The organism is Nocardiopsis sp. B62 (assembly GCF_018070675.1).
In the GTDB taxonomy this organism is placed as follows: Bacteria; Actinomycetota; Actinomycetes; order Streptosporangiales; family Streptosporangiaceae; genus Nocardiopsis; species Nocardiopsis prasina.
Window position 1 is genome coordinate 113,210 of record NZ_JAGPXK010000005.1, and the last position, 112,878, is coordinate 226,087.

General features: G+C 70.6%; 110 protein-coding genes, 2 tRNA genes and 1 riboswitch (2 of these 113 only partly in view). Of the genes, 58 read left to right on the plus strand and 54 right to left on the minus strand.

The window, feature by feature from the left end; genetic code table 11:
• On the plus strand, positions 1-405 hold the end of the coding sequence (locus tag KBX21_RS07900; protein WP_210841497.1) for a hypothetical protein. 666 nt of this gene lie to the left of the window's left edge; only the last 405 of its 1,071 coding nucleotides appear in the window; its start codon lies beyond the left edge, outside the window; the stop codon is at positions 403-405.
• A 122-nt stretch (positions 406-527) separates the two neighbouring features.
• On the plus strand, positions 528-977 hold the full coding sequence (locus tag KBX21_RS07905) for a VOC family protein (RefSeq protein ID WP_049576828.1): 450 nt from the start codon (positions 528-530) through the stop codon (positions 975-977).
• Positions 978-1,031: 54 nt separating this feature from the next.
• Here the strand turns inward: KBX21_RS07905 and KBX21_RS07910 are convergent, their stop codons facing one another.
• Complete coding sequence (locus tag KBX21_RS07910) at positions 1,032-2,039, minus strand: glycerophosphodiester phosphodiesterase family protein (RefSeq protein WP_049576997.1); 1,008 nt, start codon at positions 2,037-2,039, stop codon at positions 1,032-1,034.
• Between the two features lie 124 nt (positions 2,040-2,163).
• Complete coding sequence (serC, locus tag KBX21_RS07915; RefSeq protein ID WP_210841498.1) at positions 2,164-3,309, minus strand: phosphoserine transaminase; 1,146 nt, start codon at positions 3,307-3,309, stop codon at positions 2,164-2,166.
• A 203-nt stretch (positions 3,310-3,512) separates the two neighbouring features.
• Here serC and KBX21_RS26900 point away from each other — a divergent pair, with 203 nt between their 5' ends.
• The 8 genes from KBX21_RS26900 to KBX21_RS07955 all read left to right on the plus strand — a co-directional run bounded on the left by KBX21_RS26900 (position 3,513) and on the right by KBX21_RS07955 (position 15,166).
• A complete protein-coding gene (locus KBX21_RS26900; protein ID WP_210841499.1) occupies positions 3,513-7,118 on the plus strand; it encodes an ABC transporter substrate-binding protein in 3,606 nt (1,201 codons plus the stop codon).
• Between the two features lie 13 nt (positions 7,119-7,131).
• Entirely contained in the window at positions 7,132-7,782 is a 651-nt protein-coding gene (gene pdxH, locus KBX21_RS07925; protein ID WP_049577008.1) for a pyridoxamine 5'-phosphate oxidase, read from the plus strand.
• 448 nt (positions 7,783-8,230) lie between these two features.
• The gene (locus KBX21_RS07930) at positions 8,231-8,929 is read left to right on the plus strand and encodes a metal-dependent transcriptional regulator (protein WP_049576987.1); all 699 of its coding nucleotides are present in this window, start codon (positions 8,231-8,233) and stop codon (positions 8,927-8,929) included.
• Positions 8,930-9,081: 152 nt separating this feature from the next.
• The gene (locus KBX21_RS07935; protein ID WP_049576984.1) at positions 9,082-11,364 is read left to right on the plus strand and encodes a SpoIIE family protein phosphatase; all 2,283 of its coding nucleotides are present in this window, start codon (positions 9,082-9,084) and stop codon (positions 11,362-11,364) included.
• 251 nt (positions 11,365-11,615) lie between these two features.
• Positions 11,616-12,515, plus strand: a complete 900-nt coding sequence (locus KBX21_RS07940) for an ABC transporter substrate-binding protein (RefSeq protein ID WP_210841500.1) — start codon at positions 11,616-11,618, stop codon at positions 12,513-12,515.
• Positions 12,512-13,372: an amino acid ABC transporter permease gene (locus tag KBX21_RS07945; protein WP_049576975.1), complete on the plus strand. Its 861-nt coding sequence runs from the start codon at positions 12,512-12,514 to the stop codon at positions 13,370-13,372. The genes KBX21_RS07940 and KBX21_RS07945 overlap by 4 nt, the downstream gene beginning before the upstream one ends.
• On the plus strand, positions 13,369-14,151 hold the full coding sequence (locus tag KBX21_RS07950) for an amino acid ABC transporter ATP-binding protein (protein WP_210841501.1): 783 nt from the start codon (positions 13,369-13,371) through the stop codon (positions 14,149-14,151). The genes KBX21_RS07945 and KBX21_RS07950 overlap by 4 nt, the downstream gene beginning before the upstream one ends.
• 289 nt (positions 14,152-14,440) lie before the next feature.
• A complete protein-coding gene (locus KBX21_RS07955) occupies positions 14,441-15,166 on the plus strand; it encodes an NPP1 family protein (RefSeq protein WP_049576972.1) in 726 nt (241 codons plus the stop codon).
• A 202-nt stretch (positions 15,167-15,368) separates the two neighbouring features.
• Here KBX21_RS07955 and KBX21_RS07960 read toward each other — a convergent pair whose 3' ends face one another.
• Together KBX21_RS07960 and KBX21_RS07965 are read right to left on the minus strand one after the other, a co-directional pair.
• Entirely contained in the window at positions 15,369-15,536 is a 168-nt protein-coding gene (locus KBX21_RS07960) for a hypothetical protein (RefSeq protein ID WP_017544010.1), read from the minus strand.
• A 28-nt stretch (positions 15,537-15,564) separates the two neighbouring features.
• Positions 15,565-16,707: an acyl-CoA dehydrogenase family protein gene (locus tag KBX21_RS07965; protein WP_210841502.1), complete on the minus strand. Its 1,143-nt coding sequence runs from the start codon at positions 16,705-16,707 to the stop codon at positions 15,565-15,567.
• Positions 16,708-16,908: 201 nt separating this feature from the next.
• Between KBX21_RS07965 and KBX21_RS07970 the strand changes: the two genes are divergently transcribed.
• The 4 genes from KBX21_RS07970 (at position 16,909) to KBX21_RS07985 (ending at position 20,977) form a co-directional block, all read left to right on the plus strand.
• Positions 16,909-18,921: an MDR family MFS transporter gene (locus KBX21_RS07970; protein ID WP_049576967.1), complete on the plus strand. Its 2,013-nt coding sequence runs from the start codon at positions 16,909-16,911 to the stop codon at positions 18,919-18,921.
• A gap of 116 nt (positions 18,922-19,037) precedes the next feature.
• Positions 19,038-20,180 (plus strand): acetyl-CoA C-acetyltransferase, encoded by a 1,143-nt coding sequence (locus KBX21_RS07975; protein WP_210841503.1) that lies wholly within the window; start codon positions 19,038-19,040, stop codon positions 20,178-20,180.
• Between the two features lie 115 nt (positions 20,181-20,295).
• Positions 20,296-20,535 (plus strand): AbrB/MazE/SpoVT family DNA-binding domain-containing protein, encoded by a 240-nt coding sequence (locus KBX21_RS07980; RefSeq protein WP_210841504.1) that lies wholly within the window; start codon positions 20,296-20,298, stop codon positions 20,533-20,535.
• A complete protein-coding gene (locus KBX21_RS07985; protein ID WP_082206619.1) occupies positions 20,522-20,977 on the plus strand; it encodes a type II toxin-antitoxin system VapC family toxin in 456 nt (151 codons plus the stop codon). Before KBX21_RS07980 ends, KBX21_RS07985 begins: the two co-directional genes overlap by 14 nt.
• Positions 20,978-21,068: 91 nt before the next feature.
• Here the strand turns inward: KBX21_RS07985 and KBX21_RS07990 are convergent, their stop codons facing one another.
• Together KBX21_RS07990 and KBX21_RS07995 are read right to left on the minus strand one after the other, a co-directional pair.
• Positions 21,069-22,301, minus strand: coding sequence for a winged helix-turn-helix domain-containing protein (locus KBX21_RS07990; RefSeq protein ID WP_049576942.1), 1,233 nt, complete (start codon positions 22,299-22,301; stop codon positions 21,069-21,071).
• A gap of 41 nt (positions 22,302-22,342) precedes the next feature.
• A complete protein-coding gene (locus tag KBX21_RS07995) occupies positions 22,343-24,250 on the minus strand; it encodes an acyl-CoA dehydrogenase family protein (protein WP_049576939.1) in 1,908 nt (635 codons plus the stop codon).
• Positions 24,251-24,583: 333 nt separating this feature from the next.
• Between KBX21_RS07995 and KBX21_RS08000 the strand changes: the two genes are divergently transcribed.
• Positions 24,584-25,408, plus strand: coding sequence for an exodeoxyribonuclease III (locus KBX21_RS08000; protein WP_210841505.1), 825 nt, complete (start codon positions 24,584-24,586; stop codon positions 25,406-25,408).
• Between the two features lie 8 nt (positions 25,409-25,416).
• Positions 25,417-26,340: a PfkB family carbohydrate kinase gene (locus KBX21_RS08005; RefSeq protein ID WP_210841506.1), complete on the plus strand. Its 924-nt coding sequence runs from the start codon at positions 25,417-25,419 to the stop codon at positions 26,338-26,340.
• A 45-nt stretch (positions 26,341-26,385) separates the two neighbouring features.
• Here the strand turns inward: KBX21_RS08005 and KBX21_RS08010 are convergent, their stop codons facing one another.
• Entirely contained in the window at positions 26,386-26,991 is a 606-nt protein-coding gene (locus KBX21_RS08010; protein ID WP_049576930.1) for a YceI family protein, read from the minus strand.
• A 242-nt stretch (positions 26,992-27,233) separates the two neighbouring features.
• Positions 27,234-28,979 carry an arginine--tRNA ligase gene (gene argS / locus KBX21_RS08015; protein ID WP_210841507.1) on the minus strand — a complete coding sequence of 582 codons (1,746 nt, stop codon included), beginning with the start codon at positions 28,977-28,979 and terminating at the stop codon, positions 27,234-27,236.
• Positions 28,980-29,077: 98 nt separating this feature from the next.
• Between argS and KBX21_RS08020 the strand changes: the two genes are divergently transcribed.
• The gene (locus tag KBX21_RS08020; RefSeq protein WP_210841508.1) at positions 29,078-29,518 is read left to right on the plus strand and encodes a protein-tyrosine phosphatase family protein; all 441 of its coding nucleotides are present in this window, start codon (positions 29,078-29,080) and stop codon (positions 29,516-29,518) included.
• A 28-nt stretch (positions 29,519-29,546) separates the two neighbouring features.
• Here the strand turns inward: KBX21_RS08020 and plsX are convergent, their stop codons facing one another.
• Entirely contained in the window at positions 29,547-30,626 is a 1,080-nt protein-coding gene (gene plsX / locus KBX21_RS08025) for a phosphate acyltransferase PlsX (protein WP_049576918.1), read from the minus strand.
• A 431-nt stretch (positions 30,627-31,057) separates the two neighbouring features.
• On the opposite strand from plsX, the gene KBX21_RS08030 reads away from it, so the two are divergent.
• Positions 31,058-32,401 carry a KamA family radical SAM protein gene (locus KBX21_RS08030; protein WP_210841592.1) on the plus strand — a complete coding sequence of 448 codons (1,344 nt, stop codon included), beginning with the start codon at positions 31,058-31,060 and terminating at the stop codon, positions 32,399-32,401.
• A gap of 242 nt (positions 32,402-32,643) precedes the next feature.
• Here KBX21_RS08030 and KBX21_RS08035 read toward each other — a convergent pair whose 3' ends face one another.
• Positions 32,644-32,877, minus strand: a complete 234-nt coding sequence (locus KBX21_RS08035) for a DUF397 domain-containing protein (protein WP_210841509.1) — start codon at positions 32,875-32,877, stop codon at positions 32,644-32,646.
• Positions 32,878-33,375: 498 nt separating this feature from the next.
• A complete protein-coding gene (locus KBX21_RS08040) occupies positions 33,376-34,221 on the minus strand; it encodes a helix-turn-helix transcriptional regulator (RefSeq protein WP_049579382.1) in 846 nt (281 codons plus the stop codon).
• Between the two features lie 373 nt (positions 34,222-34,594).
• Here KBX21_RS08040 and KBX21_RS08045 point away from each other — a divergent pair, with 373 nt between their 5' ends.
• Together KBX21_RS08045 and KBX21_RS08050 are read left to right on the plus strand one after the other, a co-directional pair.
• The gene (locus KBX21_RS08045) at positions 34,595-35,146 is read left to right on the plus strand and encodes an ATP-binding protein (protein ID WP_049579380.1); all 552 of its coding nucleotides are present in this window, start codon (positions 34,595-34,597) and stop codon (positions 35,144-35,146) included.
• Positions 35,147-35,292: 146 nt separating this feature from the next.
• Positions 35,293-35,652 (plus strand): STAS domain-containing protein, encoded by a 360-nt coding sequence (locus tag KBX21_RS08050; RefSeq protein ID WP_049579378.1) that lies wholly within the window; start codon positions 35,293-35,295, stop codon positions 35,650-35,652.
• Between the two features lie 106 nt (positions 35,653-35,758).
• Here KBX21_RS08050 and glmS read toward each other — a convergent pair whose 3' ends face one another.
• Positions 35,759-37,612: a glutamine--fructose-6-phosphate transaminase (isomerizing) gene (glmS, locus tag KBX21_RS08055; RefSeq protein WP_082206747.1), complete on the minus strand. Its 1,854-nt coding sequence runs from the start codon at positions 37,610-37,612 to the stop codon at positions 35,759-35,761.
• Positions 37,613-37,945: 333 nt separating this feature from the next.
• On the opposite strand from glmS, the gene coaA reads away from it, so the two are divergent.
• The 4 genes from coaA (at position 37,946) to KBX21_RS08075 (ending at position 42,068) form a co-directional block, all read left to right on the plus strand.
• Positions 37,946-38,851 (plus strand): type I pantothenate kinase, encoded by a 906-nt coding sequence (gene coaA / locus KBX21_RS08060; protein WP_307869179.1) that lies wholly within the window; start codon positions 37,946-37,948, stop codon positions 38,849-38,851.
• Positions 38,852-38,935: 84 nt separating this feature from the next.
• A complete protein-coding gene (locus KBX21_RS08065) occupies positions 38,936-39,241 on the plus strand; it encodes a hypothetical protein (RefSeq protein WP_049579373.1) in 306 nt (101 codons plus the stop codon).
• 182 nt (positions 39,242-39,423) lie between these two features.
• A complete protein-coding gene (locus tag KBX21_RS08070) occupies positions 39,424-41,553 on the plus strand; it encodes an AAA family ATPase (protein ID WP_210841511.1) in 2,130 nt (709 codons plus the stop codon).
• A 104-nt stretch (positions 41,554-41,657) separates the two neighbouring features.
• On the plus strand, positions 41,658-42,068 hold the full coding sequence (locus KBX21_RS08075) for a hypothetical protein (protein ID WP_210841512.1): 411 nt from the start codon (positions 41,658-41,660) through the stop codon (positions 42,066-42,068).
• A gap of 148 nt (positions 42,069-42,216) precedes the next feature.
• Here KBX21_RS08075 and KBX21_RS08080 read toward each other — a convergent pair whose 3' ends face one another.
• Positions 42,217-42,933: a hypothetical protein gene (locus tag KBX21_RS08080; RefSeq protein WP_049579366.1), complete on the minus strand. Its 717-nt coding sequence runs from the start codon at positions 42,931-42,933 to the stop codon at positions 42,217-42,219.
• Between the two features lie 236 nt (positions 42,934-43,169).
• Here KBX21_RS08080 and KBX21_RS08085 point away from each other — a divergent pair, with 236 nt between their 5' ends.
• From KBX21_RS08085 to KBX21_RS08095, 3 genes are all read left to right on the plus strand, one after another.
• Positions 43,170-44,072 (plus strand): universal stress protein, encoded by a 903-nt coding sequence (locus tag KBX21_RS08085; protein WP_210841513.1) that lies wholly within the window; start codon positions 43,170-43,172, stop codon positions 44,070-44,072.
• Between the two features lie 324 nt (positions 44,073-44,396).
• Positions 44,397-46,205 carry a phosphoenolpyruvate carboxykinase (GTP) gene (locus KBX21_RS08090; RefSeq protein WP_049579362.1) on the plus strand — a complete coding sequence of 603 codons (1,809 nt, stop codon included), beginning with the start codon at positions 44,397-44,399 and terminating at the stop codon, positions 46,203-46,205.
• 237 nt (positions 46,206-46,442) lie between these two features.
• Positions 46,443-47,216 (plus strand): DUF4239 domain-containing protein, encoded by a 774-nt coding sequence (locus KBX21_RS08095; protein WP_210841514.1) that lies wholly within the window; start codon positions 46,443-46,445, stop codon positions 47,214-47,216.
• 45 nt (positions 47,217-47,261) lie between these two features.
• Here the strand turns inward: KBX21_RS08095 and KBX21_RS08100 are convergent, their stop codons facing one another.
• Positions 47,262-47,549: a hypothetical protein gene (locus KBX21_RS08100; protein ID WP_210841515.1), complete on the minus strand. Its 288-nt coding sequence runs from the start codon at positions 47,547-47,549 to the stop codon at positions 47,262-47,264.
• A gap of 138 nt (positions 47,550-47,687) precedes the next feature.
• Between KBX21_RS08100 and KBX21_RS08105 the strand changes: the two genes are divergently transcribed.
• On the plus strand, positions 47,688-47,831 hold the full coding sequence (locus KBX21_RS08105) for a hypothetical protein (protein WP_156208181.1): 144 nt from the start codon (positions 47,688-47,690) through the stop codon (positions 47,829-47,831).
• Between the two features lie 591 nt (positions 47,832-48,422).
• A complete protein-coding gene (locus KBX21_RS27090) occupies positions 48,423-48,755 on the plus strand; it encodes a type II toxin-antitoxin system HicB family antitoxin (protein WP_210841516.1) in 333 nt (110 codons plus the stop codon).
• Positions 48,756-48,810: 55 nt separating this feature from the next.
• Here KBX21_RS27090 and KBX21_RS08115 read toward each other — a convergent pair whose 3' ends face one another.
• The 6 genes from KBX21_RS08115 to KBX21_RS08140 all read right to left on the minus strand — a co-directional run bounded on the left by KBX21_RS08115 (position 48,811) and on the right by KBX21_RS08140 (position 51,689).
• Positions 48,811-49,353 carry a hypothetical protein gene (locus KBX21_RS08115; RefSeq protein ID WP_210841517.1) on the minus strand — a complete coding sequence of 181 codons (543 nt, stop codon included), beginning with the start codon at positions 49,351-49,353 and terminating at the stop codon, positions 48,811-48,813.
• Between the two features lie 165 nt (positions 49,354-49,518).
• On the minus strand, positions 49,519-49,806 hold the full coding sequence (locus tag KBX21_RS08120; RefSeq protein ID WP_210841518.1) for a hypothetical protein: 288 nt from the start codon (positions 49,804-49,806) through the stop codon (positions 49,519-49,521).
• A 191-nt stretch (positions 49,807-49,997) separates the two neighbouring features.
• Positions 49,998-50,570, minus strand: a complete 573-nt coding sequence (locus tag KBX21_RS08125) for an ATP-binding protein (protein ID WP_210841519.1) — start codon at positions 50,568-50,570, stop codon at positions 49,998-50,000.
• 101 nt (positions 50,571-50,671) lie between these two features.
• Entirely contained in the window at positions 50,672-51,193 is a 522-nt protein-coding gene (locus KBX21_RS08130) for a hypothetical protein (protein ID WP_210841520.1), read from the minus strand.
• A complete protein-coding gene (locus tag KBX21_RS08135; RefSeq protein ID WP_210841521.1) occupies positions 51,193-51,453 on the minus strand; it encodes a hypothetical protein in 261 nt (86 codons plus the stop codon). Before KBX21_RS08135 ends, KBX21_RS08130 begins: the two co-directional genes overlap by 1 nt.
• The gene (locus tag KBX21_RS08140) at positions 51,450-51,689 is read right to left on the minus strand and encodes a hypothetical protein (RefSeq protein ID WP_307869174.1); all 240 of its coding nucleotides are present in this window, start codon (positions 51,687-51,689) and stop codon (positions 51,450-51,452) included. The genes KBX21_RS08135 and KBX21_RS08140 overlap by 4 nt, the downstream gene beginning before the upstream one ends.
• Before the next feature lie 195 nt (positions 51,690-51,884).
• Here KBX21_RS08140 and KBX21_RS27095 point away from each other — a divergent pair, with 195 nt between their 5' ends.
• The 5 genes from KBX21_RS27095 (at position 51,885) to cyaB (ending at position 54,314) form a co-directional block, all read left to right on the plus strand.
• Complete coding sequence (locus tag KBX21_RS27095; protein ID WP_307869175.1) at positions 51,885-52,124, plus strand: helix-turn-helix transcriptional regulator; 240 nt, start codon at positions 51,885-51,887, stop codon at positions 52,122-52,124.
• 39 nt (positions 52,125-52,163) lie between these two features.
• Entirely contained in the window at positions 52,164-52,718 is a 555-nt protein-coding gene (locus KBX21_RS08145; RefSeq protein WP_307869180.1) for a DUF5753 domain-containing protein, read from the plus strand.
• A gap of 12 nt (positions 52,719-52,730) precedes the next feature.
• Complete coding sequence (locus tag KBX21_RS08150) at positions 52,731-52,922, plus strand: DUF397 domain-containing protein (protein WP_210841523.1); 192 nt, start codon at positions 52,731-52,733, stop codon at positions 52,920-52,922.
• Positions 52,923-53,139: 217 nt separating this feature from the next.
• Positions 53,140-53,385, plus strand: a complete 246-nt coding sequence (locus KBX21_RS08155; RefSeq protein WP_210841524.1) for a DUF397 domain-containing protein — start codon at positions 53,140-53,142, stop codon at positions 53,383-53,385.
• A 329-nt stretch (positions 53,386-53,714) separates the two neighbouring features.
• A complete protein-coding gene (cyaB, locus tag KBX21_RS08160; RefSeq protein ID WP_210841525.1) occupies positions 53,715-54,314 on the plus strand; it encodes a class IV adenylate cyclase in 600 nt (199 codons plus the stop codon).
• Positions 54,315-54,421: 107 nt separating this feature from the next.
• On the opposite strand, the gene KBX21_RS08165 is transcribed toward cyaB, so the two are convergent.
• The 12 genes from KBX21_RS08165 to KBX21_RS08220 form a co-directional block, all read right to left on the minus strand.
• The gene (locus KBX21_RS08165; protein WP_049571945.1) at positions 54,422-56,077 is read right to left on the minus strand and encodes a cation acetate symporter; all 1,656 of its coding nucleotides are present in this window, start codon (positions 56,075-56,077) and stop codon (positions 54,422-54,424) included.
• Complete coding sequence (locus KBX21_RS08170) at positions 56,074-56,478, minus strand: hypothetical protein (RefSeq protein ID WP_049571948.1); 405 nt, start codon at positions 56,476-56,478, stop codon at positions 56,074-56,076. Before KBX21_RS08170 ends, KBX21_RS08165 begins: the two co-directional genes overlap by 4 nt.
• Before the next feature lie 19 nt (positions 56,479-56,497).
• Positions 56,498-57,286, minus strand: coding sequence for a LytTR family DNA-binding domain-containing protein (locus KBX21_RS08175; protein WP_049571951.1), 789 nt, complete (start codon positions 57,284-57,286; stop codon positions 56,498-56,500).
• On the minus strand, positions 57,283-58,299 hold the full coding sequence (locus KBX21_RS08180; protein ID WP_049571953.1) for a sensor histidine kinase: 1,017 nt from the start codon (positions 58,297-58,299) through the stop codon (positions 57,283-57,285). Before KBX21_RS08180 ends, KBX21_RS08175 begins: the two co-directional genes overlap by 4 nt.
• 419 nt (positions 58,300-58,718) lie before the next feature.
• Positions 58,719-60,401 carry a cation acetate symporter gene (locus KBX21_RS08185; protein WP_210841593.1) on the minus strand — a complete coding sequence of 561 codons (1,683 nt, stop codon included), beginning with the start codon at positions 60,399-60,401 and terminating at the stop codon, positions 58,719-58,721.
• 14 nt (positions 60,402-60,415) lie between these two features.
• Positions 60,416-60,823 (minus strand): DUF485 domain-containing protein, encoded by a 408-nt coding sequence (locus tag KBX21_RS08190; RefSeq protein WP_210841526.1) that lies wholly within the window; start codon positions 60,821-60,823, stop codon positions 60,416-60,418.
• A gap of 367 nt (positions 60,824-61,190) precedes the next feature.
• Positions 61,191-61,763, minus strand: coding sequence for a hypothetical protein (locus KBX21_RS08195; RefSeq protein WP_210841527.1), 573 nt, complete (start codon positions 61,761-61,763; stop codon positions 61,191-61,193).
• Positions 61,763-63,388, minus strand: coding sequence for an Nramp family divalent metal transporter (locus KBX21_RS08200; RefSeq protein WP_210841528.1), 1,626 nt, complete (start codon positions 63,386-63,388; stop codon positions 61,763-61,765). Before KBX21_RS08200 ends, KBX21_RS08195 begins: the two co-directional genes overlap by 1 nt.
• Before the next feature lie 276 nt (positions 63,389-63,664).
• The gene (locus tag KBX21_RS08205) at positions 63,665-65,818 is read right to left on the minus strand and encodes an acetate--CoA ligase family protein (protein WP_210841529.1); all 2,154 of its coding nucleotides are present in this window, start codon (positions 65,816-65,818) and stop codon (positions 63,665-63,667) included.
• A 4-nt stretch (positions 65,819-65,822) separates the two neighbouring features.
• Positions 65,823-67,052, minus strand: coding sequence for a formyl-CoA transferase (gene frc / locus KBX21_RS08210; protein WP_049571974.1), 1,230 nt, complete (start codon positions 67,050-67,052; stop codon positions 65,823-65,825).
• 15 nt (positions 67,053-67,067) lie between these two features.
• Positions 67,068-68,774: a thiamine pyrophosphate-binding protein gene (locus tag KBX21_RS08215; RefSeq protein ID WP_049571976.1), complete on the minus strand. Its 1,707-nt coding sequence runs from the start codon at positions 68,772-68,774 to the stop codon at positions 67,068-67,070.
• A gap of 454 nt (positions 68,775-69,228) precedes the next feature.
• Complete coding sequence (locus KBX21_RS08220; protein ID WP_210841530.1) at positions 69,229-69,456, minus strand: hypothetical protein; 228 nt, start codon at positions 69,454-69,456, stop codon at positions 69,229-69,231.
• A gap of 213 nt (positions 69,457-69,669) precedes the next feature.
• On the opposite strand from KBX21_RS08220, the gene sucC reads away from it, so the two are divergent.
• Complete coding sequence (sucC, locus tag KBX21_RS08225; RefSeq protein WP_210841531.1) at positions 69,670-70,851, plus strand: ADP-forming succinate--CoA ligase subunit beta; 1,182 nt, start codon at positions 69,670-69,672, stop codon at positions 70,849-70,851.
• Positions 70,852-70,882: 31 nt separating this feature from the next.
• Entirely contained in the window at positions 70,883-71,764 is an 882-nt protein-coding gene (gene sucD, locus KBX21_RS08230) for a succinate--CoA ligase subunit alpha (protein ID WP_049571981.1), read from the plus strand.
• A gap of 124 nt (positions 71,765-71,888) precedes the next feature.
• Here sucD and fdhD read toward each other — a convergent pair whose 3' ends face one another.
• From fdhD to KBX21_RS08255, 5 genes are all read right to left on the minus strand, one after another.
• Entirely contained in the window at positions 71,889-72,770 is an 882-nt protein-coding gene (fdhD, locus tag KBX21_RS08235) for a formate dehydrogenase accessory sulfurtransferase FdhD (RefSeq protein WP_210841532.1), read from the minus strand.
• Positions 72,771-72,907: 137 nt separating this feature from the next.
• Positions 72,908-73,849 carry a 2Fe-2S iron-sulfur cluster-binding protein gene (locus tag KBX21_RS08240; protein WP_210841533.1) on the minus strand — a complete coding sequence of 314 codons (942 nt, stop codon included), beginning with the start codon at positions 73,847-73,849 and terminating at the stop codon, positions 72,908-72,910.
• On the minus strand, positions 73,846-76,035 hold the full coding sequence (locus KBX21_RS08245) for an NAD(P)H-dependent oxidoreductase subunit E (protein WP_210841534.1): 2,190 nt from the start codon (positions 76,033-76,035) through the stop codon (positions 73,846-73,848). The genes KBX21_RS08240 and KBX21_RS08245 overlap by 4 nt, the downstream gene beginning before the upstream one ends.
• 213 nt (positions 76,036-76,248) lie before the next feature.
• A complete protein-coding gene (locus tag KBX21_RS08250) occupies positions 76,249-78,213 on the minus strand; it encodes a molybdopterin oxidoreductase family protein (protein WP_210841535.1) in 1,965 nt (654 codons plus the stop codon).
• A gap of 87 nt (positions 78,214-78,300) precedes the next feature.
• The gene (locus tag KBX21_RS08255; protein WP_210841536.1) at positions 78,301-79,284 is read right to left on the minus strand and encodes a 2-dehydropantoate 2-reductase; all 984 of its coding nucleotides are present in this window, start codon (positions 79,282-79,284) and stop codon (positions 78,301-78,303) included.
• Positions 79,285-79,362: 78 nt separating this feature from the next.
• Between KBX21_RS08255 and KBX21_RS08260 the strand changes: the two genes are divergently transcribed.
• The 4 genes from KBX21_RS08260 to KBX21_RS08275 all read left to right on the plus strand — a co-directional run bounded on the left by KBX21_RS08260 (position 79,363) and on the right by KBX21_RS08275 (position 82,301).
• Positions 79,363-80,661 (plus strand): molybdopterin molybdotransferase MoeA, encoded by a 1,299-nt coding sequence (locus tag KBX21_RS08260; RefSeq protein ID WP_210841537.1) that lies wholly within the window; start codon positions 79,363-79,365, stop codon positions 80,659-80,661.
• Between the two features lie 62 nt (positions 80,662-80,723).
• Positions 80,724-81,407 (plus strand): GntR family transcriptional regulator, encoded by a 684-nt coding sequence (locus KBX21_RS08265; RefSeq protein WP_199776676.1) that lies wholly within the window; start codon positions 80,724-80,726, stop codon positions 81,405-81,407.
• Between the two features lie 55 nt (positions 81,408-81,462).
• A riboswitch (guanidine-III (ykkC-III) riboswitch) is annotated at positions 81,463-81,527 on the plus strand.
• A gap of 32 nt (positions 81,528-81,559) precedes the next feature.
• Positions 81,560-81,874, plus strand: a complete 315-nt coding sequence (locus KBX21_RS08270; RefSeq protein WP_049579064.1) for a multidrug efflux SMR transporter — start codon at positions 81,560-81,562, stop codon at positions 81,872-81,874.
• Between the two features lie 61 nt (positions 81,875-81,935).
• Positions 81,936-82,301, plus strand: coding sequence for a VOC family protein (locus KBX21_RS08275; RefSeq protein ID WP_210841538.1), 366 nt, complete (start codon positions 81,936-81,938; stop codon positions 82,299-82,301).
• A gap of 13 nt (positions 82,302-82,314) precedes the next feature.
• Here the strand turns inward: KBX21_RS08275 and KBX21_RS08280 are convergent, their stop codons facing one another.
• Entirely contained in the window at positions 82,315-82,806 is a 492-nt protein-coding gene (locus tag KBX21_RS08280) for a DUF2087 domain-containing protein (protein ID WP_049579069.1), read from the minus strand.
• 77 nt (positions 82,807-82,883) lie between these two features.
• A complete protein-coding gene (locus tag KBX21_RS08285) occupies positions 82,884-83,696 on the minus strand; it encodes an HAD family hydrolase (protein WP_210841539.1) in 813 nt (270 codons plus the stop codon).
• Between the two features lie 218 nt (positions 83,697-83,914).
• On the opposite strand from KBX21_RS08285, the gene KBX21_RS08290 reads away from it, so the two are divergent.
• The 4 genes from KBX21_RS08290 (at position 83,915) to KBX21_RS08305 (ending at position 86,650) form a co-directional block, all read left to right on the plus strand.
• Positions 83,915-84,928, plus strand: a complete 1,014-nt coding sequence (locus KBX21_RS08290) for an alpha/beta hydrolase (RefSeq protein ID WP_210841540.1) — start codon at positions 83,915-83,917, stop codon at positions 84,926-84,928.
• A 121-nt stretch (positions 84,929-85,049) separates the two neighbouring features.
• Positions 85,050-85,649: a sulfite oxidase-like oxidoreductase gene (locus KBX21_RS08295; RefSeq protein WP_049579077.1), complete on the plus strand. Its 600-nt coding sequence runs from the start codon at positions 85,050-85,052 to the stop codon at positions 85,647-85,649.
• Positions 85,650-85,652: 3 nt separating this feature from the next.
• Positions 85,653-86,378, plus strand: a complete 726-nt coding sequence (locus tag KBX21_RS08300) for an FAD-binding oxidoreductase (RefSeq protein WP_049579079.1) — start codon at positions 85,653-85,655, stop codon at positions 86,376-86,378.
• The gene (locus KBX21_RS08305; RefSeq protein ID WP_049579081.1) at positions 86,375-86,650 is read left to right on the plus strand and encodes a DUF6510 family protein; all 276 of its coding nucleotides are present in this window, start codon (positions 86,375-86,377) and stop codon (positions 86,648-86,650) included. The genes KBX21_RS08300 and KBX21_RS08305 overlap by 4 nt, the downstream gene beginning before the upstream one ends.
• On the opposite strand, the gene KBX21_RS08310 is transcribed toward KBX21_RS08305, so the two are convergent.
• From KBX21_RS08310 to KBX21_RS08335, 6 genes are all read right to left on the minus strand, one after another.
• Positions 86,622-87,632 carry an STM4011 family radical SAM protein gene (locus tag KBX21_RS08310; RefSeq protein ID WP_210841541.1) on the minus strand — a complete coding sequence of 337 codons (1,011 nt, stop codon included), beginning with the start codon at positions 87,630-87,632 and terminating at the stop codon, positions 86,622-86,624. The two genes, KBX21_RS08305 and KBX21_RS08310, sit on opposite strands and share 29 nt — an antisense overlap.
• A complete protein-coding gene (locus KBX21_RS08315; RefSeq protein ID WP_049579095.1) occupies positions 87,629-88,963 on the minus strand; it encodes an STM4012 family radical SAM protein in 1,335 nt (444 codons plus the stop codon). The genes KBX21_RS08310 and KBX21_RS08315 overlap by 4 nt, the downstream gene beginning before the upstream one ends.
• A gap of 11 nt (positions 88,964-88,974) precedes the next feature.
• On the minus strand, positions 88,975-89,802 hold the full coding sequence (locus KBX21_RS08320) for an STM4013/SEN3800 family hydrolase (RefSeq protein WP_049579098.1): 828 nt from the start codon (positions 89,800-89,802) through the stop codon (positions 88,975-88,977).
• A 35-nt stretch (positions 89,803-89,837) separates the two neighbouring features.
• Complete coding sequence (locus KBX21_RS08325; protein ID WP_210841542.1) at positions 89,838-91,004, minus strand: STM4014 family protein; 1,167 nt, start codon at positions 91,002-91,004, stop codon at positions 89,838-89,840.
• A complete protein-coding gene (locus tag KBX21_RS08330; protein WP_210841543.1) occupies positions 91,001-92,056 on the minus strand; it encodes an STM4015 family protein in 1,056 nt (351 codons plus the stop codon). The genes KBX21_RS08325 and KBX21_RS08330 overlap by 4 nt, the downstream gene beginning before the upstream one ends.
• A gap of 105 nt (positions 92,057-92,161) precedes the next feature.
• Positions 92,162-93,232: an STM4015 family protein gene (locus tag KBX21_RS08335; protein ID WP_210841544.1), complete on the minus strand. Its 1,071-nt coding sequence runs from the start codon at positions 93,230-93,232 to the stop codon at positions 92,162-92,164.
• A gap of 291 nt (positions 93,233-93,523) precedes the next feature.
• Between KBX21_RS08335 and KBX21_RS08340 the strand changes: the two genes are divergently transcribed.
• Both KBX21_RS08340 and KBX21_RS08345 read left to right on the plus strand, forming a co-directional pair.
• Complete coding sequence (locus KBX21_RS08340) at positions 93,524-94,315, plus strand: bifunctional 2-polyprenyl-6-hydroxyphenol methylase/3-demethylubiquinol 3-O-methyltransferase UbiG (RefSeq protein ID WP_049569629.1); 792 nt, start codon at positions 93,524-93,526, stop codon at positions 94,313-94,315.
• Positions 94,316-94,656: 341 nt separating this feature from the next.
• Positions 94,657-95,895: a phosphatidylserine/phosphatidylglycerophosphate/cardiolipin synthase family protein gene (locus KBX21_RS08345; RefSeq protein WP_049569632.1), complete on the plus strand. Its 1,239-nt coding sequence runs from the start codon at positions 94,657-94,659 to the stop codon at positions 95,893-95,895.
• A gap of 40 nt (positions 95,896-95,935) precedes the next feature.
• Here the strand turns inward: KBX21_RS08345 and KBX21_RS08350 are convergent, their stop codons facing one another.
• On the minus strand, positions 95,936-96,145 hold the full coding sequence (locus KBX21_RS08350) for a hypothetical protein (protein WP_210841545.1): 210 nt from the start codon (positions 96,143-96,145) through the stop codon (positions 95,936-95,938).
• Between the two features lie 237 nt (positions 96,146-96,382).
• Positions 96,383-96,455: transfer RNA gene (locus tag KBX21_RS08355), tRNA-Arg, on the minus strand.
• 423 nt (positions 96,456-96,878) lie between these two features.
• Between KBX21_RS08355 and KBX21_RS08360 the strand changes: the two genes are divergently transcribed.
• Positions 96,879-97,982, plus strand: a complete 1,104-nt coding sequence (locus tag KBX21_RS08360) for a M15 family metallopeptidase (RefSeq protein ID WP_049569637.1) — start codon at positions 96,879-96,881, stop codon at positions 97,980-97,982.
• 123 nt (positions 97,983-98,105) lie between these two features.
• Here KBX21_RS08360 and KBX21_RS08365 read toward each other — a convergent pair whose 3' ends face one another.
• The 4 genes from KBX21_RS08365 to KBX21_RS08380 form a co-directional block, all read right to left on the minus strand.
• Positions 98,106-98,513, minus strand: a complete 408-nt coding sequence (locus KBX21_RS08365; RefSeq protein ID WP_049569641.1) for an MscL family protein — start codon at positions 98,511-98,513, stop codon at positions 98,106-98,108.
• 81 nt (positions 98,514-98,594) lie between these two features.
• Positions 98,595-99,251, minus strand: coding sequence for an SAF domain-containing protein (locus KBX21_RS08370; protein WP_049569646.1), 657 nt, complete (start codon positions 99,249-99,251; stop codon positions 98,595-98,597).
• A 149-nt stretch (positions 99,252-99,400) separates the two neighbouring features.
• Positions 99,401-99,784 carry an FmdB family zinc ribbon protein gene (locus KBX21_RS08375; RefSeq protein ID WP_049569650.1) on the minus strand — a complete coding sequence of 128 codons (384 nt, stop codon included), beginning with the start codon at positions 99,782-99,784 and terminating at the stop codon, positions 99,401-99,403.
• 254 nt (positions 99,785-100,038) lie between these two features.
• The gene (locus KBX21_RS08380) at positions 100,039-100,683 is read right to left on the minus strand and encodes a 5-formyltetrahydrofolate cyclo-ligase (RefSeq protein ID WP_210841546.1); all 645 of its coding nucleotides are present in this window, start codon (positions 100,681-100,683) and stop codon (positions 100,039-100,041) included.
• 150 nt (positions 100,684-100,833) lie between these two features.
• Between KBX21_RS08380 and galU the strand changes: the two genes are divergently transcribed.
• From galU to KBX21_RS08430, 10 genes are all read left to right on the plus strand, one after another.
• On the plus strand, positions 100,834-101,772 hold the full coding sequence (gene galU / locus KBX21_RS08385) for a UTP--glucose-1-phosphate uridylyltransferase GalU (RefSeq protein WP_049569658.1): 939 nt from the start codon (positions 100,834-100,836) through the stop codon (positions 101,770-101,772).
• Between the two features lie 113 nt (positions 101,773-101,885).
• The gene (glp, locus tag KBX21_RS08390; protein ID WP_210841547.1) at positions 101,886-103,112 is read left to right on the plus strand and encodes a gephyrin-like molybdotransferase Glp; all 1,227 of its coding nucleotides are present in this window, start codon (positions 101,886-101,888) and stop codon (positions 103,110-103,112) included.
• A gap of 123 nt (positions 103,113-103,235) precedes the next feature.
• Entirely contained in the window at positions 103,236-103,739 is a 504-nt protein-coding gene (gene moaC / locus KBX21_RS08395; RefSeq protein ID WP_049569665.1) for a cyclic pyranopterin monophosphate synthase MoaC, read from the plus strand.
• Positions 103,732-104,241, plus strand: a complete 510-nt coding sequence (locus tag KBX21_RS08400; protein ID WP_199776505.1) for a molybdenum cofactor biosynthesis protein B — start codon at positions 103,732-103,734, stop codon at positions 104,239-104,241. The genes moaC and KBX21_RS08400 overlap by 8 nt, the downstream gene beginning before the upstream one ends.
• Before the next feature lie 252 nt (positions 104,242-104,493).
• Positions 104,494-105,213: a GNAT family N-acetyltransferase gene (locus KBX21_RS08405; RefSeq protein WP_049569668.1), complete on the plus strand. Its 720-nt coding sequence runs from the start codon at positions 104,494-104,496 to the stop codon at positions 105,211-105,213.
• 404 nt (positions 105,214-105,617) lie between these two features.
• On the plus strand, positions 105,618-106,286 hold the full coding sequence (locus KBX21_RS08410) for a hypothetical protein (RefSeq protein WP_210841548.1): 669 nt from the start codon (positions 105,618-105,620) through the stop codon (positions 106,284-106,286).
• A gap of 58 nt (positions 106,287-106,344) precedes the next feature.
• A tRNA-Ala gene (locus KBX21_RS08415) sits at positions 106,345-106,418 on the plus strand.
• 445 nt (positions 106,419-106,863) lie between these two features.
• Complete coding sequence (locus tag KBX21_RS08420; protein ID WP_210841549.1) at positions 106,864-107,481, plus strand: TetR/AcrR family transcriptional regulator; 618 nt, start codon at positions 106,864-106,866, stop codon at positions 107,479-107,481.
• Positions 107,482-107,484: 3 nt separating this feature from the next.
• Positions 107,485-107,898: a hypothetical protein gene (locus tag KBX21_RS08425; RefSeq protein ID WP_210841550.1), complete on the plus strand. Its 414-nt coding sequence runs from the start codon at positions 107,485-107,487 to the stop codon at positions 107,896-107,898.
• Between the two features lie 891 nt (positions 107,899-108,789).
• Positions 108,790-109,326, plus strand: coding sequence for a hypothetical protein (locus KBX21_RS08430; RefSeq protein WP_049569681.1), 537 nt, complete (start codon positions 108,790-108,792; stop codon positions 109,324-109,326).
• Between the two features lie 19 nt (positions 109,327-109,345).
• On the opposite strand, the gene KBX21_RS08435 is transcribed toward KBX21_RS08430, so the two are convergent.
• From KBX21_RS08435 to KBX21_RS08445, 3 genes are all read right to left on the minus strand, one after another.
• On the minus strand, positions 109,346-109,657 hold the full coding sequence (locus KBX21_RS08435; protein ID WP_017543918.1) for a sec-independent translocase: 312 nt from the start codon (positions 109,655-109,657) through the stop codon (positions 109,346-109,348).
• A gap of 202 nt (positions 109,658-109,859) precedes the next feature.
• The gene (locus tag KBX21_RS08440) at positions 109,860-110,063 is read right to left on the minus strand and encodes a cold-shock protein (RefSeq protein WP_017543917.1); all 204 of its coding nucleotides are present in this window, start codon (positions 110,061-110,063) and stop codon (positions 109,860-109,862) included.
• A 318-nt stretch (positions 110,064-110,381) separates the two neighbouring features.
• Complete coding sequence (locus KBX21_RS08445; RefSeq protein ID WP_049569685.1) at positions 110,382-112,019, minus strand: dolichyl-phosphate-mannose--protein mannosyltransferase; 1,638 nt, start codon at positions 112,017-112,019, stop codon at positions 110,382-110,384.
• A gap of 111 nt (positions 112,020-112,130) precedes the next feature.
• On the opposite strand from KBX21_RS08445, the gene rsmI reads away from it, so the two are divergent.
• Positions 112,131-112,878 carry the 5' portion of a 16S rRNA (cytidine(1402)-2'-O)-methyltransferase gene (gene rsmI / locus KBX21_RS08450; RefSeq protein ID WP_049569688.1) on the plus strand. The gene runs 128 nt beyond the window's last position, so only the first 748 of its 876 coding nucleotides appear in the window; it begins with the start codon at positions 112,131-112,133; its stop codon lies off the right edge, out of view.

Genomic DNA, 112,878 nt, shown 5'->3' on the forward strand with positions numbered 1-112,878 from the left:
GCCGCCTTCAGTCCGGACGGGAGCCGCTACGCCGTCCGTACCTACTGGGGGGTGAGCGTGTACGACGGGACCAACGGAGTACCGGGCCGGTCGGTGGGCTCCTTCGACCTTCCGGAGATGGAACAGGGCGAGTCTGTGGCCTTCACCCCGGACGGCACCGCGCTGATGGCGGGGACGGAGGGAGCCAACTCCCCGGTCTGGCGCGTCCCGTTGTCAGGGGAACAGCTGCCCGACATGGCGGCCGAGGCCGAGGCTGAGGCCGAGGCCTCCCCGGCCTCCGACGAGGACGAGGGCGAGGAGCCCCAGGAGTCGGGTGCCAGCGGCGCCCTCCCGCTCATCCTCGGCGGCGCCGTCGTGGCCGTGGTCCTGATCGGCGCCATCGTCCTCCTGGTCCGCCGCACCTGAGCCCCTTGCGGGACCTCCCGGGCCCGAGGCGCCAACACTCCGGCCCGGCCCGTTCCGGCGGGATGTCGCAGCCAGGCAGTAGAACTGGCATCACGGAACCGGGCCCGTTCAGGAGGACACCGATGGCACTCGACTACCAGATCACCATGGACTGCGCCGAGCCCCTGGAACTCTCCAGGTTCTGGGCGTCCGCGCTCGGCTACCTGGCCGAGGACAACAGCGCCCTCATCGAACAGGTGGCCGCCCAGGGGCTGGCGACGGAGGACGACTACACCGTCGTGGACGGGCGCAGGGCCTGGATCACGCTCGCGGCCATCCGCCACCCCGACGACCCGGTGCACGCCTTCACCGGCGCGGGTCTGGGCCGCCGGATGCTCTTCCAACAGGTGCCCGAGCCCAAGACGGTCAAGAACCGCGTCCACCTGGACCTGCGCTCCGGGCCCGAGGGCCGCGACGCCGAGGTGGCCCGGCTGGAGGCTCTGGGCGCGACGGTCGTCACGGTCATCGAGGAACCCGGCGCCTCACACGTGTGCATGCTCGACCCGGAGGGCAACGAGTTCGACGTCCAGTGACCCGGCGCCACGTCTCCGGAGACCGGGACGGGCTCCGGAGCCATCGAACAACCCCTACTTCTCGGGCTGGGGGTCGAGGTAGTGCTCGCGGCACAGGAACGCGTGGCGTGAGAAGTCCGTGAAGACGCCGTCCACTCCCGCGTCGAAGAAGGCCTCGTACTCGGCGGCGAAGCCGCCGTAGTCCTTGGGGTCGCCGTCCGAGCGCAGGTCGGTGGGCAGGAAGTGGTTCTCACTGCGGAACGTGAAGGGGTGCACGACCAGGCCGGCCTCGTGGGCATCCTTCACCAGGTCGGTGGGCTCCCCCAGGGAACCGTCCTCGTTGGTGGGGATCACGAGGCTCTTGTGCGGGCCGATGGCGTGCGCGAAGGTCGCCACCTCGGCCAGGCCGTCCGGTGTGGTGTGGTGCAGCCAGTGTTCCTCGGTGCCCATCAGGTAGACGAGGGGCAGCCCGGTCTCGGCGAGCTTGCGCAGGCTCTCGGCCTCGAAGGACTGGAGGAACACCGGGACCGCGGGCTCCTCGCCGACCAGCTCGGCCTCGCGCAGTGCGGCGATCAGCGGCGGTTCGAGGTCCAACCCCTGCTCCACGTGGTGGGCGGGGTGCTTGGTCTCCGGGTAGATCCCGATCGGGCGGCCCAGCTGCTTGGTCAGGGACAGGGCCAGCTCGATGACCTCCTGGAGGGTCGGGATCCCGTAGGTCCCGTCCATCACCGCGTTGTCCGGGCGGACCTCGGCCATGCGCTCGCGGGCCCGGAGCGTCCTGATCTCGGCGAGGGTGAAGTCCTGCGCGTAGAACCCCTCGGCGGTGCGGCCGTCGATGGTCCGCTTGGTGCGCCGGTCCGCGAACTCCGGGCGGTCGGCCACGTCGGTGGTCTCACCGATCTCCTGCTCGTGGCGGCAGATCAGGTGACCGTCCTTGGTGGCGACCAGGTCCATCTCGATGAAGTCGCCGCCGTGCCGGGCGCCCAGCTCGTAGGAGGCCAGCGTGTGCTCGGGTCGGTGACCGGAGGCCCCCCGGTGGGAGATGATCTTGATGGGGAGTTCAGTCTTCTTGTTCCTGCGCACAGTGGGACCGTCCTGGGAAACGATGAGCGGAAGTAGGAGAAGGAGGCCGACCCACGCGCGGCGGGTCGGCCTCCATTCTCCAGTGTCCGTGGACCGATTCAGGACGGTCTCCGGGTGATCCCCGTCAGGACAGCTGGCTCACGATGTGGTCGACGCACTCGGTGAGGGCGTTGACGTCGCTGGGCTCCACGGCCGGGAACATCGCCACGCGCAGCTGGTTGCGGCCCAGCTTGCGGTAGGGCTCGGTGTCCACCACGCCGTTGGCGCGCAGCACCTGGGCGATCCGGGCCGCGTCGACCTCCTCGGCGAAGTCGATGGTGCCGACCACCTGGGACCGCTGCGCCGGGTCGACGACGAACGGCGACGCGACGGGGGAGCGGTCCGCCCAGTTGTAGAGGATCGAGCTGGACTCGTGGGTGCGGGCCACGGCCCACTTGAGGCCGCCCTGGCCGTTGATCCACTCCAGCTGCTCGGCGAGCAGCAGCAGCGTGGCCACGGCCGGGGTGTTGTACGTCTGGTCCTTGGCGGAGTTGGCGACCGCCGTGGGCAGCGAGAAGAACTCGGGCACGTAGCGGCCGCTCGCGGCGATCTCCTCCACCCGGGCCAGGGCCCTGGGAGACATGACCGCGATCCACAGGCCGCCGTCGGCTGCGAAGCTCTTCTGCGGCGCGAAGTAGTAGACGTCGGTCTCGGAGATGTCGATGTGCAGACCGCCCGCGCCGCTGGTGGCGTCGACCAGGACGAGTGCGTCCTCCTCGGCCCCGGCGACCCGGCGGATCGGGGCGGCCACACCGGTGGAGGTCTCGTTCTGGGTGAGGGCGTACACGTCCACACCGGCCTCGGCGACGGCCTCGCCGTGGGTGCCGGGGTCCGTGGTGATGACCGTCGGGTCGTCCAGCCAGGGGGCGCCCTTGGCGACCTTCGCGAACTTGCTGGAGAACTCGCCGAACGCCAGGTGCTGCGACTTGGAGCGCAGCAGCCCGTGGGCGGCGATGTCCCAGAAGGCGGTGGTCCCGCCGTTGCCCAGAACCACCTCGTAGCCGTCGGGCAGGGACAGGAGTTCACTCACACCGGAGCGGACCCGGCCGACCAGGGACTTGACCGGCTTCTGCCGGTGGGAGGTCCCCAGGTAGCGGGAGCCGGAGGCGGCGAGGGCGTCGAGCTGGGCGGCGCGGACTTTGGAGGGGCCGCTCCCGAAACGGCCGTCGGCGGGCAGCAGGTTCGCGGGAATCTGAATCTCGGTCACGCGGACCAGCGTAGTGGTGGACATCGTGGCGGCGCCGGTCAGGTTGGCAATTGGTGCAAGTGAAACCACGTGACCCGTGCAACGAATCATCACAGGTCGGTGGTTCTGGCCGGTATGGGCCAGTCCCAATTCGGGGAAAAGGGATGTCGGCCCGCTGCCTTTTGCTGTCTAATGGGGCAGCTGCCGGGGGCCGAACCTCACAACAAGACCGTGGAGGGATGCTTCGAGTGTCCGATCAGACACCCGACACCCAGGACGACCAGCCGAGCAGACCCGCCTTCGTCCGGGTCTTCGAGAACCTGCGCCGACGCCCCTCGCGCTCCGAACACTTCACCGTCCGTAACCTGGAGCACACGGTGGCGCGGCGTCGGCCCGCTCGGAGGGGCAAGCGGCAGCGCGGTGACATCGCCGAGCCCCCTCCCGTCCTGGACCTGGTGACCGAGCGCCGCGAGGACCGCCCCGCCGTCCTGCGGGCCCTGGTGCGGGCGAGCGCGGTCGGCCCCGTGTGGCTGCTCCCTGAAGGCTTCCCCGAGAAGGACCACCGGGAGGTCGGGGAGGTCCCGGCCCGGGAGACCGAGGACACCCCCCGCCCGCCGGCGCGGCGCACCAACGGTTGGAGCCGCCGCTGGCCGTGGCCCGGGGACACCGACGCCCCGCCCCCGGGGGCCGAACCCGTTCGGGAGCCGCGCGAGGGCACGTCCTCCGGGGACGCCGACGGCGACGTCACCACCCAGGAGCTGTACGAACTCCTGGAACGCCTGGTGGACGGCGGGTTCGCGTGGAAGGCCGATCCGCCCGCGGCGCCCCGCGGCCGAAAGCCGCCACCCCCGCCGCGCTTCTCCCAGGTCCGCTCCCTGCTGTGGCTTCGGCGCTGCAACTTCCAGGTCATCAGGGGCAAGTTCTCCGAGGGCACGGGCGTCTCCGAGCACGGCACCCTGCTCAACACCAGCAGCACTCAGGTCGAGGTGATCAGGGCACTGCGGGAGGCGCGACTCGACAGCGCGCTCAAGCGCAGGGACGAGCTCCTGGAACGCGCGGAGCGGGCCGCCGAGGAACCGGGCACGGTGACGGCCCCCAGCCGTTGGGAACTGCTGCGCAGCCGGTGCACGGTCTACTGGCGCGGACTCGCCCGTGGCGCGGCCGGGTTCTCCCGATTCGTCGACGCGGCCTCCAGGGTGATCACCTTCGGTGCCGCGGACGAGAAGATCCTCACCCCGCTGTCCTTCGTGTTCTCGCTGGTACTCGCGGCGACCCCCTTCGGTGTCGCCTACCTCGGCCTGCTCGCGCAGCAGGCCGACGAACTCGTGTCCCTGCTGGTCGGCACGCTCCTGGTCACCGTCTACGTGCTCACGGTGTTCTTCTTCCTGCTCCCGTGGCGCCCCTACCTGTGGCTGTACCGGCACCGCTACGTCATGGACCTGGACGGGCGCGGCCCCGAACAGGGCGCGTCCCCGGGCGGCCGGGGCCGACACCGCGCGCACGGCGTGCACCTGCTCAACCAGCTCAACAACCTCGCCATGGACCGGGCCCGGATCAACGGGTCGATCCGCCCGCCCGGGACCCACCAGATCGCGGTCAACGCGCTCCTGGACGACCTCCACCGGGAGTTCGGCGCGGGCAGCTACCGCCTCCGGCGCGGCGGCGGCGCCCGCCCGGTGCTCGTCTACGACCAGCGACGCCTGGACCGGGTCGGCCGGTACTTCGTGTGGCTGATCGAGCAGGAGCGCCTGCGCCGTGCCTTCCCGGACCCCCTGCTGCTCGTCCAGGTGCGTGACGCCGGGCTCGGCCCCCTGGTGGAGGGCGCCCTCGACTCCACCCGCAACGAGGCGATGCCCGAGTTCATCGAGGGCGGGGAGGAGAACGAGGAGGAGGAAGAGAAGCAGGCGCTCGAACCGGTGCGGACGTGGACCCGGCGCCGCTACCTGGCCGGGGTGCTCGGTGTCGAACGCGTCATCACCAGGCACATCGCGCCGCTGCCCGAGGGCGGTGGCGAGCTCACACGGCGCGGCACCCCTGAGTGGGTCCTCAGCGGACCCGTGCTCGCCGGCCTGTGGACCGGCGGGGTCGCGGGTGCCACCGCCGTCCTGGTCCTGTTCGGACTGGTCTTCCTGCCCTCGCTGGCGCAGGCCAGCAACCCGTGCGTCCAGGACGGGGTCTGGCAGGCGAAGGGCATCACGAGGAAGGGCGACCAGTGCGTCGGCGTCACCGACGGCGCGTTCGTCTTCAACGAGCGGCTGACCGAGGTCACCGAGCTCGTCCACGAGCAGAACAAGGAGGTGGAGGCCAGCGGCCAGCCCTACGTCACCATCGCCCACCTCGCCGAGTTCGACGTGGCCGACCCCGACGACCCCTCGCTCTCCGGCAGCCAGGGCGAACTCCTCGGCCTGGCCTACCAGCAGGGCCAGCACAACCGGATCAAGGACTCCAGGTACCCCAGGATCAGGCTGCTCATCGCCAACGCGGGCCGGAACTGGGAGCACTCACTGGTGGCCGCGAAGGAGATCGTGGACCGGGCCGACGACGAGCGGCTCGGTATGGACAGACCGATCGCCGCGGTCGGCTTCGGCCACAGCGTCGTGCCCAACAGCAACGCCATCAAGGAGGTCGGGGACGCCTCGATCACCATGGTGGGCACCACCGCCACCTTCGACGACGTCGCCCAGTCCGGCGCGCGCGAGCACAGCGAGTTCTACTTCCCGGTCTCCCCGGCCAACACCAGGATCGCCGAGCAGTCCGCGCACTGGGCCCGGTACGGGGCGTCCTGGCGCGACGCCGACGGCGCGGAGCGCGGGCTGCGGCCGCACGAGACCGCCGTGGCGATCGCCAGCGGGGAGACGGACGCCGAGGGCGGGCCGCACGAACAGTACGGACCGCACCTGGCGAGAGAGTTCATCTCCGCCTTCAAGGACCGTGGCGGCCGGGTGTGGCAGGGCGCCGAGGGGCTGGACCGGGGCGAGTACGACGGGCAGGGCGTGCTGCTCTACCAGAACGGTGATGCGCAGACCGACACCACCTACGAGCAGCAGTTGGAGCGCCTGTGCACCGACGACGACCCGCCGGACCTGCTCTACTACGCGGGCCGCTCCGACGACTTCACCGAGTTCTACCGCCGGTTCACCCGGACCGGTGGTGAGGACTGCGTGGACGGCCGTATGACGATCCTGGGCGGGGACGACGTCTCCAAGTTCGTCTCGGACGAGGAGGAGCTCATCGGCAACAACGCTGCCTATCATTCGGTGTTCTACACGCCCCTGGCGCCCAGCGGTCCCTGGGGCGGTCCGGGCGGTCGCCCCGGCGGCGGCGACCAGGGCTTCTACCGCGACATGGCGACGCTCCAGGAGGAGCTGTTCAGGGAGGACGGCGAGGAGGAGCGGTCGGCGTCCAGGAAGGAGTACCCCTCCATCGCGCACGCGGCCGTGGCCAGCGACGCCCTGCTGGTGGTCTCCGAGGCTCTGCCCACCACCGGTCTGACCCAGGAGCAGCTCGAGGCGAAGAGTCCCCTGAGGTGGGTCGGCATGGACCGGCACCCCTTCCTCCGTACCCAGGAACAGTACGAGGAGCAGCGGGACGACCTGCACAGCGGGATCAAGGGCACCCGGAACCTGACCGGGGTCTCCGGGTACATCGAGTTCGACGCCGGGAACGACGGGAACTGGTACGACGGCCGCATGGTGCAGCTGGTGCTGGTGGGCCCGGAGGTGGTCAATCCGGAGACCGGACACGAGCAGCGCCAGCACGTGGTCCAGAGGTGCGGAATGCGCAACGCCAACACCATCGAACCAGGTGAGGAGTGCCTGCCTCTGGGCTCCGGAATCGGGGGACGACCGACATGAGAGTATGCGTCGTGTGGACCACCAGAACCCCGCGGAACTGCGGAAACCGTACCTGGGTGAACCCCTGCGCCGCCGCGACCTGGCCGAGCGGCCGATGGCCCAGTTCCACGTGTGGTTCGGCGAGGCCCACGAGTCCGGCCTCGCCGAACCCAACGCGATGGTGCTCTCGTCCGTGGAGCCCTCCGGGATGCCCAGGTCGCGGACGGTCCTGATGAAGGGCTACGACGGCACGGGGCTGCGCTTCTTCACCAACTACACCTCGCGCAAGGGGAGGGCCCTGGAGGCCGACCCCCGCGCGAGCGTGGTGTTCCCCTGGCACGCGATCCGGCGCCAGGTCCTGGTGGCCGGACGCGTGGAGCGGCTCGGTGACGAGGAGAACGACCTCTACTTCGCCTCCCGCCCCCGGGGTTCGCAGCTGGGCGCCTGGGCGAGCGAGCGCCAGTCGCAGCCGGTGGCCGACCGTCCCGAACTGGACCGGCTGTTCCACGGGTTCGACGTGGTCTGGGGCGCGGACGAGGCCATCCCGCGGCCCTCCTACTGGGGTGGCTACCGGCTGATCCCCGGCGAGGTCGAGTTCTGGCAGGGCGGCGAGGACCGCATGCACGACCGGTTCCGCTACCTGTGGACCGGGCGGGCCTGGGAGATCGAACGGCTCGCTCCGTAGTGTCCCGGGGCTTGGGCGCCGGGAGGCGGCGCCCCCGCTCGGCCCGCCGATCGAGGGCCCGGACCGGAGGTTCCGTGGATCTCGGCCCCGAGGTGACGTTGGTCGCGTCGGACTCGGTTTCGGGTGGGAGTGGGGTTCGTGAGAGGGTTTGGCAAGGGTCTTCCGGATACTTCTTGTATCGACCGGATCACCTGCACGCCTGTGACCTTGGACCCTTGCGCGGTCGGGGCCGCGGGGACCCATGGTGTCCGGATCGTGAGACAGTGTCGAAATCCACGCCCGTCGCGCCGCGATATGCTGGACGCATCGGTGGTCGCTCCCGCGGTCCTGCGGACGCCCCGGTCCCCACTCGGCCCCAGGGAATCACGTGGTCCCGGCCTGTGTTGTGAGAGACCTGCCGTGCCCGCACGCGACCGCGCGTCGGGCGCAGAGCCTTGGGAGGGGAGTCTTGACCGCACACGGGCTGATCGACACCACGGAGATGTACCTCCGTACGGTCTTCGAGCTCGAAGAGGAGGGCATCGTCCCGCTTCGGGCCCGGATCGCCGAGCGCCTGCACCAGAGCGGCCCCACGGTGAGCCAGACCGTCGCTCGCATGGAGCGCGACGGCCTGCTGAAGGTCGAGAACGACCGTCACCTGGTGATGACCGCCGAGGGCCGCAGGCTGGCCACCCACGTCATGCGCAAGCACCGGCTCGCCGAGCGTCTGCTCGTCGACGTCATCGGGCTGCCGTGGGAGGACGTCCACATCGAGGCCTGCCGCTGGGAGCACGTCATCTCCGAGGCCGTCGAGGAGCGTCTGGTGACGCTGCTCAACGCCCCCTCGGTGTGCCCGCACGGCAACCCGATCCCGGGACTGGAGGAGCTGGGCCTGGAGGGATACTCCCCCGAGCCCTTCACCGACGACTCCATCGTGCCGATGATCGACGCCGCCTCCAAGACGGAGACCACCGTGACGGTGCGGCGCATCAGCGAACAACTCCAGCCGGACGCGGACATCATGCTCACCTTGCGCGAATCCGGGGTACAACCGGGACAGGAAGTCGTGCTTCAGGCTTCCGACGACGGTGTGCGGGTCATCGGCGAGGTCGAGAACACCGAACTCCCGGCGGACGTCGCCGGGCACATCTTCGTCGCCAAGCCGTGAAGCGTTCGTCCACGTTGATTGGTTGCTCATCGGGATTGTCTCATTGCGCTGCGGGAACGTTGACGGTGTTGCTACGCTCGCCCCAAGGTGCGGTCGTTCGGGGTACCCGGAGCGGGCATGTATGCAGCTCATGACGGCGAGGTGGCGGCTAGATGACACGGTGGGGTGAGCCCTTCCGGGAGAGCGACGCGCTCGCCACGGCCGAGGTCGTCGACCAGGCCCAGATCGCCATCGTCGTCATCGACCGGTTCAGCCTCCTTCGTTACTGGAACCCGTACGCCCGCGAGCTGTTCGGGTTCGTCGGCGGGCGCGACTACGTCGGCCTGTCGCTGCTCGACATCGGCATCCACGAGTCCGACCGCGAACACGCCTCGCAGCTGGCGCGGCGTGTGCTGCGCGGCGAGCCGTGGGAGGGCACGTTCGCCGTGCTCAAGGGCGACTCCACGTGGATCCACGTGCGCGCCCAGGCGGTGCCCATGCGCGACGAGTCCGGCGAGATCGACGGGATCACGCTCATCGCCCGCGAGGCGCTGCGCAGCGGCCGGGTCGAGGAACAGTACGGACTGCTCGAACGCATCGGCAGCCGTCTGGCCAGCTCCCTGGAGTTCGACTCCACTGTCAGGGGCGTGGCCGGGATCCTGGTGCCGCAGTTCGCCGACCACTGCTTCATCGACCTCTACGACCGCGACCGCCTGGTCAGACAGGTCTCCGTGCACGCCGAGGGCTGGATGCCCCCGGCCAACACGTGGTTCGACGTCGGGGACGAGGTCCGCTACCCCGAACGCCACTTCGTCACCCAGGCGATGCGTCGCCTGGAGACGGTGGTCACCAGCGACTACCTCTTCGAGAACTCACCCAGTGACCGTTCCGACAGGGTCTCCCGCCAGGTCGGCGTCACCTCCGCCATCGCCGCCCCGCTCCGGGCCCGCGGCGAGGTCCTCGGCGTGCTCACCCTGGCCCTGTCCGGGCTCTCACCGCGGCAGAAGAGCAGTTACGGCGGCTTCGACCGCGACCTGGTCGGCGCCATCGCCTCCCGGGTCGCGCTGGCCATCGACAACGCCCGGCTCTTCGAGGAGCAGCGCAGCACCGCGGTGGCCTTCCAACGGAGCCTGCTGCCCACCGACTTCCCCGCCCTGGACGGCCTGACCGTCGCGCACCGCTACCTTCCGGCAGGCCCCCTCCAGGGCCACGGGCACGGCATACAGACCCAGGTCGGCGGCGACTTCTACGACGCGATCCCGCTCTCCGCCGGACGCGTCGGGCTCGTGATCGGCGACGTCGAGGGCCGGGGCCCGCACGCGGCCGCCGTCATGGGCCAACTGCGCGCCGCACTGCGTGCCTTCGCCCAGGCCGACCGGGAGCCCGCCGACATCCTGCGCGAGCTCGACGAGTGGGTCCGACAGCTCGGCATCCCCGACAGCGGGGGCGGCGTGTGGATTCCCAGCGTCAGCTGCCTGTACATGGTCTACGACGCCTGGTCCCGCGAGCTGTCCTACGCCAACGCCGGGCACGCTCCGCCGCTGCTCATCACCTCGGAGTCGGTCGAGACCCTCGACCTGGAGGTCACCGACCGCATGCTGGGCGTGCGCGCCAAGGGCGGCTCGGGCGAGGACATCGTCTACCACCAGGCCAACCTGCGCCTGCCCCTGGGCGCCACCCTGGTCATGTACACCGACGGACTGGTGGACCGCCGGCCCGTGGGCGGCAAGGCCGACCCGGAGCGCGCGCTGGCCCGGATGACCGAACGCGTCGCCGAGGTCGCCGACAAGGACGTGGACCAGATCGCCGAGGCCGCCGTGCACAGCGTGCCCGGCGTGCTGGACGACGACACCGCGCTCCTGGTGGTGCGCACCCACTCCGAGGAGCTGGCGCTGCGCGAGGGTTGGTTCCCCTCGGAGGCCTCCACCGTGGGCGCCGCCCGGCACCTGGCGGCCGACACCTTCAAGGAGTGGGGGGTCGACCGCGACCAGGCCGAGCTCGCCTGCCTGCTGGTCTCGGAGATCGTCACCAACGTGGTCATCCACGCGACCCCGCACCCGGTGCACCGCGAGTTCACCGGCAGCGGTGTCCTGGACTCGGAGACCCCGATCGACGCCGCCGGTGGTGCGGCCGACGAGTTCGACGAGGACTGGAGCGACCTGCTGGAAGCGGTCGCGGAGGAGGACGAGTCCGCCGAGGACCCCGCAGACAAGGAGTTCCTGCTCCGGTTGCGCCGTGGGGCCAACGCGGTGTGGGTGGAGGTCTTCGACCACGACCTGCGCCTGCCGCGCATCCGCAGCGCCGCCGCGGACGACGAGGGTGGACGCGGCCTCTACCTGGTGGAACAGCTGGCCAGCCGCTGGGGATCGCGCCCCACTCCGGACGGCAAGGCGGTCTGGTTCGAGATGCCCATGCAGGCCGAGGTCCGAGAGGCCGAGAAGGACGACGAGGAGTAGCCGGGGCGCTCCGGGAGCGCCCCGGCCCGCCGCGTGGCTGTCGGCCGGTGCCCGTCCACGGGGGCCCGGTGAAGGACGCCTCGTGGCCGGGGCGGATCGAGGACGGATCGTGCGACGAGGTGACCGCGGCCCGACGGTCCGCCAGGCCGTCCCCCTCCCGGTGAGAGTGACGGAAAAGACCTGGTTGTCCACTGCTTTGGTCGCTAATGTGGGGAAATCATCGTCCCCCGCCTGAGCCTCCGGAGCACCCCATGCCCCTGCGACCCCGAACCCGTGGTCCCCTCACCGCCTCACCCTTCGTCCGGCTCGGGGCGGTCGCGGCCTCGGCCGTGCTGCTGGCCACCGCCTGCTCCCCGCAGGACTCGGGCCCGGTCGCCGAGGGCGACGCCGCCGCCTGCGAGCCCGGGGCCCTGCCCACGCTGACCGACGGCACCCTCACCGTCGGCACGGACAGTCCCGCCTACCCGCCGTGGTTCGTCGGGGACGACCCCGCCAACGGTGAGGGATTCGAGTCCGCGGTGGCGTACGCGGTGGCCGAGGAGCTGGGATACCCCGCCGAGCAGGTCGAGTGGACCGTGGTGACCTTCAACAACGCCATCGCCCCCGGTCCCAAGGACTACGACTTCGACGTCAACCAGTTCTCCATCACCGAAGAGCGGCGGGCGGCCGTCGACTTCTCCTCGCCCTACTACGACGTCCGACAGGCCGTGGTGGCGCTCTCGGACGGCGACGCGGCCGGGGCCGAGAGCCTGGACGACCTCCGGGAGCTGGTGATCGGCGCCCAGGTGGGCACCACCAGCTACGACGCGCTGGTCGCGAGTATCGACCCGGAGCAGGAGCCCCTGGTCTTCAACAACAACGACGACGCGAAGCAGGCGCTGGAGAACGGTCAGGTGGACGCGGTCGTCCTCGACCTGCCCACCGCCTTCTACGTCACCTCCGCCGAACTGGAGGACGCCGAGATCGTCGGGCAGCTACCGCAGGCGGACTCGGCGTCCGAGGACGAGTCGTTCGGGCTGGTCCTGGACCTCGACTCACCCCTGACGGACTGCGTCACCCGGGCCGTGGACGCCCTGCGGGAGGACGGCACGCTCGCCGAACTCGAACAGGAGTGGCTCGCCGACGCCGCCGACGCCCCCGAACTGTCGTGACCGGACCCAGGGAGCCGCACGTTCCCAGCCTGCTGGAGACGGAGCGCGGCACGTTCCGCCGCCGCCAGGGAGTGCGCTCGGTCCTGGTCGGCGCGCTCTCCACGGCGCTGCTGGGCGCCGTGCTGGTCACCGTGGTGGTCGGCTCGCCCGGGTGGGAGCGGGTCCGGGAGACCTTCTTCGACCTCGACGTGGCCCGTGACGCCCTCCCCGCCGTCCTGACCGGGCTCTGGCTGAACCTGCGCGTGCTGGTGTTCTGCGCGCTCGGCGCGCTGGCCCTGGGCCTGCTAGTGGCGATCATGCGGACCCTGCGCGGGCCCGTGTTCTTCCCCCTGCGCGCCCTGGCCGCCTCGTACACGTACGGGTTCCGGGGCGCCCCGCTGATCATCGTGCTGTACCTGATGACCTTCGGTGTGCCCGGGCTCCGCCTGGAGGGCACGCCGAGCGTGCTCGTGCTCGGCGGGATCGCGTTGGTGATCACCTACGGCGCCTACATCGCCGAGGTGTTCCGGGCGGGGATCGAGTCGGTCCACCCCAGCCAGATCGCCGCCGCCCGCTCGCTGGGGCTCACCTACACGCAGGCCATGCGCTGGGTGGTGCTGCCACAGGCGGTCCGCCGAGTATCGCCGCCGCTGCTCAACGACATGGTGGCCCTGCAGAAGGACGTGGGGCTGATCTCCCTGGCCGGGCCGATCGACGCCATCCGCGCGGCGCAGATCGCCACCGCGCAGACCTACAACTTCACCCCCTACGTGGTGGCCGGGGTGCTGTTCGTGCTCATGGCGATCCCGCTGGTGGCGGTGACCGACTGGGTGACCGTACGGGCCGCCCGCAGACAGTCCTCGGAGGGCGCAAGGTGAGCGAGCTCGAACGGCTCTCCCAACTGGAGGGCGACGTCCCGGTGCTGCGGGCGCGCGGCGTCCGCAAGGAGTTCCGGGGCGACGTGGTGCTGAACGGGCTCGACCTCGACGTGCCCGAACACGGTGTGGTGGTGCTCATCGGCGCCTCCGGCTCCGGCAAGTCCACGCTCCTGCGCTGCGCCAACCTGCTGGAGCCGATCAGCGACGGCTCCATCCACCTGGACGGCGAGCACGTCACCGACCCGAGGGTGGACCCGGACCGCGTGCGCCGCCGGATCGGGATGGTCTTCCAGTCGTTCAACCTGTTCCCGCACATGTCCGTGCTGGACAACGTCACGCTGGCCCCGCGCCGTGTGCACCGCAGGCGGCGGGCGGAGGCCGAGGAACGGGGGCGCGCCCTCCTGGACCGGGTCGGCCTGCTGGACAAGGCGGGGGAGTACCCGGACCGGCTCTCCGGCGGGCAGCAGCAGCGGGTGGCGATCGTGCGGGCCCTGGTCAACTCCCCGCGCCTGCTCCTGCTGGACGAGGTGACCAGCGCTCTGGACCCGGAACTGGTCGGTGAGGTGCTGGACCTCGTGCGCGGGCTGCGTGAGGACGGAATGACCATGCTCCTGGCCACGCACGAGATGGGGTTCGCCCGTCAGGTGGCCGACACGGTGTGCTTCCTCGACGGCGGACGCATCCTCGAACAGGGGCCGCCGGAGCGCGTCCTGGGCGATCCGACCGAGCCGCGCACCCGTCGGTTCCTCCAACGCATCATCGACGCCGGACGGCTGTGACCGTCCTCCGACTCCTTTTTCGCTGGTCGGGGACAGTGTCGCGGTAAACCTGTTTCCGGCCGTGAAAAAAATGCGGCGCACCCGTCTTGTTTGTCTGTAGTCGGCTGGTTACTTTATTCAGTGGTAAAGGGACTGGCCGGCGCGGAGAATGGCGGTGTGCGCATTGCGGGAAGACGGCGCGAAAGTGGCTCCGGGTTCCTCGTGGGGTTTCATGGAACAAAGTCCCAAGAGGTTCCCGGGGTCGCTTCGCCTCCCGAAGGGGTCCGCCCTGCGCGGCGGAGTTTCACTTGTGGGAGCGCTGGCCCTGGTGGTCGCGATGGCCACACCGGCCTTCGCGGAACCGCCGCCCGCGCTACCCGCCCATTCCTCCGAGGCCGAGGCCAAATGGCAGCCGGCCTTCGACTACGACACGGACGGTTGCTATTCCACCCCCGCCATCGGTCCGGACGGAACTGTCGCCGAGGGGCTCAACACCTCGGGTGCGTTGAACGGAAACTGCCGGGACCAGTCGGACCTGGACAACACCAATTCCTATTCCCGGTCCAGCTGTGACGGCAGCGGGTGGTGCGCGTACATGTACGCGCTCTACTTCGAGAAGGACCAGATCATGCACGGCTGCTGTGGGCACCGGCACGACCTGGAGCACGTCGTCGTCTGGGTGTTCGAGGACGAGGCCCGCTACGTGTCGGCCTCCGCGCACGGCGGCTACGACACCCGCGCGGCGGAGGACCTCCTGTGGGAGGGCACGCACCCCAAGATCGTTTACCACAAGGACGGCGCCTCGACCCACGCGTTCCGGTTCGCCGCCGACCACGACGACCCGCCCGAGAACCACTACGGCGAGTGGCAGTACCCGGACCTGGTCGGCTGGGAGGGCTACCCCGAGGGGATCCGGGAGATCTTCGTGACGGCCGACTACGGTGCGGCCCAGCTCGACCTCAAGGACGAGCGGTTCGCCGACTCCCTGGCCAAGGCCCTGCCCGACGGGATCGACTTCGACCCGTACGCCCCCTGACCCGGCCACGAGAACCGGCCCGCCCCCGACCCGCCAGACCATCACGGCCGGGTTCGCCCGCACGGTCCTCACCCGCCTTTGGATCGTGCGCCGTGCCCGTCCCTCCCCCCGGACGCCGGAAGGCCCGCCACCCCAGTCGAGGAGCTGGGATGGCGGGCCTTCGGTGTACGTCGGGGACTCCTGTGTGCTGGAGCGGGCGCGCTCAGCGGTAGGAGTTGGCCCACAGGAGCAGGCAGACGAAGACGAAGAAGACCACGATGCCGCTGGTCGCCCAGGGAATGTGGATCTTCGGTCGGAGCTTGCGCACGGCGATGACCAACAGCACCGCCAGCAGGCCCATCACGATGAGGCCGTCCCACGATCCGCTCACGACCGGTCCCTTCGGGGTTCGGGGGGTCCTACAGGCCCAGGCCCCTGCCGACGATCTCCTTCATGATCTCGGTGGTGCCACCGTAGATCGTCTGGACGCGGGAGTCCTGCCAGGCCCGTGCCACGGGGTATTCCATCATGTACCCGTACCCGCCGTGAAGCTGGAGGCAACGGTCCATCACCCGGTTGCACATCTCGGTGGTCCACCACTTGGCCTTCGCCGCGTCCTCCACGGTGAGCTCACCCTTGTTGAGCAGCTCGACCCCGCGATCCACGTAGGTCCGGGCGATGTCGACCTCGGTCGCCAACTCGGCCAGGACGAAACGGGTGTTCTGGAACCGCCCGATCGGCCGTCCGAAGGCGGTCCGCTCCCGGCAGTACTCGATGGTGTGCTGGAGGACGTAGTCCGCCGAGGCCACGGCACAGGTGGCGATGGACAGCCGCTCCTGCGGCAGGTTCTGGAGCAGGTGGATGAACCCCTGGCCCTCGGTCCCGATGAGGTTGGCGGCCGGCACGCGGACGTCGTCGAAGAACAACTCGGCGGTGTCCTGCGCCTTCATGCCGACCTTGTCGAGGTTGCGGCCGCGCTCGAACCCGGGGGCACCGCGCTCCACGGCGATCAGGGAGAAGCCCTGCGCCCCGGCGTCGGGGTCGGTCTGGCAGACCACGATGACGAGGTCGGCGTTGACGCCGTTGGTGATGAAGGTCTTGCCGCCGTTGACGACGAACTCGTCGCCGTCGCGCACGGCGGAGGTCCGGATCCCCTGGAGGTCGCTGCCGGTTCCGGGCTCGGTCATGGCGATCGCGGTGATCAGCTCGCCGCTGGCGAAGCCGGGCAGCCAGCGTCGCTTCTGCTCGTCAGTGGTCAGACCCACCATGTAGGGCGCCATGACGTCGTTCTGGAGGGTGATACCCAGGCCGCTCGCGTGCGCTCGGCAGATCTCCTCGTTGACGATCTGGTTGTACCGGTAGTCGTCGAGGCCGGTGCCGCCGTACTCCTCGGGCACCCCGTGGCCGAGCAGGCCGACGGTTCCCGCTTTGACCCACACCTCCCGGGGCACGATCCCGTCCTTCTCCCACTGGGCGTGGAAGGGGACGACGTCCCGCTTGAGGAACTCGGCCACCGATTCGCGGAAGAGGTCGTGGTCGGCGTCGAAGAGTTCCCGCTTCATGCTCTGCTCCGAGGTGTCGGGGATCACTGTGTTCCCACACGGTAACCGAACCACGTTCGGTTTTGAAGTACGGGGGGCAAGCCGGAGCAAAGTTCCGGGTGGCCTGGGCGGTTCCCTGGAGTGGGGCGGTTCCCGGTTCCTAGGGTGGACCAGCAGCCGGGCCGTGGAGAGTCGGGCGGCCCGACCCCGGGAGGCGATTCGATGTCACACAGCCCCGCCGACCAGCGCGAGTCCCACGGAGGGCGGATCGCGCTGATCATGACCGCCCTCATGCTGGCCGTCCTGCTTTCGGCGCTGGACCAGACCATCGTCTCCACGGCGCTGCCGACGATCGTCTCCGACCTCGGTGGACTCAACCACCTGTCCTGGGTGATCACCGCCTACCTGCTGGCGGTGACCGCCAGCACCCCGCTCTGGGGCAAGCTCGGTGACCAGTTCGGCCGCAAGCGGCTGTTCCTGGGGTGCATCGCGATCTTCCTCCTGGGCTCCGTCCTGTGCGGTCTGGCCCAGGACATGCTCCAGCTGGTGCTGGCCCGCGGCCTCCAGGGAGTGGGCGGTGGCGGACTCATGGTGTTGGCCTCGGCGATCATCGGCGACGTCGTCTCGCCCAGGGAGCGCGGCAAGTACCAGGGCCTGTTCGGTGCCGTCTTCGGGGTCTCCAGTGTGGCCGGGCCCCTGCTGGGCGGGCTGTTCGTGGACCACCTGTCCTGGCGGTGGGTGTTCTACGTGAACCTCCCGCTGGGGCTGATCGCCTTCCTCACGGTCCTGGCCGTGCTGCCCCGGCAGGACCCGGTCGGCCGCCGCGACATCGACTACGCGGGCATCGTGCTGCTGGCCGCCACCGCCGTCTGCCTCACCCTGGTGGCCTCCTGGGGCGGCGGGGTCTACGGCTGGCTCTCGTGGCAGATCCTCACCCTGGGCGCGGCGGGGCTGGCCCTCGGGGTGGGCTGGTGGCTCACCGCGCGCCGCGCCCCGGACCCGGTGATGCCGCTCAGCCTGTTCCGCAACCCGACCATCGTGGTCGCCATGGCCATCGGCTTCTGCGTGGGCTTCGCGATGATGGGCTCGATGGCCTTCCTGCCGCTCTTCCTCCAGATCGTGCACGGGCTCTCCCCGACCGCCTCGGGACTCCATCTGCTCCCGATGGTCATGGGCATGCTGATCACCTCGATCACCAGTGGCCGCCTGGTCACCCGGACCGGCCGCTACAAGGTGTTCCCCATCGCGGGCATGGCCCTGACCGCGATCGGGCTCTTCCTGATGTCCGGCATGGGGCCGGACAGTTCCCTGTGGGAGATGGGTGCCTACTTCTTCGTCCTGGGCTCCGGACTGGGCCTGGTGATGCAGGTGGTGGTCCTGGTGGTGCAGAACGCCTCCTCCTACGACGACCTGGGGGTCTCGACCTCGTCCGCGACCTTCTTCCGCTCCGTCGGCGGCTCCTTCGGCACGGCGGTGTTCGGGTCGGTCTTCGCCGGACAGCTCGCCTCGAACCTGGCCGCGCGGGCCGGGAGCCTCGACCTCCCCGCAGGGGTCGACGCGACCTCGCTGGAGAGCGACCCGAGCGCCATCGACCGCCTGCCGCCACAGGTCCAGGCGGGATTCCTGGAGGTCTACGCCGACGCCATCGACACCGTGTTCCTGTGTGCCGTACCGGTCGCCCTCGTGGGGCTGGTGCTCGCCCTCTTCCTGCGGCAGGACGTACTGCGCACCACCATCAGGACCCCGGACCTGGACGAGACGGTGTCCCCGGTGGCCGCCCCCAGCCGCAGCGCCATGGAGCAGGTGGAGCGCGAGATCTACGCGGCCTGCGGGGCCGAGGGCACGGAGACCATGTACCAGCGGCTGCGGGAGGCCTCCGGCCTGGAGGTGTCGACGGAGGCCTGCTGGGCGCTGAGCCACATAGGGGTCCAGGGGCCGCTCGGGGTGACCGCCCTGGTGCGGATGTCGGGCCTGAACGCCGCCCGGTGGGAGGACGCCCACCAGGAGCTGCTGGAGGCGGGCTACCTGGCCGACGACAGCGACCCCTGGGAGTTGAACTGGCGAGGGGAGGACGCGGTGCGGCAGTTGTACGAGGCCCAGCGGACGGCGCTGCGCTCATTGCTCTCCGACTTCGGTCCCGACGAGCACCCGGACGTGTTCGACGTCCTGGAGCGGGTCACGGGCACCACACTCGGCAACGGGGAGGGCGGGCGCTGGGGCGACCGCACGGACTGACCACCGGCGACCAGTGCGGGCGCCCGGAAGGCGGGGCCGGGGTCTTGCCGGGGAATTCAAACCGAATACAGTTCGGTTCTATAGGACGTCACATTCCACGCCCCTTGGAGGACCCAGTGGCTGAGGCCTACATCGTCGGTGCGGTGCGCACCCCCGTCGGCACCAAGAAGGGTGCCCTGGCCGCCGTGCACCCGGCGGACCTGGGCGCACACGTCCTCAAGGAGCTCGTCGAGCGCACCGGGGTCGATCCGGCCGCCGTCGAGGACGTCATCATGGGCGTCGTCAGCCAGGCCGGTCCGCAGGCGCTGGACCTTGCCCGCACCGCGTGGCTGTCCGCCGGCCTGCCCGAGTCGGTCCCCGCCGTCACCATCGACCGCCAGTGCGGCTCCTCGCAGCAGTCCATCCACTTCGCCGCCCAGGGCGTCATGTCCGGTACCCAGGACCTGGTCGTGGCGGCGGGCGTGGAGAACATGGGCATGGTCCCCATGGGCGCCAACGTCCAGTTCGCCCTCGACAACGACCTCCCGCTGTACGGCGAGGGGTGGGTCAAGCGGTACGGCTTCCAGGAGATCTCCCAGTTCCGGGGCGCCCAGCTCATGTGCGAGAAGTGGGGCTACAAGCGCGAGCAGCTGGAGGAGTTCGCGCTGGAGAGCCACAAACGGGCCGCCGGCGCGCAGGAGGCCGGGTACTTCGACGCGCAGATCGCCCCCATCGCCGGGGTGACCAGGGACGAGGGCGTGCGCCCGGACACCACCCTGGAGAAGATGGCCGGGCTCAAGCCGTTGCGCGAGGGTTGGGAGCTCACCGCCGCGATCGCCAGCCAGATCTCGGTGGGCGCCGGTGCGCTGCTCATCGCCTCCGAGCGCGCCGTGGAGCGGCACGGCCTGACCCCGCTCGCCCGTGTCGTGCAGCTGTCGCTGGTGGGCGACGACCCGGTCTACATGCTCACGGCCCCGATCCCGGCGACCCGGATCGCTCTGGACAAGGCGGGTCTGGGCATCGACGACATCGACGTCACCGAGATCAACGAGGCCTTCGCCCCGGTCCCGATGTCGTGGACCGAGGAGCTCGGCGCCGACCCCGCCAGGGTCAACCCCAACGGCGGTGCCATCGCCCTGGGACACCCGCTCGGCGCAACGGGCGCGATCCTGATGACCAAGCTGGTCAACGAGCTCCACCGGACCGGGGGCCGCTACGGTCTCCAGACCATGTGCGAGGGCGGCGGCCAGGCCAACGTCACCATCGTCGAACGCGTCTGATCCCCCCGACCTCGAAAGGCCGCGCACCACCGGGTGTGCGGCCCTTCGTCGTGGAACACCCGGAGTTGGTTCGGATTCTCCAGAAGTAATACCTGCGAAGTATTACCCTGGCTCCATGAGGATCACCGAGAAGGGTCAGGTCACCATCCCGGTCGAGGTGCGTAGGAGACTCGGCCTCAGCCCCGGAGATGAAGTCGAGTTCGTCCTGGAGGGCAACGGTGCGCGTGTGGTTCGCTCGGCGACCGAGCCCTCGCGTGGCCAGCGTCTCGTCGAGCGACTGCGCGGTAGGACCACGACCAGCATGAGCACGGACGAGATCATGGAGTTGACCAGGGGAGACGATGACGACTGCTGAGTCCGTCAGGTCCTGCCTGGAAAGTGACGGATCCGGGCCCTCCTCCACGATGGTCGACACCAACGTGCTGCTGGACGTCCTCACCGGCGATCCCACCTGGGGTGAGTGGTCGGAACGGGCCTTGGCGGAAGCGGCTGATCGGGGCCCGCTGCTGATCAACCCGATCATCTACGCGGAGGTTTCTGTCGGTTTCACCCGGATCGAGGAGCTGGACCTGGCGCTGGGCGGCGACTTCGTTCGCTCCGACCTGCCCTGGGAGGCGGCCTTCCTGGCCGGGAAGTGCCACCTCCGCTACCGGAAGCAGGGCGGGACCAAGCATCCGCCGCTGCCGGACTTCTACATCGGTGCCCACGCGGCGATCGAGGGCCATCACCTCCTGACCAGAGACGCCCGGCGATTCCGAACGTACTTCCCGTCGGTGAAGCTGCTCAGTCCGAACTAGGTGACCACCGCCCCAGCGCGAAGGCCCCTCGGGCCCCCGGGTCCTTCCACGGACCTCGATGGGCCGCGCACCACGGGTGCGCGGCCGTCCGTCAGCGGACGGGGTGGGTGAGCCCCTCGCCGCCCACGCCGTTCTCCAGGCCGAGCCAGGCCGCCATCTCCTCCAGCTGGTCCACCAGCGCGGGCATGGTGTCGGCGGGTGCGTCCTCCTCCAGGGTGACCTGGCGGGCGAGCAGGGTGCCCGAGGCGCGGTCCGCCTTGAGGTCCACCCGGGCCACCAGGTCCTCCCCCAGGAGGAAGGGCAGCACGTAGTAGCCGTGCACCCGCTTGGCGGCGGGCACGTAGATCTCCAGGCGGTAGCGGAACCCGAACAGCTCCTCGGCGCGGTCGCGGGTCCACACCAGGGAGTCGAACGGGCTCAGCAGCGCGCGGGCGTCGACCTTGCGGGGGACACGGGCGTCCCGGTGCAGGTAGGCGGGGCGTTCCCAGCCGCGCACGGTGACCGGCAGCAGCTCGCCGGAGTCCACGAGGTCGGCCACGGCGGCACGGGACTCGACGCCCTTGAGCCGGAAGTAGTCGCGCAGGTCGGGCTCGGTGGCGATCCCGTGGGCGCGGGCGGCGATGGCGACCAGCTCCCGGTGGGCCTCCTCCGGGGTGGGGTGCGGGAGGGCGTGCACCTCGGCGGGCAGGACGCGTTCGGGCAGGTCGTAGCGGCGTTCGAACTGGGTGTTGCGGCCGTTGGCGGTGAGGTCACCGATCCAGAACAGGTACTCCAGGCACCGCTTGACCTCGGACCAGTTCCAGCCCCAGTGGTCCTTGGCGCGCGGCACGTCGTGGGCCAGCGCGGCCTCGACCTCGCGGGCGGTGGCCGGGCCGAGCTGTGCCACCTCCTCGTGCACGGCCTTGACCAGCTCGGGTCTGTCCTCGCGGATGCCGTTCATCCACCCCACGTTCCGCTGGGCGCGGTTGTGCTCCATCCGGTACCGCATGAGGCGGTGCGTGGCGGGCGGCACCAGGCTCGCCTCGTGCGCCCAGCACTCCACCAGCCGGGCCGGGCTGTCGCCCACGCTCGTGGTGGTGGCCCGGTCCAGGAGATCGGGGGAGTAGGCGCCCAGCCGCGCGAACACCGGCAGGTACTGGCTGCGGGCGAGCACGTTCACGCTGTCGATCTGGAGCAGGCCCACGCGGCGGACCACGCGCGCCAGGTGGGCGAGCGTGGGCGTGGAACCGGGGCCGGGGTCGTGGAAGCCCTGGGCGGCCAGGGCGATCCGGCGGGCCTGCGGCAGTGAGAACTCCGCGTCGCGGCGGGGGTGCGGTGCAGCCATGTGATCACCGTATCCGCGGCCGACGACACTTCCGGGAGCGATCAGCCCATCCGGCGGTGAAGGTCCTCGGGCGGGGAGGGCCCGGGGTCGGTCGGGGCGATCCACGGCCCGGGCACGGACGGGTCGAGCACGCCCTCCTCAAGCCACGTGTAGGAGTCGGCCATCAGACGCCGGGCCAGTCTGCCGTCGAGTGCGTCGGTGTTGGACCACAGCCCCTCGAAGAGGGCGTCGACCCGCAGCCGGGACTGGCGGCAGAACACGTCGGCCACCTGCAGCGGCGACGTACCGCGCTCGGGATGGGCGTCCGCGTCGGCGCGGGCCCGAACGACCACGGCGCTCGCCGCGAAGAGCTCGGCGCCGATGTCCACCACGCGCCCGAGGAAGCCCTGCCGGGCCTCCAACCCTCCCTGCCAGCGGGACATGGCGTAGAACGTGGAGCGAGCGAGGCGACGCGAGGCGCGCTCGACGAAGCGCAGGTGCGCGGCGAGCGGCCCGAACTCCTGGAAGGCCGACGGCACCTGACCCCGGCCGACCACCAGGGTCGGCAGCCACCGGGCGTAGAAGCCGCTCGCCCTGACGGCGGCTCGCGCCTTCTCGGAGCGACTGGTGTCGGGGTCGACGAGGTCCCCGGCCACGGACAGGTGCGCGTCCACGGCCTCACGGGCGATCAGGAGCCTCATGATCTCCGTGCTGCCCTCGAAGATCCGGTTGATCCGCAGGTCGCGGAGCACCTGCTCGGCGGGCACCCCGCGCTCACCGCGCGCGGCCAGGGAGCCGGCGGTCTCGTACCCGCGCCCGCCCCGCACCTGGACCAGTTCGTCGGCGACCCGGTGGGCCATCTCGGAGGTCCACAGCTTGGCGAGGGCCGCCTCGATCCGGATGTCGTGGCGGCCGTCGTCGGCCATCCGTCCGGTCAGGTCGAGCACGGCCTCCATCGCGTAGGAGGTCGCGGTGATGAAGGACAGCTTCCGGGCGACCTCCTCGTGTCGGCCCACCGGCCGACCCCACTGGACGCGCTCGCGGGACCACTCACGGGCGATCCCGGTCGCCCACTTGCCCGCTCCCGCGCAGAGGGCGGGCAGGGAGAGGCGGCCGGTGTTGAGGGTGGACAGCGCGATGCGCAGGCCCTGACCCTCCTCGCCGATCCGCTGGTCGGCGGGCACCCGTACCCGGTGCAGGCGGGTGACCCCGTTCTCCAGTCCCTTCAGTCCCATGAAGCGGTTGCGGTGCTCCACGGTGACACCGGGGGAGTCGCCCTCCACCACGAACGCCGTGATCCCGCCCCGGCGTCCGGGCCCCTCGGGCACCCGCGCCATCACCAGGAGGAGCTCGGCGACCACGCCGTTGGTCGTCCACAGCTTCACCCCGTCCAGCAGGTACGCCGACCCGTCGTCCGTGGGCGTGGCCGTGGCGCTCAGCCGCGCGGGGTCGCTGCCCACGTCGGGTTCGGTGAGCAGGAAGGCGCTGACCGCGCCCCGGGCGCAGCGCGGCAGCAGGGTTCGCCGCTGTTCCTCGGTGCCGAACATGGACACGGGCTGGGGGACGCCGATGGACTGGTGGGCGGAGAGCAGGGCGGCGATCGCGGGGCACACCGAGCCGACCAGCATCAGGGCGCGGTTGTAGTGGTACTGGGTGAGGCCGAGCCCGCCGTACTCGGTGGGGATCTTCATCCCGAAGGCGCCGATCGCGCGCAGCGCCGCGACGGTCTCGTCGGGGACGCGCTCCTCCAGCTCGACGCGCGGGGCGTCGACGCCCTCGCACACCTCCCGCAGCAGGGAGAGGAAGGCCTCCCCGCGCCGCGTCTCGGACTCACCCGGGTACGGGGGGTGGACCAGGTCCAGGCGCAGACGGCCCAGGTACAGCTCCTTGGCGAAGCTGGGTCGGGTCCAGTCGCTCTCCCTGGCCTGTTCGGCCACCCGTCGCGCCTCGCGGGGATCAACCGTCGACATGACACGTCCACCTCACCGGGGGAGGGTCTGTGTGGCCTCTCCCACAGGCCTACCCGAAGGGTGTGTGTCTGATACCCATGAGGTCCCTGGTGGGCGGGGGGATGGGGCGACACCCTCCCCGGTCCGCGCGAAAAACCTTGCGCACAATGCGAACCGTTGGAGGGGCCAGGCCGTCCAACGAAGCGCGACTGAAACCAACCGTGCATGTGCCGGGAGTCGCCGAACCCCGGTGCGGAGGACGGCCGCACCGGGGTTCCTCGTGTCCGCTCCCCTCACCCCGCGTGTTCGGCCAGGTCGGGGCGGTCCGTCGGCGCGATCCTCTAGCCTTTGGCTGTGCGTATCGCGACATGGAATGTGAACAGTGCCCGGGCCAGGGCCGAGCGGATCGGCGACTGGCTGGACCGGAGCGACATCGACGTCCTCGCCATCCAGGAGACCAAGGCGCGCGACGACCAGTTCCCCGAGTCGGTCCTCACGGACCGCGGGTACGAGGTCGCCCACCACGGCCTCTCCCAGTGGAACGGGGTCGCGATCGCCTCGCGGGTGGGGCTGGAGGACGTCCGGATCGGCTTCCCCGGCCAGCCCGGCTACGGCGACCCCGAGGAGCGTGAGGCCCGGGCCATCGCCGCCACCTGCGGCGGGGTCCAGGTATGGAGTCTGTACGTGCCCAACGGCCGCGAGATCGACCACCCCCACTACGCGTACAAGCTGCGGTGGCTGGAGGCCCTTCGCGCGGCGGGCGCCGCGAGCCTGGCGCAGGACCCGGATGCGCAGATCGCCTACGTCGGCGACTTCAACATCGCCCCCCAGGACGACGACGTGTGGGACATGGCCGCCTTCGAGGGCCTCACCCACGTCACCGAACCCGAGCGCACCGCCTTCGGCGCGCTGGTCGACGCCGGGTTCTCGGAGGTCGTGCGCGAGTACACGCCCGGTCCCGGCGTCTACACGTACTGGGACTACAAGGCCCTGGCCTTCCCCAAACGCAGGGGCATGCGGATCGACTTCGTGCTCGCCTCGCCCGCACTGAGGGCACGGGTGACCGGTGCGAGCATCGACCGCGAGGAGCGCAAGGGCAAGGGCGCCTCCGACCACGCCCCCGTCATCGTCGCCCTCGACGGTGCGGACAGCCAGCCGGCCGAACGGCCCAAGAAGTGACCTGGGGAATGAGCAGAGAAGTGGACAACGAAGCGGGATCCGCGCCGCGCCTCGCCGTGCTCGGCAGCGTCAACATGGACCTGGTGGCCTACGTGGACACGGTCCCGGGCGGCGGCGAGACCGTCACAGGCACGGGCTTCCGGCAGATCCCGGGGGGCAAGGGCGCCAACCAGGCGGTCGCGGCGGCGCGGGCGGGTGCGGACGTGACCTTCCTCGGCGCCGTCGGCGACGACGCCTTCGGGGCCGAACTGCGCGCCAACCTGGTGTCCGGCGGGATCGACGTCTCCGGTCTGCGCACGGTCCCGGGAGTGTCCGGGGTCGCGCACATCGTCGTGGACGGCCGGGGCGGCAACCGGATCATCGTGGTTCCGGGCGCCAACGCCGAGGCCGGGGCGGTCGACGGTGACCAGGCGCGGGTGGCCGACGCCGCGGCGCTGCTGCTCCAGCTGGAGCTGCCCATGGAGGCCGTGGTCGCCGGGGCGCGGCTGGGCCGCGGGCTGGGCGTGCCGGTCTACCTGACCCCCGCCCCCGCGCGGGAGCTTCCGGACGAGCTCCTGGCCAACGTGGACGTGCTCGTGCCCAACCAGCACGAGGCCGCCGCCATCACCGGGCACACCGAACCGCGCGCCGCGCTGGCGGCGCTGCTGGAGAGGGTGCCGGAGGTGCTGTTGACGCTGGGCGAGGACGGCTCGCTGTTCGGGCGCCGGGGCGAGGAGCCGGTGCACGTTCCGGCGTGGAAGGTGGAGGCCGTTGACACCACGGCGGCCGGTGACACGTTCTGCGGCTCGTTCGCGGTGGCCAGGGCCGAGGGTCGGTCGGCGCGGGAGGCGATGGAGTTCGCCGCGGCCGCCGCGGCGATCTCCGTGGGACGGCACGGAGCCAGCTCGTCGATGGCCCCGCGGGACGAGGTCGAGGCCCTGCTCAGGGGCTGATCGGGGCGGTCGGACGGGATCGGGCGCGTGCCCTGGCCACGAGGGTCAGGGGGTGTGCCCGATCTGCTTGAGGAACGGTGCGGGGTCCTGGTTCTGGAGGCGGACCTCCAGCACGACGTCGACGGTGTCCCCGACGAGGCGGCCGCCCCAGGGCACGGGCCCGCCGTCGCCGACCCCGAAGTCGGACAGGCTGATCCGGGTCGTGGCGGAGAAGAAGTGGCCGTAGGTGTCGTTCGGAGAGGCGTAGTCGGGGGCCTCGCCCACCCATGCGGCGTCCAGGACGACGGGGAGCGCCGTTCCGTGGATCTCGAGGTCGCCGTGCAGGCGGAAGGAGTCCTGCTTCCGGCCGGGTTCCACACGGGTGGAGGTGAAGCGGATCCGCGGGTGGCGCTCCACGTCGAGGAAGTCGGCGGAGCGCAGGTGCGCGTCGCGCGCGTTGACACCGGTGTTGACGCTGTGCGCGTCGATCACGACCTCCACCGAGGAACGCGCGGGGTCCTCCATCACGTCGACCCGCCCGTCGGCCCCGCCGAAGGTGCCCTGGACTCGGCCGAAGCGCAGGTAGTGCGCGACGAAGATCAGGCTGGAGTGCAACGGGTCGAGGTGCCACGTTCCGGGGCCCGGGCCGTACTCGGTGGGGATGAATGCCATGGGTGTTAACTCCCTTTGTGTCCGTTATAGGACATTAGTCCTCACACTGTAGGTCGGATGCTCGACCAGAACCCCTGGTTCGCCCCTGACCTGCGGAGAGACTTTCGACTCGCCCCACCCGGGAAGCTTCGTGTCGGCGCCGGACCGACACCGCACACACGAAGGGAGGGCCGGAGCCCGTGGCCCCGACCCTCCCGACCTGCACGCGCGCCGACGCGCCACGGGGCGCGCCCCGCACACGGCTACATGTGCTCGGGCGACTCCACACCGAGCAGGTCCAGACCCTGGACCAGCACACGCAGCGCCACGGACACCAGTGCCAGCCGCGACTCGCGCTCGGCGTCGGTCCCCGCCGTCAGCACCGGGCAGTGCTCGTAGAACGCGGTGAGGTTCTGCGCCAGCTCGAACAGGTACGTCGACAGGCGGTGCGGCTGGAGGTGGTCGCCCACCTGCTCCACCACGGCGCCGAAGCCCAGCAGCTTGAGCGCGAGTTCGCGCTCGGAGCCCTCGGAGACGGTGATCCGCCCCTCGACGGCTCGGGGGTCCACCTCGCCCTTGCGGAAGATGGACCGGATCCGGGCCTGCGCGTACTGGATGTAGGGACCGGTGTTCCCGGTCAGCGCCAGCATGCGGTCGAAGTCGAACACGTACTCGGTGTCGTGCGAGACCGACAGGTCCGCGTACTTCACCGCGCCGATGCCGACCTTGCGGGCGATCTCCGCCTGGCTCTCGGCGTCCAGGTCGGGGCGGTTCTCCGCCACCACGGCCGCCGCCCGCTGGATCGCCTCGTCCAGCAGCTGCACGAGCCGGACCGGGGCGCCGCTGCGGGTACGCAGGATCTTGCCGTCCGGTCCCAGCACGTTGCCGATCTGCACGTGCGTGGTCTCGACGCTCTCCGGCAGCCACCCCGCCGCGCGCGCGGCGGCCCACACCATCTTGAAGTGCATGGCCTGCGGAGCGCCGACCACGTACAGGATGCGGTCGGCCTTGAGGTCGTCCACCCGGTACCGGACGGTGGCCAGGTCCGTGGTGGCGTAGCCGTAGCCGCCGTCGCTCTTGCGGATGATCAGCGGGACCGGCTTGTCCTCGCGGCCGGTGAAGCCCTCGAGGAACACGCAGAGGGCGCCGTCGCTGACCTCGGCGATGCCCTTGGCCTCCAGCTCGTCGCACACGTCGGCGAGCATCGCGTTGTAGCTGCTCTCACCGGCGAGGTGTTCGTCGGTGAGGGTGACGCCCAGCTTGGCGTAGACCTTGTTGAAGTAGACCCTGGACAGGCCCACCAGCTTGCGCCACAGGCGCAGGGTCTCCTCGTCGCCGCCCTGGAGGGCCACGACACGGCGGCGCGCGCGGGCGGCGAAGTCGTCCGTGCCCTCGCCGGAGGAGTCGAACTTGGTTCGGGCCGCCTGGTAGAAGGCGTTGGGGTCCGTGGTGAGGAGGTCGGACTCCTCGGACTCCTCGCCGACCTCCAGCAGGTGCTCGATGAGCATGCCGAAGGGGGTGCCCCAGTCACCGATGTGGTTCTGCCGGATGACGTTGTGGCCCAGGAACTCCAGGGTGCGGGCCAGGGAGTCGCCGACCACCGTGGTGCGCAGGTGCCCGACGTGCATCTCCTTGGCCACGTTGGGCGCGGAGTAGTCGAGCGGGATGTTCATGCGCTCCTGGACCGGAACGCCCACGCGCGGGTCGTCGAGGAGCTGGCGCGTCTGGTCGGCGATCCAGTCCTCGCGGAGTGTGAGGTTGATGAAGCCCGGCCCGCTGACCTCGACGTCTCTGCACACGTCGGTGACGTCCAGGTGCTCCATGATCGCCGCGGAGACCTCGCGGGGCTTGCGGCCCAGGCGCTTGGCGAGCGCGAGTGCGGCGTTCGCCTGGTAGTCGGCGAACTGGGACGGGCGGACGACGGGATCGGTGTCGGCGAACTCGGGGCCGAAGGCGGCGCCGAGGGCGGACTGGACCCGTCGCGAGAGTACTTCCTGCGGGTCGACCATGCCCCTAAGACTACCGACCGCCTCTGCCCCTCCCGACAGGTTTCAAACGGACCCCCGGGGCGCCGATTCGCCGGGGAGCGGCCGGATACCCTCCCTCCATGAACCAACCGTGGAACCCCGAAGCCCCCGGTGTGTTGAGGCTCCCGTCCGGTCGCGTAGTCCGGGGCCGCGGCCTGGGCTACCCGTTGCCGCAGGGCCCCGTCCCCGTGTTCGGGCTGTACCTGCTGGACCACGAACCGCCGACCTTCACCTGGTCCGGTCGCTGGGTGCACTGGCCGGACTTCGGCCTGCCCGCCGACGACGCGGACGCCCTGGCCGCGCTCCGTGAGGCCCTGGAACGCGCGGACCGGGAGCGGGTGGAGCTGGCCTGCCTGGGCGGGCGGGGCCGGACCGGGACCGCGCTCTCCTGCCTGGCGGTGCTGGACGGGGTGCCCGCGTCCGAGGCCGTGGCCTACGTGCGCGAGCACTACTCGTCGCACGCGGTGGAGACCCCCGAACAGGAGGCCTACGTGCGGGCCTTCGGCGGCTCCGAGGGCTGAGCCGGGGGGAGAGCGGCCCGGGTCCGGCTCAGCGCTCCTCGGAACGGCGGTGGAGCCAGTGCGGGGAGCGCAGGGGCACCCGGCGGCGGATCTGGTCGCCTATCCGGCCGCCCGCGAGGTCGTGGGCGAGCCGACAGGCCTGCGCGACGCCCTCGGGGTGGCTGTCGCCGTGCGCGATGACCACGGTGCCGTTCAGGCCCAGCAGGGCGGCGCCGCCGTAGGTCTCGCTGTCGAACCGCTCCCGCACGCGGCGCAGGGCGCCGCGCTGGAGCAGGGCCCCGGTCCGGGCCAGGGTGGACGAGGTGAGCGCCTCCTTGAGGGCGTTCATCGTGAACGCGGCGGTCCCCTCGATGGTTTTGAGCGCCACGTTCCCGGTGTGGCCGTCGGTCACCACCACGTCGACCCTTCCCCGCAGCAGGTCGTGGCCCTCGATGTTGCCCCGGAAGTCCATGGACTCGGAGTTCTCCGGGGCCGCCAGCAGTTCGCTTGCCCTGCGGATCAGTCTGTTGCCCTTGCCGGGCTCCGAACCGATGTTGAGCACGCCCACACGGGGGCGTTCCACTCCGAAGGCGGTCTGGGCGTAGGCGCACCCCAGGTGCGCGAACTGGACCAGCATCTCCGGTTTGGCGTCCGCGTTGGCCCCGGCGTCCACCAGGATCGTCGGCACCGGGCCGGTCGGCAGGGTCACCGCCAGAGCCGGGCGCAGCACCCCGGGCTGGGTGCGCAGCCGCACGGTGGAGGTGGCCACTATCCCGCCGGTCGAGCCCGCCGAGACCAGCGCGTCCGCGTCGCCCCGGCGGATCAGGCGACAGGCCACCGCCGCGCTGGAGCGGGGCCGACGCCAGCTGGCCAGGGCTCCCTCATCCATGGCGATGTTGTCCTCGGCGTGCACCACCGGGATGTGGCGCAGGGCGCCCTCCTCGGCGAGCTGGGCGGCGATCTCGGTGCGACGCCCCACGAGCAGGACCCGCAGGCCCAGCTCGCGGAAGGCCATGACGGCGCCGCGTACGATCTCCCGGGGGGCGTTGTCGCCGCCCATGGCGTCCACCGCGATGATGGGCGGTGACGTGCGCGGTACCGGTGCGTCCGCGTCGGGTGTGCCAGTCACAGCTTCCTCACACGGTCGGTTGGTGCTGACGGACGGGAGTGGCGTGTGGTTCGCGCGGTTGGGCGCGGGCCCACGGCACGGATGAACACGCCCCTTGGGGGCCGTGCGGGGTGATGTGGTGACACGCTATCGGGTCGCCCTCCCGCTGACTGCGGACGGCACCTTCGTGTACCCGTGCGAGGATACTTCCTGTATGTCCAGGTCAGGGCTGGATATTACGCAGAGCGGGTACAAAGCCCCTAGACGGGGTATATCCGCTCGCTGGCTGAGTCGCTGAAAACACTCTGGTCACAGCCGATAACTGATTTTTCATCCCCAGGTGGTCGCCCGGCACCCGTATGCCGGAGCCACCGGGTCAGGGCTGCCCTGCTCCACGCGGGCGGGCCCCTGTCCAACCGCAGGAGAGGAGAGGCGTGAGCGTAACGCCAGACGTGGCACAGTCCCCGTCCGCCGGACGTCGGTTTCGTGCCTACACGACGAAACACCTTGACGAGCTCACGGCGAGAGCCGGTCTCGCGGCTGACGAGCAGCTCGCGGTCAAGGCGGTCGCCCATGTGCTGCCGTTCCGGGTCAACAGCTACGTCATCGACGAGCTGATCGACTGGGACGCCGCTCCCGACGATCCGATCTACCGCCTGGTCTTCCCGCAGGCCGACATGCTCCCCGCGGACGACGTCTCGCGGATCGCCGACCTCATCAGTGCCGGGGCGGGCCGCAAGGAGCTCAACGAGGCCGCCAACGGGGTCCGCGCCAAGCTGAACCCGCACCCGGCCGGGCAGATGGACCTCAACGTGCCCACCACGGGCAACGAGGAGCCCATCCCGGGCATCCAGCACAAGTACAAGGAAACGGTCCTCTTCTTCCCGAAGCAGGGCCAGACCTGCCACGCGTACTGCACCTACTGCTTCCGCTGGGCGCAGTTCGTCGGTGACGCCGACCTCAAGTTCGCGTCCGGCGAGATCGACCAGATGGTCGACTACGTGCGCAACCACCCCGAGGTCACCAGCGTCCTGTTCACCGGTGGCGACCCGATGATCATGGGTGAGGGGGTCATCTCCCGCTACATCGAGCCGCTGCTGGAGATCGAGCACCTCGAGGCGATCCGGATCGGGACCAAGGCGCTGGCCTACTGGCCGCAGCGCTTCACCACCGACCCGGACGCGGACGACACGCTCCGCCTGTTCGAGAAGGTCGTGGCCTCGGGCAAGAACCTCGCGTTCATGGCCCACTTCTCGCACCCGAACGAGATGAAGTCCGAGCTCGTGCAGGAGGCCGTGCGGCGCATCCGCGCCACCGGGGCGATCATCCGCACCCAGGCGCCGCTGATCCGCACGATCAACGACGACTCGGCCACGTGGGAGGACATGTGGCGGACGCACCTGCGTCACGGCATGGTGCCCTACTACATGTTCGTCGAGCGTGACACCGGCCCGCAGGACTACTTCGCGGTGCCGCTGGCGGAGGCCTACGACATCTTCCGGGGTGCCTACCAGAAGGTCTCCGGACTGGCCCGGACCGTGCGCGGCCCGTCGATGTCGGCGACCCCGGGCAAGGTGTGCGTGGACGGGGTGACGGAGATCTTGGGAGAGAAGGTCTTCGTCCTGCACTTCATCCAGGCGCGCGACCCGGAGCTGGTCGGCCAGCCCTTCTTCGCCAAGTACGACGAGAAGGCCGCCTGGCTGTTCGACCTCAAGCCCGCCTTCGGTGCCACCCACTTCCCGTGGGAGAACGCTCCGATCGGCGCCAACGGCCTGGTCGACCCCGCCCGCCTCTAGCGGGAGGCCCCGTCCGCCCCGGTGGGCGGGGCGGCGGACAGCGGAGCCCGGCACCCTGGTGGGTGCCGGGCTCCGTCCGTGTCCGTGTCGTGGACGGATGCAGGCCGCCGTGGGACGGGTGTCGACCACGGGGCCGACGACGCGGACACGGTCCCGGGATGGTCTGCCTGTGGGGGAGGTGAGGAGGGCCCGGGGCCGGGGGGTTCGTGGGGGTGCGGTGCGCGGGTCCGGCACCGCTCCGGTCAGTCGAGGAGGGCGTCGAAGTCGCCGGTCTTGGCGCCTCGGACGAAGGCCCTGATCTCGGCGGGCGTGTAGACCAGCGCGGGCCCTTCAGGGTCGCGGGAGTTTCGCATGGCGATGTCACCGCCGGGCAGGGTCGCGACCTCCACGCAGTTGCCGTCCGGGTTGCTCCAACTGCTCTTGGTCCATACGACCTCCAACCGGTCCGCGGGGACGCCGTTGTAGATCGGTTGCATCCTCAACCTCCTGGAAGTTCGGGGACTGGTGAGCGGGGTGTCCGCGAACGGCTCAAGCGGGCCGTGCGTGGCGGACCTGACCACCCGGACGTCCGCCTTGTCCAGGGGCGATCGGTTTCTTGGCGGGTGATCCATTTGTCCCCATACGAGCCCAAAGCGTAGTCCATGCACGTGCATCGGTGATTGCATCGGTAATCAACCCCCCGTGTGCGCACACGGGGAAGTCGAAGGAACCGCACGTCAGACCTAACGTGCCAGGGCCGCCGAAGGTTCGCCTTTCCGCGATTGTTTCCCAGTCGTGGCCGAAGTCGGACACGCAAGCGACCCCGTGGGTACGCAGGGCGTTCACGGGGTCGCGGGGGGTGCGGGTCCGGGCGCGGCCAGTCCGTGCGGGGGGCGGGACGTGGCGGGCCGATGTGGGGGATCGGCGAGGGCCGAGGGCGGCCGGTCGTGGGTGGCTGTGCGCGGACGGGTGTCCGCAGGACCGGCTCGGAAACCTCAGCCCCCGTAGCGCTTGAGGAAGCCCTGGAGGATGTCGGGGGTCTGGCCCGGGAGGGGAGCCTGGGTCGCCAGGTGGTCCATGGTCTGGGCGTAGCGGCTGGTGTCGTCGAACTTGTCGAAGTACAGGGCGCTGCTCAACTGCTCCAGGTAGACGACGTCGGGCAGCTGCGGTGTGGGGAACCGCAGGATGCTGAACGGTCCGCCGGCGGCCGGGTGGCCGCCCATGGCGAACGTGGCGATCTGGATGGTGACGTTGGGGCGGCGGGCCATCTCCAGCAGGTGCTCGACCTGCTCGCGCATGATCTCGGCGTCGCCGAAGGGGCGGTGCAGGACCGCCTCGTCGATGACCGCCCACAGGCGCGGCGGATCGCCCTCGGCCGAGGTGAAACGCCGTTGCCGATGCATACGCATGTTCACACGGCTGTTGACGTCCTCCTCCGAGTTCGCCGTGCGCGAGAGCCGGATCACCGAGCGGGCGTACCCCTCGGTCTGGAGCAGTCCGGGTACGAACTGGACCTCGAAGGTCCGGATGACCGACGCGGCCTCCTCCAGGCCCACGTAGACACCGAACCACTGCGGCAGCACGTCGCCGTACTTGTGCCACCAGCCCTGGGCGTTGGCGCTGGAGATCATCCCGACCAGGGCCTCGCGCTGCCCGGCCTCCTTCACTCCGTACAGCTTCAGCAGGTCGTCGACGTCCCGGTGTTTGAAACTGACCTGGCCGAGCTCCATACGGCTGATCTTGGCGTGGGACGCGCGGATGGCGTATCCGGCGTCCTCCCGGGAAATGCCCTTCTCCTGGCGCAGGCGCCGCAGCTGGGTGCCGAGCAGAATGCGCAGCACGGTGGGACCACCACTGGAATTGGCCAGGAAATCCTGTGTGACCTGGTGGTTCGACGTCGGGTCTGCTACCACTTCGCCTCCCTATGGAGTGGTATTGGCGGGAGCGACCGCTCAGTATACCGATGTCGTTCTTCCGGGACAGAGGGGCCGAGAGCCGAATCGAGCCCCAGCGCAGGGTACCGGCGAGAATCCCGTAAGGCGGGCGGACGAATTCTTCGTGAGGGGGCCTACCGAAAAGGGGAGGGCTTCCTATAGTGTTGCCCAACGTTGGTCTGCACGTGCATCTGTGGTTTGCGTATGTAAGGAACACGTACGCGGGGCAGGGAGCGGCGCAGGACGGACGCGCGAACCGACATCATCCGTGAGGACCGTGATGAACACAGAGCTGGTGCCTTCGGAGCTGCACGCCGGGGCATCCTGGGGCCGACCCTCCCGGACACGCACGCCCGAGTCGACGCGCGGCGGGTGGTGGGACCCGTCGCTCGGTCGCCTGGGTATCGGGGAGAGCCGGTGTGCGCCTGGTGGCGCCGCCGCCTCCTTCGGGGCGGTGCCGGACTCGGTCCGGTCGGCCCGTGAGTTCGGGGCCGAGAACCTGACCGCGTGGGGGCTCACGCGGCTGTCCGAGGACGTCCGGCTCATCATCTCCGAACTGGTCGGCAACGCCTGTCGGCACGCGGTGGCCGACGAGCCCCCCGAGCGCACCCGGGTCACCCTCCAGCTGCGGCCCTTCCCCCGGGACGGTGCGGTGGTGTGCATGGTCGCCGACCCCGAGCCGCGCGGACCGGTCCGGGTCGAGGCGCACCATTTCGCCGAGTCGGGACGCGGGCTCGGGCTCGTGGCCGCATTCAGTCGCGAATGGGGCTGGAATCCCGTGGACGGTCACGGAAAGATCGTTTGGGCGATTTGCGGTTCTGATCCGTTCTGACGCTACGCCGATATCCACGGGAAACGGACGGCGACCGTGTTCCGGGACAGGTGTGGAGTCCGCCAAGCCGAGTAGGCTGTCAATGCATGTCGGCATTTGACCGACGGCGGCAGAGACCCCACCGACCCCCAACACGGGAGTAAGGCGTGGACGTACTGGACCCGGACCAGGAGCGCTTCCGCTGCGACGGCATGACCGTCATCCACCTCGAGGGCGAGATCGACATCGCCACGGCCGAGGGCGTCTTCGCCCGCCTGGCCTCCTCCGTGATCGAGAACTGTACGATCGTCGACCTTTCCCTGGTGGGCTTCATCGACGCCTCGGGGGTCAACGCGCTGGTCGGTGCCATGCGGATCGCCTCCGGTTCCCAGCACCACCTGCTGATCTCGAACCCGCCCCGGCAGCTGAACCGCATCCTGGACGTCCTGGACCTGCACGGGATGCTGCCCACCCACGCCGACGTCGTCGCGGCGAGGGCCAGCCACACCGCCCACGTCCCGCACTGACCCCCGGGATCGCGCGCGGCACCGGCCCGCGAACGCAGGCGGGGTGCGCCGCCGGGGGGATGCCCCGCGCGACGCACCCCCGGACCACCTGGGTACGTGTCCCGACCTACTCCACGGTCACGCTCTTGGCGAGGTTGCGGGGCTGGTCGACGTCGTTGCCCTTGGCCAGGGCGAGTTCACACGCGAACACCTGCATGGGGATCGTCGCGACGATCGGCTGGAGCAGGGTCGGCACCGCGGGGATCTCGATGAGCGAGTCCGCGTACGGGCGCACCGACTCGTCGCCCTCCTCGGCGATCACGATGGTGCGGGCGCCGCGGGCACGCACCTCCTGGATGTTCGACACGATCTTGTCGTGCAGCACGCTGCGCCCCTTGGGCGAGGGCACCACGACGACCACCGGCAGACCGTCCTCGATCAGCGCGATCGAGCCGTGCTTGAGCTCACCGGCGGCGAACGCCTCGGCGTGCATGTACGCCAGCTCCTTGAGCTTGAGCGCGCCCTCCATCGCCACCGGGAAGCCCACGTGGCGGCCCAGGAACAGGACGGTGTTCTCGTCGGCCAGGGAACGGGCCAGTTCGCGGACCGGCTCCACCGAGTCCAGGACCCTCTCGATCTGCTCCGGCATGGTGGCCAGCTGCGCGATCACGGCGTTGATCTCGTCGCCGAACTTCATCCCGCGCACCTGGGCCAGGTACAGGCCGATCAGGTAGCAGGCGGCCAGCTGGGTGAGGAAGGTCTTGGTGGCGGCCACCCCGACCTCCGGGCCGGCGTGCGTGTACAGCACGCCGTCGGACTCGCGCGGGATCGTCGAGCCGTTGACGTTGCAGATCGCCAGCACACGGGCGCGCTGCTCGCGGGCGTAGCGGACCGCCATCAGGGTGTCCATGCTCTCGCCGGACTGCGAGATGGCGATGACCAGGGTCTGCTGGTCCAGGATCGGGTCGCGGTAGCGGAACTCGCTGGCGACCTCCACCTCGCAGGGGATCCGGCACCAGTGCTCGATCGCGTACTTGGCGATCAGGCCCGCGTGGTACGACGTGCCGCACGCGATGATGACGATCTTCTCGACCGACCGCAGCTCGGCGGGGGTCAGCCGCATCTCGTCCAGGGTGAGCTGGCCGTCGACCGAGACCCGGCCCAGGAGGGTGTCGGCGACAGCCTTGGGCTGCTCGACGATCTCCTTGAGCATGAAGTAGTCGTAGCCGTCCTTCTCCGCCGCCGAGGCGTCCCAGTCCACGTGGTACTCACGCACGTCCACCGGGTTGCCGTCGTAGTCGGTGACGACCACGGAGTCGGCGCGCAGCTCCACGACCTGGTCCTGGCCGAGCTCGACCGCCTCACGGGTGTGGGCGATGAACGCCGCCACGTCGCTGGCCAGGAAGTTCTCGCCCTGGCCGCGACCGACGACCAGCGGGGAGTTGCGGCGCGCCGCGACGACCAGGTCCGGGTCGTCGACGGAGACTGCGACCAGGGTGAAGGCACCCTCCAGGCGCTTGCACACCTCGCGCATGGCCCCGGGGAGGTCCCCGTCGCCGCGCCGCTCCAGCTCCTTGCTGAGCAGGTGGGAGGAGACCTCGGTGTCGGTCTCGGACAGGAACTTGCAGCCCTGCTCCTCCAGCTCCAGTCGGAGGGCGGCGAAGTTCTCGATGATGCCGTTGTGGACGACGGCCACCCGGTTGTCGTTGTCGACGTGGGGGTGGGCGTTCACGTCGTTGGGCGCGCCGTGCGTGGCCCAACGGGTGTGACCGATCCCGGCGCCCTCACCCGAGACCGGGTTCTCCTCCAGGGCCTGACGCAGGTTGGCGAGCTTGCCCGCCCGCTTCTGGGAGCGCAGGGTTCCTTCACCCAGCACAGCGACACCCGCGGAGTCATATCCGCGGTATTCCAACCTCGCGAGGCCGTTCACAACGACCTCTAGCGCCGGTTGCGGCCCGACGTAGCCAACGATTCCGCACATGGGCGCCAGCGTAAGCCAAAAGATGTCCGGAATCGACCAACCAGTGGTTCATACCACTTGTTGTTTTCCCAGGTGGCGGTATAGACCATTTGGTGCATGGAGAGTAGACCACGCAGGTGGGAGGGTGGGAGTGGTCGCCGAGTGGAACCGGTTCCCACTCCGACGAACCCACCCAAAAAACCTTGCGTGTCGCGCGTGTGAACGTGTGGAGTCCGGCACGTTCGGCCTCCGTGTCGGACAATCGGGGGACCGGCTGCCCGGAGTGGGGGAGCGCCTCGTCTAAGGTGGTCAACCGTGTCTCACGCGACGAAGAACGGCATCTCCTCGCCGTACGTGGAACTGGACCGCGCGGCCTGGGCCGCCCTCCGGGCCTCCACGCCCCTGTCCCTGACCGAGGCCGACCTCAGCGACCTGCGAGGTACCAACGACCCCACCTCCCTCGACGAGGTCCGCGACATCTACCTGCCGCTGTCACGGCTGCTCAACCTCTACGTGGGCGCCACGCAGCAGCGGCACGCCGCCGTGTGCGCCTTCCTCGGGGAGTCCGACCGGCCGTCACCGTTCATCATCGGCGTGGCGGGCAGCGTCGCCGTGGGCAAGTCCACCACGGCGCGACTGCTGCGCTCCCTGCTCGCCCAGTGGCCCAACCACCCGGACGTCGAGCTCGTCAGCACCGACAACTTCCTCCACCCCAACTCCGTCCTCCAGTCGCGCGGACTCATGCGCCGCAAGGGGTTCCCGGAGAGCTACGACCGGCGCGCGCTGGTCCGGTTCGTCTCGGAGATGAAGGCCGGGGCCGACCGCCTCGACATCCCCGTCTACTCCCACCTGCACTACGACGTCGTTCCCGACGAGCGCCAGACCGTGCACCGCCCCGACATCCTCATCGTCGAGGGCATCAACGTGCTCCAGCCCGCGACCGCCGGACGGCTGGCCGTCGCCGACTTCTTCGACTACTCCATCTACGTGGACGCCAAGGTGGACAACGTCCGCAGCTGGTACCTGGAACGGTTCCGGGAGCTGCGGCGCACCGCCTTCTCCGACCCCCGGTCCTACTTCCACCACATGGCCACCACCATCGAGGAGAACGAGGCCCTGGAGTTCGCCGCCAACACCTGGCAGACCATCAACGAGGTCAACCTCGTGGAGAACATCCGGCCGACCAGGGGCAGGGCCACCCTCGTCCTGTTCAAGGGCGACGACCACCGCGTCAGCCGGGTGCGCCTGCGCAAGACCTGACCCGCCCACCCCGCCCGCGGGGCCGGGGGTCCCACAATCCGGCGAACGGCCCCGTGCTCCCCGCCTCATGACTACCGTGACCCTATGGCCACTCCCAACGAGTACGTCCCCACCCCCACCGAGGTCATCGCATCATGGATCCCGCATGATGGCCGCTGGGACAAACAGGCCCGCGCCGCAGCCCGCAGAGGCGTGACCGACCTGCGCCAGTACGTGATCGGACTGGTCTCCGACTACCGCGACGGCGGCGTCGAACTCACCGACGAGTACGACCGGCGGACCATCGACGCCGTCGTCGAGGACGTGGAGCTCGGGGGCGGGCTCGGGCGCGTCCGCTGGGACACCGTCCAGGACGCGATGCTCGTCCCGGACCGCTCCGGCGTCTGGTAGTTCCCTCGGGAGTCGGGCGCTGACCACCCGGCTCGGGTAGGCTCACAGGTTCGGCATCACCGCCCCACCGGGGCGTGGTGCGCGCTCATGGATCGGAACGAACCGGGCCCTCGTGGCGACCGGGGCGGGACCGCGCGCACGCGTGAGGTCGCGTCCTGTCCCGCCGAACCACGAGGTCCCCCATGACCACGAACGATCCCTCAGCCGTGTCCGCGGACCCCGAGATCATCGCCGAACGCCGGGCGCTGAGTGCCGCCCGCGCCGCCCTGCGCGGTATGCGTGAGTCGGTCGACGCCACCGAGATCCTCTTCGGTGACGCAGCCAAGGACAAGGTCACCGACGCCGCCCTGCGCCGCGGGCGCGAACGCCGGATGGCCGCCCTGGCCGACGTCCCCGGCGCCCCCCTGTACTTCGGGCGCATGGACTTCGAGCCGGGCACCGTCTTCCTCGACGACACCCCCTCCGAGCGCGCCGACCGCGTGCACATCGGCCGCCGCCACGTCCACGACGGCAGCGGCCGCCCCGTGGTCCTGGACTGGCGCGCGCCCATCAGCGTCGCCTACTACCAGGCCTCACCCAGCGACCGGATGGACGTGCGGGTCCGGCGACGCTACGGGTTCGGCACCGTCACCGGCGAGGACGGCGAGCCCGAGTCGGTCCTCACCGCCTTCGAGGACGAGGACCTCGTGCTCGCCCCCCGGGCTCCCGAGGCCTCGCTGGGCAGCGAACTCCTCAACTCCGAGATCGAACGCCCCCGCACCGGCCCCATGCGCGACATCGTCGCCACCATCCAGCCGGAACAGGACGCCCTGGTCCGCGCCCCGTTGGAGACCACCCTGTGCGTCCAGGGTGCCCCCGGCACCGGCAAGACCGCCGTGGGCCTGCACCGCATCGCCTTCCTGCTCTACAGCGAACGCGAACGCCTCTCCCGCTCGGGCGTGGCGATCATCGGGCCCAACCGGTCGTTCCTCTCCTACATCCGGGACGTGCTCCCGGCGCTCGGTGAGGTGGACGTCCACCAGACCACCGTCAACGAGCTCCTCACCCGGGACCTGCCCGCCCGCCTGCGTCCGGCCCGGGGATGGGTGCGCCGCGCGGAGACCCCCGAGGCCGCGCGCACCAAGGGCTCCGCGGTCATGGCCGAGGTGCTGCGCCGCGACCTGTGGGCGCACCTGCGGGCCCCGGAGGAGACCGTGATGGTCCGCCAGGGCTCGCGCCGTTGGCGGTTGTACCCGGAGGACCTGCGTCCCCTGCTCGACGAACTCGCCGAGCGCGGGGTGGCCTACGGGTCCGGCCGCGAGCTCCTGTCCCACCGCATGGCGCACGCGATCCTCTCCCTCATGGAGGCCGAGGGCCAGGTCTGCGACGACCGGACCCACACCCGGGTGCGCCGGGACCCGGCGGTGCGCGCCGCCGTCACCGCCCTGTGGCCCAAGGTGGACCCGCTCAGGATGGTGCTCGGTCTGCTCACCGATCCCGAGCGCCTGGCCCGCGCGGCCGAGGGCCTGCTCACCGCAGAGGAACAGCGGGCCCTGCTCCTGCCGGGGCGGCCGCGCGGAGCCAAGTCGGCGCTGTGGTCGGAGGAGGACCTGGCCCTGGTGGACGAGGCCACGGCGCTGATCGAGCGGGTCCCGGGGCTGGGGCACGTGGTCGTGGACGAGGCCCAGGACCTGAGCCCCATGCAGTGCCGGGCGATCGGCCGCCGCGCCGGTGCGGGGTCGCTCACGGTGCTCGGCGACATCGCCCAGGGCACCAGCCCCTCGGCGGCCCGCAACTGGACGACGCTGCTGGAACACCTCGGCAAGCCCACCGGCCACCTGCACGCGCTGAACCGGGGCTACCGTGTCCCTGCGCAGATCATCGACTTCGCCGCCCGGCTGCTGCCCTCGATCGCCCCGGGGCTGGGCGCCCCTGTCGCGGTCCGGCGTTCTCCGGGCGCCCTCCGGCTGGTCCCGGCCGCCGAGGGCATGGCCCGAACTCTGGCCGAGTCCTGTCGCGGCGCGCTGAAGGGGGAGGGCTCGGTGGGTCTGATCGCCGCCGACCACCGGCTGCCCGAGCTGTGCGAGGCGCTGGCCGCCGAAGGGGTGAGCGCCCCGCTCCTGGGTGAGGCCGGGATGGACGGCGCCCGGCTGGTGGCGGTCCCGGCGAGCCTGGCCAAGGGCCTGGAGTTCGACACGGTGGTGGTCGCCGAACCCGCCGAGATCATCGAGGCCGAGGAGCGCGGGGTGAACCGCCTCTACGTGGTCCTGACCCGCGCGGTGAGCTCCCTGCACGTGGTCCACACCCGCCCGCTGCCCGACACACTCGCCTGACCTGCGTCCTCGAAGTCCGGCCCGTTCTTCGCAAAGGCGTGTGCAACCCCACGGGCGGTTCCGCCGTCGGACCTGGTGCGGACGGACGCACGAAGGGGGAAAGCATGAGGGGTGTCGTCCTCGACGACCTGGGGAAGCCGGTCGCGATCGGGGGCCCGGAGCTCGACCGACGGCTGCGGGGGGCCATCGAACGCGGCGGCGCCGCCGCGTTCGGGGCGCTGCACGAGGAAGCCGAGGACCGGTTCGGGGCCGACGTGCTTTGGCGGTCGCGGGCCCGGGGTGAGGCCGGGGTGCTCGGCGTCCACACGCGGCTGCGGGATCGTCGGGAGTGGGAGTGGGAGCCCACCCACCCGAACGTCCTCCTGGCGCCTCCGCGCCCGGCCACCGAGGGCGACCTCCCCCGGGCGTGCGTGGAGGCCCTGGGCCCCAGGACCCACGGGACGCGCGCGGCGTCGGAGGCGCACGCTCGGTGGCGGGGCCACGTGCTCGGGGGAGAGGAGCGCCGTTCCGCGTGAGGGACCAAGGAGGCGGACGCGCCCCGGAACCCCGGGACCCGGACCCGCGTGGACCCGGCCCCCGGGCACCCGAACCGAGAAGGCCCGGTCCCGGTGTTCCCCAGCCCCGCAGACCGCCCCCGACAGCAATCGCTGCCGGGCTCCCGGATCAGCTCACGGCGTGCCTCGTGCGCGCGCGCTTCCACTGCCCCGGTACGAGACCCGCGGCCAGCAGCCACAGGGCCACGGTCACCAGGTGGGCGCGTTCGGCCAGACCGAGCGCGACCCCGGGCGAACCGTCTCCAGAGGACGCGAACACCAGCGCGGCCAGGACCAGGACCACCGCGGCGGCCACGGTCTGGGCCAGTGTGATCACCGCGAGGACCACCCAGGAGCGCTCCCCGGCCCTGCGGCGGTCCCAGGTCAGTGCCGCCGACGCCAGAAGAGCGGCCAGGGTGGCGACCACGGCCAGCACCGGCTGGACGGCCGTCGCTCCCCGGACCCCCTCCACCACGGACTCCACAGTGCAGGCGGCGTCCGTGGCCACCACGCACCGGCCGGGCAGCAGGGACGCCGCCAGCGAGGCGGCGCCGAACACGGCCATCGACCACCAGGAGACCGTCAGCCAGCGGCGCGGGCGCCGTGCCCCCAGGGCCAGCCCCAGACCCGCGGCGAGGACCACCAGGATCGCGGCCGTCCGGTACGCGCTGTCGAGGAACTGTCCGAACGCGGAGTCGGGGTCGGCGAGCGCACCTGCGGCGACGCCCGGGCCGACCGGAAGGATGATCTCGACGGCCCACAGGCTGTAGACCACGGCGGCGACCACGGCGGCCACACGGCCGTCGCGGTGGTCCCAGTGCGGTGTCGTGGTGTTCGAGTAAGGCATCGCGCCCCCAGTCTCCCCAGCTGACTCGTGTATGTCTCTCGGACGCAGCGGAGCGCCCGCACGTTCCGTCGTCGCGGGGACACGGGCCGTTCTGGGACCCTACGTCAGCCAACTCGCGGCGGCACTGTTATCCACGGGTGCGTGTTCGAGCGGCATCATCGTGGAACACCACGGGACACCGGCCGGTAGGTCCGGGAGCCGCGAGGGTATCGACGACCTACGGAAGGGCGCACGTGATGAACGGCGCAACCACGACACGATGGCTGATCGTGGGGGTGGACGGCACCGACTCCAGCAGGCACGCCCTGGAGTGGTCCGCGCACCAGGCCTCGCTCCGTGGCCTTGGGGTGCGGATCGTCGCCGCGGCGAACCCCCTGGCCACCGAGGACTTCGGAGTCTGGGGAGATGAGGAGGAACGCACCGAGGACGGACCGGGCGCGGGCGCGCGACGGCTGCTCGACCGCGCCAGCGACTGGACGTCCCGGCTGTTCCCGGAGCTCTCCGTCCAGACCCGCCTCTCCTACTCCCGACCGACGGAGGCCCTGCTCACCGAGGCGGCCGACCCCGGAGCGGTGGCCGTGGTGGTGGGGTCGCGCGGGCTGAGCGGGATCGCCGCCGCGTTCGTGGGGTCGGTGGGAATAGAACTGGCCGCCCGCTCACCGCTGCCGGTGATCGTGCTGCCCCGGGACCACGCGTCCGCGCACGGGGTGCGCAGCCGGGTGATCGTGGGGGTGGACGGCTCCGAACCCAGCCGACACGCCCTGGAGTTCGCCTTCTCCCAGGCGGAGTTCGGCGACACCGACCTGGTGGCGGTGAGCGCCTGGCAGCCGCTGGTCGCCTTCGCGGCGGCCACCGGACCGATCCCGCCCGAGCTCTTCGACGACGCGACCGCAGCCGAGGCCGCCCGGCACGCCCTGGAGGAGGAGCTCATGGACCTGCGCCTGCTCCGCCCCGAGGTCCGCGTCCACACGAGGGTGGTGCGCGCGCACCCGGTCGTCGCGCTCCTGGAGGAGGCCACCCCGGCCGACCTCATCGTGGTGGGCTCGCGTGGGCGCGGCGGCTTCCGAGGGCTGCTGCTGGGATCGGTGAGCCACTCGGTCCTGCACGGTGCCCGGGGTCCCGTCGCCATACTCCGCTGAGCCCGCGGACCCGGGGAGAGGTCTATTCCGCGTGAACCCACCCCTCGTCCGTTGTGTGACGAACAGCACCGTGTGTCGCTCTGGAGGGCCGTCAGGCCCCTGACACAGGGAAAACCGGCTCCGAGCAGTACCGGAGCACGGCCCGCGCGGACACGTTCCGGCACGTACCCGAACCACCCGAATCCCCTGCTGTGCAGTGGAATCAGCTTCGTCGACCCCGGGCGTATAGACCATTGGCCTAGTCCAATTGGTCAGCTTCGGCACTCGTCGTTCATGATGCGAGGGATCTCGTAAGTTCGATGAGGAGCCGTTGTGACTGCTGACGTGGGTACTGATGTGGGCGCCGCCCCGACCAAGAACGAGGAACTCGTCTCCTGGGTTCGTGAGGTCGCCGAGCTCACCCAGCCGGACGAGGTCGTCTGGTGTGACGGCTCCGAGGAGGAGTGGACCCGCCTGACCGACCAGCTGGTCGAGCAGGGCACCTTCACCCGCCTCAACTCCGAGAAGCGTCCGAACAGCTTCTACTGCAAGTCCGACCCCACGGACGTCGCCCGGGTCGAGGACCGCACCTTCATCTGCTCCGAGCGTCCCGAGGACGCCGGGCCCACCAACAACTGGATCGCCCCCGACGAGATGCGCGCCACCTTCGGCGAGGTCTTCCGGGGCTCCATGCGCGGCCGCACCATGTACGTCGTGCCCTTCTGCATGGGCCCGCTGGGCGGGGACATCTCCCAGCTCGGCGTCGAGATCACCGACTCCGCCTACGTCGTCGTCTCCATGCGCATCATGGCCCGTATGGGCGACGCCGCCCTGCGCCTGATCGAGGAGCGCGGCGAGTTCGTCAAGGCCGTCCACTCCGTCGGCGCTCCCCTGGAGCCCGGCCAGGAGGACGTCGCCTGGCCCTGCAACTCCACCAAGTACATCTCGCACTTCCCCGAGACCCGCGAGATCTGGTCCTACGGTTCGGGCTACGGCGGCAACGCCCTGCTCGGCAAGAAGTGCTACGCGCTGCGCATCGCCTCCGTGATGGCCCGCGACGAGGGCTGGCTCGCCGAGCACATGCTGATCCTCAAGGTGACCTCGCCCGCCGGGAAGTCCCACTACGTCGCGGCCGCCTTCCCGAGCGCCTGCGGCAAGACCAACCTCGCCATGCTCCAGCCGACCATCCCCGGCTGGAAGGTCGAGACCGTCGGTGACGACATCGCCTGGATGCGCTTCGGCGCCGACGGCCAGCTGCGCGCCATCAACCCCGAGGCGGGCTTCTTCGGAGTCGCCCCCGGCACCGGCGCCAAGACCAACGCCAACGCGGTGGAGACCCTCTGGGGCAACAGCATCTTCACCAACGTCGCGCTCACTGAGGACGGCGACGTGTGGTGGGAGGGCCTGACCGAGGAGGCCCCGGCCAACCTCACCGACTGGAAGGGCCGTCCGTGGACGCCCGAGTCGGGTGAGCCCGCCGCCCACCCGAACTCCCGCTTCACCACTCCGGCCGGGCAGGCCCCGACCATCGCCGACGAGTGGGAGGACCCCGCGGGCGTCCCGATCTCCGCGATCCTCTTCGGCGGCCGCCGCGCCACCGCCGTGCCGCTGGTGTCGGAGTCCTTCAGCTGGCAGCACGGCGTGTACCTGGGCGCCAACGTCTCCTCCGAGAAGACCGCCGCCCAGGAGGGCTCCGTCGGCGAGCTGCGCCGCGACCCGTTCGCGATGCTGCCGTTCTGCGGCTACAACATGGGCGACTACTTCGCGCACTGGATCAGGATCGGCAAGCAGGCCGACGAGTCCAAGCTGCCGAAGATCTTCTACGTCAACTGGTTCAAGAAGAACGCCGACGGCAAGATCGTGTGGCCGGGCTTCGGTGAGAACAGCCGGGTCATCAAGTGGATCGTGGACCGCCTGGAGGGTGAGGCCGCCGCCGTCGAGACCCCGATCGGCTACCTGCCGACCGCCGACGGCATCGACACCGAGGGCCTGGACGTCTCCGCCGAGGACATGGAGTTCGTCCTCGACGTCGACACCGACGTCTGGAAGCAGGAGGCCGCGCTGGTCCCCGAGTTCTTCGGGACCTTCGGTGACGACCTGCCCGGCGAGCTCTGGGACGAGTACCACGCGCTGCTGAGCCGCCTGGAGAAGTAGCGTCTCCCCGACCGGTCCACGTCCACGCGGACGGACGGTCGACTCCCGAGAGGGTGCGGGCACCACGGTGCCCGCACCCTCTCGTTTTTGGTGTGTCCGGGCAGGTCATGACATGGGGGGACAGGTCCCGGTGGGTGCGGGCACGTCCCGGTGACGCTTCGCGCTTTCCACGCGAATGGTGCGGTGCCGCGTGCTAAGGATGGTCCGTCCTTAGCCGAGAATCCCCGGGGAGCCCCCTTGGTCACGTTGTTCGTCGTCCTCGCCGTCCTGGTCGCCATGGTCGGCGGCGCCGCGCTCGCCGCCTGGCGCTACCGGATCAACGGCGCCTTCGCCGACGGTGCCCTGGGGGTCGTCATCGCCCCATGCGTGCTGTCCCTGTACCTGGTGTCGGCGGCGATGGCCGTGGTCATCGGCTGGGAGGACTTCAAGTCGGCCGAGGACGACATGATCGCCGAGGCCGGGGCGGCCCAGGCCCTGTACTGGAGCAGCACCGCGTTTCCCGGCGAGGAGGGCGAGGTCGTGCGCGGCCACCTGCGCGCCTACATGGCGACGGTGGTGGAGGACGACTGGCCGCTGATGGAGTCGCGGGGAGAGCTGAGCCCCGGAGGCGATGATGACCTCGCCCTGTTGGCGGGGTCGGTGCGCGGCCTGTCCGTGTCCGACACCGGCGACGGGCTGGACCGGCTGACGGCGCGCCAGGAGGTCACCAAGCTCAGCGACGCCCGCAGCCAGCGCGCCGACGCGGCGGGGGACCAGATCCCCCTGGCCCTGCTGGTCGTCTCGGCGTTGTCGGCCGTGGCCATCGCGGTGCTGCCGTTCGCGATGATCAGGAAGGGGGCCAGGACGGCCTACTTCTGGGCCGGGGTCAACCTGGTGTTCGTGTTCGGCACGATCGTGCTGCTGCTGTTCATGGGGAACCCGTACAACGGTGTGCTGGCCAACGACGCGGGGGCCATGGAGGACGCGGTGGCGGCGTTCGACCGCGCCGACCTCACGGTGGACCGCCCGTAGGCGGTCCCGGACCGTCCCGCCGGAACCCGGCGGGACGGGACCGCGTCAGTCGGCGTTGCCCGCCACCACGGCACGGCCCCCGACGACGGAGGCACCGGCCGCGACGATCGCGACGACGACCATCGTGCGCAGCGGGGTGAACGCCGAGGACGACGTGGACGGAGCGGGCGGGCCCGCGTCCACCAGGAGCGCCTGGGCGGGGGGCGAGGGTTCGGCGGGCGGTTCGGTAACCGGGGTCGGGGACGCGGGCGGGTCGGGGGTCGGGACGGACGTCGAAGGCTCCGGGGAGGCCTCCGGTTCGGGGCGGTCCGGCTCGGGCTCGGCGGGGGCCACCCGTTCCTCCCGCTCGTGCGGCGGCGCGGGCTCCTCCTGGGGTGGCGGTTCCGGCGCTGGTGGTGCCGGGGGCCGCGGCTCGGGCGGTACCGGCGGAGGCGGAGGCGCAGGCTGGGGGCACGACGGAGCCTGACCCGTGTGGACGACCACGCGGACACCGTTGGCGCACACCAGGACATGGGACCCGGGCCGGACGTCGACGTGGGCGCCTGGGGTGTCCACCTGGGTGCCCGTGGGGCCGACGTCCACCTGGGAGGTGCCGTCGTCGACACGCACCCCTGACGGACCGACATGTACGGAGGGGGCGGACTGTTCGGCGAAGGCCGGAGCGGGTCCGCAGGCGAGTACGCCTGCGCCCGCCACCAGGGTGAGGAGCGCCCAGGTCCGCCGGTGGGTGCCGGGGGCCCTGCGCCGTGCGTGCCGGTGCCGGGGAGGTGACGGGGGTTGTGGGGGCGGTGAGAGGTTTCGTGACCGCCCGTGGTGTGGTCTGTTCACACGGTGATGCTACGGGGTGTGATCGGCGCCCAGGGTGGAACTCGCAACCGCTGACGCGGACGCGGCCCAGGCACTCTCTGGTGCTTCCCAAACGAGGGAGCTGGGGTCAGTATCAATAGTGATACTTACTCTGTATGGGCGGCATTGAGAAGATCCTCGTACGTATACGGGATCAGCCGAAGCCGGTCCGATTCACGGACCTCGCGAAAGTGTGCGGACACTGCTTCGGTGCGCCACGGCGGAGCGGGACCTCGCACCGGGTGTACAGGATGACCTGGTCGGGGGCCCGAGAGTGAATATTCAGAACGACCACGGCGCGGCGAAGGCCTGTCAGGTGAGACAGGTTCTCGCCGCGATCGAGAGAGTGGAGGGGGAGCGGTGAACAGATCCGAACACTACGCCTACCGTGTCCAGTGGTCGGCCGAGGACGAGTCCTATGTCGGGACCGTTGCCGAGTTCCCGTCCCTGTCCTGGGTCGCGCCGGAGAGCTCGGAAGCTTTCGCGGGCATCCGTCGGCTGGCTGCCGACACGGTCGAGGACATGATCTCTTCGGGTGAGAGTCCGCCGTTGCCGATCGGGGAACGGAACTACTCCGGAAAGTTCCAGGTCCGGGTCCCTCCGGAGCTGCACCGCCAGCTCGTGATCGAGGCCGCGGAGCAGAACGTCTCACTCAATCGGCTGGCGGCCATGAGACTCGCGACGCGTGGCTGAACGTCGGGTGCGGGCGTTACGGTGCCCGCACCCGCTTCGTGTGACCCCCGGGTGTCTAGCGGCAGCTGATGTACTTGTTGACGAAGGTCTTGTTCTGCTCGTCGACCTTCATGCGGCCCTGGACGTTGCCAATGGGGGAGAGGTTGGCGGTGAAGCTGCGGGTCTGCCCCGCGTTGATGTTCAGGGTGGGGCCGTTGCGGGTGAGACTGCCCAGCTGCGCGACGGAGAACCTGATGGTCAGCCTCGTGCCGGTGGTCTTCTTGTAGGTGACCGTCGCGCTGTTGCAGCCGGTGGTGCGCGTGGTCAGTGTGCCGTGTGTGATGGGGAGCGACTCGGTGGCGCGGGCACCGACGCGGTCCGGGTCCTCGATCGCCGGAGCGTACTCGGGGTTCTCCTCCAGGAAGGCGTCCAGGCTCTCCACGTCCTCACCGACCTCGAAGACCCCCTCGTCGGTGATGATGACCTCCTGGCTCTCCGTGTGGACCTGTCCCATCTCGGCGCTGGCGGTGCCGGGAACGAGCAGGACGGTGGCCGTGACCAGGGCGGACAGCGCGGTGAGGCGGGACGTGTGCTTCTGACGGGGGGAAGAGCGGTGCACTTTGTCCTCCGGTGGTGGGTTCGCGCGGGGGTGCTGTGAACCTACCAACCGCCGACTCGACGGCCCAAGGGCCTTTCGGTCCCGGGACCATCCGTACCCCTATGTGGGCGGGGATGGCCGGGGCCCGGTGGCGAGGTCGTCACCGGGCCCCGTTCTCTCGTCGGGTCAGCTCAGGATGCTGAGGTGGTGGGGGAGGTTCCGGCCCAGGGCTTCCAGGGTGGTCAGTCCCAGGAGGAGGGTGGAGCTGATGGCGGTGGCGGGCCACCCCCACCACCGGCGCGGCGCCCGGTGACGGCCCCGGGGAAGCACGGGTTCCGGCTCGGCCCGGGAAGCGGCCTGTTGGGCTTCCCGGGCCTCCCGCGCCGCGCGTTCGCGCTGTTGGCGGGCGACGTGCACCCAGTGCGGCACCGGACCGTGTTCGAGCATGTAGGCCACCCGGGGGTTGCCCTGCATCTGGCGGAGCAGTCGTTCCTGACGGGCTTGGTGCGATTCGGGCTCCTGGGACGCCGCTGACGGAACCGGGACGCCCCAGGAGGGGGCGGACCTCGACCTCCGCTGCGGGCGTGCGGTGGGTCGGGGGAAGCGGTGGCCTCGGGGTGCGGCCAGGACCGACCGCACTTCTGTGCTGACCTGAGCGCTGCCGGTCACCGAGCACCACCACTGGCGGAGTCGGTTCGGCGCGTGCTGGTGCCACCGGTGGTCAGGGTGGGGAGGGTGAACTCGGCCCAGATGACGGTGCCGAGACCGGCGCAGAACGGGAAGCCCAGTACTGGGCGGAACCCCCACCGGGACGCCAGCTCGCCCACCATGAAGAGCCCCCGGCCGCGTTCGGCCTGAGCCCACTCCCTCCTGGTGCGCCTGCGCGGAACCCTGGGGGCGCTGTTGGTGGTGGCATCGGTGCGGGTGCCGTCGTCGATGATCGAGATCCGGACCGTTCCCGGACGAGGCAGGTCCAGGGTGCGGACGACTCGTCCGTCGGGGTCTTCTCCGGAGCGGGAGTGCTCGCAGGCGTTGGCGAACATCTCGCTCACGCACAAGGCCATCTCCTCCCGCACCTCGATCGTAGGGCCGGTCATCCGGCCGAGGTCGGTGTTCAGGTCCGCGCGGACCCGGCTGGTCTGCGACAACTGCCCCGGGTAGACGCGGTACTCCCACCGCCGTCCGGCGGGTGGGGTGATCGTGTGGTTGAGGGCATGCGTGTGCGGCACAATGGCCATGTCGGCAATCTCTTTCTCTTAGACGGGTGTGGGTTGTCGGCCTGCTCTGGGGGTGTTGACGCACCCGCCAGAGCTTTTTCATGGAAGGGCTTCGGGGTCTCTCAGGCTGCGGGCGGAGGTTCCGGATCGCTGCGGTGAACGCCGAGGTGGCGGTGGGCGAGCAGCCGCAGGAGATCGGTGCGGTTGGGTGCGGTGATGCGCTCGTAGGGGTCGCCGTCCCCGGTCCAGCCCAGGGGGCGGCGGGCCACGTAGACCTCGTTTGGGGGCTGGCCTTCGACGGTCATGTTCCAGTGCTTGTGCAGCAGGGTGCAGAGCACGTGTTCGGGGACCGGCAGCGACTCTGTCTGGGGGTTGTGCTGCTTCGGGACCGTGCCCGCCACCGGCCTGTTGCCGGGTACCCGTATGGGTGCGGGGTGGTCGTGGATGGCCTGGTCGATCAGCTGCATCGCTTGTTGCGCGTCGCTCTCTTCTCGGGCGATCCGCAGGGCCTCCAGGACCAGGGGGAGGCGGTTGCGCAGGGTGTGGTTGTGCCACACGTCCACCTGCGCGGGAGTGAGATGAGTAGGGGCAGTCAGGGCGTCTTCGGCCACGGCCAGCAGGTCCCGGGTGTCGACGTCCAACATCAGCGCTCTCCCTCGATCTGGTTCCAGGGGTTGTTGGTCGGGTTGTAGGAGAGGTGGAACCAGACCTGTCGGAGCTTCGGGTTGCCGTTGTCGCCCCACTGGTCCGCCAACGCATTCACCAGCCCCAAACCCAGTCCCTTGCGCTTACGGAACGGGGTGCCCACCGTGCGGGAGAAGTAGTGGGCGGGGAACGGCTTGATGAAGCTGGCCAGCGGGACCGTCGCCTCACGGTCGGTCAGTTCGGGAGAGAACACGCTCACGAGGTCACCGCCAAACGCCGCAACCCGGCCAGGACGGTCCCCAGGACCTGCATGGGCATGGCGTCGATCGGCCTCCTGGGCGAGGGGATCAACGGACCACGAGAACGAGACGTGGTGCGGCGGGGGTTTGTGGCGAAGGCCCGCACCCGCGCGGCCTGCCGGGGACGACGGCGGCTCATGGCCTCGGTAGCGAGGTAGAGCACACACACCAGCTGGGAGAGATTCAGGGATCGCACAAGCGACTCCTTCGTCGGGTGCCGCTGGATGAAGGCGGCGATGGATGAGTACGTCTCCATACTTCACTTAAAACTTTTAAATCGCAAGACCCAAATCAAGATACAGTGATCCGAACTACCGTGATGAGGAGTTGCGAAATGTCTGGTTCGGGTCGGGCGGCGATACCATCGGCGACAGATCCAAAGGAGGTCGATTTGAGCAGCCCATCCGTCGCCAGACGGCAGCTGTCTGCGCAGATGCGCGCGAAGCGAATCGCCACGGGCAAGACCATCGAGCAGGTTGCTGAGGACCTGGAGTGGTCGAGCACGAAAGTCTCGAACATCGAAACTGGACGGTCGAAGAAGCCCGCTGTGACGGACGTCCGTGTGTTGCTCGATCTGTACAAGGTCAGGGACTCAGCAGAGCGGGAAGCGATTCTCACCCTGGTCCGTTAGTCTCGGGAGAGCGGGTGGTGGAACCGCTACGGTGACGCGATCGGTGGCCCGTACACCTCTTACGAGGCCGGGGCGACCGGTATCAAGATCTTCGAGCCGCAGTACATCCCTGGTCTCTTCCAGACTGAGGCATACGCTGCGGCCGTTGCCCAGGCAACACTTATTCGCAACCCAGACGACATCGCCAGAGCGGTTGAGGCCCGGATGCGGCGCCAACAGCTACTCACCCAGCAGGAGGACCGGCCGTTCGTGTGGGCTGTGATCCACGAGGCTGCCCTGCTCATGCTGCGGTCGCATCCGGAGCTGTTCCACCCGCAGGTTGACCGGCTCATTGAGCTGGCGGAAGCTCCGAACGACGTGACCATCCAGGTACTCACCATGAGTGCGGGGTTGCATGCTGGGATGGGAGGGCCGTTCGTGATCCTGGACTACGAGGACGCCGCAGCGATCACGTTCTTGGAGACAAACACGGATGGCCTCTACCTGGAGAAGCCGACCGAGGTCACTCGGTACCGCCAGTCCTTCGACCGGTTGGTTGCCAAGGCCCTCGACCCTGATGAAGTGCCCGCATACCTGCGGGCACTGGCCGCCTAGAAAGTCACGACCATGTACTCATCCACTGACAATCAGCTCATGTTCCGCAAGTCGAGCTACAGCAACCCGTCAAACTGCGTCGAGTACGCCGACGCAGGGGAAGGGACGGCTGCCGTGCGGGACTCCCAGAACCCGGAGAACGGCCACTTCCTGCTTTCTGGGCGGGAGTGGGGGGCACTCCTGGGCGCCGTTCGTCGCGGATAAGTCTGCAAGAAGCAGAGAGGCCCCGACAGAACCTGCCGGGGCCTTCTACGTACTCATCCAGGAACACTGTACCTCGCTGCTTATTGAGCGGGAAGCAGGTCCACTGTCCACAGCTGGACAGGGGTTCGGGACGTTCTCCTCTGAGCATGAGGTGTCGCAGCGGGCAGGACTGTGTATGAGTCAGTCAGCACCCCCATCTCCAGCGGAGGTCCCCAAGATGCACCCCCACCCCGCCGAACTCACCTTCCACAAGTCCAGCTACAGCGACCGCAACAACTGCGTCGAGGTCGCCCGCTACCGCAAGTCCTCCTACAGCGGCACCGGAAACAACTGTGTAGAGGTTGCTGACGTCCCTGGTGAGCACCTGGTCCGCGACACCCAGAACCGCGACCTCGGTGCCCTGGGGTTCGCCGGGGCAGAGTGGGCCGCTGCCCTCGGCGTTATCCGTGCCGACCAGGTGTAGCCCCTGTCACCTCTAGGCCCTGACTGATCGCAGTCGGGGCCTGTCCGTTCGTCTAGCTGCCGCAATCCTGGATTCGCGCCACCTTGTCGCTCCACGGGTCATGGGCTTCGCCGTCCGCAGTTGGACAGGATCGGAGCTTCCACCGGTACCTGACCAGACGGCTCGCCAATCCGCTGTGGGACGCCAAACAGCTCGAGCTCTTCCGTAACATCCCGGTGTCGGATTCCCGGATGCTGGCCGAGGCACTGGCCAGTGTTCGAGAGTCGTTCAGCAAACACAACCTCGCTCGCGTGTACGCGGCCCTGGCCCCTGGAAGGGCATGACCCTCGATGCCACTGATGGAGATTGAGCGCAAACGTAAGTTGGAGAATCGCGAGCTCCTGGAACAGCGGCTGGAACAGTCGGGGTTCGTCGCGATGAGGCCGACGGTGGAGGTCGATACCTACTACAGCAGGCCCGACGTCGACTTCCTGGTCACTGTCGAGTGCCTGCGGGTCCGTGAACGTGACGGCGGGTGCGAGGTCACCTACAAGCCCGCCTCCGACTCCACCACCCACAGCACCACGGGTGTTATCGCCAAGCGGGAGACGAACGTGGCGCTGGCGGACACTGCCCAGGTCGCACACGCCCATGCTCTGCTGGAGGCGTTGGGCATGGTCCGGCTGGCCCGGGTGGAGAAGTCGCGCACCTGCTACCGCGACTCGGGGCAACCGGAGCTCTCGGTGGTGGTGGACACGGTCACGGGCCTGGGATCGTTCGTCGAGACCGAAATCGTCTCCGAAGGCTCTCGCCAGGAAGCCGTACGGCAACTCGAAGAGATCGAACAGCTCCTGGAGCTGGGTCCCCACCCGGTGGTGACCTCGCCATACCGGGACCTGCTGTTGAGCGCCCAAGCGAACGAGGACGCGGTGCGCACCTCTGTGTCCTGATCCGTCATTGATGGCGTGGCCGGTTGGGGAGATGGGCTGGGCCATCCGCAGGAAGCCCAGAGGCATGACCACGATCTCGCTCGTCTCATGCCAGGCGCCGGAACTTCCTATGGAGAGTGCAGGCGCAGCACCGCGTGCTCGGCCCACTCCGGCGGGCGGGTGAACCGCGAGACCACCGTCATCGTGAGGAAGGCCAACGGGATGGTCCAGGCCGCTGGTTGTGCCAGCAGCACGCTCACCCAGCCCTCGGGTGTGCTGAACAGGATCGACCAGCCGACAGCGCCGGTCGCGGTGACCCCGCCGACGATCAGCCCGGCGGCCGCCCCGGGCAGGGTGAGCCGCCGCCACCAGATGCCCAGCACCAACAGCGGGCAGAAGGTGGACGCCGCCACCGTGAACGCCCACACGACCAGCACGTTGATGTCGATCATCTGCGCGGGCAGCGCCAGGAGCACCGCGACGCAGGCGCCGACCGCCACGGCCAGCCGCAGCCGGGGCACGCTCCCCTGGAACAGGTCGTGGGACAACCCTCCAGCCAAAGCCAGCAGGAGGCCCGAGGACGTGGACAGGAACGCGCCGAAGGCCCCCGCCGCTACCAGGGCCGTCAGGATCGTGCCCACCGAACCGGGGACCGCCTCGGCGGGCAGCACCACCGCCACGGTGTCGGTGCCCTGGAGCATCACCAGCTGTGGCGTGAGCACTCGGCCCAGCAGGCCGTAGACCGTGGGGAACAGGTAAAACAGCCCCAGCAGGGCGATGACGCCGACCGCCACCCTGCGGGCGATCCGCGCGGTCGGACTCGTGTGGAAGCGCATAATCACGTGCGGCAGGCCCATACAGCCGAGCGTGATGGCGAGCAGGGTCGACCAGGTCTCGAACAGCGGGTACCCGCCCACATCCAGCAGCGGAGTGCTCCACCGCTCACTGCCCAGCTCCGGCAGGCCCGCGGGGTGCGGGATGGTGGCGCCCTCGGGGAACACGTACTCCGTGCCCTCGGCCACCGAGTGCTCTCCGGCGGCCAGCTCCAGTTCCTCGCCGTCAGTGGTGGTCACGGTGACCGCGTGGTCCAGGCTGAAGTCCGTGGCCACGGCGAACTCGACGGGCGTGGTCCGGGGGAAGTGCGTGCCCCACTCCGGGTGCAGCGCGTCCGCGCGGGTGTCGGCGCCCGCGTGCACCACGAGGAAGATCGCGGGAACGGCGAGGAAGGCCAGTTTGACGACGTAGTGGAAGGCCTGCACGTAGGTGGCCGAGCGCATACCGCCCGCCGCGATCGACCCGCTCACCACCAGGCCCGCCAGCAGCACGCCCACCCAGTAGGGGGTCCCGCTGACCAGGCTCAGCACCACCCCGGCGCCCTTGAACTGCGGCACCAGGTACAGCAGCATGATCACCAGAACCACGCACCCGCAGAGCTTGCGCAGCCGTGGCGCGCCCAGCCGGTACTCGGCGAAGTCCGGCACGGTGAAGGCTCCGGACCGCCGCATCGGCCCGGCCACCAGCGCCACCACGGCGACGTAGCCCGCGGTGAACCCCACCGCGTACCACATGGTGCCCAGCCCGTTCTTGAGCAGGAGCCCGGCCAGACCCAGCACCGAGGCGGCCGACAGGTACTCACCGGCGATGGCGAGGGCGTTCCAGTTCGGTGAAACGCGCCGCGACGCCACCAGGAAGTCCGAGGTGGAGCGGGCCGCCCGCACCCCGTACAGGCCGATCACCAAGCTGGTGACCAGGACCAGGCCGATCGCCAGCACGGCCGTGGTCATGGTGTTCCGTCGGGGTCGGCGCCGTCCGCCTCGGCGCGTTCCGACGCTCGGGCCTCGGCCCGGTCCTCCAGGCGTTCGGCCGCGCGCACGTGCCACAGGGCCAGACCGAACAGCAGCGGGTAGACCGCCACCGTCAGCAGCAGCCAGGAGACCGGGACCTCGGCCAGGCGCGTCCGCCCCAGTCCGGGGAAGACGGCGAAGGCCCCGCTCAGCCCGAAGAGCACCCCCGCCAGCAGCAGGACCGTGCGCACCGCCGTGCGCCGCTGGGCCCGGAAGAGCCGCCGCGCCGCCTCGGTGTCCACCGGGGCGGGCACCGGGATGAGGTGGTGCGCGGGTCGGTTGCCCCGGGCCAGCGCGATGCGGGTCTGCGGGCTGGTGAGCTTCTCGCGGCGAGGGCTCATCCGCGCCCCCGTCCGGCGTTCACTGCTGCTCCTTGACCGCTCCGGGCGGGCGGGCCGAACGGCCCAGCTGGTCGCGCTTGGCCGCCTCCATGAGCTGGCTCCGGAGGTGGCGGCTGTGGCGTCGGCTCACCGGCACGTCACCGGCGGGGGTCCCGGCCACCAGACCGGACGAGGAGGTCACCCGCAGGTCCCGCACCCAGGGGATGGCGATCAGGAACCCCCGGTGCACCCGGATGAACCCGGCCGAGGCCCACACCTCCTCCAGGTACGACAGCGACAGGCGGATCAGGTGCGTGCCGTCGGCCGTGTGCAGCCGCACGTAGTCGCCCTGCGCCTCCACGAACTGCACGTCGTCGCGCTTGACGAAGACGGTCCGGCGCCCGGAGTCGATCTGCACCACGTGCAGGTCCTCCGCAGGGGGTGGGGCGCCGCCGGATCCGCGCAGCTGCGCGATCCGCCCCACCGCCTCGGCCAGCCGCTCCGGCCGGATCGGCTTGAGCAGGTAGTCCACGGCCCCGATCCCGAAGGCCTCCACGGCGTGCGCCTCGGAGGCCGTCACGAACACGATGGAGGGCGGCTCCGACATCACGCTCAGCACGCGCGCCACGTCCATGCCGTCCAGCCCGGGCATGAGGATGTCAAGGAAGGCCGCGTCGATGCTGGTCGTACCGAGCAGGCGGACGGCGGTGGCGCCGTTGGACGCGACCAGGACCTCCGCGACCTCGGGCATGTCGGCCAGAAGGGAGGCCATCTCCTGCCGGGTGGAGGACTCGTCCTCCACCACCAGCACACGGAGTTCGGGCTTCACCGGACCACCACCCCGGGTGCGAATCTCGGTACGCGCACGGTCACCTTCGTCCCTTCTCCCAGCGCGGTCTCGATCACCAGACCGTACTCGGGCCCGTAGACCGCACGCAGCCTCTGGTCGACGTTGGCGAGACCGACGCCCCGGGACTCGGGGCCTGTGCCCGCCAACAGCGCCCGCGCCAGCTCCGGGTACATGCCCACACCGTCATCCTCGATCTCGATGACGCACAGCGGCCCCTCGCCGAACCCGGACACGCTGATGTGCCCGGTGCCCTCCTTGCGTTCCAGCCCGTGCCGGATCGCGTTCTCCACGATCGGCTGTACGACCAGGAAGGGGATGGCCACGGGGAGCACCTCGGGAGCCATCCGCACGGTGATGTCGAGGCGGTCGTGGAACCGGGCCCGCTGGAGCTCGAGGTAGGTCTGGGTGGCCTCCAGCTCGTCGGAGACCGTGGCGTAGTCGCCCTTCTCCGAGAACCCGTACCGGAGGTAGTCGGCGAAGTCCGAGAGCAGGTGGCGGGCCCGGTCCGGGTCGGTGCGCACCAGCGCGGCGATCACGGCGAGCGCGTTGTGGACGAAGTGCGGGGAGATCTGCGCGCGTAGGGTCCGCAGGTCGGCGGCGGCGATCCGGGCGCGGGCCCGGCGCAGGGCGGCGTGGTCCAGGCAGTCCGAGACCAGCGCGGCCGCCGCTTCCATGTCCGCCTCCACGGGCTGGCCCGAGGCCACCAGGGCGCCGGAGAGCTCGTCGGCGACAGTGAGGGGCACGGCGCACACCGAGGAGCCGTCGGGCAGACGGGTGCGGGCGCCGCCTCCGTACTCGAAGACCTGGGACAGCAGGGCTTCGACCTCGGCGGGGTCCGGGCACCTCCCGTGGGAGGCGACCGTTCCGTCGAGGTCGGCTAGCAGCACCCCGTCCACCGCCAGGACCTGGCGCAGGCGGCGGGCCGCGGAGTGCGCGCCGCGCCCGTGCAGGCCGTCCCGGAGGTCGACCCCCAGGGCGTGGACCTGGCGCATCAACTCGACGCTCGCCCGGCGTTCCGAGGACGTGGGGCGCCGGGAGGGGGAAAGCCACGACAGCCACCGATAGGACACGGACCGATCTTATCCCCGCAAAATGTGTCGGCGATCACGTACTGACGTCGCCTTTCCTCTTCGTGTCAGAGCGTGCACCGTCGGTGCGGACGGTGCACGGGACGGGCCCGTCGCCCCGGGAGGCGACGGGCCCGTCAGCGGGGGACCGTTCGGCTAGGGAGTGTTCTTTTGGATGCTTTCGCCGGTGGCGGCGGAGCCGCCATCGATGCGAGCGGCCGTCCAGGCAATCTCTCGCAAGACGATGAGCGATGGTTAGCCCGGGATTGGCTGTCCGAGCTTCATCGGCGCAGTGAGAGGCAGCCTGGTGGACGCGAGCGCGGAATGATCCAAAAGAGCACGACCTAGTGGCTGCTGGCCTTCTCCGCACCCGCGCCGGTCAGGGCGCGGACCTGGAGCATCGCGAACTTCTCGTAGTCGCGCTCCTTGGACAGCAGGGTTCCGACCACGGCGCAGAGCAGACCCAGCGGCACCGAGACCAGCGCCGGGTTGGGCATCGGGAACCACGCGAAGTCGGCGCCCGGGATGAGCGCGGTCTCCGAACCGGAGACCACCGGCGAGAAGAACACCAGGCCGACCGCGCTGATCAGACCACCGTAGATACCCGCGAGGGCACCGGCGGTGTTGAAGCGCTTCCAGAACAGGCTGAGCAGGAGGGTCGGCAGGTTCGCGGAGGCCGCGATCGCGAACGCCAGCGAGACCAGGAAGGCCACGTTGAGGTTCTGCGCGAACACCGCGAGGACGATGGCGATGAGGCCGACGAACCAGGTGACGACCCGGGCGACCTTCACCTCCTCGGCTCCGGTCGCCTTGCCCTTGCGGATCACGGAGTTGTAGAAGTCGTGGGCCAGGGACGAGGACGAGGCGATGGTCAGACCGGCGACGGTGGTGAGGATGGTCGCGAAGGCCACCGAGGCGATGACCGCCAGCATGATCGACGCGAAGATCGGACCGCCGATGTTGGCCCCGACCGCCTCCGCGAGCATGGGCGCGGCGGTGTTGCCCGCCGGGTTCTGGTCCTGGATGGTCTCGTAGCCGACCAGCGCGGCGGCGCCGAAGCCCAGCACCAGGGTCATCAGGTAGAAGACGCCGATGAGGCCGATGCCCCAGTTGACGGACTTGCGGGCGGTGGTGGAGTCCGGAACCGTGTAGAAGCGGATCAGGACGTGCGGCAGGCCGGCGGTGCCGAGCACCAGGGCCATGCCGAGGCTGATCAGGTCCAGCTTGTTCCACATGGTCTGGACGGCGCTGTCGACCTCCTGGCCGTACAGCAGACCGGGCTGGAGGAAGGTCTCGTCACCGACCTGGCTGGAGTTGGCCGCCTGCGTCATCAGCTCGGGCAGGCTGAACCCGTAGATGGACAGGGTCAGCACCACCAGGAAGGCGACGCTGATCATGAGGAAGGCGGCCTGGACGATCTGGACCCAGGTGGTGCCCTTCATGCCGCCGAAGGTCACGTAGATGACCATCAGCAGGCCGACCACCACGATGCCCATGATCTTGGCGACGTCACCGGACATGCCGAGGTAGGTCTGGTCGCCCTGGATGCCGAGCAGCAGGGCGATCAGCGCGCCCGCGCCGACCATCTGCGCGATCAGGTAGAAGATCGACACGGTCAGGGTGGACACGGCCGCCGCCGTGCGGACGGGGCGCTGCTGCATCCGGTAGGACAGCACGTCGCCCATGGTGAAGCGGCCGGAGTTGCGCAGCATCTCGGCGACCAGCAGGAGCGCGATCAGCCAGGCGACGAGGAACCCGATGGAGTAAAGGAAGCCGTCGTAGCCGGACAGCGCGATCATGCCCGCGATGCCGAGGAAGGACGCGGCCGACATGTAGTCGCCCGCGATGGCGAAGCCGTTCTGGGTGGCGGTGAAGCCGCGGCCGCCGGAGTGGAAGTCGGTGGCCGTGTGCGTGCGTTTGTTGGCCCACGCGGTGATGGCGAGGGTGCCCGCGATGGTCAGCAGGAACAGGACCATGGTGATGGTCCGGCTGGCACCGGTGACGGCGCCTTCCTGCGCGAGGAGGATTCCGGTCGAGAGGATCACTGGCCCTCCTCCGCCTTCTTGTCGTTGAGACCCAGGAGCTCGTCACGCAGTTCGTAGGAGAGCGGGTCGAACTTCTTGCGGGCGTACCAGGAGTAGAGGATCGCGATCCCGAAGGTCGAGACGAACTGGAGCAGGCCCAAGAGCAGCGCGACGTTGAATCCGGCGGCGACCTCGATCGCCATGATGTCGCGCGCGAAGCCGGACATCGCGACGTAGATGGCGTACCAGATCAGGAACAGCACGGTCATCGGGAAGACGAAGACGTACAGGGTGCGCCTGAGGTGGAGGAACCGGGGGTCGCTGTGCATCGCGACGATGGTCTCGGACGGGATCGGTTCCGCTGCGGGAGCCTCGTCCGGGTTCGACCCGGGCGTGGGGTCCTTGGCCGATGGTTGGCTTGCCATGCTGTTCGTAACCTCCGGGGGGATGGCGGGGAAGGTGCCGCGTCTGGTCGCGTTCCCGCTGTGGGGCGGGCCCGCCTCGAATGACCAGCTCGTGTGACGTGCGTTACCTCGCACTGTAATGAGGGACACGTGGCCTGAGCAGGGGGGCGTGCCGGGGCGCGCGCCGAACGCGGACGAGGAGCGTCGAGCGGTCGCCCACCGTGCGACGAACGGTCCGCTGGTGCGCCGAACGGTCGACGGACGGCCGGAGGCCACCCCGCCTGGCGACACGGGTCCCGCAGGGCACTTGCCGCACAGCTGACGGCCCCGGCGGGTGGAGGCCCACCGGGGCCGTCAGCTCGGATCCCGTTCCGTGGACGGGGGCGGGTCAGTCGCGGCGCCCGCGATCGCCCGGTGACCGACGCGCCCTGCGCCCCTCGCGTCGGCGGTTGAGGTGGGCCGCGTGCACGAGGTAGCGCTGGAACAGCGCCTCCGCCACCGGGTTGTGGCCACGCACACGAATCAGCCAGTGCGGCATGGTCCGCTCGTGCAGCCACAGGAAGCCGATGGTGAAGCCGAAGCTCAGCATGGCCTGCAACGCGAGGAACGACATCAGCGGTTCGCGCAGGGCGGGGCCGTCACCGATCACCCACGCCACCATGTGGGCGTCGAACAGTTGGGCCGCGGGGAACCCGATCAGCCAGTACAGGGCCAGCGGGGCCACAGCCCCGATGGGGAAGACCCCGCGTGCCAGCAGCACGCTGTACACGGCGCCGAGCACGGCGAGGGGGAGGCCCAGCGCCAGCCCGGCGGTGCCGGTCATGGCCAGCGGCAGACCCGCCGCCATCCCCACACCCGTGGCGAACAGACCGGCGACCAGGCCGATGGCCGCGCCCGGGAGCGCGACCTCCAGGTGGTTGGGCGGAGTGCCCCCGGCGCGGAGGGCGGACGAGACGGGCATCAGTCGACCACCACCCCGAAGGCGATCAGCGAGTAGAAGAGCGCGCCGAGGTAGAACACGGCGGCCAGGGCGATGATCGCGTTGGAGACGATCCCGGGGCGGATCGGCTTGGGCAGGGCGATGTTGTTGACCAGCAGCAGCACCACGCAGTACGCGCCCATCGCGAAGGCCGACAGGAAGGCCAGCACGTCCAGGATGGCCGCAGGTCCGTCCGCCGGGCCGAACAGCAGGATGACGGTGCCGAAGGCGATCAGCCCCCACAGGAACAACCCGTACAGCTTCGACATCCCGAGCCGCTTGGCGCCTGGTACGAAGTTGTACGTCATGTCGGCCTGACCGCGCGAGAAGGAGTCGAACAGGCCCAGGGTCGCGTTGATGCCGATGAGCGCGATGAAGAGGAAGAACACCGTGCCGAGCACGGGGCTCCCGGCCGCCGAGAAGGCACCGGCCATTGCGTCCAGTGACGCCTCCCGGTCACCGTCGCGGATCAGTTGCGCCACCTGTGGGTCGAACCGGGCCGCGGACTGGGCCAGCACGGTGAAGGAGATCGTCACCAGCATGGTGATGCCCCAGAAGGGCACCATGGCGTCGAAGGTCACCCAGCGGCGCCACCCCCTCCACTTCTCCATCTCCCTCGGGTCCGAGGTGTCGAACATGAAGCCGCGCGAGGGTAGGGCCTCCTGCTCGCCCGCGTGCCGCAGGCCCCGGATCTGGGGGATGTGCGCGCCCATGCCCGCGCCCTTGTCACGCAGGTGCAGGGTGTACCACATCTGCTGCATTCCGGACGGCCCGGCGAAGGCGATGGCGCCGACGACGATCGGGAACCAGGCCGCAGACATGGCCTCCTCGGGGAAGTACCCGAACGAGAACATCCCGCTGATGGTGGAGGTGAGATCGGACAGGTTGCCGACCATCGCCGCGACCACGGACGTGCCGACCACCAGCAGGCCGATGCAGATGGAGAGCAGGTTCTCCAGCAGGTCGTAGATGACCTTGGCGAGGGTGAAGACCACGCCGACGAGGACCATCCCGGCCACCGCCGTGATCTGCCAGGGAACTCCGGTCACCCGCTCGAACGCGGAGGCGCCCGCCGAGAGGTGCCCCGGCCAGATGTACACGAGGATCGCGGTGAGGAAGAAGAACCACATCAGCGGCTTGAACACGCGTGCGGCGCCGTAGAAGATGCTCTCCCCGGTGGCCATCGCGTAGCGCGACATCTCCAGCATGACCACGGCCTGGAGGGAGACGCCGATCAGGAACAGCCAGCGGATCTCGGGGCCGAAGACGAGGACCAGGCGGGGCCACATGTAGGACTCGCCCATGCCCACGCCGAGGGCGACGAGGAAGACCGTGGGGCCGAGGATGTGGATGGAGGGGGGAGCCTTCGGCAGGCTCCGGATGGGCATCGGTTCCAGCTTGCCCGCCTTCCAGAACCGCTCCTCCTGCGGGGGTGCGGCGGCGTCGGCCGGAGTGTCGGAGGACGCGCCGTCGGAGGCGGTGGCCGGTTCGGCGGCGGGGCCGGACTCTGAGGAGTGGGGCTGGCGCTGGGCCGGGATGTGGGGTCGTTGGGTCCCGGACGGCGCCGGGGGTTCCGAGGAGTTGGGGTCGGGGCGTGAGGAATCCAATGCGGTACTCCGTATGTGCGCGAATGCGAGTCGTGGTTCGCATGTCGCCCCCGGGTGGTGCTGCACCTCCCTGCTTGTGGTGGACACGTGGCTGGGGGTCACCGTGGCTGGACGTGGCTGTCCCTCGCGGTGGCCAGGGGCCCGGCGGCCTTGCGGCGGCGGCTCCAGGACTGCCGGGCTGGTGTGGCTTGTGTGCTCAGTGTGTGGCGCGTGGCTGTTGTCGGTTCTGGGTCGTGACGGCCCGGCCGGGGCCGGTGGCACCGGCCGGGCACTCGGTCAGAGTAGTCCGGCTGCCCGGGCCCAGCGATACTTCGCGCCCAGAACCTTCACCGGCATCTCGGTCGTGTAGGGGTAGGCGACGATCCCGTGCTCGAACAGCCTCTGGCTGGCCGCCTCGACCTCGGTGTCACCCGAGAGAGAGGCCACCACCGGCTTGTCGATCCCGGCCGCGCGGGCCTTGCTCACCACGTCGATCACGACGTCGGCGAAGACCAGCGGCGGGGTGACGATGGTGTGCCAGTAGCCGAGGACGAGGGCGTGGACGCGGGGGTCCTCCAACCCGAGGCGGATGGTCTTCTCATAGGTGGAGGGCGGTTCGCCGCCGGTGATGTCCACCGGGTTGCCGGCCGCCCCGAACGGCGGGATGAAGGCGCGGAAGGCCTCGTCCAGGTCCGGCGGGATCTCGTACAGCGACATCCCGTTGTCCACCACCGCGTCCGACAGCAGCACGCCGGAACCGCCCGCGCCGGTGATGATCACGATGTTCTCGCCGCTGGGCGCGGGCATGACCGGCAGGGCGCGGCCGTACTCCAGGAGCTCGGTCAGGCCGGGGGCCCGGACCACGCCCGCCTGGCGGAGGATGTCGTCGTAGACCTTGTCGTCCCCGGCGAGCGCGCCGGTGTGCGACCCGGCGGCGCGGGCCCCGGCGGAGGTCCGGCCGGCCTTGAGCACCACCACGGGCTTCCTGGGGACCACCTCGCGGGCGGCGGCCACGAACGCCCTGCCGTCCTTGAGGTCCTCCAGGTGCATGGCGACGGCGTTGGTGTTCTCGTCCTGCCCGAAGAAGGTGAGCAGGTCGTCCTCGTCGATGTCGGCCTTGTTGCCCACCCCCACGATGGCGGACACGCCCGTGCGCGTGCTGCGGCTGTACCCCAGGATCGCCATGCCGATCCCCCCGGACTGCGAGGTCAGGGCGGTGCCCCCGGCCACGTCGTAGGGGGTGCAGAAGGTCGCGGACAGCTTCTCCGGCGTGTAGTAGTAGCCGTAGATGTTGGGGCCGAGGACGCGGACCCCGTGCCTGCGGGCGACGGCGAGGACCTCGTCCTGGAGCTCCTGCTCGCCGGTCTCGGCGAACCCGGACGGGATGAGGATGGCGCCCGCCACCCCCTTGCGTCCGGCCTCCTCCAGCGCCCCGGCCACGAACTTCGCCGGGATCGCGAAGACCGCCACGTCCACCTCGCCGGGCACGTCGGTGATCGACTTGTACGAGGTGAGGCCGTTGACCTCGGCCGACTTCGGGTTGACGGGGTGGATCCCGCCCCGGAACCCGCCGTCCACGATGTTGCGGATCACCGAGTTGCCGATCTTGCCCGCCTCGTTGGAGGCGCCGATCACGGCGATGGAGCGCGGCTTGAAGATGCGCTCCATGGACGCCAGGATCTCGTCCCGCTCGAAGGTGCGGGGCCCCTCGGCGGGCTCGAAGTCCAGGACGAACCGCAGGTCGGCGGCGATGGCACCGGACGCCGAGGCGAACACGGGGTTGAGGTCGGCCTCGGCGATCTCCGGGAAGTCCGTGACCAGCTGAGACAGCCGCACGAGCAGGTCGGCCAGGGCGCCCCGGTCCACCGCCTCGGCGCCCCGGACCCCGTCCAGGACCTCGGCCGCCCGGATGTCGGCGACCTGGGCCAGCGCCTCCTCCCGCGTGACCGGGGCCAGGCGGAAGGAGACGTCCTTGAGGACCTCCACCAGGACTCCGCCCAGCCCGAACACCACGACCTTGCCGAACGTGGGATCGGTGGTGGCGCCGACCAGGACCTCCAGACCGCCCTGGACCATCTGCTGGATCTGCACGCCGTCGACGCGGGCGTCGGGGTCGTGTGCGCGGGCGTTGGCGGTGACGCGCTCGTAGGCGGCGGCCACCTCCTCGGTGGTGTTCAGTCCGATCTCCACGCCACCCGCGTCGGTCTTGTGCAGGATGTCGGGGGAGACGATCTTGGCTGCCACGGGCAGACCGATCTCGGTGGCCAGGGCGGCGGCCTCCTCGGCGCTGTGGGCCAGTGCCTCACCGGGGACGGGGATGCCGTAGGCCTCGGCGAGGAGGCGGCCCTCGGGGGCGGTGAGCGCGGTCCGGCCCTCGGCCCGGGCCCGGTCGAGGACCTCGCGGACCGGGGAGGGGGCGCGGTCGGAACGCTCGGGTGTGTAGACGGCCATGCGCTCAGATCACTCCGTTCGATGAGAGCTCCGCCAGTTCCTCGGAGGTCAGGCCCAGCTCGTCGCGGTAGATGTCGGGGTTGTGCTCACCGAGCAGGGGGGACCGGCTGACGTCCACCGAGGAGTCGGAGAGGCGGATGGGTGAGGCCACGGTGTGGTAACTGCCGCGTTCGGGGTGGTCGACCTCGGTGACCACGCCGTTCTCCCGCAGGGTGGGGTCCTCGATGATCTCCCGGGTGGACATGATCGGCCCGCAGGGGATGTTGTGCGCGTTGAGCGCGGAGAGCACGTCCCACTTGGGCAGTTCCCGGGACCACTCCTCGATCAGGGCGAAGGCCTTGTCGAGCTTGTCGAGCCGGGCCTCGGGGGTGGCCCACTCGGGGTCCTCGGCCAGTTCGGGGCGGCCGATCAGCCGGGCGATGGGCGCCCAGCCCGCGGGTTGGATGATCACGTACACGTAGTCGTTGGGGCCGCCCGGCGCGGTGCGCACGGCCCAGCCGGGCTGTCCGCCGCCGGAGGCGTTGCCGGAGCGCGGGACCTCGTCGGTGAAGTCGTCGTTGGGGTACTCCGAGAGCGGGCCGTGCGCGAGCCTTTGCTGGTCGCGCAGCTTGACCCGGCACAGGTTGAGCACCGCGTCCTGCATGGCGACCTGCACGCGCTGGCCCCGGCCGGTGTGCACCCGCTGGTAGAGCGCGGCGAGGATACCGGCCACTGTATGCATTCCCGTGCCCGAGTCACCGATCTGCGCGCCCGTGGCCAGCGGCGGGCCGTCCTCGAACCCGGTCGTGCTCATGGAACCGCCCATCGCCTGGGCGATCACCTCGTAGGCCTTGAAGTCCGCGTACGCGCCCGGGCCGAAGCCCTTGATCGAGGCGTAGACCAGTCTTGGGTTGGCCTCCGCGAGCACCTCCCAGGTGAACCCCATCCGGTCCAGGGCTCCGGGTGCGAAGTTCTCCACCAGCACGTCGCTGCGGCGCACCAGGTCCAGGAAGATCCGCTTGCCCTCGGGGCTCTTGGTGTTGAGGGTGATGCTGCGCTTGTTGGAGTTGAGCATCGTGAAGTACAGGCTGTCCACGCCGGGCCTGTCCCGGAGCTGACGCCGGGTGATGTCGCCCGAGGGCGCCTCCAGCTTGACGACGTCGGCGCCCATCCACGCGAGGATCTGCGTCGCGGACGGTCCCGACTGGACGTGGGTCATGTCCAGGACGCGGACCCCGTCGAGTGCCTTGCCCATGACTCTCCTTCCGGGCTACTTGTACATCGTCTGGTTCATGGTCCCCGGGGCGTACACCTCGGGGTCGATCCAGACGTTGATCAGTGAGGGTTTGCCGGACTCGCGGGCCCGCAGCAGGGCCGGGCCGATCTCGGCCGGGTCGTGGACCTCCTCGCCGTGTCCGCCGAGCATCTTCGCGAACTCGGAGTAGCGCACGTCGCCCAGGGTGTTGCCCAGTTCGCCCCGGTCCGCGCCGTACTTGGCGATCTGGCCGTAGCGGATCTGGTTCATCGAGGAGTTGTTGCCGACGATCCCGACGAAGGGCAGGTCGAAGCGGACCAGGGTCTCGAAGTCCCATCCGGTGAGGCTGAAGGCGCCGTCGCCGAAGAGCGCGACCACCTCCTTGTCCGGGCGGGCGTACTTGGCGGCCATCACGAACGGGATTCCGACGCCCAACGTGCCGAGCGGCCCCGGGTCCAGCCAGTGGCCGGGCGACTTCGGCTGGACCACCTGGCCGGAGAAGGTGACGATGTCGCCGCCGTCGCCCACGTACACGGAGTCCTCGGTGAGGAACTGGTTGATCTCGTTGACCAGCCGGTACGGGTGGATCGGGGTGGAGTCCGAGGTCAGCAGGTGCGCGCGCTTGTCGAGCGCGGTCTGCTCCTGGGTGCGCAGCTCCTCCAGCCAGCCCTTGCGGCCCTGCGCCCCGGTGTCGCCGTAGCCGGAGACGGCCTGGAGCGCCGAGGACAGGATGACGTCGGCGTCTCCAACGATGCCGAGGTCGATGTCGCGGTTCTTGCCGACGGTGGCGTAGTTGAGGTCGATCTGCACCACGGTGGCGTCGGGGGAGAGGCGCTTGCCGTAGCCCATCCGGAAGTCGAACGGCGTCCCGACGATGATGATGAGGTCGGAGTTGCTGAAGGCGTAGCGCCGGGAGAGCTGGAAGTGGTGCGGGTCCCCGGGTGGGAGGGTGCCGCGTCCCGCGCCGTTCATGTACGCGGGGATGTTGAGGGCGCGGACCAGCTCGACGGCCGAGTCGGTGGCCCGGGTGGTCCACACCTGGTTGCCGAGCAGGATGCTGGGCCGCTCGGAGCGCACGATCAGTTCGGCGAGGCGCTCGATGGCGGCAGGGTCGCCCGCCTGACGGGTGGAGGCCCGGTAGTGCCCGGCGGCGGGGACGCGTGCCCGCTCCACGGGGACCTTGGCGTCCAGCACGTCGCGGGGGATCTCCAGGAAGGACGGGCCGGGGGCGCCGTTGTTGGCCTCGCGGAAGGCCATGGAGACCAGGTCGGCGACGCGCTCGGTGTGCGGGACGGTGGCCGCGAACTTGGAGATCGGGTTGATCATGTCCACGTGCGGCAGGTCCTGGAGGGAGCCCATCTTGTGCTGGCTGAGGGCGCCCTGGCCGCCGATCACCAGCATGGGGCTCTCGGCGCGGTAGGCGTTGGCGATGCCGGTGACCGCGTCCGTGGTGCCGGGACCCGCCGTCACCACCGCGCAGCCGGGTTTGCCGGTGATCCGGGCGTAGCCGTCGGCGGCGTGCGCGGCGACCTGCTCGTGCCGGACGTCGATCACGTCGATGCCCTCGTCGGCGCAGCCGTCGTAGATGTCGATGATGTGGCCGCCGCAGAGCGTGAAGACGACGTCGACCCCCTCGGCCTTGAGGGCCTTGGCGACCAGATGGCCGCCGGAGATCGTGCCGCTGTCGCTGTTCGTTTCGGTGGGTACCTTGCCTTCGGCCATCGGTGCGACGACCCCTTTCGTGCTGAGGTGCGGAGCGTACGGTCCAGTGAAAGTCGGATACTGTATACCGTGTCCAACACATTGGAACACTCCGGCGACGTGCTGTCCAGACCCCGTGGGGCTCCGTTGTCCCGGCAGTGTGGGGGAGCGTCCGGATCGGCAGAGGGCGGCGCAGACACGCCGTCGGGGCCGCGGCCACGGGCGTGAGCAGGCCGGAGGCGGCCAGAACGACGGGAGGGGCGGTGGCCGGGGCCGGGCCGAACAGGGCGATCGCGCCGCCGACGCCCAGCAGCCCGCCGACCGCCGACCGCCTCTGAACCGTGGGCCAGTCCGCGAGGTCGGCCGAACGTGCGGAGTCGTCCTCGCGAGGGGCGCGTAACCGGCCCGCCCCGCCACGTGGGTTCGCGCCACGGTGCTGGACGCCGCCGAAGTGTCCCTCGGTGATCGCCCGGATCTACGGGTGGCAGGACTCAGCGGGTGGCAGGCGCTCGTGCCCGCGCCCATCGCCAGCACGGCGGATCAGGAGCGTGAGGGGGCCGTGCGGCGCGGTGGCGGCCGGCGTCGACTGCCTGAGCGTGGTCGCCGTGAGCAGCGCGGTGTGGGTCCGACACCGCCGGGCCCGCTCGGCCGCCCAACTCGCGACGAGCCGTCCGAGTCCGCTGGCCAGGGTGAACGCGGTCACGGCCGCCGCGATCTCCGAGGGGGCGACCCCGCGCCGGACGGTACCGGCGGGAGTGTCACGAGGGTGAGCAGCCCGGCTGTCCCGGACATCGCGGCGATCGTGTGCGGTGCGTGGGCTTGTGAAGGGGCATCTCGACAACAATGCCTATTGCATACTGCATACAATGTCGAGTATCACTGGAAGAGGGGGCGACGAGCGGACGGAGGAGGAGCGTTGGATCTCCACGAGTACGAGGCCAAACAGATCTTCGGTGAGTACGGGGTCGCGCTGGTAGAGGGCGAGATCGCCGACACCCCCGAACGGGTGGCGTCGGTGGCCGGTCGCCTCGGCCACAGGGTCGTGGTCAAGGCCCAGGTCAAGACAGGCGGCCGAGGCAAGGCGGGCGGCGTGAAGGTGGCCGAGGGAGTCGACGAGGCCCGGGCGCGGGCGGAGGAGATCCTCGGCATGGACATCAGGGGTCACACGGTCCACCGCGTCCTCGTCGAGGAGGCGAGCGACATCGCCGAGGAGTACTACTTCTCCTTCCTGCTCGACCGCGCCAACCGCGAGTTCCTCTCCATCTGCTCGGCACGGGGCGGCATGGAGATCGAGGAGGTCGCCGCCGCCGAACCCGACGCGGTCGTGCGTACCCCCGTCGGCCCCGGGGGAGTGGGGCGGAAGGAGGCGCTGGGCATCTGCGCGGCCGCCGGACTGCCCGAGGCGGTCCGCGACAGGGCCGCGACGGTCATGGCCGCCCTGTGGGAGGTGATGGTGGGCGAGGACGCCACCCTTGTCGAGGTGAATCCGTTGGTCCGCACCGCGGACGGGCGGATCGTCGCCCTCGACGGCAAGGTCACCCTGGACGACAACGCGGCCCACCGCCACCTGGAGCGGACTCCCTTCACCCACGGGGCCGGGACCGACGAACGCGAACTCCGGGCCCGCGAGCGGGGCCTCAACTACGTGCGGCTCGACGGCGAGGTCGGCGTCATCGGCAACGGCGCGGGACTGGTGATGTCCACCCTGGACGTGGTCGCCCGGGCCGGAGCGGACCACGGCGGCGTGCGTCCCGCCAACTTCCTCGACATCGGCGGCGGAGCCTCCGCCGAGGTGATGGCCAACGGCCTCGACGTGGTCCTGGGCGACCCGGCCGTGCGGAGCGTGTTCGTCAACGTGTTCGGAGGGATCACGGCCTGCGACGCGGTCGCCAACGGCGTCGTGCAGGCGCTCGAACTCCTGGAGAGCCGGGGCGACGACGTCAGCAAACCGCTGGTGGTGCGCCTGGACGGCAACAACGCCGAGCAGGGCCGCCAGATCCTCACCGCCCGCGCCCACCCGGCCGTGCGCCAGGCGGACACGATGGACGGCGCCGCCGAACTCGCCGCCGAACTCGCCGCCGAACTCGCAGCACGCTGACCGGCCCACCCCCTTCGACAGGAGAAACCCCATGGCCATCTTTCTGAACAGGGACAGCCGGGTGCTCGTCCAGGGCATGACCGGCGCCGAGGGCACCAGGCACACCCGGCGCATGCTCGCCTCCGGTACCAACGTCGTCGGCGGCGTGAACCCGCGCAAGGCCGGTCAGAGCGTCGACTTCGACGGCACCGAGGTGCCCGTCCTCGGCTCCGTGGCGGAGGGCGTGAAGGCGACCGGCGCCGACGTCACCGTGGTGTTCGTCCCGCCCCGGTTCACCAAGGACGCGGTGGAAGAGGCGATCGAGGCCGAGATCGGCCTGGCCGTCGTCATCACCGAGGGCGTCCCGGTCCACGACACCGCGGCCTTCTGGCACCTGGCCACCGCGCGTGGCAACCGCACCAGGATCATCGGCCCCAACTGCCCCGGCCTCATCAGCCCGGGTCAGTCCAACGCCGGGATCATCCCGGCCGACATCACCAGGCCGGGCCGGATCGGCCTCGTCTCCAAGTCCGGCACGCTCACGTACCAGCTCATGTACGAGCTGCGGGACCTCGGCTTCTCCACGGCGGTGGGAATCGGCGGCGACCCGGTCATCGGCACCACGCACATCGACGCCCTGGCCGCCTTCGAGCAGGACCCGGACACCGACGTCATCGTGATGATCGGGGAGATCGGCGGTGACGCAGAGGAGCGCGCCGCCGCGTACGTCCGGGAACACGTGACCAAGCCGGTGGTCGGCTACGTGGCGGGCTTCACCGCCCCCGAAGGCAGGACCATGGGCCACGCGGGGGCGATCGTCTCCGGTTCCTCCGGTACGGCCGCAGCCAAGAAGGAGGCCCTGGAAGCGGCGGGGGTGCGGGTCGGCCGGACCCCGAGCGAGACCGCCCGCCTCACCCGGGAGCTCCTGGGCTGAGGCCGAGCGGTCGGATCGACCGGGACACCGCGACGGGGCGACGGCACGGATGCCGCCGCCCCGGGTGTGCCGGTATCGGACCTGGTTGGTGCGGGGGGCTGGAACGCGCCAACCAGGTCCGCGTCTACCGTTCCGGAGGGCGCGCAGCCCCTGGGGCCGCCGAGGACGCGGTGAGCGCCCTCTCCAGGAGAACGCGATGCCTTCCGGTGTAGACGTTCATGGAGCTGCCGCGCAGGAAGCCGACGAGCGTCATGCCCGCCTCCGTGGCCAGGTCGACAGCAAGGGACGAGGGCGCCGAGACGGCGGCCATCATGGGGATGCCCGCCATCCACGCCTTCTGGACCAGCTCGAAGGAGGCGCGGCCCGACACCATGAGCACGGTCTCGCTCAGCGGGAGGCGGTCGGAGCGCAGGGCCCAGCCGACCAGCTTGTCCACCGCGTTGTGCCGCCCCACATCCTCGCGCACGGCCAGCAGCTCACCGTCGGCGGTGAACAGCCCGGCGGCGTGCAGGCCGCCCGTGCGGTCGAACACCCGTTGGGCCTCACGCAGCCGGTCCGGGAGGACGGTGAGGGTGGGCACGTCGATCCGTAGGCCGTCGTCGGCCACCGGCCACCGCGCCTTGGTGCGCACGGCGTCCAGGCTGGCCTTGCCGCACAGCCCGCACGAGGACGACGTGTAGAAGTTGCGCTCCAGCGAGGTGTCGGGGAGTGCCACCCCGGGAGCCAGGGACACGTCCAGCACGTTGTACGTGTTGGACCCGTCCTCGGTGGCCCCCGCGCAGTACCGGATGGCGGTGACCTGCGGCCCCTCGGAGACCACCCCCTCGCTCACCAGGAACCCGGCGGCGAGGTCGAAGTCGCTCCCCGGGGTCCGCATGGTGATGCTCAACGGGGCGCCGTCCAGCCTGATCTCCAGCGGCTCCTCCACCACGAGGGTGTCGATGCGTTCGCTCTCGACTCCCTCTCTGATCCGGAGGACCTTCTCACGGGCGGTCACCCGTCCCATTCCCCACCACCGCCTTCCGGTGCACGAGTGCGTTTACTGGTCTACTCTTCCCGACATTCGGTGTCGAGGGGACGAAGCGTCAAATCGGCGTATGGAGGACAGGCCGCCCCGAGAGGCCCAGGCCACCGTCCGGTGCCTCAGCCGTCGCCGCGCCGCTGCACGTGTTGGAAGCCGAACCTGCCCTTGATACACAGGTTGCCGTGCGTCACCGGGTTGTCGTGCGGCGAGGTCACCTTGACGATCTCGTTCTCCTGGACGTGCAGGGTGACGTTGCACCCCACACCGCAGTAGGTGCAGATCGTCGTCGTCTCGGTCTGGCTCTCCTCGTCCCAGGTGCCCGCCGCGCGCATGTCGAACTCGGTGGCGAACGACAGCGCCCCGGTCGGGCAGACCTCGATGCAGTTCCCGCAGTACACGCAGGCCGAGTCGGGGAGCTCCACGTCGTGTTCGGTGGAGATGCGGGCGTCGAACCCCCGCCCGGCCACCCCGATCGCGAACGTGTTCTGCCACTGGTCGCCGCAGGCGTCCACGCACTTGTAGCACATGATGCACTTCGAGTAGTCGCGCACGTAGAGGTCGTTGTCCACCTTGGCGGGCTGCTCGACCGTGGCGGCCGCCCCGCCGTCGCCGGGCTCGTGCTCGCCCGCGCGCCGGGCGTCACGGACCCCGAGCGCGGCCGGTTCGGCGCGGGGGCCGAACCGCTCCGGCTCCGCCTCGTAGCGCTCCATCCACTCGGAGACCTTCGGGGTGGTGGACAGGTCCACCGAGGAGCCCAGCAGTTCGAGGACCAGTTTACGGCTGTGCCGCACCCGATCGGAGTCGGTGGCCACGCTCATGCCCTCCTCCAGCTTGCGGGAGCACGCCGGGGCCAGGGTGCGGGCGCCCTCCACCTCCACCACGCACACGCGACAGGCGTTGCGGGGGGTGAGGGTGTCCCCGTGGCAGAGGGTGGGCACCTCGGTCCCGGCCGAGGAACAGGCCTCCAGGACGGTGGTGCCCTCCGGCACCCGGACGGCCTCGCCGTCGATGGTCGCGTCGATCAGGCGTCGGGGGGTGGGCAGGAGTACGGGGACGGTCATCGGGCCTCCTCGGCCGCAGCCCGGTCGTCCGGGGCTGGGGTGTGCGCGGGGTCGGGGTCGCGTGGGTGGTCGGGATCGGGGGCGCCGGAGCCGTCGGGGCCGGACCCGGAGTAGAGGCCGAGCCGGTCGATGGCGGACTCCACGGCGTTCCAGGCGGTCTGGCCCAGGCCGCAGATGGACGCGTCCCGCATGGCCCGGCCGACCTCCCGAAGCAGGGGCAGCTCCTGGGCGGGGGACGCACCGGAGCGCAGCCGCAGCAGCGACTCCTCCTGGCGCACCGTCCCCACCCGGCAGGGCACGCACTGCCCGCAGGACTCGTCGCGGAAGAAGGCCGCCACCCGAGCGAGGGTCGCGCCGAGGTCGGCGGTGTCGTCCAGGACCAGCACCACTCCGGAACCCAGAGAGGTCCCTGCCGCACGCGCCCCCTCGAAGGTCAGCGGGATGTCCAGCTCGTCGCCCCGCACGAAGGTCCCGGCCGCCCCGCCCAGGAGCACGGCCCGGATGGAACGCCCCTCGGGCATCCCGCCCGCGGCCTCGACGAGGTCGCCCAGGGTGGCGCCGAAGGGCAGTTCGTAGAGTCCGGGGCGGCGCACCCCGCCGGACACACAGAACAGTTTGGGTCCGGTGGAGCCCTTCGTGCCCACGGCGGCGTAGGCGGGCCCGCCCATGAGGAGCACGGGGAGCACGTTGACGAGGGTCTCCACGTTGTTCACGGCGGTCGGTTTGCCGAACAGCCCCTTCTCCACGGGGAAGGGCGGTTTGGTGCGGGGCTCGCCGCGCTGGCCCTCGATGGAGCCGAAGATGGCGGTCTCCTCCCCGCAGATGTAGGCACCCGCGCCGCGTCGGATCTCGATGTCGAACGAGAAGCCGGACCCCAGGACGTCGGAGCCGAGCAGGCCGCGTTCCCGGGCCAGGGAGAGGGCGTTCTCCAGGTGGCGCAGCGCGCGTGGGTACTCGCCCCGGATGTAGAGGTAGCCGGTGCGGGCGCCGATCGCGTACCCGGCGACGGTCATGGCCTCGACCACGGAGAAGGGGTCGCCCTCCATGAGGACCCGGTCCTTGAAGGTGCCGGGCTCGCTCTCGTCGGCGTTGCACACCAGGTAGTGCGGGGTGTCCGGCTGCTGGGCGGTGGCGTTCCACTTGCGCCCGGTGGGGAAGGCGGCGCCGCCCCGGCCCACCAGACCGGAGTCGGTGACCTCCCGGATCACTCCGGCGGGGCCGAGGCGCAGGGCCTCGCGGAGCGCGGCGTATCCGCCCGCCGCGCGGTAGTCGTCGAGGCTGAGGGGGTCCACGCGGCCGATCCTGCTCAGCAGGACGTGGTCGGGGGAGCCGGCGTCGGGAACGGCGGCCGCGGCGGGGGGTTCGGTTTCCCCGCCCGAGAGGGGGTCGGCGGCGTAGGTGGCCATGCTGGGACGGTGGCCGCCGGGGGAGTGCCCGTTGTCGACGTTGACGGCGCCGACCGGGGTCTGCGGGGCGGCGTTCGCCGCGCCGTTGGCGCTGCCGTCGGTGCCGTCGGTGCCGGTGGTGTCGTCCGGGGCGCGCGCGCCATCGTGCGTCGGGTCGTCCTCGGCGCTGGTCGCGGATCCCGTCTCCGGGGGCGGGGCGTCGGCGAGGGCGGCGAGGGAGTCGGGGGTCGCGGGGGCCGCGACCGCGTACCGTGCGGGGCTCCCGGCTTCGAGGGCGAGCGCGGCGGGGGCGCGCTCGCACAGGCCCAGGCAGGGGCTCTCGTGCCAGGTGGTTCCGGGGGCCTCGGAATCGTCGGGGTCGTCGGCGTGACCGCCGGGCGGGCCCAGACGGGCGTTCAGGCGGTCGCGGAGCGCGCCGGAACCGGAGGCCGCGCAGGCGATGTCGGTGCACAGGTGCACGACCCGGCGGGGGCGCTCGTGCAGCGCGAACATGGCGTAGAAGGACGCCACTGCGTAGGCCTCGGCCGGGGGGACGGTGAGCCTGCGGCAGATGTGGTTGAGCGCTCCGCGGCTGATCCAGCCCACGCGGTCGTTGACGGCGTGCAGGGCGGGCAGGAGCAGGTCGCGCCGGTCGCGTGCGGCGTGTCCGCCCCGTGCGTAGCGCAGGTCGGAGTCCTGGCGGGTCCCGCCCTCCCAACCGGATTCGGGTGCTCCCAGGAGTGTGTCGACGGCGTCGCGTTCGGCGTCGGTGGCCACCTCGTCCAGAAGTCGCAGGTCCACGCCCGGATCACCTCAATCATGTGTAAGACAGATCACAGGATTCTGTATACAAGAGACAGTAAGATGGGTGTTCCGGATTGACAACCCTCGTTCCCCAAGTGAGTTGGGGGACGGGGGTCGCCCTCCGGGCACACCGGGCGGACCGCCCCACCGGGGCTGGTGGGACGGCCCGCCCCCGTGTCGGCCCGCCTCCACGTGCTCGGGCCGGGTGCCTCAGCCCGAGACGCGTTCGGGGACCTCCCGTCCCCGGTCCCGGGGGTGCGGGTCGACCCGTTCGATGCGCACCGCCGCCGCCTTGTACTCGGCGGTCCCCGCGATCGGGTCGGTGGCGTCGATGGTGAGCAGCTGCGTGTCCACCTGGTGCGGGAAGTGGAAGGTCATGAACACCAGTCCGGGCCGCATGGACTCGGCGACCGAGACCGGTACCAGCACCGAACCGCGCCGCGAGGTCACCCGTACCGTCTCACCGTCCTCCACTCCCAGCTTGGCGGCGTCCTCCGGCGACAGGTCCAGCAGCTCGCCACGGCGCATCGGCGAGGAGAAGCCGGAGGTCTGCACGCCGGTGTTGTAGTCGTCCAGACGGCGGCCGGTGGTGAGCCGGAACGGGAAGTCCTCGTCCAGCAGGTCCACCGGCGGCGAGTGGCCGACGATCCCGAACGGCGCGGGCGCGCCCCGTTCGAGCGGGTCCTTCGACCACAGCCGGGAGTGCAGGTAGCTGGGCTCGAGGGTGTCCTCGGAGTAGCAGGGCCACTGGATGCCGTCGTGCTCGGCCAGGCGCGCGTAGCTCATGCCCCGGTGCATGGGGGACAGCGAGCGCACCTCGTCCCAGATCTCCTCCGCCGAGGGGCGTTCCCAGTCGTACCCCAGCCGGGTCGCCAGCGCGCACATGATCTCGATGTCGTCCCTGGCGCCCTCCGGCGGGTCCAGGGCCTTGCGGACCAGCTGCACCCGCCGCTCGCTGTTGGTGAAGGTGCCGTCGGACTCGCACCAGGCGGCGCTGGCCGGGAGCACCACGTCGGCGAGTTCGGCGGTGCGGGTGAGGAAGATGTCCTGGACCACCAGGTGGTCCAGGGCCCGCAGCCGCGCGGTGGTCTTGTGCGTCTCGGGCTCGGACTGGACGGGGTTCTCGCCGATGACGTAGAGCGTCTTCAGCTCGCCCTCCTCCATGGCCTCGAACATCTGGGTGAGGTTGAGGCCCTTGCGGTCCTGGATGGGGCGGCCCCAGGCCTGCTCGAACGGGGCCCTGACCTCGGCGTCCAGGATGTCCTGGAACCCGGCCAGACGGTCCGGGATGGCTCCCATGTCGCCACCGCCCTGCACGTTGTTCTGGCCACGCAGCGGGTTGAGCCCGGAGCCGTGCCGCCCGACGTGTCCGGTGAGCAGGGACAGGTTGATCAGCGAACGGACGTTGTCGGTGGCGTTGTGGTGTTCGGTGATGCCGAGGGTCCAGCACATCTGGGCACGTTCGGCGCGGGCGTAGGTGTGCGCGAGCTCGCGGATGGCCTCGGCGGGGACACCGGTCTCGGCCTCGGCGGCCGCGAGCGTCCACGGCTCCACCAGCGCGCGGTACTCGTCGAGCCCGCTGGTGGCGCGCTCGATGAAGGACTCGTTGGCCAGTCCGGCGTGCAGGATCTCCCGTCCCACGGCGTGGGCGAGCGGGATGTCGGTGCCCACGTTGAGGCCGAACCAGCGGTCGGCCCACTCCGCGGTGGGGGTGCGGCGGGGGTCCACGACGAAGAGCCGGGCCCCGTTGCGCACTCCCTTGAGCACGTGCTGGAAGAAGATCGGGTGGGCGAAACGGGGGTTGCCGCCCCAGATGACGATGAGGTCGGTGTCCTCGATCTCGGCGTAGGAGGAGGTGCCGCCGCCGGAGCCGAAGGCCGCGGACAGGCCCGCGACGCTGGGGGCGTGGCAGGTGCGGTTGCAGGAGTCGACGTTGTTGGTGCCGACCACGACGCGGGTGAACTTCTGCGCGACGAAGTTCATCTCGTTGGTGGCCCTGGCACAGGAGAGCATGCCGAAGGAGTTGGGTCCGTGGTGGTCGACGCCCTTCCGGAAACCGGCCGCGGCGCGGTCGAGGGCCTCCTCCCAACTGGCGGGGCGGAGTTCCCCGTGTTCGCGGACGAGGGGTCGGGTGAGTCGGTCGAGGGGGTTGGAGTGGTCTGCGGAACGTCGCATGTGGCCTCGCTCGGGGTTCGTGGCCTCAAAGAGAATACTGTATGCAATGTTGGTCGGCGGGGCAATGGTGCGGGAGTCGTGGAGGCGCTAGACCAGCGCGGGTTCCGACACCCTCTGGTTGAGGAGTCCGGCCACGGCGTCGACCGCGCGCAGGGTGGGCGCGGGGGCGCCGGTGAGGTCGGCCAGCTCGACCACGGCGGACAGGATGACGTCCAGCTCCATCGGGCGGCCGCGTTCGAGGTCGTGCAGGGTGGAGGTCCGGTGGTCCCCGGTCCGCTCCGCGCCCGCGAGCCTGCGCTCCACGGAGACGTCGGTGCGCACGCCCAGCCGGGCGGCCACGTCCAGGGTCTCGTTCATCATGGTGCGGGCCAGGTCGCGGGTCGACCGGTGGCGGCAGATCTGCGCCATGGTCGAGCGGGTGAGCGCGCTCAGCGGGTTGAAGACGATGTTGCCCATGAGCTTCACCCAGACGTCCACGCGGAGGTCGGGCACGACCGGGCACTTGAGCCCGCCCGCCGTCATCGCCTCGGAGATGTCGCGGCAGCGCCGGGAGTCGGACCGGTCCGGCTCCCCGACGGAGAACCGGGTGCCCTCGATGTGCCGGACCACCCCAGGTTCCACGATCTCGGTGGCCGCGTAGACCACGCAGCCGACGGCGCGCTCGACGGCGATGGCGCGGCTGACCGCCCCTGCCGGGTCCACGCTCTCGATGCGATGGTCGGCGAACGGCCCCTCCACCCCGTGGAAGTACCACCAGGGGATGCCGTTCTGGGCGGCGACCACGGCGGTCGCCGGTCCCAGGAGGGGGCGCAGCATCGGTCCGCAGTCGGCGTAGTGCTGGGCCTTGAGGCCGAGGAGGACCGCGTCCACGGGGCCGATCTCGGCGGGGTCGTCCGTGACGTGGGGGCGTGCGGTGAAGTCGCCACGGGGGCTGAGGACCCGGACGCCGTGCTCGCGCAGGGCGCGCAGGTGGGCGCCCCTGGCGATGAGGTGGACGTCCGCTCCGCCGCGATGGAGGGCGGCGCCCGCGTAGGCGCCGATGGCTCCGGCGCCGAGGACGGCGATGCGCATGAGGACTCCTTTCTATTCCATACTGTATACAGTATGCTCGGTCGCATCCGTCCCCTCACCACGGCAGGGAGAGAAGGAATGCCCGACTCGGGTGCCTGGGAAACTTCTCCGCTTCTTCGTGACCGCCGCCCCTCCGGAGGCCACACGCCCACGCCGTGGCCCCGGGCGCGCGAACTGGCCCGGGAGATCGGCGCCGCCGCAGGCGCGCCCGCCGAGGACGTGCCCCTGGCCGAGGCCCGGGGGGCCACCCTGGGGGCCGACCTCGTCTCCGCCATCGACGTACCCGTCCTGGACAGCGCCGCCATGGACGGATACGCCGTCTCCGGCGAGGGGCCCTGGCTCGTCCTCGGGCGATCACTCGCCGGGCACCCCGGGCCGGTCGTCCGCCTGAACCCGGGAGAGGCGGTGGAGACGGCCACGGGTGCCGTCGCGCCGGACGGCACCACCGCCGTCCTGCCCCGCGAACGCGCCACCCTGGCACCCCCGGAGCCGGAGGGCACACGTGGGCTCGGCGATCCGGCGTCCGAATCCGATGTCCCTCCCGCGCCGGACGGTGCGCGGCTCCTGTACGGCGAGGTCACACCCGGGCGGCACCTCCGCCGCAGGGGCGAGACCACCCTGGCCGGGACGGTGGCCGCACGGGCGGGCAGTCCCGTGACCCCCGCCCTCCTGGGGCTGGCCGCCAGCCTGGGCAACGACTCCCTCCCGGTGCTGCGCCCGCGCGTGCGCGTCCTGGTCACCGGGGACGAGGTGGTGCACGCGGGGGTGCCCCGCCCGGGTGCGGTCCGTGACGCCATCGGCCCGGTGCTGCCCGGCCTGGCGGCCTGGGCGGGCGGCCGCTGCGAGCCCCTCGTCGCGGTGGCGGACCGCGGGGGCGCCCTGGAGGAGCGGCTTGACGGAGCGGCGGGGACGGACACCGTGGCCGTCTGCGGCTCCTCCTCGACGGGTCCCGCCGACCACCTGCGCGCGGCGCTGACCGCCCTCGGCGCCAACTTCGTGGTGGACGGGGTGGCCTGCCGCCCCGGCCACCCGCAACTGCTCGCGGTCCTGCCCTCGGGGACCGTGGTCGTGGGCCTTCCCGGTAACCCCGGGGCCGCCCTCGCCGCCGCGCTCACCCTCCTGGTCCCCGTGCTCAGCGGGCGCGCCGACCGGCGGGACCCGGCGCACACCGGGAGACGGGTCCGGCTGGTCGGTGACGTACGGCCACACGCCTCCGACACCCGTCTGCTCCCGGTGCGGGTCAGCCGCGACCTCGCGGTGGAACTCCCCGCGAGCGGCTCCGCCGACCTGCGCGCCGCCGCCGTGGCCGACGCGCTCGCGGTGGTTCCGCCCGGCCGGGTCCCCGGCCGCGTCGAGCTGGTCGGTCTTCCTGTGTGACCCACGCACGCACCGAACTTCGTACACTGTCTACAACGACCACCGGATCCGGGAGACTCCTCATGTCCTCGCAGGGATTGAACGCCGTAGCGGGACGCATCCAGCGCCCGGTTCCGTTGCGCGAGGCCGTCTACGAGGCGATTCTCGACCTGATCACCGCTCGGACGCTCTCGCCTGGGCAGCACCTGGTCGAGACCGAGCTGGCACGCACCCTGGGGGTCTCGCGCCAGCCGGTCCGCGAGGCCATGCAGCGGCTCAGCAACGAGGGCTGGGTGGACCTGCGGCCCGGCTACGGGGCCTTCGTGCACACCCCCACCGAGAGCGAGGCGGACCAGCTCCTGGCCGTGCGCGCCATGCTGGAGGCCGAGTCCGCGCGGCTGGCCGCGGAGAACGCCTCCGACGAGCAGGTCGGCCAACTGCGCGACCTGGTCTCCACCGGTCGCGCCGCAGCCGAGCGAGCCGACACCGACGCCGTGGTCAAGGCCAACGCCGACTTCCACCGCACCGTCACCGAGGCCTCCGGCAACCGGGTGCTCGCCGAACTCGCCGCCCAGGTGGACCGCCGGGTCCGCTGGTACTACGCGCCCGTGGCCCGGATCCGCGGCTCCGCCTCCTGGGACGAGCACGAGCAGCTGGTCGAGGTCATCCAGCGGGGCGAAGCGGCTCGCGCGCGCGAACTCATGAGTGAGCACACCGAACGCACCCGCCGTACCTACCATGAGGAAGTCGACGGCACACGGCCCTGAGGTGGTGACGGGTCTGACCACCCACCCTGGAAGCCTCACCCCTCGGGGGTCGTTGTAGGGTTCGAGTACCTGAGACTCCGGACGAGGGCGCCGTACCCGGTCAAGACAAGACGGCGCGAACCACAGTTCGTACGTCTTGGAGGTAACAGGTCATGGCCTGGATCGTTCTCGTGATCTCCGGTCTTCTCGAAACCGCGTGGGCCGCCGCGCTCCACGCCTCACAGGGCTTCACCCGTTTGTGGCCCTCGGTGATCTTCGGTGTCACCCTCGCCCTCAGCATGGCCGGTCTGGCCTTCGCCCTTCGCACCATCCCGCTCGGCACGGGTTACGCCGTCTGGGTGTCCATCGGCGTGGTCGGTACCGCGCTCATCGGCATGTTCTTCCTCGGTGAGGGCTTCAGCGTGCCCAAGGCACTGTGCCTGATCGCCATCGTCGCCGGCGTCGTCGGCCTGAAGGTCCTCCACTAGTCACCCGTCCGCCCGGGCTCGGCGCCCGGGCGGACGCCCCCTCCGGTGTTAGTGTGCCCGCATGACTCAGGGATCCCTGGCCCAGTGGGTGGTCAACGCCGTCGACCCGCTCGCACTCGCCCGCTTCTGGGCCTTCGTGATCGGTGGGGATGTGGAGGCCCGGTCGGACGGATGGGTCGTTCTCCACGGAGCCGAGGGCCAGCCCCGGCTGTCGTTCCAGCCGACCCCGGAGGCCAAGGCCCGCCCCAACCGCGTCCACGCGGACGTGGTCGTCGACGACCTCTCCGCGTCCGTCCGTTCCGTCGTGGGGCACGGCGCCACCCCCGTGGGGGAGGTGGTCACCGACGAGGAGGGCTCGTTCCAGGTTCTGCGTGACCCCGAGGGAAACGAGTTCTGCCTGGTCAAGCCGGACGCCGACGGCTTCTGACCGGCACCTTCCCCTATCCCCGGGCGAGGCGGTAGCGGCTGCCGTCGTCCTCGCGGTCCAGGAAGCCCTCCTCCACCAGGTAGCGGCGCAGGGCGGAGGGGTCGTCGAAGCAGGTCAGGATCGCCGTGTTCACCTGTTTCTCCGTGTACTCCAACTCCGGGGCGAACAGGCGCTCGGCGACACGGCCGAGGGCCGCCAGGCGGAGGTCGCGCTTGGCTGGCATCGAGGTGAGCCGCCCCTCGTGGAAGAGCGCGTCCACGGGGTCGGTCGTCCGGGTCACGTCCCTGTGCTCGCGCATGGCCTCCGCGAAGATCCCGGGCACGGCGACGAGCCGAGCCCCCTCCTCACGCACCAGACCGTCACGCAGGAGCCGCGCCAGGTGCCTGGCCGTTCCCCGGACCTCACCCCGGTCGAGCCCCTCGGCTCCGGCGGTGACGATCCGGGCGAACAGCGCCAGCCGTTCGGGGGCGGCGAGCGACGACACGAGCTGGGTGGGGTGCGGCACGGCGGTTCCTCGGGGCAGATCGAACGGATCCCGCCACCGTAGAAGCCGTACCGCGACCTCGGCCAGTGATTATCCGGTCAGGCCCGCTCCAGGATCTCCTCCACCACGCGTCCCACCCCGTCCTCGAAGCTGGACGGCGCCACCTTGAGACCCAGTGCGGGATCGAGCAGGTCCCGGTGCCCACTGCTCATCGCGTACCCGGACCCCGCCCAGGTCAGTGCGGAGCGGTCGTTGGGCATGTCCCCGAAGGCCACGACCTCCTCGCGGTCGACGCCCCAGCTCTCGCAGAGCATCGCGAGCGTGCTGCCCTTGTTGACCCCCGCCGCGCTGATCTCCACCAGGCCAGCCCCGCCCGAGTAGGTCGGTTCGGCGAGCGTGCCCACGGCCGTAACTGCCGCCTCGTACATATGGTGCACCGGATACTGCTTGGACCGGGCGATGAGCTTGGTGACCGGGGTGGCGGCGGTCAGCAGGGCGTCGGTGCCGTCCAGCACACCCTTGACCCATTCGGCCCGAATCCACGGCTCCAGGTGGTAGTCGGTGTCGTGGTAGAAGTCCGTGCCGGTCTCCACCCCGAACCCGAGGCCAGGCAGGGAGAAGCGGAGCTTCTCGACGATCGTGCCGGAGGTGTCGCGGTCGATCGCACGCACCAGCGGCTCCGACTCCCCGGGCAGCTGGGTGTGGGCGCCGTTGCCGCAGACCACGGCGGCGCAGTCGAACATGGCGGCGAAGGATTCGGTGGTGCGCGGCGGGCGGGCGGTCACGATGACCACCCTGATCCCCGCCTCCACGGCGGCGGTGAGGGCGCGATGGTTGCGGGGGGAGACCTGGCCGTTCTGGTCGAGGAGGGTTCCGTCAAGGTCGGTGGCGATCACACGAGGAAGGACCATGGGCTCATTATGGGCGCCGGGAAGTGACGCGTTCGGAGGGGCCCACCCTCCGGGGACGCCGGTCGAGGCGCTGCCAATTCCTGGCTTGTGGGGGGCCAAATGTTGCGAAAGCCCGGTTACCCGGCTGAGGGGTACGGGCATCCCCAGCCCCGGGTTCCGGGACGGAAGTGCGCGTTCGGATCCCCGACCCGTTCAGACGCCGTACCCATGGAGAAGGCATGTCCGAGAACAAGGTGCCCCTGGAAAGGGAAGCCCAGGAGTTCGCCGACGCCAACGCCGAGGAGCCCTTCATCTACCAGCTCCCTCCCGAGCAGGGACGGGACATCCTGGAGGGCGTGCAGAGCGGTGAGGGGGTGCCCAAACCGGAGATCACCGACGAGTGGATCACCATCGAGGGCGGCCCGACCGGCCAGGTGCCGATCCGGATCGTGCGCCCCGCGGGCGCCACCGGAGTCCTGCCGGTGATCCTGTACGTCCACGGCGCCGGCTGGGTGTTCGGCAGCTCCAACACCCACGACCGCCTGGTCCGTGAACTGGCCACGCGCACCGGTGCCGCGGTGGTCTTCCCCGAGTACGACCGCTCGCCGGAGGCCAGGTACCCGACCGCGATCGAGCAGAACTACGCGGCCGCCCAGTGGGTCGTGCGCCACGGCGCCGAGAGGAACCTGGACGGCGGCCGGATGGCGGTGTCCGGTGACTCGGTCGGCGGCAACATGGCCACCGTGCTGGCGCTCATGGCCAAGGACCGCGGTGACGTCCCGCTCAGGGGACAGGCTCTGCTGTATCCGGTGACCGACGCCGACTTCGACACCGGGTCCTACCACCAGTTCGCCTTCGGGTACTTCCTGAACCGGGACGGCATGATCTGGTTCTGGGACCAGTACGCCCCGGACCCCGCGCAGCGCAGGGAGGCCTACGCCTCACCGCTCCGGGCGTCGTTGGAGGAGCTGCGCGGCCTGCCGCCCGCGATCGTGCTCAACGGCGAGGCCGACGTGCTGCGTGACGAGGGCGAGGCCTACGCCCGCAAGCTACGCGAGGCCGGGGTGCCGGTGACAGCGGTCCGCTTCCAGGGCATGATCCACGACTTCATGATGGTGGACAGCATGCGCGACACGCACGCGAACCAGGCGGCCCTGCTGCTGGCCAGCGACTTCCTCAGCGACGTCCTCGGCACCCGCTCGTCGGTGCCGCGACAGCAGGCCGCACGGTCCACCGGCGCGGGGGTCCGCTAGACCGTCCGGCGCGCGCCGCACCCGAGGTGACGTGTCCGACGGGGGTGGGCGCGCCCACCCCCGTTCCCGCCGCGGCACGGTGCGCGCCGTTGGAACGTCCCACACACGACAGGGGTCGAGCATGAACATGTTCACGCGCGGGTTCCAGGGTCGGCGCGGCGCCGAATCCGACCGCGTTCCGCCAGGGCAGTACCAGACAGACGACTTCCCGGTGCTGAGCGTGGGGCCCACTCCGCGCGTCGACACCGACGACTGGACCTTCACCATCACCGCCGAGACCGGAGCCGCCCACAGCTGGACCTGGGACGAGTTCATGGGGCTGGCCCAGGAACGGCCGCACGTGGACATCCACTGCGTCACCCGCTGGTCCAAGCTCGGCACCGACTGGGTCGGCGTCTCCCTGGACACCCTGTTGGCGGACGTGGAGAGCGCCGCCGACCACGTACTGGCCCACTCCTACGGCGGCTACACCACGAACCTGCCGCTGGAGGACCTCACGGACGGGCAGGCGTGGGTCGTGCACACCTTCGACGGGGAGCCACTGGCCGCCGAACACGGCGGGCCCGCCCGCCTGCTCGTTCCCCACCTGTACTTCTGGAAGTCCGCCAAGTGGGTGCGGGGCCTGACCCTGGCCCACGAGGACGAACCCGGGTTCTGGGAGCAGGGCGGGTACCACGACTACGGCGACCCCTGGCGGGAACAGCGCTACCGGGGAGACTGACCGATGCCCTCATGGACGCCCGCGGTCCTGGAGTCCGCCCGGTGGGAGACCCCCACCGCCCGCACGCTGGTGCTCTCGGTGCCCGGCTGGTCCGGGCACCGAGCCGGACAGCACGTGGACGTGCAGCTGCGAGCGGAGGACGGGTACACCGCCGAGCGCTCCTACTCCGTCGCGTCGGCCTCCGGGCCGGACCGCCTGGAGCTCACCGTCCAGCTGGCGCCCGACGGGGAGGTCTCCCCGTACCTGGTCCGGGACTTCCGGCCCGGTGATCGGGTGTGGGTGCGCGGGCCCCTGGGGGGCTGGTTCGTCTGGCGGACGGACGACACCGATCCCGTCGTGCTCGTCGGCGGCGGCTCCGGAGTCGTCCCGCTCGCGTCGATGGTGCGCGAACGCCGACGCACCGGGAGCCGGGCCCTGTTCCGCGTCCTGTACTCGCTGCGATCGCCCGAGGACCGTTACTACGCCAAGGACCTCGGGGCCGCCGCGGACCCGGGCGTGGACGTCTTCCTCGCCTACACGCGGGACGCCCCGCCGGGTTCGGTGCGCGGAGCCAAACGGTTGAGCGTGGCGGATCTGAACACCCACGGGTTCCCGGTCGAGTTCGCACCCCTGTGCTACGTGTGCGGGCCCACCGGGTTCGTCGAGACGGTCGCCGACGGGCTCGTCGCGCTGGGCCACGACCCGCGCAGGATTCGAACCGAGCGCTACGGCAGCGGAGGCGGACGATGACCGGACCGAACCACCTGGACGGAAACGTGCTCGCCGGTCCGCTGTCGGAGGTCTTCAGCGTGGACCTGACCACCGCCGTGCGCCGGTGCGCGGTCTGCGGTGACGAGGGTGTGTGTGCCCAACTGCGGGTCTACGCGGACGGCCCCGGGCTGGTCGCCCGCTGCCCGAACTGCGCGGTGCTGGTGCTGCGGCTGGTGCGCACCCCGCGGGGAGTGATCCTGGACCTGGGCGGGACCGGCTGCGTCACCATCCCGCTCCCGGAAGCGCCCTGAGGTCGGATCGGCCGCCAGCCTCCGAGGGAACGGGCCGGTGCGGGGCGTCCGGAGGGTTCCGGGAGCGCGGGGGCGTGACGGCCGGAACGCGCTCGACCACCCCGCCACGGAACACGTCGTACAGGTCCAGGGTCTCCAGGTGCACGTATCCGATGTGGCAGTCGCAGCTGGTGAGCGGGCACGGGCTCGGTCCGAGGCCGTCGGCGAAGGACCCGTCGTAGAGGTTGCCGAGCGGGGTGTCCACGAAGTGGCAGCGGCGTACGTCGCCGTCCCCGTTGACGGACAGCACGGTGTCACCCGTACGACAGGGCGCCCCACGGCTCGGATGCGGATCGCGGCTGTAGTGGAAGTGGGGGTCGATCCCCTGCCAGACCTCGGCCTCGGCGTCCGTGTAGGTCAGTCCCTCGGCGGCGTTCACCCAGAGGTAGACCCCCTCGGGCAGGTCCGCGCGCATGCGGCGCGCGGCCGCCAGGTGCTCGGGCTGGCCCACCACCCCCACGCTGAACCGGACCCCGAGTTCGGTCAGCTCACTGGTCTTCTGGAGGAAGCGCTCGTGGTCGACCTCGCCCGGGTGGTAGGTGGTCCACAGGGCGACGGAGTCGCGGTCGCAGTCGGCGAGCCAGGCCGTGCGGCCGCTGAGGTTGGTCTGGATCGCCACCCTCTCCACGTGCGGCAGGTGGCTCAGCCGGGTGATGGCCCGGCGGTACCAGGAGCGGGTCAGCCCCTCGCCCCACGGCGTGAACAGCACCGAGAAGCGCGTGCCGGTGCGCCCGGCCACCCAGTCGGTGAACCGTTCCAGGGCGGCACGGTCGGCGCGCAGCGTCCCGGGGCTGTCCCGGCGCTTGGCGAAGGGGCAGTACGGGCAGTCGTAGTCGCAGCTGGCCAGCGGCCCCCGGTACAGGAGGGTGAGGTGGGCGGGCAGCGGCCGGTCCGTGGCGGGGCGGAGCAGTGTGGGCTCGGGAAGGTCCACGGGGGAGCTCATGAGGCCTCGTACTCGGCGGTCAGGCGGTTGACCCGTGCGGAGAAGAAGTCCGGGCCGACGGAGTCGGAGTGCGCCAGCCCCTCCTCGGTGAGCCGGACCGTCGGGGTGTCCACGGCTCCGCCCTCCAGCCAGCCGCGTTCCGACACCGCCGCGAACTCCTCGGGGAAGTCGGCCACCGGGTGCGAGCCGAACCTGGACGTGTAGTCGGCCACCTCCAGCCCCTCCACGCGCAGCAGCGACTGGAGCACGTGTCTGCGGCGGCGCTCGTCCTCGTCCAGTACGAACCCGACCTCGGCACGGGCGAAGTCGGCCCCGTCGCGCCCCACGTAGTCCGCGATGATCGACCGCACCCGGCCCACGCCCACCGCGTAGTCGAACGAGTAGTGCGTGGTGCCGGTGTAGGAACGGGCACCGCAGCCCAGGCCCACCATGCCGTCGGTCTGGCAGCTGTGGTCCGGAGCGGAGGCCAGGGGCTCGGGGGCGTCGGCCCGCCGGAACATGCGCATGGACACCTGCTCGTAGCCGCGCTCGCGCAGATGGTCGCGGCCCTGCCGGTACAGCGCCAGCCGGTGGTCGTCCCATTCGCGGGCACGTCGGCCCAACCCGGTGAGGGGCCGGACGTACAGCGGGTAGAGGTAGATCTCCTCCGGTTCCCACGAGAGCGCCGTGTCCAGCGAGTACTCCCAGGTCCTGGCGGTCTGCCGGTCGATGCCGTAGATGAGGTCCACGTTGAGGTCGGCCCGGGCGTGGTCTCGGATGGCGGCCAGCGCCCGGTCCACTTCCGCGCGCTTCTGCGGACGTCCGGCGGCGTGCGCCTCGGAGTCGATGAAGCTCTGCACACCCATGCTGATCCGGGTCATCCCGCGCGCGTCCAGCACCTGGAGGCGGTCCGGGGTGGCGGTGGCCGGGGAGGTCTCCACGGAGACCGGGACCGCGCCCATGTCCACCGGGAAGTGGCGTTCGACGGTGTCGTAGACCCGGGCCAGTTCGTCGGCGGTGAGGTAGGTGGGGGTGCCCCCGCCCAGGGCGGCGCGGGCGAACGAGCTGTTCTCGGGCAGGCAGGCCGCGACCGTCTCCGCCTGGCGCTCGAAGGCGTCCAGGTAGGCGGTGACCTGTTCGGCCGGGGGCGTTGACCGGGTGAAGAGGTTGCAGAACCCGCAGCGCATCTCGCAGAACGGGATGTGCGCGTACAACGAGAGCGCACTGGCGTCCTCGCGCGCCCACAGGTCGTACAGGTGGGGCCGCTCGGCGAAGGGGCGGTAGGCGCTCTTGTGCGGGTAGGCGTACACGTACGAGCGGTAGGGGGAGTCCGCGCGGACGGGTTCGGGCATCGGTGTGACGCTCACGCGGCGCTCTCCTCGGTGCCGTGGCCGTGGGGCAGGACGGCGTGGGTGTAGGGGACGGTCCAGACGGTCTCGTGGCCGATCCGGTGGCCGGTGTGGCCGTCCTCGCCGTAGGCGGTGCCGTGGTCCGAGCACACAATCGCGAAGCAGGGGCGGCGGGCGGACATCGCGGCCAGCAGTGGCGGCAGGTGTCGGTCCACGTACTCCAGGGCGGCCGCGTGGCTGGCCCGGGTGTCCCCGTCCTCCCGCGTCGCCCCGGGCAGGTGGAACCAGTTGGGCTGGTGCAGTGCGGCGACGTTGAGCAGCAGGAACAGGGGCTGTTCGGCGGGCACGGCGGCGCTGGCCTCGACCGCGCGGGCGACCTGGTTCTCGAAGGAGTGCGGGTCGGCCACGCCGAAGGACTCCTCCCAGTGGCTCTCGGCGAACAGGTTCGGCAGCACCGACCCCAGCTCGGACCTGCGGTTGAAGAAGCCGGTGCCGCCCACACAGACCGTGTGGTAACCCTCCCGGGCCAGGCCCGAGGCGAGGTCGGCTGTGTCGAAGGTCCAGGTCCCCGGCGCCGTGGAGACGCTGCCGGGGAACGCGGCGGCGAACAGGCGCGGGTGCGGCCCCGGTGCGGCAGGGGTGGGCAGGAACCCGGCGAGCATGGCCAGGTGCGAGGCGTACGTGAAGCTCGCGGGGGAGTGCCGCTCCTCCCAGCCGCCCGGCGGCAGGAGCCGGGCCAGGTTCGGGGTGCGCCCGGCCTCGGCGAGCTCGACGGCCACGTCGTGGCGCAGGGTGTCGAGGGTGAGCAGCAGGATGTCGTGCGTGCCCACCACGGAGTTCATGTCCGGTGCGGGGAGATCGGTGGAGGGTTCGGTGGTCAAGGGCGTTCCCCGGAGAGTGCGTGTACGGGTGTCGGGTGCGGGGCCGAAAGGGGGAAGCGGCCCGTGGCGAGGGCGTGCAGCTGCTCGGCCTGGGTACTGCGGCCCTCGTGGAGGACGCCGGGCAGGAGGTCGCCGAAGGCGTTGACCTCACAGACCGTGAACCCGCGCCAGCCGGGTGAGACCAGCAGGTCCACGCCGGTGTGCAGGGTTCGTGGGAAGACTCCCGCCGCGGCCTCCGCCGTGGCCGTGGCCGCTCGCCAGGTGCGCGGGCCCATGCTCTCGCGCAGCGCCGCGAGGTCGCCCCGGGCGTTGCCCAGGTGCAGGTTGGTCATGGGGGAGCGCGACGAGCGCACCACCGCGTGCGTGGCCCGTCCGGCGACCACCAGCACGCGCAGGTCGATCACGCGTCCTTGGAAGCCCGCCTTGGGCACCCAGCGCTCCACGTGCAGGCCGTCGGGGGCGAGCGCGTCCACGATCGCGGCCACGTCGGCCTCGTCCGTGTAGGTGAACGGCCGCAGCGAGTTGTACAGCTTCACCGACCCGCCGTCACGCACCAGGTGGGCCGAGGTGACCGCCCTGATCCGCCCACCCGGGGCTGTGGCGAGAGCGACCACCCCGGAGGCCGACGAGCCGTGCGCGGACTTGACGAACACCCTCCGCCAGCCGAGCCCGGCCATCGCCTCGCGCAGGGAGTCGTAGCCGGTCACGCGCTCGGGCGGGGCCGGTGCGACGGGAACCCCGGCGGCGTTCAGACGCGCGTGGCAACGGCGCTTGTCGCAGAGGTCGGCCAGGTCGTCCACGTCCTGGAGGAGGTGCGCCCCGGGGGTGGCCGCCACCGCCTGGGACAGCTTTCCCAGGGCGTGGACGAACCCCCGGTGCTGGTCGGCGCCGCCCTCCACCCGGTGGAGGTCGGGGTCGTGCCGCCACCCGCGCAGCAGGCGGGCGGTGGGGGCGTCCTCGCCGGCGGAGTCCACGCGGACCAGCGCGCCCTCGGGCAGGGCGGGGGGACCGGCCGCCGGGTCCGCGAGCTCGCGCCAGTCCAGCGGGACGGGGTCGGGCAGCCCGGTCGCCCGAGCGGCCTCGGTGAACAGCGCCAGGCGGCGGTTGCCCGGAACGCACACCGCCACCAGGGGGCGGTCGAGGGCCGACCGGTCCCGGCTCACTCGGAGACCGCCGTGTAGTAGGAGAGACCGCCCTCCGCGTAGGGGTTCTCCTCGGGCTCCTCCCGGTCGGAGAGATCGTGCTCCACCCCCGAGGCGGTCAGGGCGGCGCGCAGCCGTCCCTCCATCTCCTCGGAGAGGTAGTGGTGGTGCAGGTCCAGGCGGCGCAGGCCGTGGAAGACGGGGGTGTCCAGGATGATCCGGGCGCCCCGGTCCGTCAGGATCCCGAGGGACAGGTCCAGCTCCGCCAGCGTCCCGGTGACCGGGGCCTCGGCCAGGACCGCCACCCACTCGTCGGCGCGGTCGGCGTTGCGCAGGCCCAGGGAGCGCAGCTTCGGGAAGGCGGTCCCGGACAGGACCGGGGCGAGGTCCTCACCGGTGGTGCGCCCACCGGCGTACTCCTCCACACCCAGCCACAGTTCGAGGTGCTCCAGCTCGGGCAGGGACGCGGCGCACACGTCCCGGACGACCGCGGGTCGGAGTCCGCCGGACTGCACGGTCAGGCTCCGCAGCCCGTGGGGTTCGGTGACCCTCAGGCCGAGACTGGCGCTGCCGCCGCGCACCGTGAAGGCCGTCAGCCGGGGAAGAGCGGTGAGCAGTGGGGTCAGGTCGCCGTGCTCGATCCAGGAGATCTCGTTCTCCTCCTGGAGGATGTCGCCGAAGAAGAGCGAGCGCAGGCTCGTGTACCGGGACGCGCGATCCAGCAGAGGTGCGAGGAAGTCGCCGTTCCCCTCCTGAAGCTCGGAGTGGCCCACCATCAGGGCGCGGACCGAGTCGTGCGGCACGAGCTGGTCGAACTCGCGCAGGTACTCGTCGATGCTCTGCCCGTCCCTGCCGTGGACCGACTCCTCCGTGCGCCACCGCCACGCCACTGAGCCGGGATCGGCGAGCGCCGCGAAGAGCGGCTCGTAGGACGACGGCAGGTTGGGGTGGCGTTGCCTCCGGTTGCTCGCCCACGCCATGGCGAAGTGGAACTCGCGGCGGATGGTCTCCCACCCCGTGAACTCCACCACGGGCAGCCCCGCGTACTCGGTGAGATGGCTGCTGTTGGGCATGGGGCTCCTGCCAGGGGAGGGACGGGGGCGGGCTTGGGGGTCGGGTCGTGGGGGTCTTGGGGGCCGGACCGGGGCTCGGTGAGGTGCCGCGCGATGCGGCCGGGCTCACTCGCCCACGGCCGGGTAGTAGTGGAGGTCGTCCGCGTCGTCGGACCCGCTCGGGGGCTTCCGGGGGCCGTCGGAGAGGTCGACGCGCACCCCGGCCTCCGTGAACGCCGCCCGCACGCGTTCGGCGTCGTCCTCACCCAGGTAGTGATGGTGCAGGTCCAGGCTCTCGAGGTGGGCGAAGACCGGTACCGATGCCAGCAGGTGCTCCACGTCGCTGTCGCGCAGGGTGCCCAGCGACAGGTCCGCCGAGGTCAGGCGAGCGGTGACCGGTGCCTGGGCCAGGGCCCTCAGCCAGCTGCCCGTGCGCTGGGAGTTGCGCAGGCCCAGGTGGCGGAGTGCGGGCAGGGCGGCACCGTGCAGCAGGGGCGCCAGGTCCTCGACCGTGGTGTCGCCGCCGTAGTTCCCCACACCCAGCCACAGCTCCAGCCGCTCCAGCGCGGGCAGTTCGGCGGAGACGATCTCGCGCGCCACTCGGCCGGGCAGGCCGCCGCTCTGGACGGTGAGCGAGCGTAGGCGGGCGTGCCCGCCGACCGCAAGGGAGAGCGTGTCCCCGCCGCTGTGGGTGTCGCCGACGCCCCGGACGGCCAGGTCCTCCAGCAGGGGATAGGCGTCCAGAAGGGGAGCGAGGTCGCACTGCTGGATCCAGGAGATCTCGTTCTCCTCGAAGGTGACGTCGCCGACGAACAGGGAGCGCAGGGCGGGGAAGGCGTCGGCGTGCCCGATGAGGGCGTCCCGCAGCTCGCGGGAGGAGATGTCGCTGCCGTCCTCGAACCCCCAGTCGCCGATCACCAGCGCCCTCACCTTGGAGGTGTCCACCTCCTCGACGAACCGGGCCAGGTAGGGCACGAACTCCTCGGAGTAGCTGGTGAGCCGCAGCCGCCACGACACGGAGCCGGGGTCCTTCCCGGCCTCCTCCATGAGCTCGTGCTGCCTGGAGGGGGCCAGCGGCTTCTCCCCGTCCCGGGGGCGCCCGTGGCCGGAGTGGTGGAGGTGGTACTCGTTCTCCCCCCGGTCGAGGAACTCGACCACGGGGAGTCCGGCGTGGTCAGTGAGGTGTTCGCGGATCATGGAGGGGAGCCTTCCGTCCTGGCCAAGGGGTGTGCCACATGTTCTAGCAGCGGAGGGTGACAGACCGGGGTCGGACACCCGCTCGGAGCGGAACGCCGGTTATCCGGGCGAAGTCCGGATACGTCCCGAAGCGGATGGTTTCCTCTTTCTTAGCAGCTCACGTGGGCACTTCCGGACTTGTCCACAGGGGTGAACGCCCGATCCGGCGGATCGGCGTATCCGGGTCGCGGGATACCGGCCGGTACGGCGGTGCGGCAGGACAACGCGGGGCGGCGGTGTGAAAGTGGTCGCATGGCTACGCACAGTGAACTCCGTGACTTCTGGGAACACCGGCTCGAAGGCGACTGGACCGAGAGCGGCGTCGGCTACCGAGCCCTCGGACGTCCCTTCAACACCTGGATGTACCGGGTTCGCGAGGAGGTCTTCCTCCGCGAGGTCGGCCAGCTGGGGCTCAAGGGCGCCAGTGTGCTCGACGCGGGCAGCGGCACGGGGTTCTACGTGAGCCAGTGGGAGCGCCTGGGCGCCGGTGACGTCACCGGCTGCGACATGACCGACGCCGCCGTCGAACGCCTGAGCGGTCGCTTCCCGAACCACCGCTTCGTTCGCCAGGACGTGTCCGAGCTGGACGCCTTCGAGGACGCCAGCTTCGACGCCGCCTCCTGCATGGACGTGCTCTTCCACATCACCGACGACGACCGGTACGCGGCGGCCTTCCGGTCCCTCGGCCGGGTCGTACGTCCCGGCGGCACCCTCGTGATCTCCGAGAACTGCCTCCAGCGCCCCGAACAGCGCGGAGAGCACCAGGTCAACCGGACGCTGGAGACGATCGCGTCGCTGGCGGACAAGGCCGGGTTCGACATCGTGCGCCGGGTACCCATGCTGATGCTGATGAACGCGCAGGTCGACGCCGCACTGCCGTGGCGCAAGGTCTGGGGCGGGGTCCTGCGGGCCGCCACTGTCACCGCCCCGACGGGCTGGCTCGCCGGGGCCCTGCTGTACCGCGTGGACCGCAGGCTCGTGCGCGGCCGCAGGGAGAGTCCCACGACCGAGCTCCTCGTGCTTCGGCGGCGCGAGGACACCTGACGCCGAGGCGGTGCGGGGGTCGCGCGCCGGTTTCGGCGCGTTCCTGAGGTCCGACCGGCAAGCCGGTCGGTACCGGGGGTAAGCGGCCCCCGTCCTCGACGAGGTGGGGGCGGGGCGCCGTCGCGTGCCCGGTCCCGCCCGGGCCCCGTCTCGCTCGGCGGGGGTTCCGTTCGGCGAAGTCCTGTTCGTCGCGGTCGCGGGCCCCGGCGCCGAGATCGCCCCGATACGCGGTTCGTGTCCGGAACCGGGGTGGACACCGGGTTACGGTGGTGCTCCACCTTGGTGCCGGGGTGGCCGCCGTTCCGGGGGCACGGCGGACGGCCTGTTCGGGAGGCGACCGCATGCTGAGACGCTCGACCATCACGACCTGGGTCAAACGGGGGCTGCTGGGGCTGTTGGCCACCCAGGTCGCCGTGGTCGCGACCCTCGTCGGGATCGACCAGTGGCGCAAGAGGGTGCGGCCGCACCGGGCCAACTTCCCCCGCACCGACCCCGCCTCGGTGCCGGTCGGGGAGACCACCGCCACGGTCTACACCTACGGCGAGGACCTGTTCGAGGACATGCTCTCCGCGATCCGGGGCGCCCGCCACCGCGTCCTGTTCGAGTCCTTCATCTTCAAGTCCGACGCGGTGGGGCAGGAGTTCAAGGCGGCGCTGATCGAGGCGGCCGAGCGCGGTGTCGAGGTCTACGTCATCTACGACGGCTTCGCCAACCTCGTGGTCCCGCGTTCCTTCTTCCGCTTCCCGCCCTCGGTGCGGGTCATGCGCTACCCGGCCTTCCGCCCCGGCGTGCTCCTGCTCAACGTGCGCAAGTCCGGCCGCGACCACCGCAAGATCCTCACAGTGGACGGGGAGACGGGCTTCGTCGGCGGCTTCAACGTGGGCTCCACCTACGCCATCGAGTGGCGTGACACCCACCTCCGGGTCGTCGGCCCGGTCGTGTGGGAGCTGGAGAACGCCTTCGCGGACTTCTGGAACACCAACCGGCGCGCGGACCAGCCCGAGTTGCGGGGTCTGGGCGACGCGGAGTGGGACTCGCGCATGCGCGTCCACCGCAACGTGCCCGAACTCCTCATCTACCCGATCCGGGCGATGTTCCTGGAGGCGGTGGACCGCGCCAAGGAGCGGGTGATCTTCACGCAGGCCTACTTCATCCCGGACCGCGAGCTGGCCAACGTCCTGATCGAGGCGGCCGGACGGGGCGTGGACGTCAACGTGCTCGTGCCGGAGAACTCCAACCACGTGGTCGCCGACTGGATGGCGCGCGGCCGGTACTCGGAGCTGCTCCGGGGCGGGGTGCGGCTCTGGCTGTACGAGGACGCCATGGTGCACGCCAAGACCGCGACGGTGGACGGCAGGTGGAGCACGATCGGCACGGCCAACGTGGACCGCCTCAGCCTCACCGGCAACTACGAGATCAACGTGGAGATCTTCGACGAGAGCGTGGCCCGGCACCTGGAGAAGGTCTTCGAGACGGATCTCACCAACGCCCGCGAACTGACCGAGGAGGAGTGGCGCGGGCGCCCGATCGCCGCCAAGTTCAGCGAGATCGTCCTGGCGCCCTGGCGCGGCTTCCTGTGAGCCCGGACCCCTGGACGCGGGCCCGGTCGTCGGGAGCGGTTCAGGGGTCCTTCGGGGACAGTCGGGGGAACTTCCTGGGGAAGAACCGGTCCGGATCCGCCCTGCGGGGCCTCGGGCCGCCCCAGTGCTGCGGGCCGGGCTGGGGGTCCTTCTTCAGCGCCCCGGAGATCGCCGAGGGCGATCCTCCACGCTGGCGCCCCTTGGCGTCGTCCCCGAGTTCGGTCATGTCGTCCCGGTCCCCGTCCGCCATCCGGCCACCCCCGTCCGTGCGTGTGCACGCCTCCGACCTGGTCGTTCCCTGCCCATGATGACTCGCAAGGGTGCGGGGACCGTCCCCCGACACGGACGGTGCGGTCAACTTTTTCGCCGCACGGGGGAGGGGCGCGCGAGAACTTGTGACGTCTTGACGGGGATGGGACGGATTCCTGGCGGGGGAAAAGACGAAGGGGCTCCCCTCTCGACCGAGAGGGGAGCCCCTTCGTTGATGCGGCCCCAGCAGGATTCGAACCTGCGACACCCGCTTTAGGAGAGCGGTGCTCTATCCCCTGAGCTATGGAGCCATGGGTGATGCCAGAGCCGGACGTTACCCGGCCACGGGGCCAAGCCTAACCCAGGATGGGTGTGCGTGGGGTGCCGATTGGTGTTGGGGCGGTGGGGCCGAGGCACTCTGCGTGCGCGGCACAGTACGCTGACCTACGATTGGTTGTCCTGGTTGCGGTGTGATGTTGTTCATTTCGCGTGTCGTGATGCGAGCCGCCACCGCCCTTCGGTCACTCTGGGCGGGCGGGTGCGCCAGGTCACGGCACCCCGACGACCAGGCCTTCTTCCAGAGGCCGCGCGAGACGGCCGGAAGGACGGCGAGCAACCGTCCACGGGTTCGGCCGTCGGGCCGTACGGTCCAGTGTGTCCGCATGTGGACATGTAGTACGTTGCCTTGCGGCCACGAGTAGGTGTTCGAGGAAAAAGCAGCCGGAGGATCATTCGTGCCGTTCACTTCCGAGTCGGCGCGGCGTAGGTCCCGCGTACCGGGTAACGGGGTGCTGACCACCCTGGGGGCACACCACCGGGTCCGGATCGCGCAGGCGCTGACACTCATGCTGGTCACGTCCCTGTTCGTCGTGCCCGGATCCGTGACAGTCGCCCCGCCAGCCGAAGCGAGCCTGGAGGACCTCCGTGAGCGCGCGGAGTCCTCCGCCGACGCCCTGGAGGAGGCGACCGACGAGTACGTCGAGCGCCAGGACGCCCTGGAGGAGGCGCAGGAGGACCTGATCTCCACCCTCCACGAACTCCAGCAGATCGAGGGCGACCTCAACGAGATGCGCGAACCGCTCGCGCGGCTGGCCAGCACCATGTACCAGCAGCCCGACGCCGGTGTCATCGGCATCCTCGCGGCGGGGGACCTCGACGACGACCTCCAGACGCAGTCCTACGCGGCCAAGCTGTCCGAGGACAACCAGGCGCTCATCCAGGACGCCACCGACCTGCGCGAGGAGCAGGTGGGGCTGGCAGGGGAGGCCCAGGAGCTCCAGACCTTCACACAGCTCGAACAGGCTGAGCTCTCCGCCGAGGTGGACTCGCTGCGCGAACAGTCCGAGTCGAGCATGACCGAGCTCACTGACGAGCTGGAGTCCCGGGGCCTGGACCCGGAGGCCTACATGGCGGCCGCCGACTGCGACGCGAGCGCGGCCTCGAACGCGGGTGGCTACCCCAACGGGCTGCTCCCGCAGGAGGCCCTCTGCTCGCTCTACGACGACAAGTTCCTGAGGGCCGACGCCGCGGTGGAGTTCCTCCAGCTGAACGTGGAGTACGTCGAGGAGTTCGGCGAGAACATCTGCATCACCAGCGCGTACCGCGACCTGCCCAACCAGCACCGCGTCTACGCCCAGGAGCCGCCCGGGTTCGCCGCCGTGCCCGGTACCAGTAACCACGGTCTGGGACAGGCGATCGACCTCGGCTGCGGCATCCAGAACTTCCGTTCGGAACGGTGGAACTGGATGGAGGAGCACGGGGCCAAGTACAACTGGATCCACCCGGCCTGGGCGAAGTCCAGTCCCTTCGAGCCCTGGCACTGGGAGTACGAGGGCTAGGTCAGCCCGATCCGCAGCCGGTTCCAACCGGCGCCAAGCGCCCGGAGGGCGGCCCCGTGGGGCCGCCCTCCCGTGTGTCGGGCCCGTTGTGTCGGGACGGGCGCCGAGACACCCCTCGGTGCCCTAGGAGACGGTCTCGGGCGTGACCTCACTGGTGCAGTGGGCGCACTTGCTGGCCTTCTTGTTGATCTCCGAGAAGCAGTGGGGGCACTCGCGGGTGGTGGCCTCCTCGGCCTTGATGAACTTCTCCATCAGCTTGCCCATGGGCAGGACCACGAAGAAGTACAGGACCGCCGCGGTCATCAGGAACGAGATCATGGCGTCGACGAAGGCGCCGTACATGAACTGGCTGCCGTTGACCTCGAAGTAGAGGTCCGCGAAGGTCGGGACCCCGCCGAAGATCCCCAGGAGCGGGGTGATGAACCCTTCGGTGAACGCCGAGATGAGTCCGGCGAAGACGGAGCCGATGACGACCGCGACCGCCAGCTGCACCAGGTTTCCCTGGAGCAGGAACTTCTTGAAGCCTTCCATGGAACTGCCCTACGTGTTCGTGATTGATGGGGACGCGCCCGAAGTGGCGCCCGGACAGCTTTCACCACCCCTGGTCATCGGTCAACCGCGAATCGTCACAGACAGCCGCGAAGAGGTCGCGTGCCCGGCCAGGGCCCGGGCTTCCTCGCTGGTCGCGGCGATCAGGACCAGCGCACCGCCCTCCCCGCTCGGACCCTCCTCAGAGGGCACGGCGAGAACGGGCCGGTCACCGACCACCTCGACGGCGGGCCCGGGTCTGGTGGGCGGCCCGCCGAAGTCGTCCGCGCCCGTCGCGGCCAGCACGTCCACTCGGCTGCCTGGGGACAGCAGACCGACGGCCCCCGGGTCGGCCACCCGCACCGGCACGGCGACCATGTCCGCCCCGTAGGGGAGCGCGGGCGGGTCGCTCAGGCGGGCGTCGGTCAGCACCTCGCCCCGGCGCACGGGTGCGTTCAGCGAGAGCCCGGCCGCCCGGTCCCCGGGCGAGAGCGCCCCGTCCGGTACGGAGCTCTCCGTCAGGACCAGGGGCGTGAGGTCCTCCTCGGACAGGGGCGCGGAGGCGTCGAGGTCCCGCGCGGCGACGAGCACCTCCGCCCGGGGTTGGGGCGGGGGCCGCAGGACGAGGACCGCGCACACCACGGCCAGCGCGGTCAGGACGGCGGCGACGGTACGGCGGTGGCGGTCGAGCAGGCGGAGCGGGCCGCGCCGGAGCCGGAACGCGGGAGGGGAGGTGCTCATACCTCCAACGCTAGGCCGGGAGAGGCGGCCCCGGAGGGTTGTCCACAGGGCGGATTCCCACCCCGGGGCCCGTCACACGGGGCCCGGCAGACAACAGAAGCGCCGCCGAGGGGTCTCGGCGGCGCGGCCACGGTCAACGGTGCGGTGGCTCAGCTGCTGGTCGCGGCGGTGCTGCCGCTGGTGCTCTTGCTGGTCGACTTGTCGCCGCCGCCCGTGCTGGGGGTGGAGGCGGCGGGGGTGGCGGTGGAGCCGGAGTCGGAGGAGGGCTTGGCGGCGTCGCCGGACTTGCCGCCGTTGCCCTCGGTGCCGCCCTCAGCGGTGTTGGAACCGGTCAGGGCGGAGCTGTTCGTGGTGGACTTGCCGCTGTCGGTGCGGTAGAAGCCCGAACCCTTGAAGACGATGCCGACCGCGGAGTACACCTTGCGCAGGCGCCCCTCGCACTCGGGGCAGACCGTCAGCGAGTCGTCGCTGAAGCTCTGCACGACCTCCATCTGGGCGTCACACTCGGTGCACGCGTACTGGTACGTAGGCACTGTTCCGGGTCCTCCTTGCTGGCACTCACACCCGTTGACTGCTAAATAGTACGCGTTCGCCGACCACAGCCGCGACAACCCCTCCCCCTGCGGCGCCGGGCGTCCCCAGGGTCGGGCCGTACCCGGTCGGGGGCCGCACGGGGTGCTCGTGTTCGGGGTGGGTGCGGGACACGACCGCCAGCCATAACGCCGCGACCCGGTGCCTTAATCCCCGGAGCCTCCCGAGAGCGGTGCCCCCGGGGTCCCGGCCCGACTCACACCGCCCGGCCGTCCGGGTTCCCTCCTGGCCAGGCCGCCGCGTTCGGGTCGAACACGTGGAGCCCGCCGCCCGGGGTCACGACCGCGTCCACCGGCCGGTCGTGCCCCTCCACGGGCAGCGCGTCCACGAACTCCTCGTCATGGACCACGGCGATCGCCGGGGTGCGCGGGCCCCTGTGGGGCAGCGCGCGGTCGTAGCAACCCGCGCCGCGCCCCATCCGCGTCCCGCGCCGGTCCACCGCCACGGCCGGGCAGACCACCGCGTCCGCGCGGCCGAGCACTTCGGGGCCGTACCGGTGCCCGGTCGGCTCCACCAGGCCGTGGCCGGCCGGTTCGAGGCCGTCCGGGCCCTCGTAGGCCGCCCAGTCGAGGGTCCCGTCGGGCAGGAAGATCGGCAGCAGCACGTACGTGCCCCGCTTCCACAGCGCGTCGACCAGACCGCGCGTGCCGGGTTCGCCGCCCACGGAGTAGTAACAGGCCACCGTCCCGCCCATGGCCAGCCAGGGGAGCCCCATCAACGTGTCGCGGACCGCGGAAGCCACACGGTCGCGCTCCGCCGCGCCCCTCTCCCGCCGCGCGGCGAGCAGGCGCGCGCGCAGCGCGCGCTTGGCGGTCCGGTCGTGGTCGTTCGAGGCACCCATGGGCCCAGTGTGGCACCGGACCCCGATTTCCTCCGAGGGGTGAACACGCGGTTGCGGTTTCCACGACTTCGCCCGAAACGACGGGGACTTCTCGGCCACGGGAAGTCATCGGTCCACGTAACGCGGGTTGTCTGTCCTAAAGTGCCGTTCATGAGCGCCGACACCGACCAGAAGCGATCCCGCACCGACGCCGCCGTGACCAAGGCGGTCGTTCCGGCCGCGGGCCTGGGCACCCGCTTCCTGCCCGCCACCAAGGCCACTCCCAAGGAGATGCTGCCGATCGTGGACAAACCCGCGATCCAGTACGTCGTGGAGGAGGCCGTCGAAGCCGGGCTCGGCGACGTCCTCATGATCACCGGGCGCAGCAAACGCTCCATTGAGGACCACTTCGACCGCGCCTACGAACTCGAGGAGGCGCTCGCCGCCAAGGGGGAGGAGGACAAGCTCCGCTCGGTCCGCGAGTCCAGCGACCTCGCCCAGGTCCACTACGTCCGCCAGGGTGAGCCCCGGGGGCTGGGACACGCCGTGCTGTGCGCGCAGGCCCACGTGGGCGACAACCCCTTCGCGGTGCTCCTGGGCGACGACCTCATCGAGTCGGCCGACCTGCTCCGCCGCATGATCGAGGTCCGTCAGAGCCACGGCGGCAGTGTCGTCGCGCTCATGGAGGTGGAGCCCGAACAGGTCTCCCTCTACGGCTGCGCGGCGGTGGAGACCACCGACGAGGACGACGTCGTCACCGTCACCGACCTGGTTGAGAAGCCCTCGCGCGAGCAGGCGCCCAGCCGTTGGGCGATCATCGGCCGCTACGTGTGTGACCCGGCGGTCTTTCCCGTACTGCACGACACCCCGCCCGGGCGCGGTGGCGAGATCCAGCTGACCGACGCCCTGAAGGAGCTGGCCAGGACCAGCCCCGAGAAGGGCGGCGGTGTGCACGGCGTGCTGCTGCGCGGCAACCGCTACGACACCGGGAACAAGGCCGAGTACATCCGCACCGTGGTCGAGTTCGCCTGCGGCCGCCCGGACCTGGCGGACGAGCTCCTGCCCTGGCTGAGGGAGTTCCTGGACCGCCAGGAGAAGCTCCGGGGCTGACCCGGGGGCACCGGGTCCGGGACGTCGGCTCCGGAGGTCGTCACAATGGGACCGGGGCCTCCCCCTGTGACGGGGGAGGCCCTCACAGCGCGTCCACGACCCGGAAGGACCTCATGAAGAGCGTCGAACAGCACATCTCCGACCTTCTGGGGCTGGTCGCGGTGCCCGAGCCGACCGAGCTGGACCTGCTCCAGGCGCACGGGACCGTGCTCGCCGAACCGGTCGTCTCCCCGGTGTCCCTGCCGGGCTTCGACAACTCCTCGATGGACGGCTACGCCGTGCACGCCGCCGACCTGGCCGAGGCCACCGCCGACCGCCCCGTCCGGCTGCCGGTGGTGGCCGACATCCCGGCGGGTGACGCGGACCCCGCCGCGATCCGGCCCGGACTGTGCGCCCGCATCATGACCGGCGCCCCCCTACCCGAGGGGGCCGACTCCGTGGTCCCGGTGGAGTGGACCGACGGCGGCACCGTGGATGTGGCGATCCACCGCCCCGCGCAGGCGGGGGGTTTCGTCCGGCGCCGGGGCGAGGACGTGATGGAGGGCGCGACAGTGCTGAGCGCCGGGGTTCGCGTCGGTGCGGGGGAGATGGGTGTCCTCGCGGCGGTCGGGTGCCGCTCGGTGCCGGTCCGCCCTCGGCCGCGCGTGGTGGTGCTCTCCACCGGTGAGGAGCTGGTCGAGCCGGGCCGCCCCCTCGGTCCGGGGCAGATCTACGAGTCCAACAGCTACATGCTGGCCGCCGCCGCCCGGGACGAGGGCTGCGAGGTGTACCGCCACGGCTTCGTCGGCGACGACCCGGTCACCGTCTGGGACACGTTGGAGGACCTCCTGGTCCGCGCCGACGTGGTGGTCACCACCGGCGGTGTGAGCATGGGCGCCTACGACGTGGTGAAGGAGGTGCTCTCCACCAAGGGCACCGTGGAGTTCACCCAGGTGGCGATGCAGCCCGGCAAACCCCAGGGGTTCGGCACGATCGGACCGGACGACACTCCGATCATCACCCTCCCGGGCAACCCGGTGAGCGCCTTCGTGTCGTTCCACCTGTTCGTTCGGCCGGTCCTGCGCAGGCTGCGGGGTCTGCCCCCGAACCCCCTGCCGAGTGTGCGGGCGCGCCTGGCCACCCCGGTCGGATCGCCCCGGGACCGCCGCTCCTACCTGCGCGCGGTGCTGTCCGACCCCATCGCGCCGGACCCGGTGCCCGCGGTCGCTCCGGCGGTGCGCCAGGGCTCCCACCAGCTGTCCGCGCTGGCCGGGGCCAACGGTCTCCTGATCGTCCCCGAGGAGGTCACCGAGCTGGCCGCCGGTGAGATGGTGGAGGTCCTGGTCCTGCCGGAGCCCTGAGCAACGGTCCGGCTGTCCCCGCGGAGGAGTACCGTCGTCCTGGGACACGCGCCGCGCGTCCCCGTGGCTGACCGTTCCGGGCTGCCGCGTGTTCCGTACCAGACGATGAGTGGCTCCACAGCGATGACCGACACCCCACGCCCGGAGGCGCACCCCTCCGGCCTCACGCACCTCGACGAGTCCGGCTCGGCGCGCATGGTGGACGTCTCCGCCAAGTCCGTCAGCGCCCGTACGGCCACGGCCACCGGCAGGGTCCTGCTCAACCCGGAGACGGTCGCGGCCCTGCGTGGCGGAGGGGTCCCCAAGGGTGACGCCCTCGCCGTCGCCCGGATCGCCGGTATCCAGGGGGCCAAGCGCACCCCGGACCTCGTTCCGCTGTGCCACCCGATCGCCGTGCACGGCGTGGACGTTGACCTGACGGTGACGGACGACGGGGTGGACGTCAGTGCCACGGTGCGCACCGCAGACCGCACCGGCGTCGAGATGGAGGCGCTCACCTGCGTGATGACCGCCGCGCTCGGACTGGTCGACATGGTCAAGGCGATCGACCCGGAGGCCGAGGTGACCCGGGTGCGGGTCGAGGAGAAGACCGGCGGGAAGAAGGGCCACTGGAGGCGCGGTGAGTGACGCCGTGCACCGGGTCGCGGTGGTGACCGCCTCCAACCGCGCGGCGTCCGGGGTCTACCCGGACCGCTCCGGGCCGGTGATCGTCGAACGGCTCCGGGCCATGGGCTGCGCGGTCGTCGGGCCGTGGGTGGTTGCTGACGGCGCGCCCGTCGCCGAGGCGATCGAGCGGGCCCTGGACGAGGGCGTGGACGCCGTCCTGACCACCGGGGGTACCGGGCTCACGCCGCAGGACCTCACGCCGGAGGCGACGCGCCCGCTCCTGACACGGGAGATCCCCGGGATCGCGGAGGCCCTCAGAGCGGCTGGTCGGGAGAAGGGTGTGCCCACGGCCATCCTCTCGCGGGGCCTGGCCGGGATCGCGGAACGTTCCGGACACCGCGCGGTCGTGGTGAACCTGCCCGGTTCCCGAGGCGGCGTGCGCGACGGGATGGACGTCCTGGAGCCTGTTCTGGGCCACGCGATCGACCAGCTCCGGGGTGGAGACCATCCTCGGCCCGAATGACACCCGACAATGACCGGAATCACATCCGGGGCATTCCGGGAGCGGAGAATTGCTTGACCCCCCTCCGGTTTTCGGTGCTGGAGTGAATGGAGTTTGGAAACATCCGATTCTCGTGCAGTGAGGGTGACGCCCGCCACCTCACGCCCGCGGAGTGGAATACTGGAAGGCGTCACCGACACCGGGAGCTCCGCGAGCGCCGAGGGCCGGTGGCACGACCGCGCAGGGCGGTCCGGAGGGCTTGGAAGGACGGACGTGAACCGCAGACAGGGGTGGCCCGTCACCCTTCACGAAGGGCCGATCGCGCTTCGCCCTCTGCGCCTTCGCGACGCCCCCCTCCTCCGGGACACCCGGGCGCGCAACGCCGAGTGGCTGCGTCCCTGGGAGCCCACCTATCCCGAGATGCCGCTCCGCACCACCGGGCTGACGCCCTACGTGGCCATGCTCCAGGCCATCCGCCGCGAAGCCAGGCTGGGCCTGTCGATGCCGTGGTCCATCACCTACGAAGGCCGCTTCGTGGGACAGCTCACAGTGGGCGCCATCGTGTGGGGCTCGGCCAGATCGGCGCAGGTCGGCTACTGGGTCGACAGTGCCTACGCTGGGCGGGGGATCACCCCGACCGCCGTCGCCCTGGCCGTCGACCACTCCTTCTTCACCGTCGGACTCCACCGGATCGAGGCCAATATCCGTCCCGAGAACCGCGCCAGCCGACGAGTGGTCACCAAGCTGGGATTCCGCGACGAGGGGGTGCGCAGACGTCAGCTCCACATCGACGGAGCCTGGAGGGACCACATCTGCTACGCGCTCACGGCGGAGGAGGTACCCCGAGGAGCGCTGCGCCGCTGGTACGACGGGGCTCCTTCCGGTCCGCCAGAGGAGGGGAGTTCCGGCCCCGGTTCCGCATTGGGGCCACAGGGCCCGAACGGTGTCGACGATCCGTGGGATCCGGCGAGTCCGTACCCGGGATCGAACTGAACATGGCACGATCACGGATGCGTCCGGATCTTAAACCCCTCTTTAAGCACAATGATTCATTACTTTGCGTTGAATTGGCACTGCGCTCCGCAGTCATCGCCTGACCTGCTCTTTCGTTCGGGAGGGTGTGACGACCGAAACTGAGGGTCCACAATCTTGCGACACTCCGGTCGGAATGTGGCGCATTTATGGACACGGGGTCGTACCGTGCGGAACATAGACGCATTGACGATGCGGGCAACGCGTGGATATGGCGCACGGGAATCGATCCCGGTCCGACGAGGGCCAGGAACGAAGTCCAGCCGGAGGACGTCTCTACTTCCGGGAGTACGTCCAGCCACACGCGCGGCGGTGTCGACGAAGTGTCGACCAACGTTCAGTGGCCGTCATCGTGAGGAGGGGTGATGAGCAGCTCTCCTCTGTACCTGGCCATCGTGGTGGTCTGGCTCATCGTCCTCGTCCCGATGCTGCTGCGGAAGGACTCGGTGGACTCCGTCCACGAGGACACCCGCCGCGAGGACGAGGACGTCGAGGCGACCGAGGCCGACGAGTACTTCGAGCAGCGCGCTGAGGACGCCTCAGACGACGAGGCGGACCCGGACCTGACCGAGACCCAGGTGATCCACCGTCCCGTCCTCAGTGGCGACCAGGGCGCCGTGGGGGAGGCTCCGGAGCGGAGCCAGCCGGTCGCCGAGGCGCGCACGCGTGTCGGGCACGAGCCCCGGTCCCGCGTCATCGCGCGCCGGCGCCGACGGACCACCGTCCTCACCCTGCTGAACGTCGGCACGATCATCGCGGTCGCCTTCGGTCTGGGTCCCTGGTGGGTGATCGCCCCGCCGGTCCTGCTGCTCTTCGGGCACATGGCCCTGCTGCGCGAGGCCGCCAAGGCCGACGCCGAGCGCCGCGAGGCGGCGGTCAGGGCGCGCCGCCGGGCGGCCCTGAGGGCTCGCCGAGCCGAGGTGGAGCAGGCCCGCGAGGCCGAGCGCGAGGCCGAGATCATCGCCTTCATCGAGCGTCGCAGCCACGTCTACGACCAGTACGCGGACGCCCGACTGCGGGCCGCCGGAGACTGAGCCAGAAGGTCCGGTTCGGACCACACGCAATCTCCTGATAGTCTTTCAAACGTCTTCAGGGGCTATGGCGCAGTCCGGTAGCGCACCTCGTTCGCATCGAGGGGGTCTGGGGTTCAAATCCCCATAGCTCCACTTCACTCTGAAACGACCCTGCTCGGGGGCCTCTGGCCTCCTTGCCGGGTCGTTTCGTCTTTCCCCAAGGGGGCGACCCCCTTGGTACCCCCGGGTGGCTCTGAAACGACCTTGCTCGGGGGCCTCTGGCCTCCTCGCGGGGTTGTTCTGTCTTTCCTCAAGGGGCACGACGACCGCGAGACACGTCGAAGGGCCCGGTTCAGCGAACCGGGCCCTTCGACGTGTCCCTGGCCGTGCCGGACGGATGCTGCTGTTCCCTGTGGCGGGCGGTCGTCCGGACCGGAGCCCCGAGTGTCACCGGCGAAGTGTCTATCCCCTGAAGCGGGTGGACCGGTGTGCGTCCCAGGGTACCTCGGTGGTCCCGGATGTCCTATGGGTCGGGGAGCGCGGATCTCGGTGCGACCGGATCTATCCAGTGGAAACTTTCCGTTGTATAGTCTGCTGCATGGCAGACGGATACCACCATGGGAACCTGCGGGCCGCAGTGCTCGCGCGGGCGGCGGAGGTCATCGAACGGGAGGGCCCCTACGCCTTCAGCCTGCGATCACTCGCGGCCGACCTCGGAGTGAGCCACACGGCCCCGCGGTACCACTTCGGCAGCAGGGAGGGCGTTCTCAACGCCCTGGCCACCGAGGGCTTCGCCGAGCTGGCCGACCGGTTGGCCGTCAACAGGGAAGCGGGCGGCGGTTTCCTGGAGTCCGGGGTCGAGTACGTCCGCTTCGCCACGGAGCGCCCGGCGCACTTCCAGGTGATGTTCGCGCCGACCCTGCTCGACGAGGCCGACCCCGCGCTCGCCGCCGCCCGGGGCGCCGCCTTCGACGAACTGCGCTCCGGTGTGGCCTCGGTGTCCGACGAGGGGAACCGGGTGGACGACCCGGCCGCCGGGGTGGTGGCGGGCTGGTCGATCGTGCACGGCATCGCCACCCTGGCGCTCACCGGAAACCTCGACAGCTCCGGCGTGCGGGCCCTGCTGGGGGACACCGATCTGCTCACCATCACCCGACGTAGCGCCGGGCTCCTCTTCGGCCCCTCGGGGCGACCCCCCTCACCAGCACAGGAGTGACCCATGTCCGCCGCAGCGCTCATCACGTCCGGCGCCGTCCTGCTCACCGTGGTCGGCATCGCCTACGGGGGCACGTTCATGCTCCGGGTGGTCAACGGTGCCTTCCCCGCCAACGAACTCCAGCGCTCCTACTTCCGCGCGGGGCACGCGCACGCCGGGGTCCTGGTGATCCTCGGCCTGGTCGTCCGACTCCTGCTGGACCAGCCCACCGTCCCGGACTGGGGGCGGCTCCTCGGTGACCTGGTTCTCCTGGCCACCGTCCTGATGCCCGCCGGGTTCTTCCTGTCGGTGGTGGGCCGCGATCCCCAGGCCCCCAACCGGCTGAGGGTCCTCATCCCGTTGGGGGCGGCGAGTCTGGTGATCGGCCTGGTCGCCGCGGGTGTCGCGCTCATCGTGGGTGGCCTGGCGATCCGCTGAGCCCTCCGCCTTTCCGGTCGTGAACGGCTTCCCCGTCCCGGTGTGGAAGGGGGAGCCGTTCACGGCGTTTTCGGCGGAGAATACTGCCGTTAGTGATTGGCCGAAAACCGGCTTCGGCTCCTGCGGCGGGACCGTCTTCCAGGGGGAGGCGCGTTCCACCTCCGATACGAAGCGTGATCGTCCGTCTTCTGGTGATACGCCCAAGAAGCCATGGTCTGTGGCGGTTTCTTCTGGCTTGTCCCCCTACTGGTCCGCGTCACCACGACGGGACCCGAACCGGCGCCGCCGATTGTGCGGTTTCCCAGCGCCCAAACCACAATAGCGATACCATCACACTCTGTTATGTTCGCCCTCGGGGATTTTGCCCCGCGCCGGTCTTGTCTTTGCAGGTCATCGGGGAGGGTCTGTTTGGCATGGGGCAAAGGGAACTCGCCTGAACTGCGACGACAGTGACTTCAGTGGGCTTTCCTGTGCCACTGCTGCAATCTTCGGTCGAGGGCTGACCACGGAATGACGAATATTCGAGCATGGGTCTTGTGAAGCCCGTCCGGATGGGACATCTTGGTTGCGGGATGGGCCGGAGACATCGATGGAAAGGTGGATGCCATGACCATGCACGCGAAGGCCTCTCGCAAGAGCAACGGCTGGAGCTGGTGGTAACCAGCACACGCTGAACGTTCTCCTGGGAACTCACGTGTAGGGGGGTCTGTCCGACGTCGTCGGCGGGCCCCTTTCGCGTGCCCGGAACGGGCGCGTTCACGGAGCGCAGGGGCGGCTTCGCGGGGGACCGCCACCGGGAGGGGGGATTTGACCCCCGACCGCAACGGGTAGGAGCCCGGTACGACAACAGGACAGTCAGGTCCGGATCGACCGTGAAGGGGCGGAACCTCCGTGTCCGACTCCCCCCAGTACCCAGGCGGATACCAGCAGCCAGAGGAACCAGAACCGCAGGGCGGGTACGTCCGCCCCACCGAATCCGAGCAGGCGCCGCGCCGCGCCGCACCCCGGCCGGAACCGAGACCGGGGGAGCACGAACCACCGGTCGCAGCCGAACGGTTCCGGCGTACGACCCCGGCCAGGAGCAAGGTCATCCCGGTGGAACGGAGCCGGGGATTCTGGCGCCTGGCCACCGGCACCGTCTTCTACGTCATGATCGTCGGCGGTATGGCCGACTACGTCGATCCGGGTCTGCGCATCGCCGCCCACCTGGGCTTCTGGCTCCTGATCGGGCTGGCGTTCCTGGTCGCGACGGCCCGCGAGCGCCGTCACGACTGGGCGCCCCGCCCCCGGTGGCCGTGGATCGCCGCGGCGCTGGGCGGCGCGGTGACGGCGGAGGTGCTGATCGTGGTCCTGGGCTCGCCCGCGATCATCATCGGGGGGGTGGTGCTGCTCGCCCTGGGATCGTTCTTCCTGATGCTGGTCGGCTGAGGGGCCGACGGCAGGAGCGCTACGTGGCCTCGTCGTCGAAGGGCGGGCGCTTGCCGTTGAGCTGGGAGGCGGGCCTGCGCTCCGCCTCCTCCTCTTCCTCCCAGAAGTGCTTCTGGATGAAGCGCTTGGGATTGAGGTCCTGGACATCGAAGTCCTTGTACTCCGGGCCGAGCCCCTCCTTGATGTCGTTGGAGGCGGAGTTGGCCATGGTGCGGAGCTGGCGCAGGACCCGGCCGACCTGCTGGGCGGCCTTGGGGAGCTGGTCGGGGCCGAAGATCAGCAGCGCGATCAGCAGGAGGATGACGAACTCTGCCCCACTGATGCCGAACATGTTCAGTCCTCGCTCCTGGTGTACCGACCGGCTTCAAGCAGGTTAACCGGTATCGCCGGGCTTGGGTAACCGCGTACCCCCTTGTTGGGGATCGGCGCGGCGCGGCCCTCCGAACACCCGGGGAAGCCCCCGGTCCGCCGCCCGAAAGCGGTCCAGCCCCCCGCTCGACGAGCGGAGGGCTGGGAAGACGCACGTGTGACGGTCAGACCGCGCGAACGTCCGCCGCCTGCGGGCCCTTCGGGCCCTGGATGATGTCGAACTCGACCTTCTGGTCCTCTTCCAGGTTCCGGAAGCCGGTACCCGCGATCGCCGAGTAGTGCACGAACACGTCGGGCTGACCACCCTCGACGGCGATGAACCCGAAACCCTTCTCAGAGTTGAACCACTTCACGGTGCCCTGAGCCATGTGCTCTCCCTTGGGGACTACGGCGGGACCGCACCCTGCTGGTCCCGGGTCGCCGGGCGCCAACCGACGAACGGTAATCCCGAATCGACGAGCGCCCACGTGCAGTTCCGCGAGGCGCCTCGGGCATCCATGGAAACAACAACAGCAACCAGTTGCAGACAGTACCAGGGGGAGTGGGGCTTTGCCGAGACTTTTCCGGCGCGAATCCGCGATTCCGGAGTGTCCTCTTTCGGCAACTCGAAACTGTTGCTTTCCTGCCCTTCTGCCACTAATGGAGATGTGTTCCGGGGAACGGTTTTCACCGTTCCCCGGAGTGTGTCAGGAAGCGTCCCTGCCGTAGACCCACACGTCGAACCAGAGCCGGTCGCGCCAGGTCTCCTCAGGTATCGGATAGGCGGACAACACCGGATACAGATAGGTGAAGTGGGCGATGATCAGCAGGACCACCACACCGAAGACCACCCCGCCCAGCGCCCGTAGGTACGGGGTGAACCGGGGGCTGTCCTCGCCAGCGCCCATCACCAGTCCCAGCGCGAGCACGATCGCCAGCACCAGGAAGGGCAGGATCGGCAGCGCGTAGAACAGGAACATGGGGCGTTCGGGGTAGGCGAACCACGGAAGCCAGCCCGCGGCGACCGCGAGCAGCACCGCGCCCGCGCGCCAGTCACGGAAGGTGATCCACCAGCCGAACATCACGGTCACGGCGATGATGCTGAGCCACCAGACGACCGGGGTACCGATGGAGACCACCGAGGTCACGCAGTTCCCGGTGTCGCACCCCACGGCCTGGCCGTTGTAGTGGAACAGCACCGGGGTGCGCATGACCAGCCACTCCCACGGCGCCGAGATGTAGGAGTGGTCGCTGCTCAGGTTGGAGTGGAAGTTCATCATGCGGCCGTGGTAGTCCCACAGGCTCCACAGGGCCTCCAGCGGCGAGCGCAGGAACCCCGGAATCCAGCCGGGGACGAGGCCCTCAGCGAAGTCCCGGTTGTAGCCGCCCCGGGTGAGGAGCCAGCCCGACCACGAGACGAGGTAGACGACGCCCGCCACCACCACGGTCTGCACGAACGCGGGGACGGCGTCGAAGCCGAACCACCGGCCCAGCGGACGACGCTGACCCGCGCTGCGCCGGGCCCCGTAGTCCCAGGCGACGGTGAGCAGGCCGAAGGCCGCCACGAAGAACAGGGCGGACCACTTGGTGCCGATCGCCAGACCGAAGCACAGCCCCGCAGCCAGGCGCCACCAGCGCATACCGAGCCAGCCCACCGCGGTGACGTCGGCCCCGGCCTCGGCGAGCCGTGCCAGCCGCTCCCTCGTGCGGTCCCGGTCGATCACCAGGCACGCGAACCCGGCCAGGATCCACAGGGTGAGGAAGATGTCCACCATGGCGATGCGGCTGAGCGTGAAGTGCAGGCCGTCCATCGCCATGATGAGCCCGGCCGTGCAGCCGAGCAGCACGGAGCGGGTCATCCGGGTGGCGAGCCGTACCAGGATGAGCACCGAGAGGACCCCGGCCACGGCCGAGGCCACCCGCCAGCCCTCGGGGGTCACGGCCGAGCCGAACGGCATGATCGAGTACAGCCAGTCGCCGAGCGCGATCATCCACTTGCCGACCGGCGGATGGACGATGAAGTCGCCCCCGCCGGTCCAGATGTTCGAGTCCCCCTGGCTCAGCAGGTCGTCGGAGTGGTCCAGCGCGTCGTGCTCGTACCCGAACTCCCAGAGGGCGTGGGCGTCCGTGGCGTAGTAGGTCTCGTCGAAGTAGATGCGGTCGGGCTGGCCGAGGTTGAAGAACCTCAGCGCCCCCGCGAAGCCCGCGACGACGAGGGCGCCCAGCCACCCCAGCCACCACGGGCTGGGCAGGCGGGGCGAGAAACGGGAACGGAGCGTGGGCGGCTGGGCCGCGGCCGGGGGGTTCGAGGGTGGTACCTCGCTGTGAAGTGCGGTGCTGGTCATCTCGGCTCGTAGGTTGGGGTCAGAGATGGGGGTCCGTTGCGGACGGGCCGCGAAACCGGGTTTCGGGTGGCGCGATAGAGCCAACCGTAGCGCGACAGAACGGGGATCACAGTGGTTGAGGTCGTTGACGGGACGCGGCGAGTCGGGAGGCTCGTGCTGGCGGGTCTGCCCATCGGAAACCAGGAGGACGCGCCGCCCCGACTGCTCCACGCGCTCGAGGAGGCGCGCGTGATCGCGGCCGAGGACACCCGTCGCCTCAGGCAGTTCGCCTCCCGTTCCGGCATCCGGTTGGGCGGGGCGACCGGTGCCCGGATCGTGTCCTACTACGACCAGAACGAGAGCCGCCGGAGCGAGGAACTCCTGGCCGACCTCCGCCGTGGCGAGGAGGTGCTGGTCGTCACCGACGCCGGGATGCCCGGGGTGTCCGACCCCGGATACCGTCTGGCCGCCGCCTGCGCGGACGAGGGGATTCCGGTCACCGCCATTCCGGGTCCGTCCGCGGTGACCACGGCCCTGGTGGTGTCCGGGCTGCCCACCGACCGATTCTGCTTCGAGGGCTTCCCTCCGCGCAAGGGCCTGAAGGGGTATCTGACCGAACTGGCCGACGAGCGCCGCACGATGGTGTTCTTCGAGAGCCCGCACCGGATCGCCGCCACCCTGGAGGCGATGTCCGGGGCCTTCGGGGCGGACCGCCGCGCGGCGGTGTGCCGTGAGCTCACCAAGACCTACGAGGAGGTCCGCCGGGGCGGTCTCGGGGAGCTGGCCGCGTGGGCGGCCGAGGGGGTGCGGGGCGAGATCTCCGTGGTCGTGGAGGGTGCCCGCCCCCGGGCGGAGCGCACCAGTGACACCGACCTGGTGG

Coding starts and splice junctions, on each gene's coding strand:
- KBX21_RS07905 (WP_049576828.1), top strand. CDS start 528: ATGGCACTCGACTACCAGATCACCATGGACTGCGCCGAGCCCCTGGAA.
- serC (WP_210841498.1), bottom strand. CDS start 3,309: ATGTCCACCACTACGCTGGTCCGCGTGACCGAGATTCAGATTCCCGCG.
- KBX21_RS07935 (WP_049576984.1), top strand. CDS start 9,082: ATGACACGGTGGGGTGAGCCCTTCCGGGAGAGCGACGCGCTCGCCACG.
- KBX21_RS07940 (WP_210841500.1), top strand. CDS start 11,616: ATGCCCCTGCGACCCCGAACCCGTGGTCCCCTCACCGCCTCACCCTTC.
- KBX21_RS07965 (WP_210841502.1), bottom strand. CDS start 16,707: ATGAAGCGGGAACTCTTCGACGCCGACCACGACCTCTTCCGCGAATCG.
- KBX21_RS07970 (WP_049576967.1), top strand. CDS start 16,909: ATGTCACACAGCCCCGCCGACCAGCGCGAGTCCCACGGAGGGCGGATC.
- KBX21_RS07980 (WP_210841504.1), top strand. CDS start 20,296: ATGAGGATCACCGAGAAGGGTCAGGTCACCATCCCGGTCGAGGTGCGT.
- KBX21_RS07985 (WP_082206619.1), top strand. CDS start 20,522: ATGACGACTGCTGAGTCCGTCAGGTCCTGCCTGGAAAGTGACGGATCC.
- KBX21_RS07990 (WP_049576942.1), bottom strand. CDS start 22,301: ATGGCTGCACCGCACCCCCGCCGCGACGCGGAGTTCTCACTGCCGCAG.
- KBX21_RS07995 (WP_049576939.1), bottom strand. CDS start 24,250: ATGTCGACGGTTGATCCCCGCGAGGCGCGACGGGTGGCCGAACAGGCC.
- KBX21_RS08005 (WP_210841506.1), top strand. CDS start 25,417: ATGAGCAGAGAAGTGGACAACGAAGCGGGATCCGCGCCGCGCCTCGCC.
- KBX21_RS08010 (WP_049576930.1), bottom strand. CDS start 26,991: ATGGCATTCATCCCCACCGAGTACGGCCCGGGCCCCGGAACGTGGCAC.
- argS (WP_210841507.1), bottom strand. CDS start 28,979: ATGGTCGACCCGCAGGAAGTACTCTCGCGACGGGTCCAGTCCGCCCTC.
- KBX21_RS08020 (WP_210841508.1), top strand. CDS start 29,078: ATGAACCAACCGTGGAACCCCGAAGCCCCCGGTGTGTTGAGGCTCCCG.
- KBX21_RS08035 (WP_210841509.1), bottom strand. CDS start 32,877: ATGCAACCGATCTACAACGGCGTCCCCGCGGACCGGTTGGAGGTCGTA.
- KBX21_RS08045 (WP_049579380.1), top strand. CDS start 34,595: ATGAACACAGAGCTGGTGCCTTCGGAGCTGCACGCCGGGGCATCCTGG.
- glmS (WP_082206747.1), bottom strand. CDS start 37,612: ATGTGCGGAATCGTTGGCTACGTCGGGCCGCAACCGGCGCTAGAGGTC.
- KBX21_RS08065 (WP_049579373.1), top strand. CDS start 38,936: ATGGCCACTCCCAACGAGTACGTCCCCACCCCCACCGAGGTCATCGCA.
- KBX21_RS08070 (WP_210841511.1), top strand. CDS start 39,424: ATGACCACGAACGATCCCTCAGCCGTGTCCGCGGACCCCGAGATCATC.
- KBX21_RS08075 (WP_210841512.1), top strand. CDS start 41,658: ATGAGGGGTGTCGTCCTCGACGACCTGGGGAAGCCGGTCGCGATCGGG.
- KBX21_RS08080 (WP_049579366.1), bottom strand. CDS start 42,933: ATGCCTTACTCGAACACCACGACACCGCACTGGGACCACCGCGACGGC.
- KBX21_RS08085 (WP_210841513.1), top strand. CDS start 43,170: ATGAACGGCGCAACCACGACACGATGGCTGATCGTGGGGGTGGACGGC.
- KBX21_RS08120 (WP_210841518.1), bottom strand. CDS start 49,806: ATGCAGGGCAACCCCCGGGTGGCCTACATGCTCGAACACGGTCCGGTG.
- KBX21_RS08125 (WP_210841519.1), bottom strand. CDS start 50,570: ATGGCCATTGTGCCGCACACGCATGCCCTCAACCACACGATCACCCCA.
- KBX21_RS08130 (WP_210841520.1), bottom strand. CDS start 51,193: ATGTTGGACGTCGACACCCGGGACCTGCTGGCCGTGGCCGAAGACGCC.
- KBX21_RS08150 (WP_210841523.1), top strand. CDS start 52,731: ATGTACTCATCCACTGACAATCAGCTCATGTTCCGCAAGTCGAGCTAC.
- KBX21_RS08155 (WP_210841524.1), top strand. CDS start 53,140: ATGCACCCCCACCCCGCCGAACTCACCTTCCACAAGTCCAGCTACAGC.
- cyaB (WP_210841525.1), top strand. CDS start 53,715: ATGCCACTGATGGAGATTGAGCGCAAACGTAAGTTGGAGAATCGCGAG.
- KBX21_RS08165 (WP_049571945.1), bottom strand. CDS start 56,077: ATGACCACGGCCGTGCTGGCGATCGGCCTGGTCCTGGTCACCAGCTTG.
- KBX21_RS08170 (WP_049571948.1), bottom strand. CDS start 56,478: ATGAGCCCTCGCCGCGAGAAGCTCACCAGCCCGCAGACCCGCATCGCG.
- KBX21_RS08180 (WP_049571953.1), bottom strand. CDS start 58,299: ATGCGCCAGGTCCACGCCCTGGGGGTCGACCTCCGGGACGGCCTGCAC.
- KBX21_RS08190 (WP_210841526.1), bottom strand. CDS start 60,823: ATGGCAAGCCAACCATCGGCCAAGGACCCCACGCCCGGGTCGAACCCG.
- KBX21_RS08195 (WP_210841527.1), bottom strand. CDS start 61,763: ATGCCCGTCTCGTCCGCCCTCCGCGCCGGGGGCACTCCGCCCAACCAC.
- KBX21_RS08205 (WP_210841529.1), bottom strand. CDS start 65,818: ATGGCCGTCTACACACCCGAGCGTTCCGACCGCGCCCCCTCCCCGGTC.
- frc (WP_049571974.1), bottom strand. CDS start 67,052: ATGGGCAAGGCACTCGACGGGGTCCGCGTCCTGGACATGACCCACGTC.
- KBX21_RS08215 (WP_049571976.1), bottom strand. CDS start 68,774: ATGGCCGAAGGCAAGGTACCCACCGAAACGAACAGCGACAGCGGCACG.
- sucD (WP_049571981.1), top strand. CDS start 70,883: ATGGCCATCTTTCTGAACAGGGACAGCCGGGTGCTCGTCCAGGGCATG.
- fdhD (WP_210841532.1), bottom strand. CDS start 72,770: ATGGGACGGGTGACCGCCCGTGAGAAGGTCCTCCGGATCAGAGAGGGA.
- KBX21_RS08240 (WP_210841533.1), bottom strand. CDS start 73,849: ATGACCGTCCCCGTACTCCTGCCCACCCCCCGACGCCTGATCGACGCG.
- KBX21_RS08250 (WP_210841535.1), bottom strand. CDS start 78,213: ATGCGACGTTCCGCAGACCACTCCAACCCCCTCGACCGACTCACCCGA.
- KBX21_RS08255 (WP_210841536.1), bottom strand. CDS start 79,284: ATGCGCATCGCCGTCCTCGGCGCCGGAGCCATCGGCGCCTACGCGGGC.
- KBX21_RS08260 (WP_210841537.1), top strand. CDS start 79,363: ATGCCCGACTCGGGTGCCTGGGAAACTTCTCCGCTTCTTCGTGACCGC.
- KBX21_RS08265 (WP_199776676.1), top strand. CDS start 80,724: ATGTCCTCGCAGGGATTGAACGCCGTAGCGGGACGCATCCAGCGCCCG.
- KBX21_RS08270 (WP_049579064.1), top strand. CDS start 81,560: ATGGCCTGGATCGTTCTCGTGATCTCCGGTCTTCTCGAAACCGCGTGG.
- KBX21_RS08275 (WP_210841538.1), top strand. CDS start 81,936: ATGACTCAGGGATCCCTGGCCCAGTGGGTGGTCAACGCCGTCGACCCG.
- KBX21_RS08285 (WP_210841539.1), bottom strand. CDS start 83,696: ATGGTCCTTCCTCGTGTGATCGCCACCGACCTTGACGGAACCCTCCTC.
- KBX21_RS08290 (WP_210841540.1), top strand. CDS start 83,915: ATGTCCGAGAACAAGGTGCCCCTGGAAAGGGAAGCCCAGGAGTTCGCC.
- KBX21_RS08295 (WP_049579077.1), top strand. CDS start 85,050: ATGAACATGTTCACGCGCGGGTTCCAGGGTCGGCGCGGCGCCGAATCC.
- KBX21_RS08300 (WP_049579079.1), top strand. CDS start 85,653: ATGCCCTCATGGACGCCCGCGGTCCTGGAGTCCGCCCGGTGGGAGACC.
- KBX21_RS08305 (WP_049579081.1), top strand. CDS start 86,375: ATGACCGGACCGAACCACCTGGACGGAAACGTGCTCGCCGGTCCGCTG.
- KBX21_RS08310 (WP_210841541.1), bottom strand. CDS start 87,632: ATGAGCTCCCCCGTGGACCTTCCCGAGCCCACACTGCTCCGCCCCGCC.
- KBX21_RS08315 (WP_049579095.1), bottom strand. CDS start 88,963: ATGCCCGAACCCGTCCGCGCGGACTCCCCCTACCGCTCGTACGTGTAC.
- KBX21_RS08320 (WP_049579098.1), bottom strand. CDS start 89,802: ATGAACTCCGTGGTGGGCACGCACGACATCCTGCTGCTCACCCTCGAC.
- KBX21_RS08330 (WP_210841543.1), bottom strand. CDS start 92,056: ATGCCCAACAGCAGCCATCTCACCGAGTACGCGGGGCTGCCCGTGGTG.
- KBX21_RS08335 (WP_210841544.1), bottom strand. CDS start 93,232: ATGATCCGCGAACACCTCACTGACCACGCCGGACTCCCCGTGGTCGAG.
- KBX21_RS08340 (WP_049569629.1), top strand. CDS start 93,524: ATGGCTACGCACAGTGAACTCCGTGACTTCTGGGAACACCGGCTCGAA.
- KBX21_RS08345 (WP_049569632.1), top strand. CDS start 94,657: ATGCTGAGACGCTCGACCATCACGACCTGGGTCAAACGGGGGCTGCTG.
- KBX21_RS08350 (WP_210841545.1), bottom strand. CDS start 96,145: ATGGCGGACGGGGACCGGGACGACATGACCGAACTCGGGGACGACGCC.
- KBX21_RS08365 (WP_049569641.1), bottom strand. CDS start 98,513: ATGGAAGGCTTCAAGAAGTTCCTGCTCCAGGGAAACCTGGTGCAGCTG.
- KBX21_RS08370 (WP_049569646.1), bottom strand. CDS start 99,251: ATGAGCACCTCCCCTCCCGCGTTCCGGCTCCGGCGCGGCCCGCTCCGC.
- KBX21_RS08380 (WP_210841546.1), bottom strand. CDS start 100,683: ATGGGTGCCTCGAACGACCACGACCGGACCGCCAAGCGCGCGCTGCGC.
- galU (WP_049569658.1), top strand. CDS start 100,834: ATGAGCGCCGACACCGACCAGAAGCGATCCCGCACCGACGCCGCCGTG.
- glp (WP_210841547.1), top strand. CDS start 101,886: ATGAAGAGCGTCGAACAGCACATCTCCGACCTTCTGGGGCTGGTCGCG.
- moaC (WP_049569665.1), top strand. CDS start 103,236: ATGACCGACACCCCACGCCCGGAGGCGCACCCCTCCGGCCTCACGCAC.
- KBX21_RS08410 (WP_210841548.1), top strand. CDS start 105,618: ATGAGCAGCTCTCCTCTGTACCTGGCCATCGTGGTGGTCTGGCTCATC.
- KBX21_RS08420 (WP_210841549.1), top strand. CDS start 106,864: ATGGCAGACGGATACCACCATGGGAACCTGCGGGCCGCAGTGCTCGCG.
- KBX21_RS08425 (WP_210841550.1), top strand. CDS start 107,485: ATGTCCGCCGCAGCGCTCATCACGTCCGGCGCCGTCCTGCTCACCGTG.
- KBX21_RS08435 (WP_017543918.1), bottom strand. CDS start 109,657: ATGTTCGGCATCAGTGGGGCAGAGTTCGTCATCCTCCTGCTGATCGCG.
- KBX21_RS08440 (WP_017543917.1), bottom strand. CDS start 110,063: ATGGCTCAGGGCACCGTGAAGTGGTTCAACTCTGAGAAGGGTTTCGGG.
- KBX21_RS08445 (WP_049569685.1), bottom strand. CDS start 112,019: ATGACCAGCACCGCACTTCACAGCGAGGTACCACCCTCGAACCCCCCG.